Consider the following 111,270-nt stretch of genomic DNA (forward strand, 5'->3'; position numbering starts at 1 on the left):
TCACCCGATAGGCCAGATCCCACGTACCGCTCTGAAAACGGCCCGGTGCGACGAACAAGGTAGCGCGCTGGGTCAGTTCGGCATCCTGGGTAACGGTTTGCTGATCGACCACGAGGTTGTTGAGCAACAGCTCAACCTTGTCGGCCAGACTTTTGTTTGACCAGACCGGGATCTGCACTTTCATGCCCAGAGTAGGGAAGTTGAGCAGTGCGGCGGCGCGGTTGATGGCCCATTCTCCGTTCGGCAGCTGCTTGGCGCCGGGAAGGTCAGGGTCGAGCAGTGCGAGCGTGCCGATGGCTTTTTTTGGTTGGACGAGCATGGCGAGAACTCCTGCCGAAGGGTGTGGGCGATGGAGTGATTGAGCGACCAGACGGATGCTTTGGCTACTGTCAGATCTGACAGGGGGGAGAGGATTTTCGACGGACGGGCTCGCCTGGGAACTCGCTTTCAGTCATGCCGCCATAAAGCTGCAAGTGAAATGATAAAAACCCGCCGTCCCGATCAAACGGGACGGCAGGTTTTCTTTGATCAGGTTACAGAGGCGCCTCAGCCTTCAACTCCAGACTATCCAACACCCGATTCACCGCCAGTTCCCCCAGCATGATCAGTTGCGCGATCCCCAGCAGCACATGCCGATGCGAGCCATCCACCAGCCCGGCGAAGTCGGTAGCCATGATTTTGGCCGAGGTCAGGGTTTCACAGGCGTCGGCCAGCAATTCTTCGCTGTCGATGCCGGGGGCGATGAGGTAGCGGGTATTGGGTTTGAGCAGCGGTTTTCTGGGGAGCAGCGGATTGAGGTAGTGGTCGAGGGCGAGGTCGGGTCGGTTTCAGGCGGGTTTGGCGTTGGTTTGATCATGGTAAAACTCCCTGATTGATGGAGCTGCCACGGTTCGCTGCGAAACGAAGGGAGGTGACAGCTGTACGCGGGTTCGCAGACCGGGAATCAAGGAACCCGGCATACCCGAAGGTATCCCGCGCACAACCGTCATGACGCGATCAGCCAAAAAGCTGAACGGAAACGACGCTCTGGGCGCCTTGATTGATCCGGGCTGCGAAACCCGATCGCTGATTCGTCAGCGACCGACCCACGATAGAACCCGACACCAAGGCCCACAAGCCGGCGGATTCTGGCGGATGCGTAGGCAATGGCGCAAGTTCGCGTGGCTTGTCGGACGCATCCTTAAACACCTTTAAACCCAAGCCCCGCCCCGCTCACGGCAGCAACAGATACCCCGCACTCACCGCCAACAGCAACGCCATCACCCGGTTGAACAAGCGCATCCCCGCCGGGTTGCCGAGATAACCGCGCAAGAACGTCCCGGCATACACCCAGCACCCCACCGACAGGTAACAGATCACCAGATACACCGCAGCAAACTGCCACACCAGCCGCGCTTCGCCGTCAGCGACAAACGCGCCCATCCCCGCCACACAGGCCAGCCAGGCCTTGGGGTTGAGCCACTGCATCACCGCGCCGTAGAGCATCGAAGGTGCCCTTCCCGCTTCTCCCGCACTCAACTGCCCGTCATCCATTGCCAGCTTCCAGGCCATGAACAGCAGAAACGCCACCCCGGCCAGTTGCACCACACGGGTCAGTGACGGCCACAGTTCCAGCACTTCATGCAGCCCCAGCCCCATCAACACCAGCAGCAACACAAACCCCAGCGTCGCCCCGGCCACATGCCGCTGGCTCGCGCGAAAACCGAACTGCGCCCCCGAACTCAACGCCACGATATTCACCGGCCCCGGGGTAATGGACGCGGCCAGGGCAAACGCCGCCATCGACACAATCAGACTCATCGCACACCTGCTTCAGATCGAGGAACAAGGCGCTCACGGTAGCCGGCGCACGACAGGCGGTATTGAAGGAAATTACCCCCGCTCGCGCAGACCCACTACGCTCTGGCTATGCGATCACTTTTGACCAGGAAGTCTGCCCTTGATGATTCTGATTCTGCTGCCCAGCGCCGATTACGACCCGACCGAAAGCAGCGTGCCCTGGCAGGCGATGCGTAACGCGGGCATCGAAGTTCGTTTTGCCACCCCGCAAGGTTTGCCCGCCCACGCCGATCCACGGTTGGTGAACATCGGTTTCGGCCTGTTGAATTCGATGCTGATGACACGCAAGGCCGATCTGGACAGTTACACGCAGATGATCAAGTCCGAAGCGTTCAGGCAGCCGCTGGCGTATGCCGATGTCGACACGAATCGATTCGATGGTCTGCTGATCCCCGGCGGGCATGCCAAAGGAATGCGCACGCTGTTGGAATCCACGCAGGCCCAGCAGATTGCCCTGCAATTTTTCAAAGCCGAAAAACCCGTGGCGGCGGTCTGTCATGGCGTGCTGTTGCTGGCGAGGACGCTCGACCCCGACACCGGGCGTTCGGTGTTGTTCGGGCGCAAGGTCACGGCGTTGCTCGCGGCCACCATGGAGTTGCCGGCGTGGCTGATGACAGCTGCGTGGCTGGGGCGCTACTACCGCACCTACAAGCAGACCGTCGAAGCGGAAGTTAAAACCGCGCTGGCCAGCAAATCCGACTTCATACGCGGGCCGCTGATCGCCAAACGCGATTGTGCGCAGAAACTGCAATCAGGATTTGTGGTGCGCGACGGCCAACTGCTGACGGCGCGCTGGCCCGGCGACTGCCATCGATTCGCCGCCGAGTGGGTGGCCATGTTGCAGGCCCCCCAACGCTGATCGGTTTTTTCAGTCCAGACGCGGCACGGTGAAGCGGAACTCGCTGCCCTGCCCCGGCTCACTCTCGGCAACGATCTGCCCGCCATGGGCCTCGACGATGCCCTGCGTGATGTACAGACCCAGCCCGGTGCCGGTCGGATTGCCTTCCTTCACCGTCCAGTAACGGTCGAATACGTGCGGCAAGTGATCCTTGGGAATGCCTTCGCCGCTGTCGCGCACCGTGAAAACGATGTCGTCACCGACCGATTTGGCATACACGTCGACCGTGCCCAGGCGCGGAGTGAACTTGATTGCGTTGCCGACCAGATTCGACAGCACCTGAAACAACCGCTCGGGGTCGGCATGAATGCTCAGGTCGGGATCAGCCTCGAACGAGATGCTGATGTCCTTGTCCAGCGCCAGCGGTGCGAGCAGCGATTGCGCCTCTTCGAACATCTGCGCGACATCGAGTTTCTGCGGCGCGATGGTGTAGCGCCCGGCATCGATTTTCGAGGTGTCGAGCAAGTCTTCCAGCAGCGTGTTCATGCGCCCGGCGGCTTGTTGCATGGTGTCGATCGCAGTCGAGATGCGCCGCGAAGTGTGCGGCCCGTCCGAGCTGAACGCCTTCTGCATCATGCCGCACAGCATCGAGATCACGGTCATCGGGTTGCGCAGATCGTGGGAAACCACCGCCACCAGTTCATCACGGGCGCGCACCGCTTCTTGCTCGCGGCGTACTTGGCGGGCCAGATCGTTTTCCAGGGCCGAGCGACGCAAGTCGTTGGCGGCGAACAGATCGCCGTGGCTCCACTTGGTGGAAATCCCGGCCATTTCGACCTTCCAGATTTCGAACGAGGTGCGCGGCCGCAGGCGCAAGCCGGCGTCGGAGTTTTCCAGGTCCAGCGGCTTGCGCGGGTCGCCGCTCCAGTTGATGTTCTCTTTGACTTCGGGGCGGAACCACAGCACGCCGTTGTCCACCGGTTTGGGCAGGCTCATGGCGAGCACGCCGCTGGCGACCTGCTGATAGTGCGCGGCCGGCGGGTAGACGCTGGCCAGGTGATGACTGGCAAACACCGGCTCACCACGCTCCTGCAACCATTTGTGCAGGGCCCGAATTTCTTCAGGCTCCGGGCAGTTGCCGTAACGGTGCAATTGCTTGTCTTCGATGATCGCGATGCCGCCGGCATTGGCCAGCGCCATCAGGACTTGTGGCTGGTTGGCCAGGCCATCGAAGACGTTCTGTGGCGAGTCGATCATCGCCTGATTGAGCAGCGCCAGCGCCTCGACCTTTTCTTCCCGTTGACGGCTGACATCCAGCGCTTCCATCGCGCTGATCTGCAACGACAGCACCTGGCCGATGGTTTGGCACGCGGTGCGCAATTCATGCGGTACATGCAGCGGCTGGCGATTGCCGCAACTGATCAGGCCCCAGAGCTTGTCGCCCTTGAGCAGGGAAATGCTCATCGAGGACAGCACGCCCATGTTTTTCATGTACTGGCAGTGGATCGGCGACACGCTGCGCAACGTGGCGAAGCTCAGGTCCAGCGGGGTCTGGGTGTCCGGGCGCAACTTGGGCACCAGCGGCACCGGTTGGTAGTCCGCGTTCGGAATGATCCGCAGCCAGTTGGTGCGGTACAGCTCGCGGGCTTGCTCGGGGATGTCGGAGGCCGGGAAAAACAGACCGTTGAAGACTTCCATCGACGGATCGGACGCTTCGGCGATGACCTGACCGTGGCCCTCCTCTTCGAAGCGATAAATCAGCACCCGGTCGTAACCGGTCATGGCCTGGATTTCCTTGACGCTGATGTCGTACAGCGCCTGCAGGCTCTGGGCCTTTTGCAGCCGCGCGAGCATCCGTCCCAGGTGGGTTTCGGTACCGGCGACGTTACGCGGCTGGAAGTTTTCGACGTGGATTTCCAGCTCCAGAATCAGCACATCCTGATGCCGGTGCACCAAGCCTTCGAACGCGGTGCCGTTGAGGCGAAAGTGCAGCGGCGGCGCATCGGACAAGGCCGATTGCTGCAAGGCTTCGCGAACCTGCGCGGCATGGGCATCGCCGATCAGGCTTTGCAGAGGCTGGCCGATCAGCTCTTGCGCCGGGCGCGCGAGCAAGGTCTCGACGTTGGCGCTGATCTGAATGATCGAAAGGTCCGGCTCGCTCAGGGTCAGCAGCAAACCGTGCGGCTGGATCGCACCGGGAAAGCGGATCGGCTCGTCGGCACAGTTGGCCAGCAACTCTTCAAAGGCTTCTTTGTCTTGCGGGTTCATACCAGAACCTCCTGACTTTCGAGCCACTGCTCGAAACAACTGAATGTAGTGTGGGCCGCCGCCACGACCGCTTTACGCTCGTCGGCGTCCATCGGGCGACTGCCCAGGTATTCGATGAAATCGCGCCAGCGCCGGCCGGTGGCAGCGCCGTAGATGTCCAGAAACGCTGCACCGTTGTCCGCGCCAAGGCTCAGGCGTGTGGCGATTTCCCGGCGCAGGATCTGTCCGCCGAGGGTTGCGCCTTCCAGCACGTACAACACGCCCAGGCAGGCGGCGGCGGAATCGATGGCGGGCAACCGGCGGCAGATCGGAAAATCGCCACCATTTGCGCCCAGTGCTTGCAGATCGCGTTGCAGGGTCGGCGCCTTGAGGCGTGAAACCAGATCGAAATCGGCGGGGATCTCGCCGCTGTCCTGCAATGCGCCTTCCAGTGGCTGATAGAAGCCGTAATAGGCGCGCATCAATCGCTCGAAAGCGTGCAGATCAAGGGTATCGGAGAAGAAAGGAAGGCGTTTTTCCAGTGCAATGTGCAGTTCGGCCGTGCCGGCGCGCAGATCTTGCAACACCGGTGGTACATGAACCTCGCGGGCCTTTGCTTGCATGTAGTCGCTCGTACAGTGGGCCGCCTGGGGCCATGGGGGAATGGAGAAGCATGGCGCGAAAGCTTACACGGCAATGGTAGTTTCTGACCCGGCAGATGGGATTCTCTGATGAATTCATCAACCTGTGAAGGGTTAAGAGCTGACCGGACGGCAGAAAGTTCGAAGGAATTCACTGCCGATAGTCGCTGTACCGCGACTCTGGCGCCTGACTGTACGGTTCAGGCCCGCACACCCGCGTGATAAAAATAACGCTCCCGTCACCGGAGCCCGAGCCATGGATATCGCCACCCTCTCCCTGTTTCTGCCCGCCTGTTTCGCCCTGAACATGGCACCGGGGCCGAACAATCTGCTGTCGGTCAGCAACGCCACCCGTTACGGCTATCGGCGCGCCTGCGTGGCCGGGATCGGGCGATTGCTGGCGTTTGCCGGGATGATCGCCCTCGCGGCGGCGGGGCTGGCGGTGGTGCTGCAAACGTCCGAGCTGTTGTTCTATGGGATCAAGATTGTTGGCGCGGGGTATCTGTTGTATCTGGCGTGGCAGCTGTGGCGAGCCAATCCTGCCGCCGAAGACGCCATTGCGGCGCCGGCGAACGGGCTTCTGGCCCTGGCGCGTCAGGAGTTTTTAGTGGCTGCGGGGAATCCCAAGGCAATCCTGATCTTCACCGCCTTCCTGCCGCAGTTCGTCGACCCGACCCACGCCATCACCCCACAATTCATGTTGCTGGGCGCGCTGTTCCTGTTGCTGGAATGGATCGCCATCAGCGCCTACGCCTACATGGGGCTGCACATGCGCCGCTGGTTCGCCGAGCCGCGCGGCAAACGGATTTTCAACCGTTGCTGCGCGGGGCTGCTGTCGGCAGCGGCTTCGGTGTTGCTGATGGCCAAGCGGGCCTAAACTTCGGACGGGCCTTTGAGTTCGACCTGATTGCCGTCCGGATCGAAGCAGTACAACGACAGGCCGTTGCCCTCGGCGCCGAAGCGGGTGACGGCTTTTTCAACGGTCAATCCGCAGGCATGCAGGTGGCTCATCAACGCCTCTTCATCGAACGGCTCGATGCGCAGACAGAAGTGATCGACATTGCGCCGTTCGCTGCCGGCAGCGGCGCCACCCTTGCGGCCGATTTCGCCGTCAAGGTCGACCAGATCGATCATCGACGTACCGGCGCGCAGGTGCACCAGACCGAACTTTTCGTTGCGCTTGACCACTTCGGCGCCGAAGACCCGGTCATAGAAATCAACGCTGCGTTGCAGATCGGCGACGCGCAGCACGATGTGATCGATGTGGTGAATCGTGAACGGTGGCATACCTTCATTTCCCGAGTTGTAGCGACCCGATCACTGTAGTGCAGCGGCCCGAAAATTCACTGTCGATTTTTCGGTGGAGCCATCGAATAACTGGTTTTATCCTCGGCCCATGAACATACAGACCGCTGCCCTGCCCCCTCACGCCGAAATGGTTCGCGCCATGCTCGCAAGCGACACTGCCTATGAAGGCGTGTTTTTCACGGCCGTGAAAACCACCGGGATCTTTTGCCGCCCGACCTGCACGGCGCGCAAGCCGAAACCGGAAAACGTCGAGTTCTTCGCCCATGCTGACGATTGCCTGTCCGCGGGTTACCGCGCCTGCTTGCGCTGTAAACCGCTGGACGCTGCGGCCATCGCCCCGGATTGGGTGCAGCAGCTGCTAAAAGCGGTAGACGCCGACCCGGAGCTGCGCTGGAGCGATGCGCAATTGCTCGCCGAAGGCATTGAACCGCTGAAGCTACGGCGCTGGTTCAAGCAGCATTTCGGCATGACCTTCCATGCGTGGCTGCGCACCCGCCGACTCGGCGTGGCGCTGGGCGGGATCAAGCAAGGCACGTCCATCGACCATGCCGCGTTCGACTCCGGTTATGAATCCCTCAGTGGTTTTCGCGATGCGTTTCAGAAGTCGTTCCACATCACGCCGGGGCGCGCAGCGGCCAGTGAACCGCTGCTGTTCACCCGCCTGACCACACCACTGGGTCCTATGATTGCCATGGCCGAGCGGCGCGGGCTGGTCTTGCTGGAGTTTCTCGATCGCCCGGCGCTGACCCGCGAAGTCGAGGAACTGCAGAACCGCTACGGCTACGTGGTCGCACCGGGGCAGAACGCGCATTTGCAGCAGATCGACAACGAGCTGGCGCTGTACTTCGCCGGCAAGCTGAGCGAATTCAGTGTGCCACTGCACCTGCCCGGCAGCGAATTTGCCCGACAGGTCTGGGCCGAACTTCGGCAAATCCCTTACGGCCAAACCAGCACCTACGGCACCATCGCCGCACGCCTGGGCAAACCCGGCGCCAGCCGAGCAGTGGGGCTGGCCAACGGGCACAATCGGCTGTCGATCGTGGTGCCATGCCATCGGGTGATCGGTGCGGACGGCTCGCTGACCGGCTACGGTGGTGGGCAACCGCGCAAGGCGTTTCTGCTCCGGCTGGAGAACGCCGCCGTGCAGCTCACGCAACAACTGGCTTTCTGACAAATCGACACCCACGCCCCTCCCGGCTTTCAAATCAACGGATCACCGAAGTTGCAGATACCCGATCCCTACCAACCGGCCAGTGATTTTCTGGCCAGCCTCGACGCCGACTGGCAGCGCCACATCGCTGCGGTCGGCCCCTGCCTGCATCAGCCGCATCCGGCGCGCGATCCGTATGAATCGCTGGTGCGGGCGATTGCCTATCAGCAACTGCACGCCAGGGCTGGCGATGCGATTGTCGGGCGGCTGGTGGGGTTGTTTCCCGGGCAGTCGTTTCCGCGTCCGGAGCAGGTTCTGGCGACGGACTTCGACCGATTGCGCAGTTGCGGGTTTTCGGCGGGCAAGATTGCGACGATTCAGGGGATTGCCCAGGCGACCCTGGACGGTGTGGTGCCGGATTACCCGACCGCGCTGGCGATGGAGGATGAGGCGCTGATCGAGCGGTTGGTCAGCCTGCGCGGGGTTGGGCGCTGGACGGTGGAGATGTTGCTGATCTAGAGCCTGGAGCGGCCGGATATTCTGCCGGCCGACGATTTTGGAGTGCGCGAAGGGTATCGGCGGTTGAAGGGGCTGGAGGTGCAGCCGACGCGCAAGCAGATGATCGAGATCGGGTTGGCGTGGAGTCCGTTTCGCACCGTGGCGGCGTGGTATTTGTGGCGGGTAGCCAAGCCGTAGAACGCGTTATCGCTCATCGCGAGCAGCACACTCACCCCATCTCTTCTAGGCTGAACCGCACCGACAAAAACACCGGAGACCCCCTCATGCACCTCGAAGGCTCCTGCCACTGCGGCGCGGTTTCATTCACCCTCGACAGCGCCCACCCCTACCCTTATCAGCGCTGCTACTGCTCGATCTGCCGCAAGACCCAAGGCGGTGGCGGCTATGCGATCAACCTCGGCGGCGACGCGGCCAGCCTCAAGGTGCGCGGGCGCAAACACATCACGATCTACCACGCGAAAATGAAAGACGAAGGCGATGCCCGCGCCCACCGCAGCAGCGCCGAACGGCACTTCTGCTCGTTGTGCGGCAGCGGACTGTGGCTGTTCAGCCCGGAATGGCCGGAGCTGATCCACCCGTTCGCCTCGGCCATCGACACGCCATTGCCGGTGCCGCCGGAACACACTCATTTGATGCTCGGTTCGAAGGCACCGTGGGTCGAAGTGCAGGCGAGCAAGAAGGATCAACAATTCGAGGTCTACCCCGAAGAATCCATCGCCCAATGGCATGAACGGCTGGGATTGACCCGATAGCCGTCTTCACAGTCTTTGACAGTTTCCCGGCAAGCGGTTTGCACCTTTTAATCGCGCTCAGAACAGCTCGCTGAACGGAATGAAACGCAGCGGATCCCCCATCTGCAAGGTGCTGTTCTCGGGAATTTGCACCAACCCGTCGGCCCAGGTCGCGCCGAGCAAAACCCCGGAACTCTGGTTCGGATACAGCGCCGCCTGCCCGCCCTCCAGGCGTACCCGCAGGTATTCGCGACGGCTGCCGGGTTTCGGCCAATCGAAGCCGGCGTTGACCGTGAAGCTCAGCGGCATCACCTCTTCCACGCCTTGAATGCGCAGCAGATACGGGCGCGCCAGCAGGCCGAAGGTCACCAGCGCCGAGGTCGGATTGCCCGGCAGGCCGATCACCGGCACCGAGCCGAAATGCCCGACCGTCAGCGGTTTACCGGGCTTGATCGCGAGTTTCCACAGCAGCGGTTTGCCGTTGTCGCGCAGCACCTGGCCGAGGCAGTCGGCATCGCCGGCAGACACGCCGCCGGTGGTCAGAATCAGATCGGCCGCCACTTGCAGTTGCTCGAGTTTGAGCCGGGTCTGCGCCGGGCGATCGGGCAGAATCCCGGCGTCGATCACTTCGCAACCCAGTTCGCGCAACCAGTGGTCGAGCAAGGTGCGGTTGCTGTTGTAGATGCTGCCGGGACGCAGCGGCTGGCCAGGTTCCACCAGCTCATCACCGGTCGACAGCAACGCCACCCGCGGACGACGCACCACCGGCAAATGGGTCATGCCCTGCCCGGCGGCGACGGCCAGTTCGAACGGGCCGAGGCGTTTGCCGGCGCGCAGCAAGGTGTCGCCAGCGCGGTTCTCCTGGCCCTGGGCGCGGATGTTCTGGCCGGCCTTAAGCGGTTGCAGGAAACGTATGCGGCCGTCTTCGAGCACCTCGACGTTTTCCTGCATCTCCACGCAATTGGCGCCGGGCGGCAACGGCGCACCCGTGAAAATCCGTGCGCAGGTGCCGGGCAGCAAGGCGTCCGGCGCCAGCCCGGCGTAGACCCGCTGCGACACCCTCAAGGGTTGGCGATGCAGGTCGGGGAGGTTCAAGGCATAACCGTCCATGGCGCTGTTCGGCCACGGCGGCAGATCGAGTGTGGCGACCAGATCGCTGGCCAGCACGCGCCCGCGCGCTTCATTGAGCGGCACCGATTCGCTGTCCGGTAGACGTTGTTCATCGGCCATCGCCAACAGTTGGTCGAGGGCGTCCTCGACCGGCATCAACCCCGGCTTGCTCATCCGCGCGGCCCGCAGGCTTGCACCGATTTGAGGTGCGGGACGAAGTTGCACGGGCGATGACGGTTATCCAGTTGTTCGGCGAGGATGCCTTCCCATGCGGTGCGGCAAGCGCCGGTGGAGCCCGGCAGGCAGCACACCAGCGTGCCGTTGGACAAGCCCGCCAGCGCACGGCTTTGTACGGTCGAGGTGCCGATGTCGAGAATCGAGATGGCGCGGAACAGTTCGCCAAAACCGTCGATCTGCTTGTCCAGCAGGCAGGCCACGGCTTCCGGGGTGCTGTCGCGGCCGGTGAAACCGGTGCCGCCGGTGATCAGCACCACTTGAATGTTGTCGTCGGCGATCCACTGCGCGACCTGGGCGCGGATCTTGTACAGGTCGTCCTTGAGCAGGTTGCGCTCGCTCAGGGTGTGGCCGGCCTCCAGCAGACGGCTGACCAGCAACTGGCCGGAGGTGTCACTGGCGTAATCGCGGGTATCGCTGACCGTCAGCACGGCAATATTCAGGGGAACGAACAAGGCATCCGATTTCACACTCATGGCACTCTCCGGCCGTCGTCAATTCAATGGATGACGAGCCTAAGTGCCGCTTGTGACGACTGTCTAATCACTCTGGCCAACCACACTATCGACCTGCTCTATCGGTGATTTTTTTCAACCCCTCGACCGCTGTCCGGGCCAATAAAACCGGGGGTCATCGAAACCCTCGATAGGCTCGTAAACACTGCCGATTGGACGAAAAAAGCCCTCAGTGGGATCGTCGCTCCCTGCGCTTTCCGTGCGCCGTACGCATCTGCGTCAATACTCAATCAAAATTCTCAATCGAGCAGGTGCCGTCGTGGACATCAAACAACTCAAGTTTCTGATCGCGCTGGACGAAACCCGCCACTTCGGCCAGGCCGCCGCGCGCTGTCACATCACCCAGCCGACCCTGTCGATGCGCCTGCGCAATCTGGAAGACGAGCTGGATCTGGTGCTGGTCAATCGCGGCCAGCGCTTCGAAGGGTTCACCCAGGCCGGCGAGCGCGTCCTGGCCTGGGCCCGCACGTTGCTGGCTGCCCATGACGGGTTGTTTGCCGAAGCGGCGGCATGCCGCGGACAACTGGTGGGTAGCCTGCGCCTGGGGCTGGTGCCGCTGAGCAACTTCAATCCGGTGAATTACATTCAGGGTTTGTCAGGGATATTTCCCGAGCTGAAATACAGCCTGTCGTCGCTGAGTTCGGACGAGATCATCGAAGGTCTGGGTAACAATCAGCTGGACTTGGGCGTGTGTTATCTGGACCACGTCAACCCGAACTATTTCGAGTTCTTCGAGATTGGCGAAACCCGCGTCGGCCTGCTCTACGACACCCGCCACTTCCACTTCGAAGGCCCGGAAATGAGCTGGGAAGACGCCGCCGAACTGCCGCTGGGGATGATCACCACCGGCATGCACTACCGAAAATCCATCGACCTGAGTTTCCGCAGTCGCGGGTTGAATCCGCAGCCGATCCTGGAAAGCGACTCGACCTACCAACTGCTGCAGGCGATTCACCAGGGCTTCTGTTGCTCGATCATGCCGCTGGACAGCGGTCTGGAAGAGCCGATCGAGCACCTGGCTTTCATTAATCTGCCGGATGCCAGCGTACTCGCGCCGCTGGGGCTGGTGATGCGCAAGACCGAACCGCGCTCGGCGATTGCCGAGAAGTGTTTTGCCGAGGCGCGCAAGATGTTCGGGATCGAGGCGCCTGCCGAATAAATGTGTTGAATGTCAGGCCGCCATCGCTGGCAAGCCAGCTCCCACAGTGATTGAGTTAGCCACAAATTCTGTGTTTGACACGAAACCTTGTGGGAGCTGGCTTGCCAGCGATGAGGCCTTATCAGTCAACACCTATTCTCGGCCTGAAAGCGGTGATCGACCAATCCAATCACTGCATCGGAACAAGCGATTGGACGCACTTTTCCCTGCCCCGTAGCCTGAACCCACTTCAGCGCTTCGTGGGACTTTCAAGATGCTGTGCCAAGTTGAACAACTCATCGAACCGGGCGACGCCAATGCCCCCGCGCCACAACCGGCGCAAGTGGCGTACCGCGAATACCTCGACGACACGCCGGTGTCCCACGCGGCGCTGGCGGCCGAAATCGCTTTGGCGATCAGCTACAACGGACTGAATCAGGCGGTGATGATGGTCTCGCCGGGCAACATCGAGGACTTCATTCGCGGCTTCAGCCTCAGCAACGCCATCGTCGACCGCCTCGACGATATTCACGACATCCGCCTGACCCATTTCGACCAGGCCTGCCAGGCCGACGTGCAGATTTCCAGTCGTGCATTCTGGGCTCTGAAAGATCATCGGCGGCAGATGGCGGGCACCAGCGGTTGCGGCCTCTGCGGTGTGGAAGCCCTTGAGCAGGCGCTGCCGCAACTGGAGATCCTCACCCCGACACCGTTGCCACCGGCCGCGCATTTCAACGGCATCCGCCAGCGCATCGAACAGGCCCAGCAACTGGCCCGCAGCAGCGGTGCCCTGCACGCGGCGTTGTACTTCGACGCCGACGGCGAAGCGCTGTTGTGCCGCGAAGACATCGGCCGCCACAACGCCCTCGACAAGCTGATCGGCGCCTTGCAGTTCGAAGGTCTCGATGCGCGTCAGGGCTTCGTCGTGGTCACCAGTCGTTGCAGCCTCGAACTGATTCACAAAGCCGTGCGCGCCCGCCTCGGCACCCTTGTCAGCCTGTCTGCCCCCACCGCGCTGACCGTGCGTTGGGCGCTCAAGCACCGCCTGAACCTGATCCACGTCCCGCACCGCAACGCCCCGCGAATCTACAGCCCGATCCAGGAGCCCACCGCATGAGCAACACCCTCACCCACCTCGACGATCAGGGCCGCGCCAACATGGTCGACGTCAGCGACAAAGCCGCGACCCGCCGCGAAGCCACCGCCCAGGCCTGGGTGCAGATGCGTCCGGAAACCCTGCAAATGATCCAGTCCAACGGCCACCCCAAGGGCGATGTATTCGCCGTGGCGCGGATCGCCGGGATTCAGGCGGCCAAGCGCACCCACGAGCTGATTCCGCTGTGTCACGCGCTGCTGCTCAGTTCGATCCACGTCGAGCTCAAGGCCTGCGAGCCGGACCGCGTGCAGATCACCAGCACCTGCCGCCTCACCGGCCAGACCGGCGTCGAACTCGAAGCCCTGACCGCCGCCAGCGTCGCCGCGCTGACCATCTACGACATGTGCAAGGCGGTGGACCGGGCGATGGTCATCGGCGACATCCGCCTGCTGAGCAAACAGGGCGGCCGCTCGGGCCACTTTCAATGGGAGAACGCGCAATGATTTTGATCAACTATTTCGCCAGCTACCGTGACCGGCTCAATCTGGGCGGTGAAAAGATTCCGGCCAGCGACACCCTCACTTGTGTCGAAGATGTGCGGCAAATGCTGATGCAGCGCGGCGATGTCTGGCGTGAAGTGCTCGGCGCCGGCAACCTGATGTGCGCGGTGAATCAGGAGTTGTGTCAGCCGGATCGGGCCATCGAGGACTTCGACGAGATTGCGTTTTTCCCGCCGGTCACGGGGGGGTGAGACATGGGTGTTCGAGTCCAGCGTAAAGGCTTCGATGCCGGTCAGTTGATTGCCGACCTGCATGCGCGCAATCCACGGGTGGGCGCGGTGGTGAATTTCATTGGTTATGTGCGGGATCTGAACGTCGGGCAGTCGGTGACCGAGCTGTTTCTGGAGCACTATCCGGGCATGACCGAGAAGGCTCTGGAGCAGATAGCCGAACAGGCTCGCGAGCGCTGGCCGCTATTGGCGGTGGAGATTGTGCACCGAGTTGGCGCGCTGTCGGTGACCGAACCGATCGTGTTCGTTGGCGTCAGCAGCAAGCATCGGCATGCGGCGTTCGAGGCCTGCGCGTTCATCATGGACGTGCTGAAGACCCGGGCGCCGTTCTGGAAACGTGAGACCACGCCGGAGGGTTCGAATTGGGTCGAGGCGCGGGAGAGTGATCAGAATGCGGCGTTTCGCTGGAGTCTGGCGCATGCCTGACGATCGAAAGGCCCTCACCCTAGCCCTCTCCCAGAGGGAGAGGGAACCGATTGGGGGATGCTTGAGAAATACGCCGACCTGAACGTATAGCGTTGAATCCAACTAACAGCAGTGTGCTAAATCCATAATCGACTCGATTCTTCAGGTCGATGTATCACGCAAGACAATGCGGTCGGCCCCCTCTCCCTCCGGGAGAGGGCTGGGGTGAGGGCAAGGCGGACGCCACAAATTCACAAAAGCCTGATTAGATAGCATCTCCGACAAAACCAACCCTGGAGCCTCGTTTGAGCACAACGCCCCCTGAGGATTTGCCCCGGCCCGAGCCTGTCAGCCTGCGCCAGGCCTGGCCTTTCTGGCTCAAACTCGGCTGCATCGGCTTCGGCGGCCCCGCCGGGCAGATCGCGATCATGCATCAGGAACTGGTGGAGCGTCGGCGCTGGATTTCCGAGCGGCGCTTCCTGCATGCGCTCAACTACTGCATGTTGCTGCCCGGCCCCGAGGCCCAGCAACTGGCGACTTACATCGGCTGGCTGCTGCACCGAACCCCTGGCGGCATATTGGCCGGAGTGCTGTTTGTATTGCCTTCGCTGCTGATTCTGATCGCTCTGTCGTGGGTCTACATCGCGTTCGGCGATGTGCCGGCGGTGGCCGGGGTGTTTTACGGAATCAAACCGGCGGTGACCGCGATTGTGTTGCACGCGGCCCATCGCATCGGTTCGCGAGCGTTGAAGAACAGTTGGTTATGGGCGATCGCCGGGGCAGCGTTCGTGGCGATTTTTGCCTTCAACCTGCCGTTCCCGCTGATCGTGCTCGGCGCAGCACTGATCGGCTATTTCGGCGGACGCTGGGCGCCGCAGCGGTTCAGCAACGGCGGCCATCGCGGCGGCGAAAAGTCCTTCGGCCCGGCGCTGATCGATGACGACACACCGCCGCCCGAACATGCGCGGTTCCGATTGCCGAGACTGCTGCGTCTGCTGCTGATCGGTGCGCTGCTGTGGTGCCTGCCGATGGCGTTGCTGACGGCGCTGTTCGGTTGGGGCGGCACCTTCACGCAGATGGGCTGGTTCTTCACCAAAGCGGCGCTGCTGACGTTCGGCGGCGCCTACGCCGTGCTGCCTTACGTGTATCAGGGCGCGGTCGGGCATTACGGCTGGCTGACGCCGACGCAGATGATCGACGGTCTGGCCCTGGGCGAAACCACGCCGGGGCCGCTGATCATGGTGGTGGCGTTTGTCGGGTTCGTCGGCGCTTACGTGCAACCGACGTTCGGCGCGGAACACGCGTTCGCCGCCGGCGCGCTGGCGGCGACACTGGTGACCTGGTTCACTTTCCTGCCCTCGTTCCTGTTCATCCTCGCCGGTGGGCCATTGGTGGAGTCGACCCACAACGAACTGAAGTTCACCGCACCGCTGACCGCGATCACCGCAGCGGTGGTCGGTGTGATCCTCAATCTGGCGTGTTTCTTTGCTTACCACGTGTTCTGGCCCGCCGGTTTTGCCGGTCAGCCCGACGTTTTCTCGATCGTGCTGGCCCTCATGGCCGCCGTCGCCCTGTTCTTTTTCAAGCGCGGGGTAATCGAGGTGTTGATCGTTTGCGCCCTCGTCGGGCTGGGGTTTTACCTGCTGCGCTGAACCGGGATGCACGCCAACGCCTGCGGAAACAGGCGTTTACTTATCCGGGGATTCCCCCTTACTATCCAGCCACACCGGCATGGCGGGACGCTCCCGCCGCCGACGTTTTCCGCCAACGGAAACACGCGTCATGAGCACGTCACTCCAACAATCAGAATCGTTGAACGTCTCTGCACTGTGCGCCCTCCTTCACAGGAGCCGCGCATGAATCGCATCGTCAATCTCCCCATGGCCCTGAGCCGCTCCAAGCTGCGTCACTCCGCACGCCCGCCGGATATCTGCCTGCCCGTCTGATCGCGCCGATAAAAACCGCGACAGCTCCCCCTCTTTTTTCGATATCCCTGCCAGGACGCCCGCGCCTTTTGCCGCACTGCGTCCGGCCCGAATCTGCGCGCCTGTGCGGCGCCATCGTGAGTGATTGATTATGAAATTCGCAGCCATTGAAGACGCCCGTCACTTTCTCGAGCAAAACCCCGACATCGACATGATCGAGCTGTTCATCCTCGACGCCAACGGCGTGCCCCGCGGCAAGCTGTTGCACCGCGAAGAGCTGCTCGCCGTGTACGAAAGCGGTCGACCGCTGCCAAGCACCATTCTCGGCCTGACCGTGCATGGCGAAGACGTGGAAAACTCCGGTCTGGTGTGGGACGTCGGCGATATCGACTGCCGCGCCTACCCACTGGAAGGCAGTCTGGTGCGCCTGCCGTGGCGGCAGATTCCGACCGCTGCGGTGCAGGTCAGCATGCACCCGGAACAAGGCATGCCGGCGAGCATTGCCGACCCGCGTCATCTGTTGATCAAGGTCATCGACCGCTTGAAAGCCGAGGGTTACCACCCGGTCATGGCCTGCGAGCTGGAGTTCTATCTGCTCGACGCCAAACGCGATCACAACGGCCGCCCGCAACCGGCGCTGGATGCCGACGGTGGTCGACCGCGACACACCCAGGTCTACGGTTTGCGTGAGCTGGAACAGATCGAACCGTTCCTCGCCGACCTCTACAGCGCCTGCAAACTGCACGGCATTCCGGCGCGCACGGCGATCTCGGAATATGCGCCCGGTCAGGTGGAAATCACCCTCGAACACGGCGATGCACTGGAGGCGATGGACCAGGCCGTGCGCTACAAACGACTGGTCAAAGCCGTGGCGCACAAGCACGGGATGCAGGCGACGTTCATGGCCAAGCCGTTCGATCACCTGGCCGGCACCGGCATGCACATGCACGTCAGCCTCGCCGATGCCGAGGGACGCAATCTGTTTGCCTCCGAGGACCCGGCCGGCACCCCGCTGCTGCGCACGGCGATTGGCGGGATGCTCACCTCGTTGCTCGATTCGTTGCTGCTGTTCTGCCCGAACGCCAACTCCTACCGCCGTTTCCAGGCCAACAGCTACGCGCCACTGGCGCCGACCTGGGGCGTCGACAACCGCACCGTCAGCCTGCGCGTGCCCGGCGGCCCGGCCATCACCCGGCACATCGAACACCGCATCTGCGGCGCCGATGCCAACCCGTATCTGGCAGCGGCGGCGATCCTGGCGGGCATTCATCGCGGGATAAAAGACGACATCGATCCGGGCGAGCCGGTGGAAGGCAACGGCTACGCGCAGGCGAACGAGCTGCTGCCGACCGATTGGCTGACCTCGCTCACGGCGCTGGAAAAATCGGTGTGGGCGCGGGATGCGCTGGGGCAGGAATTCCTCGGGGTGTATCTGGCGGTGAAACGCGCGGAATACCGGCAGTTCATGGCCGAAGTGGGTGAGCAGGACTGGCGCTGGTACCTCACAGAGGCCTGAACATTCCCCGCAGTCCACTGTGGGAGCTGGCTTGCCAGCGATGAGGTCGGCACATTCAGCATCTCTGGTGACTGACACTCCGCCATCGCTGGCAAGCCAGCTCCCACAAGGACTGCACTTTGCTTCCCGAATTTTGTGTGGAACTAAAAATGACTGAACGCAGCAATTCCTACTACACCGCGACACTCAACCGCGACACTGACTACCCGACCCTGCAAGGCCGGCACAAGGTCGATGTGGTGATCATCGGCGGCGGTTTCACCGGCGTCGCCACCGCCGTCGAGCTGGCCGAGAAAGGCCTGAAAGTCGCCATCGTCGAAAGCCACAAGATCGGCTGGGGCGCCACCGGGCGCAATGGCGGGCAGGTCACCGGCAGCCTGTCCGGCGACGGCGCGATGCGCAAACAGATGCGCAACACCTTGGGCGACGAGGTCGATGACTTCATCTGGCACCTGCGCTGGCGTGGGCACGAAATCATCAAACAGCGCGTCGAGAAATACGGCATCGAGTGCGACCTCAAGCACGGCCACCTGCACGCTGCCTACAAGCCAAGCCACATGGCCGGTTTGCGCAGCGACTACGACGAAGCCGTGCGGCGCGGCATGGGCGATGAAGTCAGCCTGCTCGACCGCAGCCAGGTGCGCGATCTGCTGCAAAGCGAGCTCTATCACGGCGCAATCAAGAACACCCGCAACATGCACCTGCACCCGCTCAACCTGTGCATCGGTGAAGCGCGGGCGGCAGAAAGCCTCGGCGCGCTGATCTACGAAAACAGCGAAGTGCTGGAAATCATTCATGGCGACAGTCCCGGCGTGCGCACCGCCCACGGCCGGATCGACGCCAATCAGGTGCTGCTGGCCGGCGACGTTTACCACAAACTCGAACCGGGCCAGCTCAAGGGCAAGATCTTCCCGGCCATGGGCGGCATCGTCACCACCGAACCATTGGGTGATCTGGCAAAACAGATCAACCCTGAAGACCTCGCCGTCTACGACTGCCGCTTCGTGCTCGACTACTACCGTCTCACCGCCGACGGCCGCCTGCTGTTCGGCGGCGGCGCCAACTACAGCGGCAAGGACTCACGGGACATCGCCGGCGAACTGCGGCCGTGCATCGAACAGACTTTCCCGGCGCTCAAAGGGGTTAAGATCGATTACCAGTGGAGCTGCGCGATGGGCATCGTCATCAACCGCATTCCGCAACTGGGCAAGCTCTCGGACAACGTCTGGTATTGCCAGGGCTACTCCGGCCACGGCATCGCCACGACCCACATCATGGGCGAAATCATGAGCCGGGCGATCACCGGGCAGATGCAGCAGTTCGACACGTTTGCCGCGTGCTCGCACATTCGCGTGCCGATGGGGGATTTGCTGGGGAATCCGATGCTGGCGGCGGGCATGTGGTACTACCAGATGCTGGAAAAACTGCGCTGATTGATTCCTCGACCGCGTGCCAGTTTATGCATTGGATCGACTGGCCTCTTCGCGGGCAAGTCGAATCGTCGCACCGCAGCTCCCACAAAGTTTGGGGCATACCTGAGTTTTGAGTACGCCTCGGACACTGTGGGAGCGAGCTTGCTCGCGATGGGGCCTTTAAATTCACCACAAAACTCAATCCTGCAGTTGCTCCACCTCAATCCCCAACCGCCGATAATCCTCGACACTCCCCGACGCCACATGCCGTTCGGTGATCAGCGTGTGCAAGCGTTCGCACGGCGCCACCACAAACGGTTCCACCGCGCCGAGCTTGTCCGCCGTGGTCACGGCAATCACCCGCGCCGCACAGTCGAGCAGCGCCTGCTTGACCGGCACTTCATCGAAGTGCAGCGAGGTGATGCCCACCTCCGGATGAATCGCGCAGACCCCGGTGATCGCCAGATCCGCCTTGATCCCCGACAGCAGCCGCAGCGCCTCGTGACCGCCGGCGGCCATGGTTTTCGGATTGAGCTGCCCGCCCGCCAGAATCACTTTGATGCCCGGGTATTCCGACAACGCAATTGCCGTCATCGGTGACGCCGTGACCGCCGTGAGGCTGATGTCCCTGGGCAACGAGCGCGCCACCTGCAACGAGGTGGAACCGGAGTCGAACATCACCGTTTGCCCATTGCGCACCTGCTGCGCCGCCAATTGCGCCAGACGAATCTTCACCTCGTCGATCTCGTCCAGCCGGGTGAAGTAATCCTTGCCGGTGTCCTTGGGCCTCGGCAGCGCCCCGCCATGCACTCGCTGCACCAGTCCGGCGTTATCCAGCTCGGCCAGATCGCGGCGGATGGTGTCTTCGGACACCGCAAAATGCTGGCTCAACTCGGACGCCATGACCTTGCCGTCACGTTCGAGGATCAAAAGGATTTTCTGCCGGCGCAGGGAAGGAAGCTCGGATGCGGAATGATCGTGCATGGTTTTGCCTGTTTGTGCTTGTCGTTGCAGGTTTGGCGAGATTAGCCAAGCCGGTCGGTAAACACAACGCAGGTATCAATGGCTTCGATCATTGGAATCACGAAGCCGAATTTTTTCTTTTTACCCCACCCCGGCAGAATGGCCCCACTTTCAAAAGGACCAGGATGAATACCCCATGAACCTCAATTTCGCATTTGCCTGCATGGTCGTCGTATCGTTTGCCATCGCGCTCGGGCATGCCTGATCGAAATCAATGCTCGATCGGCGATCACTCCGCCAACACCCGCGCCTTGCGCACGAACAGCGCATGCACCTTGTCCCAGAAATTGCCGCCCAGCACGAAAAAGCTGCCGACGAACATCAAGTCGCCCAGCGCCTGCATCTGCCAGAGGTTGGGCCGTACGCCCGGGAAGAAGTTGTCGAAATACGGTTCCAGGAAGGACGACAGCAGCGGCAGGCAGAACATCACCACGCCGATCTTGTGGCGCAGCGGGCTGACTTCAGCCACCGGAGTCGGAATCACGCCGGAGATATAGCGGCCAATCGTGCGCTTGAGCTCGGCGAACCCGGCCTTGCCCATCACCGCAATCACCAGCAGCAACAGCACTTTATTGCTGATGAACAGCACCCCGGTCAGCGCCGCGACTTTCGAGCCCGGCACGTCGAGGGCGGCGGCAATCGGCACCATCAGCCACGAACCGAGCATCAGGCAGATGATTGCCACGCCGACCTTGAAACGCCAGCTGGCGCTGGTGGGGGCAAGCGGTTCTTGAGCAGTGTCCATGGCTTCCTACCTTTTTATCCGGGGCGGGGTTCGGTGGTGTTCGCCTGAAAAAGCGTAGCAGTTGATTGCTTCGATCAACCGGCAATCTGCGGTCTATGCTCCAGTGACATTTCCCGCTGGGGCCTCCCGGTATGCCTGCAACGCCAGCCCTGCTGATCCGTCCCGGCCACCTGCTGCTGCTCGGTGCGCTGAGCCTTGGCGGCTGCCTGCGGCTGGGCCCGGATTTCCAGCCACCGGCCGAGGCCTGGAGCAAGCAGTGGCAAAGTCCGGCACTGGAGCAGGCCAGCGAACGCGGCACGCTGCCGGATCTGCGCCAGTGGTGGCAGGTGTTTGCCGATCCGATCCTCGACCGTTTGATCAGCGACGCCGAAGCCCGCAACAGCAGCCTGAAAATCGCCGGGCTGCGGGTCCTCGAAGCCCGCGCGCAACTGGGCATCGCCGACAGCGGTCGCTACCCGCAGCTGCAACAGGCCAGCGCCGACAGCCTGTACATCGACCGCCATCAGTCCGGCGGCAACAACCCGCAGGACTTGCACTTCTGGCAGCACAGCGCCGCGTTCGATGTCGGCTGGGAGCTGGATTTCTGGGGCCGCTTCAGCCGCGCCATCGAGTCCGCCGACGCCAGCTACTTCGCCGCCCAGGCCAATTACGAAGACGCCCTCGTTCTATTACGCGCTCAAGTGGCCGACACCTACTTTGCCCTGCGCACCACAGAAGCCCGGCTGCGGGTCGCCCGGGAGAACGCCGCTCAGCAAAAACGCAATTTCGAGATCACCGAAAAACTCTTTCGCAGCGGCCAGACCGCCGAACTCGACCTGCAACAGGCCAGAACCCAATACCTCGGCACCCTCAGCAGCATTCCGGCGTTCGAAGACCAGTTGCTGCGCACCCGCAATGCGCTGGCGGTGCTGGTCGGCCAGCCGCCCGGTGGCGCGGCGTTTCTGGCGGAGCAACCGGGGCTGATTCCGCTGGTGGATCGCGCGGTGTTGCAGGACGTCCCGGCCAACCTGCTGCTGCGCCGTCCCGATGTGCGCGCGGCGGAACTGAACGTTGCCGCGCAATCGGCGCTGGTCGGCGTGGCGGAAACCGATCTGTATCCCTCGCTGACCTTGCTCGGCAGCATCGTCTGGTCCAGCGACACCCTCGGCGCCACCCCGCGCAACCTCGACCTGATCGGCGGCCCGAGCCTGCGCTGGAACCTGTTCGACTACGGCCGCATCCACAACAACATCCGCGTGCAGGACGCGCGGTTGCAGCAACTGATCGAAGCCTATCGCGACAAAGTCCGCCAGGCTGCCCGCGAGGCCGACGACGCCGCCAGCGGCCTGACCAAAGCGCTGGAACGCGAACGCATTCTGAGCGAGGCCGAAGGCGCGGCGCGACGTTCGCTGGTGCTGGCCAACACTCAATATCGCGAAGGCTATTCAGACTTTCAGCGGGTGCTCGATGCCCAGCGCGCATTGCTGGAGCTACAGGACAACTATCTGGTCAGCCGCAGCAACGCCGTGAGCAATCTGATCGCTTTGTACCGCGCCGTCGGTGGTGGCTGGCAAAGCGCCGTACCGCAGATTGATTCAGCGACCCGACAGCACATGCAGCAACGCACCGATTGGGGCGATCTGCTGAGCGCCCCGCCGCCCCAACCGTCCTATCCGATTCCCTCGCAGGTAGACCGCCATGAGTGATGAAGCGCCGCCGGATCCGGCGAAAAAAGGCATCCGCTGGGTGCTGCTGGTGATTGTGCTGAGCCTGGTCTGGTATCTATTGGCCGACCGTTTTACGCCCTACACCCAGCAGGCGCGGGTCGGCGCGTTCGTGATCCCGGTGGCGGCGGAAGTCGCGGGCCGGGTGATCAAGGTCAACGTGCGCAACAATCAGGACGTGCAGGCCGGCGACATCCTCTTCGAGCTCGATCCGCAGCCACTGCAGATCGCCGTCGACCGGGCTCGCGCCGATCTGGAAAACACCCGGCGCACGGTCGGCGCCAGCACCGCGGGCATCGCTTCGGCTCAGGCGTCGTTGCGGGCAGCCCAGGCCAATGAACTCAAGGCGCGCCAGGACAATCGGCGGCTTGAAGGCTTGTATAAAGAAGATCCGGGCACCGTTTCGGTACGGCTTCTGGAAGTGTCCCGGGCCAACCACGAAGCGGCGGTCAGCCAGGTCGCCGCCGCCCGGGCCGAAGTGCTGCGCGCCCAGGAGCAGGAAGGCGGCAACACCGACACCAACGCCAAACTGCTCAGCGCCGCCGCCACACTGGCGAAGGCTGAACTGGATCTGGCCAACACCCGCATCGGCGCGCGTTCGGCGGGACTGATTACCGACCTGCGTACCGACGTCGGCCAGTTCGCCGCTGCCGGCAGTCCGGTAATGACCCTGATCACGATCCAGGACGTGTGGATCAGCGCCGACCTCACCGAGAACAACCTCGGCCGGATCAAGCCCGGCACGCCGGTGTCGATCATCCTCGACGCCCTGCCCGGCGAAGTGCTCGACGGCCGAGTGCGCAGCGTTGGCTATGGCGCCAGCGTCGGCCAGACTCCACCGCCCGGCACCCTGCCAACGATCCAGAACAGCCGCGACTGGCTGCGTCCGGCCCAGCGTTTTCCGGTGATCATCGAGTTCAGCGAAGAGGCGAAAAAACGCCTGTTCGAGAGTCGTTCGATTCGCGCCGGCGGGCAGGCGGAAGTCATGGCGTTTCCCAGCGAAGGCAATCTGCTCAATCCGCTCGGGCGGGTGTTTGTCTGGTTGATGAGCTGGCTGAGCTATGCCTACTGAGCGGCCTATTGAACGCAGCGTTCCGGCGCAACGGGCCTTGCGCCTGGCTTGCGGCACGGCGTTGTGCACCGCCGCCAGTTACGGCCTCGCTCTTCCGCTGTCGTTTCTATCGCCGGTGTTAGCAGTGTTGCTGCTGGCCAGCATGCCTCGACCGTTGCCGGTGAAAATGGCGCTGGTGCTGACGCTGGTCGCCGCGCTCACCGCCAGTCTCGGCCTGTTGCTGGTGCCGTTGCTGCGCTATTACCCGGTGTGTGGCGTCCTGCTGATCGGTGTCGGCCTGTTTCTGGTGTTCACTTACGGCTTGCGCGGCGGCAACGTGCTGATCATGACGTTTCTGGTGATCGGCATGACCATGATCTCCGCCGCCGGTTTCGCCTCATTCGAGCTGGCGATGGCGGTGATCGGCGCGCTGGTCAAAGGCCTGTTGCTGGCCGTCGTCATCGTCGGCCTGAGCCACGTCCTGTTCCCGGAGCCGGCCAACAGCCCCGCGCCACCACCCGCTCCCGCCCTGCCCGCCGAAGACGTGCCCCGCGTAGCAATGCGCGCAACATTGATCGTGCTGCCGACCTTCCTGCTGGTGCTGATCGACCCGGCCAGCTACCTGCCGATCATCCTCAAAGCCGTCAGCCTCGGCCAGCAAAGCACCACCACCCGCACCCATCACGCCGGGCGCGAATTGCTCGGCTCGACCTTGCTTGGCGGGCTGCTGGCGGTGCTGTTCTGGTGTGCGTTAAGCCTGTTCGTACACCTGTGGATGTTCTTTCTGTGGATGCTGCTGTTCGGGCTGTTGCTGGCGCGCAAACTCTATCGGTTGCACCTGACGCAACTGACGCCGGGGTTCTGGCTCAACACCCTGATCACCATGATCATCCTGCTCGGCCAGTCGGTGGAGGACAGTGCAGCGGGCAAGGACGTCTACACCGCGTTCGCGGTGCGCATGGGGTTGTTCATTCTGGTGACGCTCTACAGCGGCGTGATGATGCACCTGCTCGTCGCGCACCGGGAAAGCCGTCAGGGCGTGACCTGATAACCCCGCCCTTGCAGGCAACCGGTGTAGGCGCTTGAACTGGCTGAAGCATCGGTTCGCCGCTGCTCGCGCCGATCCTGCCGCTGCCGCGCACCACCAACCACCGCACCCGCCGCTGCCGTCTCTTTGGCTCGGTTCTGGCGGTAATCCTGCTTGCGGTCATCATCCACGGCTTCGTAAAACTCGTCGTGTTGACGGCCGCGCACTTCGGCGGCGGTGGCGCCGGCAGCGGCTCCCACTGCGGCGCCCTTCAACCGACCGCCGGCCTGGGGTGTCGACGTGGTTGAGGTGGACGCGATGGAATGGCAGTCGTTTATGTCGATCTGGGTTTGCTGGGAAGTCTGGCCCTTGAGCGGGACGACGGATTCAGCGCTGGCCTGTGTGGCGCATATGGCAGCAAGTAAAAGCGGGAAGGACTTCTTGCGGATCATGATTACCTCCGACGGCGCTCGGGTTAGCTGTAATGCGGGGTAATCAAGGAGTGTAGTTCAGTGCCCAGTCAAAATTCCCAGCCTGACGCTCACCCGTAAGGAGAGGGTCAGGCTGGGGGATATTCAACTACAGACCAAAGCCGGTTCAAAAACTTCAGTGTCAATACTTTCGCATTAACTTTCAGAGACTTACTTCTCCAGTTTAACTTCAAAATTTATTTCACTCGCGTAGGCAGGATCCATATCACTTCCATCAGGCCGACCGCCTTCGGCCTTTACATTTAAAAGCCTCCCTGTGATCTTGCCTTCGTGAGGTTCCATTTCAGCGATTCGCATGACGCCTTCGCGAACCCTGCCGCCGCTGATCATGAAGTCCCCACCCTCCACCAGCAACGCACCAAAACCGCCTGAGCCGACTTTGTAATCAATATCCGGCTTAAAATCAAAGTGACTAAAATCCAGGCGAAACACCCAGCCCTTCTCATCCTGAGTTGGCCCAAACCCCCAAAAATATCTTTGACCTTCAGTCGTAAGAAGGCCATCGAATGCAATTTTTTTTATTGGTTCAAAATCGCTATTCGCGAGTGCAATTTTGAATTCCGCGACCAACTTCCCTACCTCTACACGGTCAACAGGGATAATTTCATCAACGCTGATTTTATGCATGATTAGCCACCTTCAGATTTTTTATAAAGACCCTTTCGGCTACACAATCTATACAATTAAACCAATAAGCTCCCCTGTCAATTTTGACAGTATTGAAGAAAAATTCGATATATAGATCAGCGTTTTAAGACACAAAAAACAATCGAGGTCCTAATCGGCTGTATTCCGCTCCCGCCGAACCTGCACCAACAACGCCGGTGCAAAGTGCAACACCACCATCCGCGCCAGATGGTGAGTGAGGATAAACACCACATTCAGCCCGCCCGCGAACGCCACAATCGCGATGGTTTCGATTGCCCCCGGCATGTAGGCCAGCCACAGCGACAACGCATCGCTGCCCAGCAACCGTGCCGCCGCCAATGCAAAAACCGCCGCGACCAAAATCATCAAACCCACCGACACCAATGCCGTGCGACCATGACGTCCCAGTTCCGCGAGGCCAAGTCCCTGGAATCGCGAACCGATCCGCACACCCAGAATCAGCGCCGCCAGATTCAGGCTCCAATCCGGCATGTGAAAGCCCTGCAGCCATCCTGATTTCACGAACACGGCGGTGATGATGATTGCTGTCAGCATGAACGGCGCCGGCACGCCAACGGCCAGCAGCAAACGCCCGACCACCACGCTCAAACCGATCACCGACAGCACGGTCAGCGCCATGCCCGTCGACAGCGGATCGACCTCGGCCACCGCAACCGGCGCCGTTCCGGGAATCAGCAAACTCACCAGCACCGTGATCAGCAGCAGCCGCATCAAGTGCACGATGATCACCTTGCTCGACGCCTGATGCGATTCCAGCAAATCGAACACCGCCGCCAGCGCCCCCGGATACACCGCCAGCAAGGCATCCGTGCGATTCCACCCCGCACCGCGCGCTAGCCACCATGCGGCCAGCGCCACTTGCACTGCCAGGCACAGCAGCAACACGCCGAGGCTCGGCAACATCGTGGAGACGGTCGCGCTGTCCCACGCTTCGAACATCAACCCGGTGGCGATGCCCAGCGTGACCTGGATGTAGCCCAGGCCATAGGGTGTCGCTGGCGCGAATTTGAATTTGGTGACGACCAGTGCCGTCACAAGAATGGAGCCCAACAACAAACCGTGAGGCACACCTTCGAACTGCAACAGCGCGCCGAACCCGGCAGCAATCAACAAACACAGAATGGATTTCAAGGTCGCCTTCCTGGCTATTCAAAGTGCTTTTCAGTTAAGTCAGGCGCGCAATCGTCCAATCGCCCGCCGATATTTTTCGATCCGCTCCAGATCCTCCCAACTCGGCGAGGCAATCCGCGACAGGTCGCTGTTTTCTTCCAGATCCGCCAGTTTCACCACCCGTCCGATCGGGTTATGCGCCGCGCGCTCGACGAAGTCCTCGTAGGATTCGCCGGGCACCTTGGTCACCGACTCGATGGCTGACAGCACTTCTTCGCTGAAGCCTTCCTTGCGCAAATCTTCGAGGCTGATGCCGCAATCCTCGACCACATCGTGCAGCACCGCGACGATGCGCTCTTCCAGGCTGCTCATGCGCAACATGACCTTCAGCGGATGCAAAATGTACGGCGCACCGCCCTTGTCCACCTGCCCCGCGTGGGCTGTGGCGGCAATCGCGATGGCGCGTTCCAGTGTCTGAGTCATGGGGGTTTCCTCGGGTCAGACGCCGTACCGGCCGCCAATATAGAAGTGGCGCTTGAACCAGCGCCCGATCGCCTGCAAACGCCCAGTTGGCTGCGCCGGCTCGGCATAGCGCTGGAGGATCAGAGAGACCAGATCAGCCTGACTCTCCCTCGGATGAGCATCCAGCAACTCGACCACCCAGGCACATCCGGCCTTCTTCAAATGTTCACGCCATTCACCGGGCCAGCCATCCAGCTCGTCCAGCGCCAACCACCGCGCACCGCCCTGCTCGACATGCCCGCCGCCGATCGATTGCTCGAAGCAGAACGGCGTCGCCGGGCGGGACAGGTCGATGCAGAAGAGGTAGATGTCCTGGGTTTTGTGCTGCGACGTGGGGGCGTTGTTGCGGCTGCCGATCTGAATCATGCGCGGTTCCGTCCGTGGGAGAGGCGTTACAACTTGTTTCGCAGTCTACGACGTGGTGCTGATGGGGGGAACCTTTGGCGATGAGCCGGGGCGTGGCAAGTGAAAAGTTTGACTGGGCAGTCTGGGAATTGCGCTTCAGTCGCCCACAAAAAAGGGACACCGTTGGGTGTCCCTTTTACGTTTGGAATTTGGTCAATCGATCAACGCTTCATGGCTTCACACTGACTGCGCAGATCATGATCGCCGATTGAAGAACAACTAGTGCCCTTCTTCGCTTCACAAAACGCCCGCTGGTCATGATCACCGATGCTTGAACATGAACTGCCTTTCTCCGCTTCACAGGCCGCGCGCAGGTCGTGATCGCCGATGGAGGAACAACTGCTGCCCTTTTTTGCTTCGCAATAAGCGCGCTGGTCATGATCGCCAATGCTTGAGCACGAACTGCCTTTCTCCGCTTCGCAGGCCGAACGCAAATCGTGGTCGCCGATGGAAGAACAACTGCTGCCTTCCTCCCTGGCCTGGCAGTAACTGCGTTTGTCGTGATCACTGATGCTGGAGCAACTGGCGGAAACATAACCGCTGAACAGCAACAACATCGCAAGAATCAGTTTCATCTCACACTTCCTTGGCTTGCCAGGAAACAGCCTGGTACTGGGTGATTCGTTCAAATGAGCGTCGCGACACGCCATCAAATTGACATCGTTTTTGAGGAAAGTTCCGGGGCAGGAATATGTGATGAATTTCGGGATCTGAAAACCGCGTAGGAAATGACTGCTCGTGGTGAGCGAGCTTGTTCAAAAATTTGATGTTCCATAGCGATCAACAAATGCACGAAATTCGCTATGCACTCATAGCGTGGAAAGCGCCAAAATACAGGATCAATAACTAATCAGTATAAAAAACTGTAACTTCTAACAGGTTCCTCAACAAAGCCATCCGCCTACTCTCCAGGAACTGGGGATGATTGCATCTCCTAACCGGCTGACAGAGGGTAAGGAAAATGGCAAACGACATTAGAGGTAACTACGACGGCGGGGACGGAAACATCTATCGCCTGGTGATCGAAAGTCAGGATGAGTCAATGGGCACATTCAGCGGCTACTTCCACAACAGTCAGATCAACAAATGGGAAAAAGTCAGTGGTAGCTATCACTTTTTTTCCGGTGGTCGGGACGAGACCGTGCTCAACGTAACGACCTCGGTCGGAAATTGGCAATGGGAATCGGATCACGTCAACGGTAGGCCATCCTTCCAAACATGGACCGCTATACTAAACGGCCGCCAAACGGGCGGATTTTATCGAGAGCCAAACACACAACCTAAAGCACCCACCATGGCGGAGTTGCAATACGGCCAGTAGCATGACCAAACATACGCCAGCGCTGATCTGACGCCTTTGATACCCAGACAACCATGCTTTGTTATACAAGGCATGGTTGCTTCATTTAATTAGAAACCAATAAAGACTACGTCGCATCGCAGCGTCAGAAGTTAGCCGGCGTATTCGCACTAATAATCTCCGCCTCATCCGCCCCGATATTCCGGAACTTGTGCGGCAGCGTCGTCGGAAAATAATACCCATCCCCCGCACTCAACACGCTCACCTGCCCATCCACCGTCAACTCCACGGTGCCGCGCGTCACCAACCCACACTCCTCACCTTCAGCGTGAACAATCGGCTCTTCCCCCGAACTCGCGCCCGGGGCGTATTGCTCGCGCAGCAAGCGCATCTGGCGGCTCGGGACCGAGGCGCCAATCAGCAGCAGGCGCAGGCCGTGGCGGCCGAGGTCGGGTTGTTCGTTGGCGCGGAAGACGTATTGGTGTTCGCGGGGCGGCTGGTCGAAGGTGAAGAAGTCGGCCAGGGACATCGGGATGCCTTCGAGCAGCTTTTTCAATGAGCTGACGGAAGGACTGACGCGATTCTGTTCGATCAGGGAGATGGTGGCATTGGTCACGCCGCTACGCCGGGCCAGCTCGCGCTGGGAGAGTTTGTAGCTTTCGCGTACTAGTTTGAGTCGAGAACCCGTATCCATGACAGCCTTATGTGAGAACGACTTAAGGGCGATGGGGGTGGGTGGCGGGTGCCGCGCAAGGCGCGCGGATCACGTTGCTCCCGTGTCCCGGAACCGTGAAAGGCGGCTATTAAATCACGTTTGCTGGTGTTGCTCAGCAGGTTCGATGGACGGTGGGTGAAAAGAGCCTGCTGAGGGTAATTGCGAAGTAAAAGCAAAACCTGTGGGAGCTGGCTTGCCAGCGATTGGGCGGCACTTTCAACATCCTTTTTGCTGATAGACCGCTTTCGCGAGCAAGCTCGCTCCCACAGGGTTTGTGGTGCGGCTTGTCAGGTAAAAAAACCGGCGGCGCCTGTGCGGGGCCACCGCCGGGGAGGTTAATCAGATGCCGAAACGGTCACGCAGCGAGTAATACACGGCGCCGAGGGCGGTCAGCGGCGCGGAGAAGGTGCGCCCGCCGATCATCGGCATGTGTGGCAGGGAGGCGAAGGCGTCAAAACGCTCGGCGTCGCCGCGGATCATTTCCGAGATCAGTTTGCCGGCCAGGTGCGAGCAGGTGACGCCGTGGCCGCTGTAGCCCTGCATGTAGTAGGCGTTTTTCTCGATGCGGCCGAATTGCGGCATGCGTGACATGGTCAGCAGGAAGTTGCCGGTCCAGCGGTAGTCGATTTTCACGTCCTTGAGCTGCGGGAAGGTCTTGAGGATCTTCGGGCGGATCAGGGTTTCGATGTCGTCCGGTTCACGGGCGCCGTAGACCACGCCGCCGCCGTAGAGCAGTCGGTTGTCGGCGGTCAGACGGTAGTAGTCGAGCAGGTAGTTGCAGTCTTCGACGCAGTAGTTGTTGGTGATCAGGCTGCGGGCCTGTTTTTCGGTCAACGGTTCGGTGACGCAGATCTGCGAGCCGCACGGCATGCTCTTGGCCGTCACGCGGTTATCGAGGCCTTGCGGCAGGTAGGCGTTGCCGGCGATCAGCAGGTACTTGGCGCGGACCTGGCCTTTGGCGGTGCGCACGACGTTGGGTTCGCCGTACTTGATTTCCACCGCAGCGGACTGCTCGTAGATCTTGCCGCCCAGACGCACGATGGCGGCGGCTTCACCGAGGGCCAGGTTCAGCGGGTGGATGTGACCGCCCTGCATGTCCAGCAGACCGCCGACGTAGGCGTCGGAACCGACTTCGCGGCGGATGTCCGCAGCGTCGAGCATCTTCAGGTTTTTATTGCCGTAACGTTCCCAGCTACGTTTTTGCTCGGCCAAGCCCTTGAGCTGCTTGCTGTTCATCGCCGCGAAAATACCGCCCGGGCGGTAGTCGCACTTGATGTCGTATTCCTTGATGCGCGAACGAATGATGTCGGCGCCTTCGAAGATCATGCTGCCGAGGATTTCGGCGGTCTTGTCGCCGTAGCGCTCTTCGATCACGTCGACGTCGCGGCTGTAGGAGTTGACCAGTTGGCCTCCGTTTCGACCGCTGGCGCCGTAGCCGACTTTCGCCGCTTCCAGCACCGTCACCTTGTAGCCGGCTTCGCTCAGGAACAGTGCCGAGGACAGGCCGGTGTAGCCGGCGCCGATGATGCAGACATCGCACTCCACCGACTCTTCGAGGATCGGGAAATCGATCACTTCGTTGCGGGTGGCGGCGTAGTAGCTGTTCACGTGTTGTTGTTTCATTTTTTATTCTCCGAGGGTCGCCGGTTGCAGGCGACCACCGCTGTAAAAGAGTCAGAGCTTGATCCAGGTCGCTTTCAGCTCGGTGTACTTGTCGAACGCGTGCAGCGATTTGTCGCGACCGTTGCCCGACTGCTTGAAGCCACCGAACGGCGCGGTCATGTCGCCGCCGTCGTACTGGTTGACCCACACGCTGCCGGCGCGCAGGCCACGGGCGAAGGTGTGGGCCTTGCTCAGGTTGCTGGTCCAGACCCCGGCGGCGAGGCCGAAGATGCTGTCGTTGGCGATGTGCAGCGCTTCCTCAACGGTGTCGAAGGTGATCAACGACAGCACCGGGCCGAAGATTTCTTCCTTGGCGATGGTCATGGCGTTGGTCACACCGTCAAAAATCGTCGGCTCGATGTAGGTGCCGCCGGTTTCTTCGAGGGTGCGATGGCCGCCGGCGATCAGCTCGGCGCCCTGCTCGCGGCCGATGCTGATGTAGCGCAGCACATTGTCCAGTTGACGCTGATCGACCACGGCGCCGACGGTGGTGGCAGGATCCAGGGCGTGACCCGGTTTCCACGCTTGCAGCGCTTCCACCAGCAGTGGGATGAATTGCTCGCGGATCGAACGCTCCACCAGCAGGCGCGAGCCGGCGGTGCAGACTTCGCCCTGGTTGAACGCAATGGCGCCGGCCGCCGCTTGTGCTGCCGCGCGCAAGTCCGGTGCGTCGGCAAACACCACGTTCGGGCTCTTGCCCCCTGCTTCGAGCCAGACGCGTTTCATGTTGCTTTGGCCGGCATAAATCATCAGTTGTTTGGCAATCGCCGTGGAGCCGGTGAAGGCCAGCACGTCGACGTCCATGTGCAGCGCCAGCGCCTTGCCGACGGTGTGGCCGAAGCCTGGCAGGACGTTGAACACGCCTTTCGGAATGCCGGCATCCAGCGCAAGCTGCGCGATGCGGATCGCGGTCAGCGGGGATTTTTCCGAAGGCTTGAGAATGAACGAGTTACCTGCCGCCAGGGCCGGAGCGAATTTCCAGCTGGCCATGATCAGCGGGAAGTTCCACGGCACGATGGCAGCAACCACGCCTGATGGCTCGCGAGTGACCAGACCGAGTTGATCGTGCGGGGTGGCTGCGACTTCGTCGTAGATCTTGTCGATCGCTTCGGCGCTCCAGCGGATCGCGTTGGCGGTCGCCGGGATGTCGATGCTCATCGAGTCGCTGATCGGTTTGCCCATGTCGAGGGTTTCCAGCAGCGCCAGTTCTTCCTGGTGTTGCAGGATCAGATCGGCGAAGCGAATCAGGATGCGCTTGCGCTCGGCCGGGGCCTTGTTCGCCCACACGCCGGAGTTGAAGGATTGGCGCGCAGCTTCAACGGCGAGGTTGGCGTCGGCTTCATCGGTGCTGGCGACGGAGGCCAGGAAACGGCCGTCTACGGGGCTCAGGCATTCGAAGGTGTCGCCGCTGATGGCCGGACGGTATTCGCCATTGATGAAGGCGCGGGATTCGAGGGTCAGGGACTGGAAGCGTTGTTCCCAGTCGTTGCGGGTCGTTGTCATGGTGGTGGCTCGACGCGGGGGAATTTTGGGGTGTCTGGGTGTGTGTTCGGTTTGAGATGGCTGCCCTCACCCTAGCCCTCTCCCAGAGGTAGAGGGGACCGACCGAAGTGTCTCGGGAGATGCACCGACGTGAACGACCGAGTCGAATATGGATTCGGTAAAAATCGTTCAGGTCGGCGGATTTCCCGAGTATCCCCGGGTCAGTCCCCTCTCCCTCCGGGAGAGGGTTAGGGTGAGGGGCTTTTGGGCTTTTGAGGGCCCACGCCAATCAAACCGTATGCAGATACCAGTTGTACTCAAGGTCAGAGATCGAGTTTTCGAACTCGGCCAGCTCGCTTTCCTTGCACGCGACGAACACGTCGATGTACATCGGGTCGATGTAGCGGGCCATGACTTCGCTGTCGTCCAGCTCACGCAGGGCGTCGCGCAGGTTGTTCGGCAGGCTCTGTTCGTTCTGCTCGTAGCTGTTGCCTTCAACCGGCGCGCCCGGCTCGATTTCGTTGGTCAGGCCGTGGTGGATACCGGCCAGCACCGAAGCCATGAGCAGGTACGGGTTGGCGTCGGCACCGGCGACACGGTGCTCGATGCGCACGGCATCCGGCGAACCGGTCGGCACACGGACAGCCACGGTACGGTTGTCGATGCCCCAGCTCGGCGAGTTCGGCACGTAGAACTGTGCGCCGAAGCGGCGGTACGAGTTGACGTTCGGGCACAGGAAAGCCATTTGCGCAGGCAGGGTCTCCAGCACACCGCCGATCGCGTGGCGTAGCGCGGCGTTCTGCTCGGGATCCTCGCTGGCGAAGATGTTGTTGCCTTCTTTATCCAGAATCGAAATGTGTACGTGCAGACCGTTGCCCGCCTGGCCCGGATACGGCTTGGCCATGAAGGTGGTGTCCATCTCGTGGTCGTAGGCGATGTTCTTCACCAGACGCTTGAGCAGGACGGCGTAGTCGCAGGCCTTGATCGGGTCGGACACGTGGTGCAGGTTGACTTCGAACTGCGCCGGGGCGCTTTCCTTGACGATGGCGTCGGCAGGAATGCCCTGCTCTTTCGCGCCTTCCAGAATGTCCTGAAGGCAGTCGACGTATTCGTCGAGGTCGTCGATCAGGTAGACCTGGGTCGACACCGGACGCTTGCCCGACACCGGCGAACGCGGCGATTGCGGACGGCCGTTCACGTTGTCCTGGTCGATCAGGTAGAACTCGAGTTCGAACGCGGCGCAGATGGTCAGGCCCAATGCGTCGAACTTGCGCACCACGTTGGCCAGCACTTCACGCGGGTCGGCAAAGAACGGCTCGCCTTCCAGTTCGTGCATGGTCATCAGCAGTTGCGCGGTCGGGCGCTTCTGCCAGGGCTCGATGCTCAGGGTGCCCGGAATCGGGTAGCAGATGCGGTCGGCGTCGCCGATGTCCAGGCCCAGGCCGGTGCTTTCCACCGTGGAGCCGTTGATGTCGAGGGCAAAGAGCGAGGCCGGCAGGTTGATGCCTTTCTCGTAAACCTTGTGAAGACTGGTGCGCTCGATGCGCTTGCCGCGCACCACACCGTTCATGTCTGCAATCAGAAGGTCGACGTACAAAACCTCAGGATGTTTCTTAAGGAATGCGTTTGCTTCGTTGAGTTGAACGGCACGCAGAGGGACCGACATGATGCACCTATTTAGCTGTTAATTATTATGTTCACTGCTGTTTCGCCGAGCCAGTCAACCCGAACGGCAAAGTGAAGTCAATAGCGAACACAGGGCCGCTCAGCGTTTATTTTTAGGGCTTTTTTTAACACTCTCGTGCCAACGCAGGCGCCAGAGGCCCGCGATTCAAGAAGATTTGATGAGCGGCGTTTAGAATTTTTTACATGGGAGTTGTTAATTAAAATCAACGAGGCTAAGCTCCGGAAAAGCTCGTTCAAGTGTCAAACTTCGAGGTGAATAAAAATGGCATTCAAGCCATTGATCGGCGTTACTGCGTGCGTCAAACAGATTGGCCTGCACCCCTATCACATCAGCGGCGACAAGTACGTTCGCGCTGTCAGCGTTGCGGCGCTGGGGTTGCCCGTCGTCATTCCTTCCCTTGGCCAACTGACTGAAATCGAAGACCTGCTGGGTCAGCTCGACGGTCTGTTGCTGACCGGCTCGCCGTCCAACGTGGAACCCTTCCACTATCAGGGCCCGGACAGCGCTCCCGGCACGGATCACGATCCGGCGCGGGATGCCACTACCCTTCCTCTATTGCGTGCAGCCATCGCGGCGGGCGTTCCGGTACTCGGCATCTGCCGGGGTTTCCAGGAAATGAACGTGGCGTTCGGCGGCAGCCTGCACCAGAAGGTGCATGAGCTGCCGGGCATGCTCGATCACCGCGAAGCCGACAGCCCGGATGTCGCCGTGCAATACGCCCCGGCCCATGCCGTGACGGTGCTGCCCGGTGGCGTGTTCGAAGCGCTGGAGCTGCCGGGTGAATTCCAGGTCAACTCGATTCACAGTCAGGGCATCGACCGCCTCGCTCCCGGCCTGCGCGCCGAAGCCGTGGCTCCGGACGGCCTGATCGAGGCGGTCTCGGTGGAGCACAGCCCGACCTTCGCCCTCGGCGTGCAATGGCACCCGGAATGGCAAGTGCTGGACAACCCGAACTACCTGCGGATTTTCCAGGCATTCGGCGAGGCTTGCCGCCAGCGTGCGGCGCGGCGCAACCAGCGCTGAGACAACCCAGAATTTCATCACTGTTTACTGCCCCCACGGGGTCGGCGGCTGCGCGTGTGCGCACCCGTCATCCGTGAAAACAACAACCCGTAATAACAACAAGTACTACCCAGGCAGCCAGGACGGCGGCGCCGACCAAGCCGGATCGGCAAGCGCAATACCAATCGGATCAATGCAAAACCCTGTGGGAGCTGGCTTGCCAGCTATGGCGGCGGGTCAGTCACCTCAATCTCGGAAGTGACGGCCTCATCGCGGGCAAGCCCGCTCCCACAGGGGGATGCGATCCGACAGGAAATGCTCTTGCAAGTCTGCAATCCACTCTTAAGCCAGGCCGCGTTGGCCCGGCGACTGAAACCTGTTGGGAGTTTCACATGGCAAACGCCTCCAGCACTTACAGGAAGGCTCTTGAAGGTCATCAGCAACCGAAAAAGGTTCTGGTGAAGGTCGATCGAGTCACCAAGAAGTTCGACGAAACCACGGCGGTGGACGATGTGTCCCTGGAGATCCATCAGGGCGAAATCTTCGCCCTGCTCGGCGGCTCCGGCTCGGGCAAATCGACCCTGCTGCGCATGCTCGCCGGTTTCGAACAGCCGACTGAAGGACGCATTCTGCTCGACGGTGTCGACATCACCGACATGCCGCCGTACGAGCGGCCGATCAACATGATGTTCCAGTCCTACGCCCTGTTCCCGCACATGACCGTGGCGCAGAACATCGCCTTCGGCCTCAAGCAGGACCGCTTGCCGGCCAGCGAAATCGACGCCCGCGTCGAAGAAATGCTGCGCCTCGTCCACATGACCCAATACGCCAAGCGTCGCCCGCATCAACTGTCCGGCGGTCAGCGTCAGCGCGTGGCCCTCGCCCGCTCCCTGGCCAAGCGGCCGAAACTGTTGCTGCTCGACGAACCGATGGGCGCGCTGGATAAAAAGCTGCGTTCGCAAATGCAGCTGGAACTGGTGGAAATCATCGAGCGCGTCGGCGTGACCTGCGTGATGGTGACCCACGACCAGGAAGAGGCCATGACCATGGCCGAACGCATCGCGATCATGCACCTGGGCTGGATCGCCCAGATCGGCAGCCCGGTCGACATTTATGAAGCACCGGTCAGCCGCATGGTCTGCGAATTCATCGGCAACGTGAACGCCTTCGACGGCACCGTGGTCGAGGATCTTGAAGGTCACGCGATCATTCACAGCCCGGACTTGCAGCAAAAGATCTACGTCGGTCATGGCGTCAGCACGTCGGTGCAGGACAAGTCGATCACCTACGCGATCCGCCCGGAAAAAATGCTCGTCAGCACGATCAAGCCCGAGACCCGCTACAACTGGTCCGAAGGCAAGGTGCATGACATCGCCTACCTCGGCGGCCACTCAGTGTTCTACGTCGAATTGCCGAGCGGCAAGATCGTCCAGTCGTTCATGGCCAACGCCGAACGCCGTGGCGCGCGACCGACCTGGGACGACAAGGTCTACGTCTGGTGGGAAGACGACAGCGGCGTGGTACTGCGCTCATGAGAACCTTCAATCAGCAATTCCTGCGCCTGGTGCCCAGCGGGCGAAAGTTCGTCATCGGCATCCCGTTCATCTGGCTGTTCCTGTTCTTCATGCTGCCGTTCTTTCTGGTGATGAAGATCAGCTTCTCGGAAGCCGCGCTGTCGATCCCGCCGTACTCGGAGATCTACACCTACGCCGAACAGAAATTCCAGCTGCTGCTGAACATCGGCAACTACACCATGCTTGGCGAGGACGAGCTGTACCTGTCGGCCTACCTCGGTTCGCTGAAGGTCGCGGCGCTGAGCACGATGATGTGCCTGGTGATCGGTTTCCCGATGGCCTACGCGATCACCAAGACCGGCAAGGAAACGCAAAACGTCCTGCTGCTGTTGATCATGATGCCGACCTGGACCGCGATCCTGATCCGCGTTTACGCGTGGATGGGCATCCTCAGCAACAACGGTCTGCTTAACGCATTTTTGATGTGGACCGGGCTCACCGATCACCCGTTCGAGATCCTCAACACCAACACGGCGGTCTACATTGGGGTCGTGTATGCGTATCTGCCATTCATGGTGCTGCCGCTGTACGCCAACCTGGTGAAGCACGACGGCAGCCTGCTGGAAGCCGCGCAGGATCTGGGTTCGAGCAACTTCAACAACTTCTGGAAAATCACCGTGCCGCTGGCCAAGAACGGCATCATCGCCGGCTGCATGCTGGTGTTCATTCCAGTGGTGGGCGAGTTCGTGATTCCGGAACTGCTGGGCGGCCCGGAGACCCTGATGATCGGTCGCGTGCTGTGGCAAGAGTTCTTCAATAACCGCGACTGGCCGGTGGCGTCTGCTCTGGCGGTGGTGATGCTGTTGATCCTGATTGTGCCGATTCTGCTGTTCAACCGCAGCCAGGCCAAAGAGATGGAGGCACGGGGATGAAACGCTTCGGATTTTCAAAGTTCATGCTGATCTTCGGCCTGATGTTCATCTATCTGCCGATGCTGATTCTGGTGATCTACTCGTTCAACGCCTCGAAACTGGTAACGGTCTGGGGCGGCTGGTCGGTGAAGTGGTACGTCGGCCTGCTCGACAACACTCAACTGATGGGCTCGGTGGTGCGCTCGCTGGAAATCGCCTGCTACACCGCGATTGCCGCCGTAGCGTTGGGCACCCTCGCCGCGTTCGTGCTGACCCGCATCACCCGCTTCAAGGGTCGTACGCTGTTCGGTGGTCTGGTGACCGCGCCGCTGGTGATGCCTGAGGTGATTACCGGGCTGTCGCTGTTGCTGCTGTTCGTGGCGATGGCGCAACTGATCGGCTGGCCGCAGGAGCGTGGCATCGTCACCATCTGGATCGCCCACACCACGTTTTGTGCGGCGTATGTGGCGGTGGTGGTGTCGGCGCGTCTGCGCGAGCTGGACCTGTCGATCGAAGAAGCGGCGATGGATCTGGGCGCGAAACCGTTCAAGGTGTTTTTCCTGATCACCATCCCGATGATCGCGCCGTCGCTGGCAGCGGGCGGCATGATGTCGTTCGCCCTGTCGCTGGACGATCTGGTGCTGGCGAGCTTCGTGTCGGGGCCGGGTTCCACCACCCTGCCGATGGAAGTCTTCTCGGCCGTGCGTCTGGGCGTGAAGCCCGAGATCAACGCCGTGGCCAGCCTGATTCTGCTGGCGGTGTCGCTGGTGACCTTCCTGGTCTGGTACTTCGGCCGCAAGGCAGAAGCCAACCGCAAGCGGGCGATTCAGGAAGCGATGGATCAGACCGCCAACGAATCGTGGCAGCAACCGCAACCTCAACGAGTGGCAGCGACGGCCTAGGGCCGTCGCGTTTTACGGCTTTGCGCTTTGGCTTAAAAGCTTTTGAATAAAAAGAATGGAGTTTCACCGATGAAAATGTTTGGCAGGACTCTGCTGACACTGTCCTTATTGGGCGCAATCGCCACAGGCGCCCAGGCCAACGACAAGGTGCTGCGCGTTTACAACTGGTCGGATTACATCGCCCCGGACACCGTCAAGAAGTTCGAGGACGAGACCGGCATCCGCGTGACCTACGACGTGTTCGACAGCAATGAAACCCTCGAGGCGCGTCTGCTCGCGGGTAAATCCGGCTACGACATCGTGGTGCCGTCCAACAGTTTCCTGGCCAAGCAGATCAAGGCCGGGGTCTATCAGACCCTGGACAAATCGAAGCTGCCAAACTGGAAAAACCTCAACCCGGTGCTGCTGAAAAACGCCTCCGCCAGTGATCCGGACAACGCCCATGCGTTCCCGTACATGTGGGGCTCGATCGGCATCGGCTTCAACCCGGACAAGGTCAAGGAAGTGCTCGGCAAGAATGCGCCGACCAATTCCTGGGACCTGCTGTTCAAACCAGAGAACGCCGAGAAGCTGAAAGCCTGTGGTATCAGCTTCCTCGACTCGCCGACCGAAATGCTCCCGGCCGCCCTGCACTACCTGGGCTATCCGGTGAACGACAAAGACGTGAAGCACATCGCCGAAGCCGAAGCGCTGTTCATGAAGATCCGGCCGTCGGTGGCGTATTTCCATTCGTCCAAGTACATCTCCGATCTGGCCAACGGCAACATTTGCGTGGCCGTCGGTTACTCGGGTGACGTGTTGCAGGCCAAGGCCCGTGCGGTGGAATCGGGCAACAAGGTCGAGATCGACTACAGCATTCCCAAGGAAGGCGCCGGCAGTTTCTATGACATGGTCGCCATCCCGCGCGATGCCGCCAACGTCGAGAACGCTTACCTGTTCATGAACTTCCTGATGCGCCCGGACATCATCGCCGAAGTCACCAACAGCATCGGCTACAGCAACGCCAACGAAGCCGCGACGCCGCTGGTGGACGAAGCGATCCGCAACGACCCGGGCTCGTACCCGCCGCAAGCGGTGATGGCCACGTTGTATGCGGTGCCGGATCAGCCGATTGCCACGCAGCGGATCATGACCCGGGGCTGGACACGCGTGAAACTCGGCAAGTAATGGCACCACGATCGTTCCCACGCTCCGCGTGGGAATGCCTCAAGGGACGCTCCGCGTTCCAGCTCCGGAAGGGACGCGGAGCGTCCCGGGCTGCATTCCCACGCAGAGCGTGGGAACGATCAGGCAGTCAGCGATCAGAGTTACAAGTTTCCGTTCATGCAGCGCCTTACCACCGCTGCCCCCTGCTCTGAACGGCCTCACCTGGCTCTCCTCGGTTCAGGTGAATTCAGGCGCCCTCGGGCGCCTTTTTTTGTGGGTTCAGATCAGTGGCCAGTCGGCCAGCGAGCGGTAGCGCCCCTTGTGGGATTCGAACAGCGCAAAGCGCTCGGCCCGCAGGAAGAACTCCGGCGGCGTGGCGGATTCCGGTTCCGGCGCTCGATAGTCCCGGGCCAGCGTCAGGTGCGGACGGTACTCCCGCGTTGCCTCTTCAAACCCGAACGGCAACATCGCCTGCTCCAGCGCATACACCAGCCGCAGCAATCCCTGCGGTGCCTGCTCCGGCGCCAGCGACAACACCCCGGCACATCGCCAGACCTGCAACCGATCCAGCGAAATCCTCAGCGCCTCGCCCGGTATGCGCACCTTCGCCGCCGCCTCACAGACTTCGCCAATCTGCGCCAACGGCACCGCGCCGAGAAACAGCAACGTCAGGTGAAAGTTGTCGGCCGGCACCGGTTTGCCGGTACGCAAACCCAGCTCGCTGCGCCACTGGGCAATCGCCTTGCGCTGCGCCGGCGGGCAGTCCAGGGCGAAAAACAGCCGCTTGAACGGTTGATCTCCGCGCGTTTCGTCCGTCATGACCCCGCTCCTTCGTTCGTCGAGATCCCTGGATTCTACACGCCCGTTTCTGGCGACTCTCGGCATGGGGTTTATAGTTCAACGATTGCCATCAACCGGAGGACGTCATGCGCGAGATCCTCAGCAAAGAACCCTGGTGGGCCCGACCGCCGAATCCCGGGCAGGATGAAAGCGAACTGGAATGGGGCTGGCTGGTGCATTACAGCGAAGGTGAGCCGCGTTTCGAATTCGTGCGCGAGCGGCCGACGGACGAGCAGATTCGCAACCGCAAAGGCTGCCGGATCACTCCATCAGGAGAGTGAACAAATAGCTGTGAGAGCCAGCCTGCTGGCTCCCACCGGGGATTTGCGTTGGACTCAGGACTCAAGAATGTCCTTAAAGCCACCGAAGATCATCCGCTGCCCATCAAACGGCATCGGATTGACGTCCGGCTGCATGCGCGGGTCCTCCATCATTTTCGCCATGCCGGTGTCGCGGGTGGCCTTGTCCGGCCAGACCAGCCAACCGGCCGATACGGTTTCGCCTTCCTTGAGTTTTACGGCCATCGGGAATGAGGTGACCTTGCCGTCCGGCACGTCATCGCCCCAGCCCTGAATCACCTCCAGCGCGCCGTATTCCTTGAACAGCTTCGCGGCGATTTCGCAGTGTTTTTTGTACTGTTCGCGGTTGGCGTTCGGCACGGGCGCCACGAACACATCGATGTAAGCCATGATCATTCTCCTTGCAGGGTGGGTTCGATCTGCTGAGTAGTCGACTCGGGCGGCCGCCATTCGACACGGTTGACGCCCAGCCCGACCGACGGTTCATCTCGCCCGCCCAGATTGCCCTCGACCTGCGCCGCCATGTGCAGCGTGCCGGCCATCACGCCGGTGGTCGGGTTTTGCAGCAGTTTCAGCCAGGCCTTGTCGAAGGTGTTGCCCAGGCTGCTGCGGATCAGCGCTTCGCTGTCCGGGCGGTCGTTGGCCTGAATGATTGCGCGGACGCCCGCCACCCCGACCGAAATCAGCGCCCCGGCCAGTTTGCCTGCCGCTGCCGCCACTGCGCTGGCAGCGCCGCGCGGGGCCATTTCCGCCTCCATGCGCTGGCTGGCGCGTTTGGCCACCGGCGCCATGGCCGATTCGGTCGAAGCCACGCCTTTCGAGCCGCCATCGGTGTGGATCTTGTCGATCAGCGCAGCGTAGGCCGGCAGTGTGTTTAACGGCTGCGTGCTGACAACCTTGTACAGCGAGGCATCGCGGGCCGGCGGCGGGCCAAGGGCGATGGCGGGGATTTTCTGCAATCGCCCGTTGAGCTGGGCGATGGGCACGCCGTGGCGCTGGGCGATGACCGGCATCTGCTGCGCCATCAGTTGCGCGTAAAACGCGGTGGACTGGCCGAGGATCGCGTCCGGGTCGATCTCCACCGCCACCGGCGCCAGCACCCGTTCCTGATATTGCTCCAGCAGGTAATCCGCCAGGCGCTTGGCCGAAGCGTCCTGCTCGCCGCTGGCACTGATCGTGTACCAGCTGACCTTCATCGACAGCCATTCCTGGGTCCAGTAGCTGCTGAACCACGGGATGAAATTTTCTTCAGTTTGCTCATAGACCCGAATGCGCCAATGTTCCATCGAACCACGGGCGAACAGCTTGACCTGCTCGGTGGCCTGCTTCGAGGCGCTGACGATTTCCCGGTCGATCTGCTGCCAGGTCGCCGGCGAGACCACCACCGCCGGCGCGCTCACCGGGGCCCGCGCCGTGGTTGCGCAGCCGGCCAGCAACACCAGTGCGGCGACGAGCAGCGCACGCAGGTTCACGGTGGCGGTCCTTATCTGTTCTTCGGGCAGGAGACCTGAAGAATGCGGGGAAGATGAAATGAGTATAGGTGCGTGGGGTGCGCCGTTTATCCGCTGGTCAGGGCCGCGCCGGTGCAACCATCAATGCCGTCGATATTCACCATCGCGACGATTGCCTTCCGCATGTTGCTCGCCAAAGGCACGATTAGCCCATCCGAAACACACAGCACGAGGAGTTCACATCATGATCAATACCGTCACCCTCGCCGTGAGTTTCCCGGTCTTCGGCAGCAACTACTACGATCAGCACGCCGTGTCGCGCAAGACACAGGCGCTGGTGTTCGACGAAGCCTTCGAAGACCTGTTGATGCCCGCCGCGAGCAATCATTTCAGCAATGAAGTGGTGGGCCTCAACGATCAGTTCCGTTTTCTGAGCGACATTCTCGCCACCCATTTGCTGGACATCGAGGCCTCAGTGCCTGCGCGATCCAGCGTCCGGGCGAGCGCTCACTTTTAATGCCAAAGGGCGTTCCCGCAAGGGAACGCCCTCTTCGTTTCAATCAGTCATCATCCCGGTCGCGGTGATAACGACGCCCGTCGCGGCGGTCGTCATCGCGGTCGTCCCAGCGCCGGTCATGATCGTAGTAACGGCCATGATCGCGGTCGTAATGCCGGCCATGGCGATGGTCATCATCGAAATCCGCCACACAGCCGCCCAGCAATACAGCGGCGGAAACGGTCAGCAGCAGGCTTGTTGCACGCATCATTCAGAATTTCCCTAAAACCAAGGTCTTGACGACGGAAACGGTCAGCGCTGCCCGTACCAAAGAGGCGCGGTGCGCGCTGCCGCAGATACGACCGGGGAAAAGGACGATGATTCACAGACCGCCGATGACCGTTGATCGCCTCGCCCGCCTCGCCCGAGCGGCGGCCAAATGCCACCTATACTGCTTGCAGCGCGCAAAGGATCTGCACCCTCAAGAACAACAAGCAGAGGTGCGACATGGTCTGGCAACAAGTCTATGACCCGTTCGGCAATCCGGTGATCTCCACGATCATGGCCGCCGTTCCCGTGGTGGTGATGCTGGCGGCGCTGGCCTTCTTTCACGTGAAGGCGCATCTGGCCGCACTGCTGGCGCTGGCCTCGGCGCTGCTGATCTCGATCTTCGCCTTCGGCATGCCCGCCAACATGGCCGGTTCCGCGGCGCTGTTCGGGGCGGTCAATGGGCTGCTGCCGATTGGCTGGATCGTTCTCAACATCATTTTTCTGCATCGCCTGACCACAGAGAACGGCTCGTTCAAGGTGTTGCAGGACTCGCTCGCCCGCATCACCGACGACCGGCGCCTGCAATTGCTGCTGATCGCCTTTTGTTTCGGTGCTTTCTTCGAAGGGGCCGCCGGGTTCGGTACCCCGGTGGCGGTGACCGGGGCCATTCTGATCGGTCTTGGTTTTTCTCCACTGGCAGCGTCCGGTCTGGCGCTGATCGCCAACACTGCGCCCGTGGCCTTCGGCGCCCTGGGCACGCCGATCATTACGCTGGCCAAGGTCACCGGGCTGGATGAGATGGAATTGTCGATGATGGTGGGACGGCAGTTGCCGTTCTTCTCGGTGCTGGTACCGTTCTGGCTGATCTGGGCATTCGCCGGGTGGCGCAAGATGCTGGAAGTATGGCCGGCGATTCTGGTGGCTGGCGTCAGTTTCGCCATCCCGCAGTTTCTGGTTTCGAACTACCACGGGCCGATGCTGGTGGATGTGATCGCCGCGCTGATTTCCATGGCCTGCCTGACGTTGTTCCTCAAGGTCTGGAAACCGGCAACCGTCCACACCTCGGCCGCGCTGTCGGGGCGGCATGACGACTCGAAGGTCGACGAAGAAAAGGTCACGGCCAGCGCCGCATTCAGCGATCAGGCGCGCCCGGCAGTGATGCGCGCCTGGATGCCGTGGATCATCCTCACTGTGTTCGTGTTTGCCTGGGGCACCCAGGGTTTCAAGAACCTGTTCGACACCCGTCCGTCGATGGACCCCGTTACCCAATCAGCCAAGCTTGATCCGCAGGGCAAACCGCTGCGCGAAGCCAATCCGGTGTTCGCCCCGGCCGTGACTTTCAGCTCCCTGCATCTGCAAATCGAAAAAGTCCCGCCGGTGGTCGCCGCGCCGAAAGCCGAAGAAGCGGTGTACAAGTTCACCTGGTTCACTGCCACCGGCAGCGGCATCCTGCTCGCGGCGATTGTCGGTGGATTGCTGATGGGCTACTCGATCCCGCAACTGATCAAACAGTACCTTCGCACACTGTGGGTCGTGCGCTTCTCGCTGATCACAATTGCCGCGATGCTGGCGCTGGGATTCCTGACCCGCTACTCGGGGCTGGACGCGACCATGGGCCTGGCATTCGCTGCCACGGGGATTTTCTACCCGATGTTCGGCACCTTGCTCGGCTGGCTTGGCGTAGCACTGACCGGGTCGGATACCGCGTCCAACGTGCTGTTCGGCGGCTTGCAACGGGTGACCTCGGAGCAGCTGGGCATCAGCCCGGTCCTGATGGCGGCGGCCAACAGCTCCGGCGGAGTGATGGGCAAAATGGTCGACGCGCAGTCGATCGTGGTCGCCTCGACCGCGACACGCTGGTACGGCCATGAAGGGGAAATCCTGCGTTACGTGTTCTTCCATTCCATCGTGCTGGCAATCCTGGTCGGCGGCCTGGTGACGTTGCAGGCGTATGTGGCGCCGTTTACGTCCATGGTGGTCGGCGCGCATTGAGATCGCGGGTGCCTCGGTTGTGAGAGCGATCTGACTCACAGCCAAGGCACCCGCGTTCATTCTGTCGATTCATGAAGCGTGCGCATGAGGCCATGCGCAAATCAAAGAAAACCTTTTCCTCTCCAGCGTGGTCACTCCTAGAACAGAGCGAGACTGGCAACCACGCCAGCGTACCCGTGCGGGTCTTTCACACCCTGCCGACCTGATAGAGGAAGCCAAGCCAATGAACGACCATCCGCCAATGGCGATCTCCCGACGCCGTTTCCTGATTCTTGGTGCCGTGACCGCAACCGCGTTCGCGATGCCCCCTTTCATCAGCCTCAAGGCCTACGCGGCCAGCCTGGAGCAACCGGCCATGGCCAAAGTAACCATCGAAGTCAACGGCAAGCCACAGGCGCTGGAGGTTGACACCCGCACCACCCTGCTCGACGCCCTGCGCGAACACCTGCAGCTGACTGGCAGCAAAAAGGGCTGCGACCACGGCCAGTGCGGCGCCTGCACGGTGATCGTCGATGGCCGGCGAATCAATTCCTGCCTGACCCTGGCGGTGATGCAGGACGGCGCCAAAGTCACCACCATCGAAGGCCTCGGCATGCCGGACCACCTGCATCCGATGCAGGCGGCGTTCATCAAGCATGACGGTTACCAGTGCGGCTACTGCACGCCGGGACAGATCTGTTCGGCGGTCGCCGTGCTCCAGGAAATCCGGGACGGCATCCCCAGCCACGCCAGCGCCAGCCTCACCGAAGCACCGCAACTGGTCGCCAGCGAATTGCAGGAACGCATGAGCGGCAACATCTGCCGCTGCGGCGCCTACTCGAACATCATCGAAGCCATCAGCGAAGTCGCGGAGGTGCCAGCATGAGAGCATTCAATTACAGCCGCGCCGACTCCCCTGCCGCAGCTGCTGCCCAAGCCGCGCAAATCGAAGGCGCACGTTTCATTGCCGGCGGCACCAATCTGCTGGACTTGATGAAACTCGACATCGAAACGCCCCAGCAGCTGATAGACGTCAATCACCTGGGCCTCGACCAGATCGAAGCTACCGACGACGGCGGCTTGCGCATCGGCGCGCTGGTGCGCAACACCGATCTGGCCGCCGACAACCGCGTCCGGAAAGATTACGCGCTGTTGTCCCGCGCCTTGCTCGCCGGTGCGTCGGGCCAGTTGCGCAACATGGCGACCACCGCCGGCAATCTGCTCCAGCGCACGCGCTGCCCGTATTTCTACGACACCAATCAGGCCTGCAATAAACGTAATCCCGGCAGTGGTTGCGCGGCGATTGGCGGGGTCAGTCGACAACTCGGCATCATCGGTGTCAGCGACGCCTGCATCGCGACCCATCCGAGTGACATGGCGATTGCGATGCGTGCGCTGGATGCTCAGGTCGAAACGATCAAGGCTGATGGCAGCACTCGACGCATCGCCATCGCGGACTTCCATCAATTGCCCGGCACCACGCCGAATGTCGAAACCAGTCTGACGCCCGGTGAACTGATCACCGCCGTCACCCTGCCCGCCCCGGTGGGCGGCACCCATGTCTATCACAAGGTGCGCGACCGCTCGTCATACGCCTTCGCCCTGGTGTCCGTCGGCCTGATCCTGCAGAAGGATGGAAGCGGCCGCATCGCCGTCGGCGGCATCGCGCCGAAACCCTGGCGAGTCGAAGCGGCGGAAGCGCTGCTGCCGCAAGGCGCGAAAGCAGTCAGTGCGCGCCTGCTCGACGGCGCCACGCCGACCCCGGACAACCAGTTCAAAGTGACTCTGGTCGAGCGCACGATTGCCTCGGTGCTGGCCCAAGCGAGGGACGAAGCATGAAATTCGACACACCCGCCACGACCAACCCGATTGATCAGTTGAACGTCATCGGTAAACCCACCGACCGCATCGAAGGCCCGTTGAAGACCAGCGGCCAGGCGCCTTACGCCTACGAGCAACATGAAGCCGTGAAGAATCAGGCCTATGGCGTGATGGTCGGTTCGGCCATCGCCAAGGGTCGCATCACCCGCATCGATCTGGAGGCTGCCCGCGCCGCGCCGGGAGTGCTGACCATCGTCACCGCCGCCAACGCCGGCAAGCTCGGCAAAGGCCAGTACAACGCCGCGCACCTGCTGGCCGGGCCGCAAGTGCAGCACTATCACCAGGCCGTGGCGCTGGTGGTCGCCGAAACCTTCGAACAGGCGCGGGCCGCCGCGCAGTTGGTCAACGTCGAATACGCGCAAGACAAAGGCCAGTTTGATCTGGCCAGCGTGCGCGATCAGGGCGTGGAGCCGAAAGACGATCTGCCGGACGTCAAGCACGGCGATTTCGCCAGCGCCTTCGCCGCCGCGCCGGTGCAGTTCGACCAGACCTACACCACGCCGGATCAGTCCCACGCGATGATGGAGCCCCACGCGACACTCGCCGCCTGGAAAGGCGATCACGTGACGCTCTGGACTTCCAACCAGATGATCGCCTGGAGCGTCGGCGACATCGCCACCACCCTCGGCCTGCCCAAGGAAAACGTGCGGTTGATCTCGCCGTACATTGGTGGCGGTTTCGGCGGCAAGCTGTTCATTCGTGCCGATGCGATCCTCGCCGCCCTCGGCGCACGACTGGCGAACCGGCCAGTGAAGGTCGCCCTCGCCCGTCCGCAGATCGCCAACAACACCACCCACCGACCCGCCACCATTCAACGGATTCGGATGGGAGCGACAGCGGACGGCAAACTCACCGCCATCGCCCATGAAGGCTGGTCGGGCAACCTCGCCGACGGCAAGGTCGAAGTCGCGGCGCAGCCGAGCCAGTTGCTCTATGCCGCCGAAAATCGTTTGGTGACCATGCGTCTTGCGCCGCTGGACCTGCCGGAAGGCAACGCCATGCGCGCACCGGGCGAAACGCCGGGGCTGATGGCGCTGGAGATCGCCATGGACGAGATGGCCGAACAGCTCAAACTCGATCCGATCCAGTTCCGCATCCTCAACGACACCCAGGTCGATCCGGTGAAAACCGAGCGGCCGTTCTCCCAGCGGCGTCTGATCGAATGCCTGCAAACCGGTGCCGAACGCTTCGGCTGGGATAAACGCAATGCAACGCCCGGCACCCGTCGCGAAGGTCGCTGGCTGATCGGCATGGGCGTTGCGGCGGCGATTCGCAACAACCTGCTGGTGAAGTCCGGCGCACGGGTACGACTGGAGCGCGACGGCAAGATCACGGTTGAAACCGACATGACGGACATCGGCACTGGCAGCTATACGATCATTGGTCAGACTGCAGCGGAAATGATGGGGGTCAGCCTGGACGATGTGGTGGTGCGACTCGGCGATTCGAATTTCCCGGTGTCGGCAGGCTCCGGCGGCCAGTTCGGCGCCAACTGCTCGACCGCCGGGGTCTACGCAGCGTGCATGAAGCTGCGCGAAGCGGTCACCGCCAAACTGGGCATGAACGGAAGTGAAGCGCAGTTTGCCGATGGCCACGTGCGATTGGGCAGCAAGAACGTGCCGTTACGTGAGGCCGCGCAACAGGCCGCGATCGAAGTCGAGGACAGCATCGAATTCGCCGACCTCGCCAAGCAGTACCAGCAATCGACCTTCGGCGCGCACTTCGTCGAAGTCGCGGTGGATGCCGCCACCGGCGAAGTCCGCGTGCGTCGGATGCTCGCGGTCTGCGCCGCCGGGCGGATTCTCAATCCGAAATCGGCCCGCAGCCAGGTGATCGGCGCCATGACCATGGGTGTTGGCGCGGCATTGATGGAAGAGCTAGCGGTAGACAAACGCCACGGCTTTTTCGTCAACCATGACCTGGCGGGCTACGAAGTGCCGGTGCATGCCGACATCCCGCATCAGGAGGTGATTTTCCTCGATGAAACCGATCCGATTTCATCGCCGATGAAAGCCAAGGGGGTGGGTGAACTGGGGATTTGCGGGGTCAGCGCGGCGGTGGCGAATGCGATCTATAACGCCACCGGTGCACGGGTGCGGGAGTATCCGATTACTCTGGACAAGGTTCTGGATGCGTTGCCTGAGATGATCTGAAACCGAATAAAAAACGCCCGGCGTGAGCCGGGCGTTTTTGTGCCTGAGACGGCATGGCACCTGCGGTTGCTGTATCCGATTCGTCTACCTGGCGGCCACGCGCTCAAGGCCTGGGCGCAGAGATTCGCTGGCGTGGAGAGTGTTCTCGGCTTCCGGCACCTGCGCACTCCGTTCCTCGGCCTCGCCATTGAGCGCCCTGTGCATTTTTTCGCTATCGAGCGCCCCGACCCATTTGGCGATGGCCATGGTGCCCACGCCATTACCGATGGTGTTGGTGATTGCCCGAGCCTCCGACATGAAGCGATCGACCCCGAGCAACAGCACCATGCCTGCCACCGGTATCGTGCCGAGCGAGGCCAATGTCGCGGCCAGTATGATGAACCCTGAACCGGTTACCCCCGCCGAGCCCTTGGAGGTGAACATCAACACCGCCAGCACAATCAATTGGTCGGTCAGCGTCAGCGGTGTATTCGTCGCCTGAGCGATGAAGATCGCCGCGATGGTGTAGTAGATGGCCTGGCCGTCCGGGTTGAAGGTCAGCCCCGAGGGGATGATCATCCCGGCCACCGGTTTCGATACGCCGGCCTTTTCCATCTTCGAGATCATCTGCGGCAGCACCGACTCCGAGGAGCTGGTGCCGAGTACCGTAAACAGCTCTTCCTTGATGAACCTGAGGAATTTCCACAAGCTGAAACCGCTGTAACGGCAGATCGGGCCGAGCACAAAAATCACGAACACCGCACAGGTCAGGTAAACGCAGGCCATCAGTTTTCCCAGCGAAAACAGCGAACCGAAACCGTACTTGCCAATGGTGAAGGCAATGGCGCCGAACGCACCAATCGGCGCCAGACGCATGACCATATTGACGATTCGAAACATGCCCTGCATCAGACTCTCAAGCGCATCGACAAACACCTTGCCACGCGGCCCGACATGGGCCAGGGCGATGCCCAGCAGGATCGAAAACAACAGGATTTGCAGAACATTGCCCTTGGCAAATGCATCGACGATCGTGTCGGGGATGATGCCCATCACAAAATCCATGAACGACGCATGTTTGGCCGCAGTGGTATAGGTCGCCAGGCTGCTGGTGTCGAGACTGGCGACATCGACATTCATGCCCGCGCCAGGCTGGAACACGTCCACCACGATCAGGCCGATGACCAGCGCCAGCGTCGACACCACCTCGAAATAGATCAATGCACGAAAGCCGACCCGGCCCAGTTCCTTCATGTTTTCCATGCGGGCGATACCGGTCACCACCGTGAGAAAAATCACCGGTGCCAGCAGCATTTTGATCAGTTTGATGAAGGCGTCGCCCAAGGGTTTGAGCGCGGTGCCGGTCTCGGGCACCAGCACGCCGATGAGTGCGCCGAGGATCACGGCGACAAGGACTTGTACGTAAAGTTTGCCGAATATTCTTTTCATGACAGGGCCCTGATTTTTTATTGTTGTCAGGAAATGCCGAGGGGCGCGATACGCCCCTCGGCGGTGTGCCGCAGTACTGATTTGAATTGCAGAGGGATCAGCGGTTGATCAGCGCGATCACCGCGTCGGTGACTTGGCGCGTCGTGGCGGTGCCACCCAGATCCGGGGTGTGCAGACCGCTTTCCGTGACTGCCTCGATTGCCGACATCAGGTGTTTGGCGGCTGTTTTTTCGCCCAGATGCTCAAGCATCATCGCGGCAGTCCAGAACGTCGCGATCGGATTGGCCACGCCTTTGCCGGTGATATCAAACGCCGAGCCGTGGATCGGCTCGAACATCGAAGGGAAATCACGCCCTGGATTGAGGTTGGCCGTGGGCGCAATGCCGAGGCTGCCGGACAACGCAGCGGCCAGATCAGACAGGATGTCGGCGTGCAGGTTGGTCGCGACAATCACGTCCAACGTCGCCGGCTTGAGCACCATGCGAGTGGTCACGGCATCGACCAATTCCTTGTCGATCTTCACGTCCGGGAAGTCCTTGGCGACTTCGTAGAAGATTTCGTCCCACAGCACCATGCCGTGCCGCTGGGCATTGGATTTGGTGACCATGGTCAAATGTTTGCGCGGGCGGCTTTGCGCCAGTTCGAAGGCGAAACGATGAATGCGCTCGACCCCGGCACGGGTGAACACCGACACTTCGGTCGCCACTTCTTCCGGCAAGCCTCGATGAACGCGGCCGCCGTTGCCGGAATACTCGCCCTCGGAGTTTTCCCGGACCACGACCCAATCGATCTGCTCACCGTTGTGCAGCGGACTTTTCACCCCCGGCAGCACGCGGGCCGGACGCACGTTGGCGTATTGATCGAAACCCTGGCAGATCGGCAGACGCAGGCCCCACAGGGAAATGTGATCCGGCACATTGAGTGCGCCGACCGCACCGAAGAAAATTGCGTCGAAGGTTTTCAGTTCCTGCAAGCCGCCTTCAGGAATGTAGTGACCGTTTTTCAGGTAGTTGTCGGAGTTCCAGTCGAAGTGTTTGAAATCCAGTTCAAAACCGGATTTCTTCGCCAGGGCTTGTAGTACTTCGACGCCGGCGGCAATCACTTCCACACCAATGCCATCACCCGGAACCGCTGCAATCTTGTATGCACTCATGGTCAACTCCACTCTCTTCACGTTTTTGTTTTGCCTGCCGGACAGGGCTGTCAGGCGGGGTGTGATCGGAGTATATGTAGTGACCATAAAGCGGTGAGTTACAGAAAATCACTACATCCATAACTTTGAGTTACCAATGAGCCAGACCCTCGATCTGTCGTTTTTTCATTTGCTGGCCAACAAAGGCAGCCTGGCCGCCACGGCTCGGGAATTGGGTGTGACGCCTCCAGCCGTAAGCAAACGCCTGAGTGCGCTGGAGGCTCGTCTGGGTGTGCGGCTGGTCAATCGCACCACGCGCTCAATGAGTCTCACGGCAGAAGGCGAACTGTATTTTTCCCATGCGGCGCGGATCCTGACGCAGATCGACGAGGTCGAGCAGTTGATCGGCGCCAGCCGGGCAACCCCTAAAGGACTGATCCGGGTCAATGCCTCGCTGGGCTTTGGTCGTCGCTACATCGGTCCGGCCCTGGCGGCGTTTTTTGCCCGATACCCGGAGGTGGAAATCCAGCTGGAAATCAGCGACCACCCACTGGATCTGACGACCCACGGCTTTGATCTGGGGATCCGTTTCGGCACCCTGCCCGACGCGGCATTTCATGCCCGCAAGATCGCCTCCAACCGCCGCTTGCTCTGTGCCTCGCCGCTGTATCTGGAGAAACACGGGGTGCCACAGAAACTGTCGGACCTGCCGCAACACAACTGTATATTCCTGCGGCAGAACGAAACGCCCTACGGCGTCTGGAGTTTCACTGACGGCGGACGGACGCAAAACATCAAAGTGCGCGGTGCACTGGGTTGCAACGATGGTGAGGTGGCTTTGAATTGGGCCCTGGAAGGCTATGGCATTCTGCTGCGTGCTGAATGGGACATCGCCCGCTACGTGCGCAGCGGCCGTTTGCGCCTGGTGCTGGAAGACCAGACCCCGACCCGCGCCGATGTGTACGCGGTGTATCCGCAACAGCTGCACCTGTCGGCACGGGTTCGCAGCCTGATCGATTTTCTTGTGGAGCGCTTCAAGCACATCGACAATCTGGATGACCCAGGCGACTAACTGACCAAGGCAATCAACTGCTGACGCTGCGCATCGGTCAGCATCAACCCGAACCCGGCGCCGGCATTGTCGGCCATGTACAACGGATTGCTGGTGCCGGGAATCACACAAGTCACCGCTGGATGCGCCAGCAGGAATTTCAGCGCCAGTTGCGGCCAGCTCCTGGCTCCGACTTGCGCCGCCCAGCCCGGCAGCGGTTTGCCCTTGAGCCGTGCGAGCAGATCGCCACCGCCGAACGGCCGGTTGCAGATCACCGCCACCCCACGTTCGCGGCACAGCGGCAGGATGCGCTTCTCGACTGCGCGATCATCCAGAGCGTAATTGATTTGCAGGAAATCCAACGGTTCGGCCTTGAGCACCGCTTCGACCTCGTCATAGGCCGATGGCGTGTAGTGGGTGATGCCGATGTAGCGGATGCGGCCCTGCTCTTTCCAGTCGCGCAGGGTCGGCAGATGGGTTTGCCAGTCCAGAAGGTTGTGAATCTGCATCAGGTCGATGCGCTCGGTGCGCAGCAGGCTGAACGACTGTTCCATCTGCGCGATGCCCTCCTCGCGACCACGGGTCCAGACCTTGGTCGCCAGAAACGCCGGTGAGCGCGGTTCGTGGATCGACAGCAGTTCGCCAGTGGTTTCCTCGGCGCGGCCGTACATGGGCGAGCTGTCGATCACCGTGCCGCCCTTTTTGAACAGCTCGCCGAGCACCGCCGGCAATTGTTTGTAGATCGGATCGCCGGGCGCGACATCGAAACCGCGATAAGTGCCCAACCCCACCAGCGGCAGTGGCTCGGAGCTCGAAGGGATGGCGCGGGTCTGCATGGTCTGGGCTCCTGTGGCGTTCGGCGACGTAATGGCGGCCAGCGCCCGGTCAAAGGTGAAAACCGCTGACACCCCGGCGGCCAGCGTCAGCAACCGGCGGCGGGAATATCCCTCAGTGTGGTTCATGCTGGCGCCCTTGCCCTGTGGATCTGTTGCACCTTGTGTTTTGACGCGGCCCGCAAAACCGTTGGACTACACTGCGACAGCCAACCTGCGCGCCCGGTTAAAGTTAGTCGAATGTCCAGAACCCTGTTGTCACTCGTCGCATCGATCGTCGCCGTGTACCTGATCCTGTGCGCGGCGCTGTTCGTGTTTCAGCGGGCGCTGATCTATTTTCCCCAGCCCGCCAGCCTCGATTCGCCGGAGTCACGGTTGACGCTGGCCATGCCCGACGCCGAGATCCGCGTGACAGTGCGCGAGCGCTCCGGACCCAAAGCACTGATCTATTTCGGCGGCAATGCCGAAGATGTTTCGCGCAATCTGCCGGAGTTTTCCGCGGCGTTTCCCGACTATTCGTTGTATTTGCTGCATTACCGGGGTTTTGGCGGCAGCGGTGGTTCGCCCTCCGAAGCGGCAATTGCCGAGGATGCGCTGGCGCTGTTCGATCAGGTGTATGCCAGTCACCCGCAGGTCGCGCTCCTGGGGCGCAGCCTCGGTTCCGGGGTCGCGGTGCGGCTGGCCAGCCAGCGGCCGGTGGAGAGACTGATTCTGGTCACGCCCTACAACAGCCTCGAAGAAATCGCCGCCCGCCAATATCCGTGGGTGCCGGTGCAGTGGTTGCTCAAGGATCGTTTCCAGTCAGGCCAGTACGCGGCGCACATCCGCGTGCCGACGCTGCTGCTGGCGGCGAGCGATGACGAGGTGATTCCACGTGCCAGCACCGAGCGCTTGCTGCACAGTTTTCCCGACGGTGTGGCCACGCTCAAAGTGGTGAAGGACTCGGCACACAATTCGATTTCCGAACGGCCGCAATACCTGCGATGGATCGAGGATGCGTTGAATCGCTGAGCACTTCGTCGGCGGCCGTAGAAACCCGGCTCCGCCTCGTGAACCAAGTGCAAAAAGGTCAGTCCTACCCGCGCCGCGTTCTGCGGTTCACTTTCCTTCAGCCTTGTCTTTGTTCAGAGCTTTGCGTCCCATGCGCCACGCCGTTCGTTCGTCTCGCTTCGTTTCGCTGTGCCTGTTGTTCCTTTCTCCCCTGCTTTCTCCCTCTGCCCACGCCGGCGCCGAGCGGCAACTGGTGGCCGCCATCAACGACTACCGCGCCCATCCGCAACGTTGTGACCGGCGCCCGGCCCAACGGCTGGCGCCGCTGACGCTGAAGTCGAATCTGGCGTTGCCGGTCGGCTATGGCTACGGCGGTGGATTGCGCGAACGATTGAAAGACTCCGGCTATGCCGCCGTGGCGGTGCGCAGCATCCGGATCGTCGGCGCGCAGGACGCCGAAGAGGCGTTCGAAATGCTGCAAGACGATTACTGCGGCGCGTTGCTCGACGGTCAATATGCCGACATCGGCATCAGCCGCGCCCGCAGCGAATGGCAAGTGGTGCTGGCCCGGCCGGTGCTCGACAGTCGCGTCGGCGACAACCGCAGCGTCGGCAAGGCCCTGCTGGCCGAGGTCAACGCCGCCCGCGCCCGACCACGCATGTGCGGCCGCCAGCGCTTCGCCGCCGCCCGCCCGTTGAGCTGGAACCCGGCCCTCGGCGCCGCCGCCCAAGGGCACAGCAAGGCCATGGCCTACGGCAACTACTTCGCCCACCGCGACCCGGACGGCGACGGCCCGGCAGATCGCGCCCGCGCGGCGGGCTACCGTGGCCGACAGATCGGCGAAAACATCGCCGCCGGACAAAGCTCACCGGGCAAGGCCATGGCCGGCTGGCTGGCCAGCCCCGGACACTGCGCCAACCTGATGAACCCGATGTTCACCCAGGTCGGCGCCGGGTTTGCCAGTGAGGCGCGCAGTGATGAAGGGGTTTACTGGACGATGCTGTTCGGGGCGCCTTGATCCGGTTCCATCCGAAACCGTCGAAGAGCGCTGCAAGTCGCAACTCGACGGCTGATCGTCAGACCGGAGAAATCGTGGCAAGAACGCCGATCATGATGGTCAACACAAGAAAGCCGCCGAGGAAAATCGCCATCTTAGCCATGAAGGCCTCCTGAATACTGAATGTCCGGCGCACCGGGCGCTCCGGAATGAAGCGCGTCGCGTATGGCCGAACGGCAGGGCCATTTTGGGCCCGTGGCTGAGATGGTTACAGATGCAGATTCGACAGGAAAAAGCGGATCAGATGGAGCGGGCTGGCGCATGGGTCGATATTCAGATCGATACAGAGGGTTTCCATTGCGCCGCTTTGATCTAGAGTCATGGGCGCCGCGCCAAGAACAACAAAAATACAGGAGTGAAACCATGTCCGATTTGAACCTGCACCCCAACGCCGCCGAATCCCTGAACCGCTGGCACGAGATGATCCGCACCGGCAACCTCAAGGCCCTGCCAGAGCTTCTCGATCCCAACGCGGTGTTTCGCTCACCGATGGCGCATACCCCCTACCCCGGTGCGCCGGTGGTCTCGATGATCCTCAATACCGTGTTCAATGTGTTCGAAGACTTCAAATACCACCGTGAACTGGCGACAGCCGATGGCCTTAATGTGGTGCTGGAGTTCAGCGCCAAAGTCGGCGCAAAAGAGCTCAAGGGCATCGACATGATCCGTTTCGATGAACAGGGCAAGATCGTCGAGTTCGAGGTGATGGTGCGGCCGCTCAGCGGGTTGCAGGCGTTGGGTGAAGAGATGGGACGGCGGCTTGGTGCCTATCTGGCGGCCGCCAAGGCCTGAATTCCGGACACAAAAAAGCCCACTGACCGTCACCGGTTCAGTGGGCTTTGTGTGTCAGGCGTCTGGTTACAGAGCCATGTCACGTGCAGCGCTTTCTTTCGGAGCCGGGGCTTTTTCAGCCGAGGCGTCCGCCGCCGGGGCTGCAACCTGACCAATCACCGGAGGGGTTGGCAGTTGCAGGATCTTGGCGGTGTAGGCCCACTCTTCAGCCACTTTGGCTGGATCGTTGTTCAGCTGGGTGCCGTAGCTTGGAACGATCTGGTGCAGCTTGGCTTGCCACTCAGGGCTGGCGACTTTGTCTTTGAAGACTTTCTGCAGCACGCTCAGCATGATCGGTGCAGCGGTCGATGCGCCTGGGGATGCTCCCAGCAGACCGGCGATGGAGCCGTCCTTGGATGCAACGATTTCGGTGCCCAGTTTCAGCACGCCGCCAGCGGCTTCATCACGCTTGATGATTTGCACGCGCTGGCCGGCTTGCCACAGGCGCCAGTCTTCGGCTTTGGCGTTCGGGAAGTATTCCTTCAGCGCGTTCAGACGGTCTTCATCCGACAGCATCAGTTGACCGGCCAGGTACTCGACCAGCGGGTATTCCTTGATGCCGACCCGGGTCATAGGCCAGATGTTGTGGGTGGTGGTGCTGGTCAGCAGGTCCAGGTACGAACCTTCTTTCAGGAACTTGGTGCTGAAAGTCGCGAACGGGCCAAACAGGATGACGCGCTTGCCGTCCAGGACACGGGTGTCCAGGTGCGGAACGGACATCGGAGGCGCGCCAACCGAAGCTTTACCGTAAGCCTTGGCCAGGTGCTGTTCGGCGATGGCCGGGTTATCGGTCACCAGGAACGAGCCGCCTACCGGGAAGCCAGCGTATTCCTTGGCTTCTTCGATACCCGACTTCTGCAGCAGGTGCAGGGCACCGCCGCCGGCGCCGATGAACACGAACTTGGCATCGGTTTCAGTCTTGGTGCCGTCTTTCAGGTTCTTGTAGCTGACGCGCCAGGTGCCATCGGCATTCTTGGTGATGTCTTGCACTTCGCTCGACAGCTTCAAGTTGAAGTTAGGCTTGGTCTGCAGGTAACCGGCGAACTGGCGGGTGATTTCGCCGAAGTTCATGTCGGTACCCAGCGGGCTCCAGGTGGCCGCGATTTTCTGGTTCGGGTCACGCCCTTCCATCATCAGCGGAACCCACTTCTTGATCACAGCCGGGTCTTCGGAGTACTGCATGCCGGCGAACAGCGGGCTCGCTTGCAGGGCTTCGTAGCGCTTTTTCAGGAACTTGATGTTGTCATCGCCCCACACGAAGCTCATGTGCGGAGTGGTGTTGATGAACGAACGAGGGTCCTTCAGGACGCCTTGACGAACCTGCCAGGCCCAGAACTGACGGGAGACCTGGAACGCTTCGTTGATCTCGACGGCTTTCGGGATGGTGACATTGCCCTTGTCGTCTTCCGGCGTGTAGTTCAACTCGGCGAGCGCCGAGTGCCCGGTACCGGCGTTGTTCCAGCCGTTGGAGCTTTCCAAGGCGACGCCGTCGAGGCGCTCGACCATTTCCATCGACCAGGTCGGTTCCAGCTCATTGATCCACACACCCAGGGTGGTGCTCATGATGCCGCCGCCGATCAGCAGAACGTCGACTTTCTTTGCTTCTTCGGCATTGGCGGAAGACATCCCCATCGCCAAAGCCAGCCCCAGCAAGGCTGTGTTCACTTTCTTAAACATCTGTTGCACCTATGATAAAACGCCTTCCGCCCGCCGCTGTTGTACGTATGAGGTCCCCTCTTTCGCGACACTCAGGCCAGCGTCGCGGGTTCCGGCACACTTCAATTTTGACGGGTGGGCACACAAGGCCGACAGGCTGCGTCGACCTCAGTTATATGTCCCTTCTGAACTGACTTCTTATCATTATTGGCTTCAGCTACTTGAGCGACAGGGGTTCTGTCTGGCCCGCCGAGAAGCGCGCCAGACTGAATGGGGTCAAAACAAGTGGCGCGAAGAATATCACGTCATGGCAAACCCGCGCGTCTGTTCGCGACCGGATAGTTTTCCATTGGATCCTCAAGCGCTTTCAAACCCCGTCCTGTTCCTGATAAGTTGTACGACGACTGACAAATAATCCAGTCGTTCCGAAACCTACAACAACAAGGAATCCTCATGAACAAAAGCAAAGTGCTACTCGGTCTTTTCTGTGTTTTCAGCGGCTACGTCGCCGCCGCCCCGGCGGAACAGGACGTCGCCCAGGCCGTCGACCATCTGACCCAGGCGATGCTGCACAAGGACATCGCCGAGCTGAACGCCCTGACTGCCGACAACCTCACCTACGGCCACTCCAGCGGCAAGATCCAGGACAAGAAAGCCTTCATTGCCGATATCGAAACCGGCAAGAGCGCGTTCAAGACCCTGGAGATGCAAAACCAGACCATCACCCTGTCCGGGGACACCGCGCTGGTGCGCCATCACTTTTCGGCGCAAGCACTGAAAGGCACCGAGGTCGTGCCGACGGAAATCGAGAATTTCCAGATCTGGCAGAAGCAGTCCGGCAAATGGCTGCTGGTGGGGCGTCAGGCGTACAAGTTCTGAAGCATGAGCTCTGCCGCTGACAAGGCGGCAGAGCCTGCTCTCACAACCTGAACCGATCCACCGACTGCGCCAGCCGCCCCGCCAGACTCGACAGTTCATCCGTGGTACTGGCCGTCTGGCCGATGACCTTGCTGTTGCCCTCCGACATGCCCGCGATCATCTCTACCTGATGGGCGATCTCGTTGCTCGCCTGGCTCTGTTCGCCGATGGTGCGGGTGATGTCGTTGACCAGTTGCGTGGTACTGAGGGTGGCGTCGAGGATTTCGCGGATCGCGCGTTCGACGTCGGCGGTGACCGCCATGCCCTTGTCGACCTGGGCCACACCGGCCTCCATGCTGCTGACCGCCTCGCGGGTGCTGTTCTGGATGCGCGCGACCATCGCGGCGATTTCCTGGGTCGAAGCGCTGGTGCGCGCAGCCAGGTTGCGCACCTCATCGGCCACCACCGCAAAGCCTCTGCCCTGCTCGCCCGCCCGGGCGGCCTCGATGGCTGCGTTGAGTGCCAGCAGATTGGTCTGGTCGGCGATGCTTTTGATCACCTGAATGATATTGAAGATGCCTTCGGATTCCTGATCCAGGGTGCGGATCACCTGTGCCGATTGCTGGGCGGAACGGGCGATGTCGTCCATATCGCTGACCACTTGATGGATCACCTGCCCGCCGTTTTTCGCCAGTGATTCGGCCTGGCTGGCCATGTTCAAAGCACGCTCGGCGTGACGGGTGATTTCCTCGATGCTGGCGGTCATCTGGCTCGCGGCAGCTGCCATGGTGCCGGCGGCGGTGCTTTGCTGCTGGCTGCTGTCGGCCACCTGATGGCAGCCGTGGCTCAGTTGTTCGCTCATGCCGCTGACGCCGTGGGCGTTGCTTCGCACCACACCGATCATGTCTCGCAGGTCGCGCTGCATGGTTGCCAGCGTGCGGATCAGCGCACTGGCTTCGTCCTTGCCGGACGGTTCGGCGATCGGTTCGCTGAGGTTCCCGTGGGCGATGCTTTCGGCGATGCGACTGGCGGACTTCAGCGGCCCCATGATGCTCAGGATCACCCAGCGGCCCTGGGCCAACAGCAGCAACAGACTGGCGATCAAAACGATGCCGAGTGCGACATTGGCATTGTGGATCGCCGCTTCGGTGCCTTCGCTGGTCTGCCGGGTATTGGTTTCGATCAGCTCGCTGAGAGCGGCCATCTGTTCTTCGAGCTGGCTGAACGCGGTATTGAAGGTCCCCAGTTGCTGCTGGGCGCTGTCCGGGTTTTCCAGTGCAAGGCCGACGATCTGCTCGCCGGCGCTGATGTAGGTGTCGAGGCTTGGCTTGATCTGCTCGAGCGCGGACTTGATCGTGGGATTGACCGGCAGCTTGAGGTTTTCACCCAGCACCTCGCGAAAATGCGCCGCATGCTCTTCGACCGAGCTGCGCACCTCGTCCGCCGAACTGGTGCTTTTGCCCAGCCCCACCAGCATTGCCGAATACACATCGGCACGCAGGGCGTCATGCATCATGTCGGCTTCCATGTGATTGCGCAGCGCGCTCATGCTGACCGCGTTGTCACTGACCGCCGAAGCCATCCGCTGATTGCCGACGTAACTGACCAGACTCACGATCAACGCCGTCAGCAGGCTGGTCGCAATCAGCAACACCAAACGCAGTTTGATCGACACCGTGATTTCCTCCCAGGCTGCGCCACGCGGCGCCTTTCAACGCTTCAGTTAAGCCTATTTACGTGAATCCGCGGCTTTAGAGCGTCGCAGGGTATGTCGTTACATTCGGTAAAAACGCGGACTGTGCGATGGTTCTCGTTCTACGGCCACTACCGCCCGGCATGGCGCATGGAACTCCCGGGCTGTCCGGCACCTCTCACATTATGTGGTAATTCCTTTTCGCTTTACGCTGCTGGAGGAACACCGTCATGCGCCGTTTATTACTCGTTTCGTCTCTTATGCTGTGCCTGCCTTTCGGTTCGGCATTCGCCCGCGTGGATGCGGGAGATGTGGCTACTTCAGCGGGGGTTTCCGCGTCGCTGTACTCGACCTTCAAGGATCACAAAATGGTGATTCCGGCCCGTGACGACTTGTCCGCATTCGTCGCCAGCGGCGGAACGATCCGTGGCGTGTACCTGGAATCGGTACTGCAGCAGGTGCGTCAGGACAATCCCGGCCTGAACGCCAGCGATGAAGAGCTGGCCAACGCCATTCTGGTTCACTACGAAGGTCTGTCGCAGTAACCACGGCACGTTCGATGATGGTGGCTGACGGACTTGCCACCGTTACGCCCTGCCGATGGACGGCTGGTGAACGACCATGGGCAAAACCGTCGAACGGCCTCTATGATGGAGGCCATGACGATTTCCGCCTCCCTTCGCTCCCCTTGCCCGCCGGGTCTGTGCATCTGCGGGCGTGATCCGCTGCTGGATACGCCCGGCGCGGATGTGCGCATCCTGCTGCTGACCCGCGAGGAAGAAAAGCGTCTGCTCGAGCGTCTGGAAAACCTCAAGGACCTCGCCGACCTAGAGCGGCTGCAAGGCAAGATGTTCGATCAGCTAGGCATTCGTGTGGTGATCGCGCCGAAGTTCGGTGAAGTGCGGACTGTGCGAGGCGGCATCGAAATCGAGGTCGAGGAGCTTCCGGGGCTTTGTCGCAAAACCCGAAAAACCATCCCCGCCGCCATCCGCCGTGGCCTGGAAAACAATCCTCAAGTCGCCTTCGATCTGCTCAACGCCCACGACTTGTTGCGCGGCACCTGATCATTTCTTCATGCCCACCCGCTTGCGCATCTCGGCCGTGATGCTCTGTCGGGTTTTCTTGATGTCCGCCCAGGGTTCATCGCCTACTTCCGCGAGCCGTTCGTGAACGTTGCGCACGTTCCATTGATCGGCGCCCTTGATCTCGCCGACTTCTTCCCGAAACAGCGGCACCGACACCGGCAGCCCTTCACGGGTGCGCGCTGCGTAGGCGCAAATGGTAGTGGCGCCCAGCCCGTTGCGCAGGTAATCGATGAAGATCCGCCCCACACGGTTTTTGGGCCCGGACACCGCAGAAAAACGCTCCGGCAACAATTTCGCCATGTGCGTGACGATGGCGTGGCTGAAATCCTTGACCTCGTCCCAGCCATGCTTGCGGGTCAACGGCACCACCAGATGAATGCCCTTGCCACCGCTGGTCTTGAGAAACGCCTTGAGGCCCAACTCGTCCAGCACGGTCAGGGTCAGCGCCGTGGCTTCGACCATGCTTTTCCACGGCAGCGCCGGGTCCGGGTCGAGGTCGAGGACAAAGCGGTCGGGCTTGTCCAGATCGGTGGTGGTAGCGTTCCAGGTGTGCAGTTCGACCATGCTCATCTGCACCGCGCCGATCAAGGCTTCGGCGTTGTTGATCAGCATCACCGGCTGGCCGGTCAGTTCCTTGTCCAGCGTGCGGATGCCGGGGATCGCCAGGTTCTCAGCGTTCTTCTGGAAGAACAGCTCACCGGCGATGCCATCCGGCGCACGTACCAGCGCCACCGGGCGGTCCTTGAGCTGCGGCAGAATCCATTCGGCGACGCTGGCGTAATACTCGGCCAGCTGCATCTTGGTGGTGCCACTGCTGGCATCGATCACCCGGTCGGGATGAGTGATCCGCACCTTGCCGTCGGCCAAGCCGGATTGCGACGGCGCGGTAGATTCAGTCTTTGAAATCTTCATGGGTCTGGCGCGCTCCTCGGTGATGTCCTTGGCCGGTTTGTCCTCGCGCAAGCCATGGAACACGGCGTGACGCACCGAGCCGTCCTGGGTCATTTCGGCGAACGCCACTTCCGCCAGCAGACTCGGTTTGAGCCAGTGCACACCCTTGGCCTCGAAACCGCTGGGCGGATTGATCACCGCCGGTTTCTTCACCTTCAATGGCTTGAGCTGCGCGAGGATGCTCTTGAGGGTGGTTTCATTGAATCCGGTGCCGACCTTGCCGGCGTACCGCAACTCGCCACTGTCACGATCATGCAAGCCCAGCAACAGTGCGCCGAACGAACTGCGCGCGCCTTTCGGATCGGTATAGCCGACGATCACGAATTCCTGGCGATGCTTGCACTTGAGCTTGATCCAGTCGCTGCTGCGGCGCGACACGTAAGGCGAGCCGAGGCGTTTACCGATCAGGCCTTCCATGCGCATCTGACAGGCGCTGTTGAGCAAGGCCTGCGGGGTTTCGTCGAACGCTTCGGAGAAACGCAGCAGCGGGTCTTGATGAGTTTTCAGAACGGTGACCAGTGCTGCGCGCCGCTCCTCCACGGGCACCTCGCGCAGGTCGACACCGTTCAGATACGGCAGATCAAACAGGTAATAGACGATGTTTTCGCTGCGTCCGGAATCGAACGCGTTTTGCAGGGCCTGAAAATCAGGCACGCCGTCGGCGTCGGCGACCACCATCTCACCATCCAGCCACGCCGACTCCAGGCCCAGCGCCGCGAGGGCTTGCGCCTGTTTCGGCAATTTGTGCGTCCAGTCATGTCCATTGCGGGTGAACAACTGCACCTCGTCCTGATCAATGCGCGCCATGATCCGATAACCGTCGAACTTGATTTCGTATTGCCAATCGCCCTCCGGCGCACTCTCTACCAGCGTGGCGAGCTGAGGCTTTAGCTGCGCGGGAATTTTGGCCTTGTGCGCCCCGGTGAGCTTGCCCGAGGCCGACTTGCGCGGTGCTTTCGCCGGGCCTTGAAGGGGTTTGACCTGCTTGGCACTGAGCTGGGGCTTGTCGACGATCGTGCGCTCGCTGAGCACACTGTCGGGCTCGGCGACCAGCACGTCGTAATCGCCTTGCGGGCGTGCGGCGCTGTCCTGATGCTTGATCAGAAACCACTGCTCTTTCTTGCCCGGCATGTGGGTGCGCACCAGGTTCCACACCCCGGCAAGCTTCTCGCCGCGCAGTTCGAATTTGAGCTTGCCCTTGGCGTAGGCTTTCTCCGGGTCTTCCAGCGGAATCCACACGCCGCGATCCCAGACGATCACATCGCCGGCACCGTAATGCCCTTCGGGAATGCTGCCCTCGAACGTCGCATAGTCCAGCGGATGGTCTTCGACATGCACCGCCAGCCGCTTGACCTTGGGATCCAGCGACGGGCCCTTGGGCACCGCCCAGCTCTTGAGCGCGCCGTCGAGTTCCAGGCGAAAGTCGTAATGCAGGTGCGAGGCATCGTGCTTTTGAATGCAGAACTGCAGGGCGTGGTCGCCGGCGGATTTCTTGCCCCGACGTCGTTCAGCCGCCGGTTCAGAGGTCGCCGAAAAGTCGCGCATCCGGTTGTAGTCGTCGAGATTCCTGCTCATCCTGCACCTGCCTTGTTTCAACCTGTTCGAGTCACCGTCAGCGCGACCACGGCAATCCGGTCGACGCGCTGATAGCCGGGATTCAGCAACTCTTCGCCGAACACATCGGGATCGAGTTCGCGGTAGGTCCAGCCGAAGCGTTTTTCATCCAGCCGTGGCAATACCGTGTCGAGGAAAGGATCGCGGCCATCGACCATCGCCACACCGGTGTAGAGCAGCAGCGAGCCGCCGGGGGTCAGGTGATTGAGCGCCTGTTCGACGATGCGCAGCGACAGGCCCGCCCCCAGCGTCCCACCGCCATGGCGGTAAGCTCGTCCGGCCGGATCGGCCATGTACGGCGGGTTGGCGACGATCAGGTCGAATTCACCGTCCACGCCTTGCAGTACATCACTGGCGCGCACCTCGACGTTGGCCACTTCGGCCAGCGCCGCGTTGATCGTGGTCAGGCGCAGCGCGGCGGGGTTGATATCCACCGCCAGCACTTGCGCTTCGCGCCGGGCACGGCCAATCAGGATCGCGCCGACTCCGGCGCCGCAACCGATGTCCACCGCACGGTGGATCGGCGCAAAGTTCTGCTGCAAATGGCTGTGAATCAGTTGGGCAAAGCGATAGGTGTCCGGGCCGAAGAACACTGAGTCGGCGGCATCGGTGGGGAATCCGGAATGCACGAACAGCAAGTCATCCAGGCTCGACCAGCGCACCCGGCTCTTCAAGCGCCCGTCGAACGCATCAATCACCTGGGCGTCCTGCAATTGTCGCTGTTCATCGGCAGACAGCAGGCCGGGTTCGAACGGACGCGACCATCCGAACACATCCCGCAGGCCATCGGCGGCCTGTCCTTCGTCGCGCTGGTTGACCCGTTGATGAGTCAGCGGAGTCGGGGTGATGAAACGATAGCCGTCGGCCTGCAAGCGCCGCCCCAGTTGCAGCAGCACCAAATCGTTGGCAGACAGTTGTTCTTCCTGATTCATTGATGATTTCCTTAACGCAGGCCGGATTTGAGTTGGATGAAACGGCGAGTGGCGAGCAGCCCGGCCGGATGCGCATGGCGTGCCGGGGCGAGCCAGGGGATCAACGTTGTGATTTTGCTGTGAGCATTCTGCCCTTGCAGTGCCGCATTCAGGCGCTGCACATCGGGGTCCTGTTCGGGCACCTCGATCGGCGCGGGGACCGAGGGGCGGCGGCGGAACGCGACGGGTTTGTCCGAAGAAATCCAGTCACCGGCAATCCAGTCATGCACCAGTTGTTTTTCATAGGCGCTGAACACGCCAAACATCGCCGCACCATCGCCATCGATCAATTGCCAGAAGCGGCTGTTCTGTGGATCTTCGTGGCGCTTGATCCAGCCCTTGTCCTGCATGGCCTGCAGGAACCCGGAGAGCTGCTGCGGATCGGCCAGCCACTGATTGACAGTCTTGCCTTCGAATCGGCAATAGTCGGAGTGCATGTGTTGCGCGAACGGACACTTGCGTTCAAGCATCGCCAACAACTCGCGCTCCAGGTCGAAGCCCTCGATGATTGCGCGGCTGCCCTGCCCCAGATCATTGAGTCGATAGCCCAGCGATACCCGGCGCAGGAAATCGCTGCGATCGGCTTCCAGAGGCAACAGATCCAGGACGGCCTGAACGGCTTTTTGCGCATGGCCGGTGCTGGCGTTGTCGATGGTCACGTGCAGGGTGAAATAGTACGGATCAATCCCCAGTTCGCTGAGCTCGTAACTGCTGATCAGCAGGTGCAAGGGCAACTGTTCGTAGCCAAGGTTGTAACCGATCACCTCCGGGAGAAAATCCATGCCGCAGGCACCCAGGGCCAATTGCAGCGCGCCTTGCAGGTAGCGTTCGTCGGGCAGTGGACTGCTGGGCTCGAGGCCCTGTTCGGCTAGCAGCTGGCGGTAGATCACGACGTGGTTCTGCGCCGGATTGCCCTCGCCCAGTTCTTCCAGATAAGTGCTGATCAGGCTGCTGAAGCGCGGATCGCGCCACTGTCCGAGCAAGCCGTAGAGCCAGGCGCCATCAACCAGCTTGGTCGGCGCCACCGCTTGCAGGAAATACTGCGCATGAGCCTTGCAACTGAAGAACTGCCGTGCGCCTCCAGCCTTGCGTTGTTGCAGGTAGTCGGCGTATTGCCGGGCGACATCGGCGCAGTGCTCGGCCACCCAGGCATGCCACTGCGTGGGGTCCGATGGCAGTTCTTCCTTCAACTGCGCGGCTTGCAGCAGTTGATCTTCCAGAAAGGCGCGCGCCAGTGGCTGCGGATGTTCGTCGGCTAAAAGCGCTTCATGGATACGCCGCAACTCACCCGAAGAGTCGAGCGGTCGCGATGTGGCGGGGGCAGCTTGCAGGTGAGTCAGGACAGTCATGGCAATATTCTCGATCGATTGGCAGGACGCTCAGTCACTCGCCTCTAATGCAGCAGAGAGGCTTGGCGCGTCAAAAATTCAATCGGCTTGAAAATTGCCCTGACGGACGGAGCCTTCGGCTCGCTCCTTGCTTGAACAGAGCGGTCGAAGGCTGTGGGATGAGAGGGTCAGGCCGTGCCTTTGGCCTGCTGTTCCAAGTGAACCTGCAACTCGGGGTCAATCTGCAACGCCGCCGCCAGTTCATCCAGATAATTGCGCTCGGCGTCCTGCTGATCGTCCACCAGCATCACGCTGGCCAGGTACATCTCGGCGGCCATGGCTGGATCGTTCTGCGCCGCCTGCGCCACTTCGGTGGGATCCAGCGGTTTGGCGACCTCGTCGTCGAGCCATTGCTGCAGGTTCGGGTCATCGGTGTGCTTGCCGATTTCGCTGCTGATGAGGTGTTTTTCCGAGTCGTCGATCCGCCCGTCAGCCTTGGCTGCCGCGATCAGCGCCCGCAGAACGGCGTGGCTGTGTTCTTCGACTTGCGGGCCGGACAGCAGGTCTGCGGTTTGCGGCGTTTGCTGCGGCGCGGCGGACGTCTGGCTGCGTTGCCAGGCCTGATACGCCTGGAACGCCATCATGCCCAGCGAGGCCAGCGCCGCGTAATTAGTGCCGCCGGAACGACGCTGCGTGCCGCCACCCAGCGCGCCGCCACCGCCGAGCAATCCGCCAAGCAGCCCGCCCAGGCCACCCAGTCCGCCAGCCGGAGATCCACCCCCGGAAACACCGCCACCGCCCAGCAAACCACCGAGCAGCCCGCCCAGTCCCCCACCGGCCGACGCGCCACCTGGTTGTCCCGCCGAGGCCTGGCCTCGCAGCAGTTGTTCGAGCAGATCGCTGGTGTTCATGACGTCGTCCTCAGGCAAAGGGGTATGACTGCGTCAGGCAACGATAGCCCTCCTGATGCGTTGCGCCAGCACCGTTGGGCTGACGTGGCCATGGGCGAGTGATTCTCCAGAGAAATTTTTCCCCGGCCAGCTAATCTTCACGAATGGGTGAACCTTGACCCGGCCCGACCGGTCGATAGCTGCAACCCCGACCCGGTTGGTCGCCGCCCTTGCTGCCCAAGGGTTTACGCGGCTTGCTGCACTTTCTGGAGAACGCCTTCGTGATATCGACCGTCCACATCGCCAGGCTCAAGGCCTGGGGCGCCCATGGTTTCACCGCGACCGGCGTGGTCACCGCCTTCCTGGCCACCCTTGCCCTGCTGGAAAACCAGCCGATCCACTGCCTGATGTGGCTGGGCGTGGCGCTGATCGTCGACGGCCTCGACGGGGCGCTGGCGCGCAAGGTCAACGTGCAGTCGGTGCTGCCGAGTTTCGACGGATCGATCCTCGATCTGGTGATCGATTACCTGACCTACGTGTTCATTCCGGCACTGTTCATCTATCGCTACATTCCCCTGCCCGACTACACCCTGCTGCTGACCGTGTCGCTGATTCTGGTGTCGTCGCTGTTCTGCTTCTGCAACGTCAATATGAAGAGCAAGGACAACTACTTCGTCGGTTTCCCCGCTGCGTGGAACGTGGTTGCCTTGTGCCTGTACATCATCGATCCGGGGCCATGGATCACCTTCCTGACGGTGATTGGCCTGGCGCTGCTGACCGTGACCCGGATGAAGTTTTTGCACCCGTTCCGGGTACGCCGGTTCATGCCGATCAACATTGCCGTGACGGCGATCTGGTTGCTGTGCAGTCTGTCGCTGGTGCTGAACCACCCGGCAATCAACCCGCTGGTGATGGGCCTGTGGCTGCTGGCGTCGGCATACTTTCTCGGCATCTGCATCTGGCGCACGGCGCTGGAGTGGTTTGACGGTGCGCATCTGAAATAGAAGCCCTGTCGCAATCCCTGTGGGAGCGAGCAAGCTCGCTCCCACGATGGTTTCAGCGCTTGGTGATGACGACCTCCAGATATTCACTCGGCACCACCATCGATTCCGCTCCCGCCCGGTTCAACCCGTCGATCAGTAGCGTCAGATCCGCCTCCAGCGCCTGCCCGCTCTCAGGCGGCAACGCCGCGAACGCCTTGTGCACCGGGCCGTACCAATGGCGAAACACATCAATAAAGTGCGCCGCCGAGCGATAGCGGAAGTTGAAGTGGCGGCGGGTCACCTGGACCTGGAACTGGCGATCATCGAAGTTCGAATGCAGCCAGGCTTCCGCGCCCCAGTTCGAGGGCGGCTGCGCACCGGGTGGCGGTGGCAGATAGCGCCCGAGGGTCTTGAACATCTGGCCGACGAAGCCTTCCGGCGTCCAGTTGGCCAGGCCGATCCGTCCGCCCCGGCGACAGACCCGCGCCAGCTCCTTGGCCGCTTTCGCCTGATCCGGGGCGAACATCACGCCGAAGGTCGACAGCACTGCGTCGAAACTGGAATCGGCAAACGGCAGCGCTTCGGCATCGGCAACCTGAAAGGTCACGTCCAGATGCTCGGCGCGCGCCCGGTCCTGCCCGCGTTCCAGCAGCGCCGCGACATAGTCGGTGGACGTCACCAGACAACCCCGGCGCGCCGCCGCCAGCGTGGCATTGCCGTTACCGGCAGCAACGTCCAGCACTTCTTCATCGCAGCGCAGGTCGCAGGCTTCGGCGAGGGTTTCGCCGACGATCTGCAGCGTGGTGCCGATCAAGGCATAGTCGCCACTGGCCCAGGCGACTTTCTGACGTTCCTTCAGGGCAGTGAGATCAATGGGGGTACTCATGAATGGGTGCTCCACGGCAGAAGGGTCAAGCGTCACTCGGCGGTCGTCGGGTCGATGATGCTCGTCACCCGGGACACGCTGTTGGCCGGAAATCCCCCACGCCTGGCGTGTTCGCGCACCAGTTCCTCGTTGGGTGCGATGTACACGCAATAAATCTTGTCGGCAGTCACATAACTCTGCAGCCACTGCACCTCTGGGCCGAGTTCACGCAGTACGTTGCAGGACGTTTGCGATACGGCCTTGAGTTCTTGCTCCGATAGCTTTCCGGCTCCTGGAATCTCGCGTTCAATCACGAACTTCGGCATGGCAACCTCGCTTTCTTTTTATCAGTGACAAGGCCGGCATCGACCCTGCTCCGCCACTATCGCGCGGGCGCTGGCCGGCGTCCCTGTCAATCGTCCGGAGAGCCCATAAAACCGGGCGTTGGCCGATGAATGGCGGGATTTTGTAAAGGCCTCGAAACAGATACGGGAAAAGCGAAACGGCCCGGGAAGATTTACCCCGGACCATTCGCTTTCATTGATCAGGCCGCAGGCGCCTTGGCCTCTTTGAGCAGTTGCTGAATCATCTGCTCCTGCGCCTGATAACTGCCTTCACCAAAGTGGGTGTAACGCACCTGCCCCTTGGCGTCGACCAGGTAATGCGCCGGCCAGTACTGGTTATCGAAGTTGCGCCAGATCGCGTAGTTGTTGTCGATGGCCACCGGGTAGGTGATGCCGAGCTTGTGCACCTGATCCTTGACGTTGTCGATGATCCGCTCGTAACCGTATTCCGGGGTGTGCACACCGATCACCACCAGACCGTCCTTGCCGTACTTCTTCTCCCACTCCTTCACGTACGGCAGGGTGTGCTGGCAGTTGATGCAGTCGTAGGTCCAGAAGTCCACCAGCACCACTTTGCCGCGCAGGGAATCGGCCGTCAGTTCCGGCGAATTCAACCATTGCACTGCGCCGGACAGCGACGGCATCGCGCCTTTGCTCGCCTCGTCTTCGGTCGAGTCTGCACGGACTTTGCTGACGAAGTAGTCCACCACTTTCGGCACGTTCTCCAGCACGCTTTTCTCGACCGATGCCACGCCTTGTGACGAGGTGTTGGCCAGCAGCACGTTGTCGGCACCGGTGGCGATCACCGCCGCCGTCGCCAGCACCGCAACACCCGCACCACGGCGGAACCAGCCGGTGAACGGAATCGACGGCTTCAGCCGATTGACCAGGCCGCGACCGGCGAAGATCAGCGTCCCCAGCGACAACGCACTGCCCACCCCGTAGGCCAGCAGCAACAGGCTGGTCTGAGCGTTGGCGCCTTGCAGCATGGCGCCGGTGAGGATCACACCGAGGATCGGACCGGCGCACGGCGCCCACAGCAGACCGGTGGCGACACCGATCATGATCGACGCCATGGGCCCGGTCTTTTTCCGGGCGTCGGGGTCGAGGCGATTGCCCAGCAGCACTAAGGGCCGCGTCAGCCAGTCACCGATACGGGCGGAAATCAGCGACAGCGCAAACAGCACCATCACCGCCAGCGCAATGTGGCGACCGGTGTTGCTGGCCTGAATCACCCACTCGCTGCTGACCACCGCCAGGCTGGAGATCAGGGCAAAGGTCAGGGCCATGCCGCCGAGGGTCAGCAGGATCGAAGAACGGGTGCGGTCGGCACCGGCGAACAGAAACGGCACCACCGGCAGGATGCACGGACTGAGGACAGTCAACAGACCGCCCAGGAAAGCGATGAGAAACATGAGGTTCACCTTTTGAATGAGGGGTGGTCTGTTGAGTGGTTCGGGGGGCGCCCGTTACGGGCAGCCCCCTTCAATCCTCAAGCCGTCTGGCTGTCCAGCCATTGGCTTTGCGGCGTGCGGCTGGCACCGTTCTCGGCCAGCGTCTGGCCTTGCGGCGTACGGCTGGAACCGTCGGCGGCCAGTGTCTGGCCCTGTGGCGTGCGGCTGGAGCCGTCGGCAGCCAGTGTTTGGCCTTGTGGTGTGCGGCTGGCGCCGTCGGCGGCGATCAGGCCGTCGCTGCCCGGCTTGGCCACCGGAGCCAGTTGGAAGCAGGTGCTGCTGCCACAGGTGTTCTGTTCGACGGCAGCGTTGGCATGGGCCGCGACGCCGGCGAGGGAGAAGGCAACAGCGGTCAGATAGCGCGATACGTTGTTCATGGCGTTGTTCCTTTTATAGAGGTGGGTAATCAGTTGTCTTCGTTGCAGCCGTCGGCGAATTTGCGGTAGTCGAGCACCTGGGTCTTGCCGGCCGAGTCGAGGTAGGTCAGGCGGGCGTCGACGATGCCGCAGGTCATCGAGTTGTCCTGTTTCAGCGACACGACTTTCTGGATGTCCAGGTGGCTGCCGTAGGAGTAGGTTTGCGGGGTGACATCGGCTTCGGCGCGGGCCGACAGGGTGCAGACGTTCAAAGCGGCAAACAGGCAAGCGGCAGCGATCGATTTGGTCTTGGTGTTCATGGCGTTTTCCTCGGGGCTTCAATGGTTGAATCGTTGACTGGGCCGAGGCGTTCTGTGTGTGCCTCGATGGAGCTCATTTAAAGCTCGCGAGGTATCGCGCATGTGTCGGCAAATGCCGTGTATAAATCGCTACGTATCCGCGCGCGCCCGGGATACACAGCGATACAAAACCCTGTAAAAATCCGCTTTTTGCGTCGGCATGTATCCGTCACAGCGCTGGATACACTGCAATACAAAGGCAGGCAGGCGGCCTCGCGCAGGCTCGATAGACTGCCCGGCAATCCCCTTTGATTGAGGTTTGGCCCCATGGAACATGTCGATCACATCCTGATCGTCGACGACGACCGCGAGATTCGCGAACTGGTCGGCAATTACCTGAAGAAGAACGGCCTGCGCACCACGGTGGTTGCCGATGGCCGGCAGATGCGCAGTTTTCTGGAAGCCAATACCGTCGACCTGATCGTGCTCGACATCATGATGCCCGGCGACGATGGCCTGCTGCTGTGCCGCGAATTGCGCTCGGGCAAACACAAGGCCACACCGATCCTGATGCTGACCGCGCGCAATGATGAAACCGACCGCATCCTCGGCCTGGAAATGGGCGCCGACGACTACCTGACCAAACCCTTCGCCGCCCGCGAACTGTTGGCGCGGATCAATGCCGTGCTGCGCCGCACCCGGATGCTGCCGCCGAACCTGGTGGTGACCGAAAGCGGTCGGCTGCTGGCGTTCGGTCGCTGGCAGCTCGACACCTCCGCCCGGCATCTGCTGGACAAGGACGGCACCATGGTCGCGCTGAGTGGCGCGGAATACCGTCTGTTGCGGGTGTTCCTCGACCATCCGCAACGGGTGTTGAGCCGCGATCAATTGCTGAATCTGACCCAGGGCCGTGACGCCGATCTGTTCGACCGCTCCATCGATCTGCTGGTCAGCCGTCTGCGCCAACGCCTGCTGGATGACGCCCGTGAACCGGCCTACATCAAGACCGTGCGCAGCGAAGGCTATGTGTTCTCGCTGCCGGTCGAAGTCCTCGGAGCACCCGCATGAATGTCGCCCTGCGCTGGCCGCGCACCCTCGCCTCCCGCTTGTCGCTGATTTTCCTGATCGGGCTGATCCTCGCTCAGGCGCTGTCGTTCGGCGCGCAATATTACGAGCGCTACGAAAGCGCGAAAAACACCATGCTCGGCAACCTCGAAACCGACGTCTCGACCTCGATTGCCATTCTTGATCGTCTGCCCGCCGAAGAACGCCCGATGTGGCTCAAACGCCTGGCGCGCAAGAACTACGGTTATCTGCTGAGCGAAGGCGAACCGGGCACGCCGCTGGACCCGCAGGACGTGCCGATTGCCGTCACCTCGATTACCGACGCAATTGGCGAGGCCTATCCGCTGACGTTCACCGATATTCCCGGCCCGATAAAACACTTTCAAGGCCACCTGCGCCTGAGCGACGGCAGCCCGGTGACCATCGATGTGCGCCCGTCGATGGTGCCGCTGTCGCCGTGGCTGCCGGTGGTGTTACTCGGGCAACTGGCGCTGATGCTCGCCTGCACCTGGCTGGCGGTGCGTATCGCCATCCGCCCCCTCACCCGTCTCGCCAACGCGGTGGAAACCCTCGATCCCAACGCCCACCCGATCAACCTCGACGAAAAAGGCCCGAACGAAGTGGCTTACGCCGCCCGCGCTTTCAACTCGATGCAGGCGCGCATCGCCGCGTACCTGAAAGAACGCATGCAACTGCTGGCGGCGATTTCCCACGACCTGCAAACCCCGATCACTCGCATGAAGCTGCGGGCGGAGTTCATGGACGATTCGGCCGAGAAAGACAAACTGTGGAACGACCTCGGTGAGATGGAGCATCTGGTGCGCGAAGGTGTGGCCTACGCCCGCAGCATCCACGGCTCGACTGAAGAAAGCCGACGCACCAATCTGGATTCGTTCCTCGACAGCCTGGTGTTCGACTATCAGGACATGGGCAAGGAAGTGCAGTTGAGCGGCAAGAGTGAGGCGGTCATCGATACCCGTCCCCACGCGTTGCGCCGGGTGCTGGTCAACCTGACCGACAACGCGCTGAAGTTCGCCGGCGCTGCCGAGCTGCTGATTCAACGCGACAGGAACGAACTGTCGATCAAGGTCATGGATCGCGGCCCGGGCATCGCCGAAGAAGAGCTGGCCCAGGTGATGGAGCCTTTCTACCGCGTGGAAAACTCGCGCAACCGCAGCACCGGCGGCACCGGGCTGGGGCTGGCGATCGCCCAGCAACTGGCGCTGGCGCTGGGCGGTTCGCTGACGCTGAGCAATCGCGACGGTGGCGGGTTGTGTGCGGAGCTGAAACTGCCATTGAGCTGAGCACCAGCGGTCGCTACTGTCAGATCTGACAGTAGCCGGCCAGGCAGAATTATTGTGGGATGACACCTCGCTCAGCCGTCGCGTGGTGAACCATGTCTCTGCTCGATTCTGTCACTCAAGCCTGTCGGCGGCTCGCGCCGGGCGGCTGGCACTCGCTGATGCTGGCTCATGGTCTGGATATTCTCGCCGTACCGCTCAAGGACGAACTGCTCAAACCGCTGCGTGTCGAACGGTCCGTTCCCGGTTTTGAAGACTTTTGCCCGGCCGGCAATCGGGCGATCGAACCTGCCCGGCCTGCTCAAAGCCTGCTCTTCCATGCGCTGGCGTCGCCGAGGGTCACGCGCGATGCAAGTGGTCAGCCCCTGCAAACCTATCCAACCCCTGTCGAGATCCGGGCTGTTCTGAACTACGTCTTCGGCGTCCGTCCACCCTCGCTCAAGGATTTGCAGCGAAAGGCCCAGGGCGAACCGCTGGCCGTGGCAGTGTTTGCCAGCGAGTACCGTTGCGCCCCCGACACGGTGCATGGTGAGCACGCCGATCTGTGTTACTCGCGCAGCGGTATTGCGCGTGTGGGCAATGCCAGCGCCCTGTACGCCCCCGAGCTGCGCTGCTTCTTGCCGTTCGTTCAGGACGACCCCTATGGCATTCGCATAATGCCGGTGCATTACAGCGCCTATATCGCCGTGCAACGCCAAGGAAATCACGAACAGTTCGGCCCGATGGATGCTCAGCCAGACGTCGATCCCGCACTGAAATTCTGGGTGCCGATGCACAAGCTGTTCGATGGCAAGGAATGCCTTGCGGGACTGGATCTGGAGGTGAAATTCAAAGCTTTTCATATCAATGAAAAGATTCGCCACATCCATCTGCGTCACAGCGACACCGGCTGGCAAGAACCGGATATTTCCCAATACCCCTTTGTCATCACCGATGGTCTGGCAACGCTGGAGGTGGAGCGAGGATCGGGGTCGAGTCTACTGCTGGCCCGGCCCAGACCCCGGCTCGCCGAGCAGGCCTGTTACCGGGGCCAGTTGTTGTCATTCACGATGCCCAGGGACTCGGGGGGCATGATCCATGGTCGGTCAATGCTGCACGACAATGGCACCATCGAAGATCTGAACCACCGCGAGGGTGTCGCCGAGCTGGTGAGGCAAGGCGGCTATCGCGCCCTGCACTATCGGGACGGCACGGCCGACGGTTATATCCGTGCGCGCTGCCCGTCGCTTGGGCATCTGCAGTCGATTCCTGCCTATTCGATCATTGCCACCCCGGATTTCTTTCCGTTTTGCCACCCACGGCGCCTGATGCACTGGGCCAGCCAGGTGCCAGCCTTCACCGGCTCGAGCATCTGGCATGCCCGACTGCAGGCGTTATCGAATGTGCGTTATTGCGCCAACCTGACACTCGCGGGTCAGCCGTTCTCCCCGGAGGATCGGGGAGTCACCGCGATTGTCGGCTTGCCGCGCAAGTCGGTCTCATGGCCGCTGACCGGCGCGCACCCTGTCGGCATCGACCGTCCTTCCACATTGCCGGACGGCGAAGCCGGACTTTTCGCCCCGGGTTGGGGGGTAGGCCGAGTGCGTGAGCAAAGCCCGGACGGTAGCTGGATCGACCATCTCGCCGGTTACCAGATGGCCAGTCCTTTTCCCGAGGACGCCAGAATCTGCGCAGCACTGGGCTCTTTCTGGCCAGGCCTGGCACCCGACTCCGCGAGCACTTTCGAGCCCCGCTCCAGCCTGCACACCATTATCCCGTTGACCGATGCGGAAACCGGAAGAAGCGCCGTCGCCTGGGACAACCAACCACCCGCGCAGCTGATCCAGCATCAGGGCCGGACGTTCGTCCGCTATCGCGCCTACGAATACAGCGATTACACACAAGTCGCCCTTGAAAACAGATTCTCCCTGCAGCAGACCGGCGCAATCACCCAGCAGGAATATCAAGACCGGGTGCTCTCGATGTACCGCGTGTACAACGTACTCGGTGCGGGAACCGACAAGGCCTTGCGTAATACGTGGCCGTTGCTGTCCTTCATCCAGGTGCAGCGACCCGATCCGGAATTGGAATCGGCGCAACAGCAGGTCGGCATCGTGTTGCGCGGTTGGGTCTTTCGCTTCCTGATGTACGAACGCGGCGTCATGAGCATCCCTGCCGAAGACTTCAAATGGAGGGATGTGCAGGTCAAACAACAAGTGCGACTGTTCGTCTGCGCCGAAACGATACTGGTCAAATACGAAAATGCTGCGTGGCAACTCGCCCCTGAAGCCCTTTGATGTCGTGGTGATCGGTGGCGGTCCGGCGGGATCGGCGGCAGCGATCGGTTGCGCACAACGCGGTCTGCACGTGGCAATGATCGAGCGTCAGGAATTCCCGCGATTTCGCCCCGGTGAGAGCCTGCATCCAGGCATCGAACCCGTGTTGGCGCAACTGGGCGTCGCCGGACAACTGTGTGTGCAGGATGCGCTGCGTTTCAACGGGCACTGGGTGCAATGGAACGGGCCGCTGCGCTTCAACGGCTTCGGCAGTGACGACAAGGGTTCATGGCGAGGCTTTCAGATTCCCCGGGCAAAGCTGGACACAGCGTTATTGCAGCACGCCGCAGCGCTGGGGGTGATGGTGCACCAGCCGTGTCGCGCTCTCGCCGTCCTTGGCGAGAAGAGTCGCGTGAGCGGTGTCATAACCGATTCAGGCCCGTTGCACGCCGACTATGTGATCGATGCCAGCGGCGCGTCAGCCTGGCTGCATCGACAGCTGGGATTGACCATCCGCCGCTGTTCGCCACGCCTGATTGCCCGCTACGGTTACGTCCGGGGTTGTCCACTCGCTTATCGGCACGCACCGCACTTGTCAGCAGTTCCCGGTGGATGGACGTGGATCGCAAACGTGCAGGCGCAATTGACGCACTGGACGCATCTGGCCTTCGACGCGCCGAACCTGCGCCGCCCGGCGATTCCAGAGCAGCTGCAACACTTGCCCACGCAAGGCGCCACCCACGGCGCCGATGTAACGTGGCGGATCAGCACGGCAGTCGCCGGTAACGGCTACTTCATGGTCGGTGACGCGGCCAGTCAGCTTGACCCGGCGTCTTCCCATGGCGTGCTCAAGGCCTTGATGACCGGCATGCAGGCCGCGCAGGTGGTGTCCGACTGCATCGGGCAACCCTCTGTGCAATCGTCGGCTCAGAGGCAATACAGCCAATGGCTGGGCGACTGGTTCGAGAAAGACATGGAACAACTGCGTCGCTTCTATCGCCTTCATCCTGATCCGCCACGCTGGCTGCAACCTCATGTCTGACTCAGACAACGCCGATCACACCGTCCTCATGCAGTTGCTGCAGCAACGCCAGTCCGCTGTCCTTGAACGACATCGTTGCGGGTAACCCCGCCTCCAACGCCAGCCCTTGCAGTTGCTCGCGACCGCTCAGCAACGGGAACGCCTCGATCCGCTGCAACAACCGCCAGGCCAATGGGCTCAGCTCGGAAAACTTCACACTCCAGTCCGTCGTACGCCGCACCAGCAAAAGCGTCGGCTGGACAGGTGGCGTGGCCGGTTGATGATCCGGCCCGAGCATCTGCACCGGCCAGGTGTACGCCAAGGGCCAGGCCAGTGCCGAAACCTGCAACGGCCGATCCAGCAACTGCGCCGGATCGCTCGCCGGCAAGGGTTCGGCGTCGGACTGCTGCAACACCATTTCCACCCATTCGTAATGCGCCAGCTCCACCAGAAACGCCGGCCATTTTCCGTCGCTCAATACGGCAGGCTCCGAGGCGAGGTAACCGACAAACTCCTCGGCGATCTCGCCGAATTTCGGTGTCTGTGCGCGGTAGTCCCGCAGGAAGACACGAATCAACGTGCGCCAGCGTTCCTGGCCGATGATCCGGATCAGCACCGGAAACGTACCGCCCAGCAGTTGCGAGACGTTGTTGAACACCAGATCGCGATAGACATTGACCCGCGCCGCGTTCATGTCGGCGGGCGGCGCTTCATGGTCCGGATCGCGCAAATAGCGGGTCAGGGCCTGTTGTTGCAGCAGAAGATTATCCACGCGGGCCTCCTTCGGTTTGCAGGCGGCGAATGGTTTGCAACTCGGCCACCAGCTCAGAAAACGCCGGGAAATTGAAATCCCGCTCCAGCAACGTCGGCTGCGCACCGAATCGGGCATAGGCGTCGGCCAGCAACGACCAGACCACCGGTTTGACCGAGGCGCCGTGGGTATCGATCTTCAGCGTGTCGGACTCGTCGAAGTGCCCCGCCACGTGCATCCCGACCACCCGGCCCGGTTCGATGGCGGCCAGGAACGTCTGCGGGTCGAAACCGTGGTTGATCGAGTTGACGTAGACGTTGTTGACGTCCAGCAGCAGATCGCAATCGGCCTCGCGCAACACGGCGTTAGTGAAGGTCACTTCGTCCATGTCCTGCCGAGGCGCGGCGTAGTAGGAAACGTTTTCCACCGCCAGCCGCCGGCCGAGAATGTCCTGGGCCTGGCGGATCCGTGCGGCGACGTGGCGCACCGCTTCTTCGGTGAACGGCAACGGCAGCAGGTCGTAGAGGTGACCGTCGTCGCTGCAATAGCTCAGGTGTTCGCTGTACAACGGCACCTTGTGATGATCGAGAAAGGTCCGCACTTCCCGGAGGAAATCGACGTCCAGCGGCGCCGAGCCGCCGAGCGACAACGACAACCCGTGACAGGACAACGGATATCGCTCGGCCAGCTCGCGCAACGCGGCGCCATGGGCACCGCCGACGCCGATCCAGTTTTCCGGGGCGACTTCCAGAAAATCGAAATCGCCGGTGCGCGCGGCTTGCAGGTCTTTCATCAAGCCGCGACGCAGGCCGAGCCCGACGCTGGCCTGCAAGGTGGGGTGGGGAGTCTGCATGGGCTAGATCTCTGCTTGGGAGCCGCCAGATCAGCGACTGACCATTGCAGTTAATGCGTCCACTGTGTCGCCGCTGTGTTCGACCGTCGGGACAATTGGCACCTTGTGTATCCAGCAGCCGCAGAGATACACAGCGATACATAACCACCACGGATTCCAACAGCGGCTAGACTCAATCAGTACCCAGTCGAGGGGGACGCAGGACAGCAGTGTCGCCCTGCCCGTTTCCACGACCACCGCCCGGTGGTGAATGCCTCGACCCACAACGCCACCGGACTGTGATCCTGTCAATGGAGCACATGAAATGGACGAGGCCAGACTCAACGAATTCATGGGCAAACTGGTCAACGACATGGGCGGCGCGGCGATGCTGGCCAATGTCATTGTCGGCGAAGAACTCGGCCTTTACCGGGCGATGGCCGACAGTCAGCCGATCAGCCCCGAAACCCTTGCCGAAAAAACCACCTGCAACCCGCGACTGGTGCGCGAATGGCTGAGCGCCCACGCGGCGTCCGGCTATATGGAACACCACGACGGCAAGTTTCGTTTGCCGGAAGAACAGGCGCTGGCCCTGGCCAAGGAAGACTCGCCGGTGTACGTGGCCGGCGGGCTTGGCGTGGTGGCGTCGTTTTTCCATGACAAAGACAAACTGGTCAAAGCCATGCGCGGCAACGGAGCCCTGTCGTGGGGCGATCACCATCCGTGCATGTTCACCGGCACCGAGCGCTTCTTCCGCCCCGGCTACAAGGGGCATTTGATCGCCGAATGGCTGCCGGCGCTGGACGGTGTGGTGGCCAAACTCGAAGCAGGCGCCAAGGTCGCCGATATCGGCTGCGGTCACGGTGCGTCCACGGTGATCATGGCCCAGGCCTATCCCAACTCGCGGTTCGTCGGCTTCGACTATCACGCGCCTTCGATCACCGTCGCCACCCAACGGGCGGAAGAAGGCGGCGTCAGCAGTCGCGCGCGGTTCTTCCAGGGCACGGCGAAAAGCTACCCCGGCGACGACTATGACCTGATCTGTTATTTCGACTGCCTGCACGACATGGGCGATCCGGTCGGTGCGGCGAAGCATGCGTTTGAATCGTTGAAGGACGACGGCACAGTGCTGCTGGTCGAGCCGTTCGCCAACGACACCCTGGACGAAAACATCACGCCGGTCGGGCGCTTGTTCTATGCGGCATCGACGTTCATTTGCACGCCGAACTCGCTGTCCCAGGAGGTGGGCCTCGGCCTTGGTGCGCAGGCGGGCGAGTCACGCTTGCGCAAGGTGTTTACCGAAGCCGGCTTCAAACACTTCCGGCGGGCGACGCAGACGCCGTTCAACCTGATTCTGGAGGCGCGCAAGTAACCATCAGACCGGCCACGTGAACACCTGCATTGTTCACGTGGCGACTGGGAGCTTACCTTTGCCCCACCTTTAGAATCAGTGGTCCCCGGGAATGTAGCCGTTCACGAACCAGTGCCATTCACCGTTAAATGGCGTCACTTCCAGAACCACTTCTCCAGACTCGCTTTCGACTGCGTGCACGACTGACTCCGGAAATGCCAGAGGCTTGGACGATGCGATGGAAAAAAGGATCGACGCAGTTCCGTCCCGGTTCTCGACCTTCGCGCCGGTCTGGCCTTCGCTTCTTACCTGTCGCCATTCGGATTGACCCTGATGCCGGATGAACAAATAGTTGTCGTGCATCCGGAAGCTGCTGAGAGTCCCAACGCCGAATTGATACTTTTTCAGTTCATGTTCCATATGTGCAAAAAGGCGCGCCGCTTCTTTCTTCCCGATCAATGAGTCGACGGTCAGAGCTCCCGTACGCTGAAATCCTTTCGAATAAGGCGACACGGCGCCAAGCATGCGGTCGAGCAGTCCCCTTGAATCATGCAGGCCATCATTAACCAGACGAATCGGGGCATTTTTCCGACAGTCGTTCAGGCAGGCCTTTCGTAATCCCATATTCTCAATGACATTGGTCGCAACTGCCGTAACAGCAGGCCCCGACCCCGTCCGATAGGAGTCGCCCAAATCGGAATGGGCACCCGGCAGATATACGGTGTACAAACGCTTGAAGTAATACGGTGAACGGTTTCGGGCGTAAGACTGATAGCTCTGGTCATTGTCGATGATCGGGGGAAACAGCGTTCGGGTCTCATTCTTCGCAACCAGATGCAGCCCGAACTCAAGATTGGGTGGCATCCCCAGCATCAGTTTTTCGGTCTGCCCAGTCGCGACAGTCTCAATCAGGATTGCCGACGACCAGACCGGCGCTTTCGTTCCCAGTTTTCCGGCAGTCGACGCATTGTAGACCTGATTCAAAAAGTGCCTGGCAGTGGCCGCCCCCCGACTGAAACCGATAACCACAACCCTGACTTCGGTAGCCGAGGGGTGCGCAGCAATGAATGTTTGCAGTTGGTGCAACGCTTCATTGGCAGTATCGGGAGAACTGCGCCCAGTGGCCTGGTCCAGAAGGCACCACCAGCTGTCTGCGCAACCCGGTCCTCGCAGGTAACTCTTGAGCACTGGAGAATCCGGATACTCGACAGGCTTGCCCAGTTCATTGCCCTCGACCCCGTCGAACAATTGGGCAACCACCGTTTTTGTTTCATCTTCAGGTACTTGGTCACGATCATTGTTGGTGCCATCAAATCCCATGACGAACACGATCCTGCCAGGCTCCTGGTCATTGACTCGAGGAATCGCAAAGGCGAATTCACTGTTCATGAACTGCGTCAGTTCGGTCATCGAATTCTGACTGATAGGGACCTCTCGATATCCCGAAAAAAAACCACTGCAACCGCTGAGCAGTAAAAGTGAGAGCAAGGTACCGAAGAAACACGTGATAGTTGAAAAGCGTGTAAAAGACACTAGACCGTCCTTGGTAAGAAAAAGAATTTTGTGAGCACTTCATGCGAATGACAATTCTCACATGCGCCGATGCTTTTCGGCCCCGGACATGGAAACTTGACCTTGCGATAAGCTACTGGCCGAACGTTCGACGAATACGGACCCAATCATGTCTCTCCAACAGGATCTGAAGGATCTCGTAAATCTCATCGAAGACGGTGGCTTCGTTGTCCTGACGGGCGCCGGGATCAGCACGCCGTCAGGCATCCCGGACTACCGCGATACCGACGGTGTGCGCCGTGGCCGGCAGCCGATGATGTACCAGGAATTCCTCGCCGCCCCGGAATCGCGCCGCCGCTATTGGGCCCGGGCCATGCTCGGCTGGCCGCGCGTGCGCCAGGCACGGCCGAACGTTGCCCATGAGGCTTTGGCCAGTCTGCAAAGCCACGGGCGGATCGGCGGTTTGATTACTCAGAATGTCGATACCTTGCACGATCAGGCCGGCAGTCACGACGTCATCGAACTGCACGGCAGCCTGCACCGGGTGTTGTGCCTGGATTGCGGTCAGCGCAGCGAGCGGGACTCGATTCAGCAACTGATGGAAACGCAGAACCCGTATCTGGCGGGCGTCGATGCCGTGCAGGCACCGGACGGCGACACCCTGCTCGACCCGGCTTTCGAGGCGCGCTTTCAGGTGCCGCATTGCCCGTACTGCGCAGGGGAACGAATGAAACCGGACGTGGTGTTTTTTGGTGAGAACGTGGCGCAGCCAACGGCGGCGCGGGCCATGGCGCTGGCGGAAAATGCCGCCGGGATGCTGGTGGTGGGTTCGTCGTTGATGGCGTATTCGGCGTTTCGCCTGTGCCGGGTGATTGCGGACCGGGGCAAGCCGCTGATCGCGATCAATCTGGGGAAAACGCGGGCGGATGAGTTGCTGGATTTGAAGATTGAGGGGGCGTGCGAACTGATTTTGCCATACTTATCGAGGCATTCCTGATGACAAAAAAGGCAAAATGCATTACAACCTCATCAAAAAAACTTAACATTTTTTCCATTTTTATTGACGAATGAACGAAAAACCTTAACATTCACATCCAAAGCTTTGCGTGCAACGTGATGCAATTGATATAGAGGATGATATGCAAGTCGAACAAACAGACATAATTGCTTTGATTGAAGCATCACTGGAAGCAAACTACTCTGATGTTCGCGCAATAAGCAACCGTATTGCAAAATCTATAAGCGTGCAGGATGTCGAGCTAGCGAAAAAATTAAAATCCATTTTGCGAAAAAAAGGTGTTCCACTTAGAAGTTCTGGATATATGGAAAGTATTCCAGTCGATTCTAAATCCAGGATGGCACTCATTGAGGAACACCAATGGCCTGTAACCCCTCTCTTCCTAAACAAAATTGCAAAACAGGTTTTCGACACATACATATCCGACATTGTAAACATTGACAAACTAATAAGCCATGGACTGGGAGGACGCTTAAATCTACTTCTTTCCGGACCGCCTGGAACGGGAAAAACTTTAATCGCAGGACACATTGCCGCACAATTAAACAGATCACTCTATGTCGTCCGGCTAGACTCCGTAATCTCCTCGATGCTAGGTGACACCGCCAAAAACTTACGGCAAATCTTTGAGTACGTTCCTACGAAAAATGGAATACTTTTTCTTGATGAAGTAGACGCGGTAGCGAAGTTAAGAGATGACAACCACGAAGTCGGCGAACTAAAAAGAGTTGTCAATACACTAATTCAAGGACTCGACTCCTTAGATGATCACACAATAGTTATCGCTGCCACAAACCATGCCGACCTATTAGACCCTGCAATCTGGCGACGCTTCCCTTACAAAATAAAATTTGACTCACCTGACTCCGAAGTTCGCGCCGACCTTTGGAATCACTTTCTTTTCCTAGATAGTAAAAATGAATCTTTATCGAAAATACTTTCGCTGATATCCGAGGGGCTGAGTGGTGCCGACATCGAAACCATCTCCATTGGCTCCCGCCGAAAAAGCATCTTACTTGATAGCGACATCAATATTGGGTCAACAGTTAAGGCGATACTCTCGAGCCTACCAGGACAGGCAGAACTGCCATCAGGGATAGAACTAGAAAGCTCAGAAAAAAAGAACATAACCAACCTACTCCATAACACCTACGGCGTTAGCAAAGTAGACCTAGCAAAACTACTCAATATAAGCCGCCAAACAATAGCAAGCTATTTGAAGGATTAAATCATGGCTACGAGAAATGGAAACTCACTACTAAACCCCGTTTTATCCTTTATGAGAACTCCTTCACCTTCTGCTGTAACTGGTGGAGGAAAAAGCGCGAAAGGTATCGTAAATTCAAGGCTAGCCCAACAAAGAGAAATATTATCATCTAGCCTAGAAAATATAATCAAGAGTAAAGACTTAATTAAATCGCATGCCAACAAAACACATCTAATCGCTCGAATGTTTGATGACTCACATGCACCCTCCTGGACTCCTAAAGACATATTTAGCAGCGAATCCGGATGCCGCATAGTAGCGCCTGCCTTTGACGGATATTTAATTGAGACTAGCATTGATAGTTTCGAAAATATTTCGAAACGACTGAAAACCGGAAACACCATCGTAGACAAAGTAGACATATCAAGAATACAGTCAATAAAACTTTTTGATGCAGCCGAGTCTCTTAGAAGCAAAACCATAGAGAGCCTTTGGAAAGCTCAATCCGAAACACCAAATGAATTCATTTTTTGGTTACTACCATTCTCGGACTCTGCAGCGCGACAGTCTGTAGCTCATACTATATTAAACTTCTACATCGAGAAAAAGCTGACCCTTGGCGACGAGAGCTTCTCCAATCCATTTAATAGAGAACGCCCAAGCAGAACAACATCTTCAGGCCACATCATCAATGCAACCTTATTAAAAGCGCTCGAAAAATATGTAAAAACTGGCACAGCGTCCTTTTCAGCAGAGGTAGACAACCTAGATGACTTGAAAATTATTGCTGCGTCTGGATCTACATATCGTATCGAGCCAGTATCTAAAATCGTCTCTAACTCCCCCCCGCCGGGAGATGGTAAAGAGCCCGCCATCCCGATGACAGGTATCGCAGATTTGCCTATTGTAGTAATTGTTGACGGCGGAAATTCGGCAAAAAGCTACAAACCTCTTGAGGTCTGGTCGGCGCCTCCTTTAGTTGATGATTTCTCAGCCAACAAAATACATGGAAATCAAATAACATCATTAGTATGTCAAGGGCATGCCTGGAACAATAACCTAGTCCTTCCAGAGCTCGCCTGCCGCTTTGTTACAGCACAAGCAATCACAAAGTCAGGAACAAAAAAGCAGCCGACGCAAGACCAATTCATCGACTACCTCAGAGAAGTCGCGACAGAGACCGAAAAAATCTCAAAAGTATGGAATTTATCTTTTAACGAAATAGCACCTTCATCCAACCCCGATGAAATAAGTTTTTTAGGGCATGAGATAAACAAAATATCACGAGACTTTGGAATACTTCCAATAATTTCCATCGGTAACAGATCCTCAACTGCGACCTCCCTTCTTTGCCCGCCTGCGGACTGTGAAGCAGCAATAACTGTAAGTGGCCGAGTGGCAAGTCCTACAGGCGAGCCAAGCAGCAGTTGCCCGATTAGTCTGCGAGGGCCAGCCCCAGGCGGAATGAAAAAACCGGACCTTTCATGGTTCTCTCATCTTCGGATGATCGGAGGCGTCACCAATACGGGCACAAGTTACAGCGCCGCACTGATGTCTTCGCTTGCGTCTCATACCTTCCTAAATTTAAAGAACCCTACTCCAGATCTGGTACGCGCCCTATTAATTAACGGTGCAGAAAAAACCTCCCACTGCAATGACCTTGGATGGGGAACTCCATGGTCACCGGAAACTTTACCTTGGTTATGTAAAAACGGAACTGTAACCCTCGCTTGGGTTTCAAAACTCAAGCCAGGCGTAGCATATTACTGGAATGAGATTCCGGTACCTAACGAAATGATTGTTGACGGAAAATTGAAAGGCAAAGCATCTTTGACTGCAATAATAAAACCCATAGTCTCTGAGCTAGGTGGAACCAACTACTTTTCCACTAGACTTCAAGTTGCTCTTCAGGCCACATCTTTGTCAGGTTCCACCATCAATCTTTTAGGCTCAATGAAAGAGTCTAAGGACAAAGAAACTGATGCCAGAGCAGAGCTAGCCAAGTGGAGTCCAATACGCCGACACTCCTCCCCCTTCACTGGCAAGTCCATGGACATGAACTCGATGCGCCTTCATGCCCGCATCTACACAAGAGACTTGTACCAATTTCACCTAAATAGCCATCATGAGCTTCCAGAACAAGAGGTTGCATTTGTACTTAGCTTTGAAGGTGCAGAAGAAAACTCGGGGATTTACAACACTATGACCAGTAAGCTTGGAGCGTCTGTAGAGAGCGCCGTCATAGAGCAAAACATTGAAATTTCTACAAACACAACCTCATAAAAGTCTTAAGTGGCAAGGACGCTACTTACTCTAAGCAATTACATTTACTGTAAATATTTGTTCTTTAAGAATCTCGAACAATGCCTGCGCCGCCGCCGACAGTTCATTCCCCGGATCCGTCAGCACGCCAATCGCCCGCTCCACCACCGGCTCGTGCAAGGTCAGGCAATGCGCGCCCAACTCGCGCATCTGCCCGGCACACAACGCCGGCACCGCACTGACGCCCAGCCCGCTCGCCACCATCCGCCCCACCGTCGCCAGTTGATGGCTTTCAAACTCCACCGGCAGTTTCATCCCTCGGGCCTGCAGGTGTTCTTCCAGCATCACCCGAACCGTGGACGGTCGTTGCAGGGTAATGAACGGTTCCTGCAGCAAGGTCTGCCAATCGATGTCGCTCCGGGCGGCCAGCGGCGAATCCTGCGGCACGACGGCGACGAAGCGATCGCGGTAAAGCGGCGTGAAGGTCAGCGAGGTGTTCTGCATCGGCTCGAAGGCCACGCCGAGTTCGACCTGACGATCGCGAACCATTTCCAGCACTTGCTCGTTGATCACGTCGTTGACCGTCACGTTGACGTTCGGATAACGCGCGCGAAAGGTCTTGAGGATCGGCGGCAGCAGGTTACCGGCAAATGACGGCATCGCCGCCAGCGTCACCCGCCCACGCTGCAGGCTGAAGCGCTGGCGCATTTCGTCTTCGGCGTTGTCCCAGTCGGCGATCAGGCGCCGGGCCAGCGGCAGCAGCGATTCGCCCTCCGGGGTCAGCGCCACGTTGCGCGTGTTGCGGCTGAACAGGCGCCCGCCGAGGCCCTCTTCCAGCGCCTTGATGGTCAGGCTCAGCGCCGATTGCGACAAGTGCAGACGCTCGCAGGCCACGGCAAAGCTCAGGCTTTGGGCGACGGCGAGAAAGGCGCGGATCTGCTTGATGGTCATGAACGCTATGCTTCCCTATCAGAGTCTTGATCGTTCCCACGTCGAGGCGTCGAACCGTCTGCGGGGGAACGCAGCCCGTGACGCTCCGCGTCACTGGACGCGGAGCGTCCCTAGAGGCATTCCCACGCAGAGCGTGGGAACGATCAAATGAGGCCGATTATTGAGATTTATCAATCAATCAACCTTAAAAATCAACTTAACAAATATATCCTTCAGCGCGACACTCCAGTCATTCGGCTAGCCAGCCGCCCGACAAACAATAAAAGAGGTGCATATGGCAGGTTTCGACAAGCGCGTGTATTCCTACGAGGAAGCCATGGCAGGTCTTGAAGACGGCATGACCGTGATCGCCGGCGGCTTCGGCCTGTGCGGCATTCCGGAAAACCTGATCGCCGAGATCAAGCGCAAGGGCACCCGCGACCTCACCGTCGTCTCCAACAACTGCGGCGTTGATGGCTTCGGCCTCGGCGTGCTGCTGACCGACCGCCAGATCAGCAAGGTGGTCGCCTCTTACGTCGGCGAAAACAAGCTGTTCGAAGAGCAATTGCTCAAAGGCGACATCGAAGTCGTACTGACCCCGCAAGGCACCCTCGCCGAGAAAATGCGCGCAGGCGGCGCCGGCATCCCGGCGTTCTTCACGGCTACTGGCGTCGGCACCCCGGTCGCCGAAGGCAAGGAAGTACGTGAATTCCACGGTCGCAAGTACCTGATGGAAGAGTCCATCACCGGCGACTTCGCCATCGTCAAAGGCTGGAAAGCCGACCATTTCGGCAACGTCATCTACCGCCACACCGCCCAGAACTTCAACCCGCTGGCCGCTACCGCCGGCAAGATCACCGTGGTCGAAGTCGAAGAAATCGTCGAACCCGGCGAACTGGATCCGTCGCAGATCCACACCCCCGGCATCTACGTCGACCGGGTCATTTGCGGCACGTTCGAAAAACGCATCGAACAACGCACCATCCGCAAATAATCCAGGCTGACGGAGAACAAGAACATGGCACTTACCCGCGAACAAATGGCTCAACGCGTCGCCCGCGAAATGCAGGACGGCTACTACGTGAACCTCGGTATCGGCATTCCGACCCTGGTCGCCAACTACATCCCCGAAGGCATGGAAGTCATGCTGCAATCGGAAAACGGCCTGCTCGGCATGGGGCCTTTCCCGACTGAAGACACCATCGACGCCGACATGATCAACGCCGGCAAACAGACCGTAACCGCGCGCATCGGCGCATCGATTTTCAACTCCGCCGAGTCCTTTGCCATGATCCGCGGCGGTCACGTCGACCTGACCGTGCTGGGCGCGTTCGAAGTGGACGTGCAAGGCAACATCGCCTCGTGGATGATCCCGGGCAAACTGGTCAAGGGCATGGGCGGCGCGATGGACCTGGTGGCCGGCGCCGACAACATCATCGTCATCATGACCCACGCGTCCAAGGACGGTGAGTCCAAGTTGCTGAGCCAATGCAGCCTGCCGCTGACCGGCGCCGGTTGCATCAAGCGCGTGCTGACTGACCTTGCGTACCTGGAAATCGAAAATGGCGCTTTTGTCCTCAAGGAACGCGCACCTGGCGTCAGCGTCGAGGAAATCGTCGCCAAAACCGCTGGTAAACTGATCGTCCCGGATCACGTACCGGAAATGCAGTTCGCTGCCGAGTGAGGAATTCGAAAATGCAAGACGTCGTCATTGTTGCCGCCACGCGCACCGCGATCGGCAGTTTCCAGGGATCGCTGGCCACCGTCTCCGCCGTGGATCTGGGCGCAGCGGTCATCCGCCAGTTGCTTGAGCAGACCGGTCTGGACGGTGCCCAGGTCGATGAAGTGATCATGGGCCAGGTGCTGACCGCCGGCGCCGGCCAGAACCCGGCGCGCCAGTCGGCGATCAAGGCCGGTCTGCCACACGCCGTACCGGCCATGACCCTGAACAAGGTCTGCGGCTCGGGTCTCAAGGCCCTGCACCTCGGTGCACAGGCGATCCGCTGCGGCGACGCGGACGTAATCATCGCCGGCGGCCAGGAAAACATGAGTCTGGCCAACTACGTCATGCCGGGCGCGCGCACCGGTCTGCGCATGGGGCACGCGCAAATCGTCGACACCATGATCAGCGATGGCCTGTGGGATGCGTTCAACGATTACCACATGGGTATCACCGCCGAGAATCTGGTCGAGAAATACGAGATCAGCCGCGAGCAGCAAGACGCCTTCGCTGCCGCGTCGCAACAGAAAGCCGCTGCGGCCATTGAGGCCGGGCGCTTTGTCGATGAAATCACTCCGATCCTGATCCCGCAGCGCAAAGGCGATCCGGTGGCGTTCAAGGTCGACGAGCAGCCACGCGGCGACACCACCGCCGAATCCCTGGCCAAACTGCGTCCGGCCTTCAAGAAGGACGGCAGCGTCACCGCCGGCAACGCTTCGTCGCTGAACGACGGCGCGGCTGCCGTGATCCTGATGAGCGCCGAAAAAGCCAAGGCCCTGGGCCTGCCGGTGCTGGCGAAAATCGCCGCCTACGCCAACGCGGGCGTCGATCCGGCGATCATGGGCATCGGCCCGGTGTCCGCCACTCGCCGCTGTCTGGACAAGGCTGGCTGGAACATCGGCCAGCTGGATCTGATCGAAGCCAACGAAGCCTTCGCCGCGCAATCGCTGGCGGTGGCCAAGGATCTGCAATGGGATCTGGACAAGGTCAACGTGAATGGCGGCGCCATCGCCCTCGGTCACCCGATCGGTGCATCGGGCTGCCGCGTGCTGGTGACCCTGCTGCACGAAATGATCAAGCGTGATGCGAAAAAGGGCCTGGCGACCCTGTGCATCGGCGGCGGTCAGGGCGTGGCCCTGGCGCTGGAACGCGCGTAAGCGCAAAGAGGTTCAACAGCGGGCAGTGGATCCACGACATCCGTGGCCCGTTGGCAACAAACCCGGTACGACTCACGTCGCACCGGGTATTTTTTTGCCCGGCCGTCAGGCGAACTTCACCAGATTCAGCACCGGCAATGGTCCGCCGGGGAACTGCACCAGTCGCGCACCCACGCTCAACTCGCCCAGATCGATACCGAAGAAGCCGAGCTGATCGATCAACGCACCCACTTCAGCCTTGGCCTGAGCGTCATCCCCGGACAGGAACAGCACGCGCTTGCCCCCCTCCGACGCCGGATCCGCTTCCAGCAAACGCGCCAGCAAGTGGTTGAACGCCTTGACCACCCGCGCCCCGGGCACCCACTCGGCGAACACTTCGCTGGACGGCCGCCCCTGCAAATCCACCGGTTTGAACGACGGCGCTTCAATCGAATTGTTGGCGTCGATAACAATCCGCCCGCCGAAGTCCGGCAGACCGGCCAGTGCGGTTGGCAGTTTCGACCAGTTCACCGCGACCAGCACGATGTCCTGGGCGGCGGCTTCTTCACGGGTAACGGCGCGAGCGGTCGGGCCGAGTTCTGCGACCAGTTCAGCCAGGGTTTCCGGCCCGCGACTGTTGGCGATGACCAACGGGATGCCCTGACGCGACAAGGCTTTGGCAAACGCTGAACCGATGGCGCCAGCGCCGATGATTCCGATAGTGCTCATGGTGTTTTCCTCAGAGTGGGGTAAGACTCGAAACGAATCTTGCGCTTGCCATTCCCACTTGATTAGCCGGTAATGCCTTGAATGATCTTCAAGTATTGCTATCAGGTCGAACCTATGGAAACCCTTGCCAATCTGGAATCTTTCGTCCGCAGCGCCGAGACCGGCAGCTTCTCCGCCGCCGCACGGTTGCTGGCGCTGACCCCGGCTGCGGTCAGTCGCAACGTGGCGATTCTTGAGCGTAATCTGGGCGTGCGGCTGTTTCAGCGCTCGACCCGCAAACTATCGCTGACCGAGGCCGGTGAGGGTTTTCTGGCGAGTATCGGCGGCAACCTCGACGCCTTGCAGGCAGCGATTGCGACGGTCGCGACCGAGCGCGGCGAGCCGGCGGGTGTGCTCAAGATCAGCCTGCCGCCGACGTTCGGCATCGATCACATGCTGCCGCTGCTGCCGGAGTTTCTGGCGCGCTATCCGCTGATTCGCCCGGAATGGCACTTTGAAAATCGTCAGGTTGATTTGATCGCCGAGGGGTATGACGTGGCGATCGGCGGCGGATTCGAGCTGACGCCCGGCGTGGTCGCCCGGCCATTGTCGTCCGCCGAAGTACTGGCGGTGGCGTCGCCGGCGTATCTGGCGGGTCGCACTCTGCCGCAACATCCGGCGGATCTGGCCGAGCATCAGGGCATCGTCATGCGCGGCCTGCGCACCGGGCGCCTGCGCCAATGGCAGATGCACAACGAAGCCGGTGAACAGGCCAGCGCCCTGCTCAACCCGAGCATCGTGCTGAATGACCCGATGGCCATGCGCAAGGCCGCGCTGCTGGGCTTGGGCGTGACGATGCTGGTGCTGCCCGATGTCAGCGCGCAGATCGAACGCGGTGAATTGGTGCGGCTGTTGCCCGACTGGCAATGCGATGCCGGCGCGATATCGTTGTACTACCCGAGCCGTACCTTGCTGCCGGCAAAGACCCGGGTGTTCATTGATTTTGTGGTCGAAGCGTTTGGCTCATTATCGTAATGATCGTTCCCACGCTCCGCGTGGGAATGCAGCCCGGGACGCTCTGCGTCCCATTGGAACGCGGAGCGTGGGGCCAATCATGCCGATTACGCCGCCAATTGCAGGATCAACCACGCATTCGCCCCGCTGATCAGCACAAACAATCCCCACGCGAGAACCTTGGTTGGCAACCGATTCACAAACGGCCCCATCAGTTGTTTGTCGTTGGTCATGCGAATCAGCGGATACAGCGCAAACGGCAATTGCAGGCTCAACACCACCTGGCTCAGCACCAGCAACTTGCCCACCGCGCCGTCGCCCATCAGCCACACGCCGATGAATGCCGGGATCAGCGCCAGCCCACGGGTAATCAGGCGCCGCTGCCAGCAAGGGATCCGCAGGTTCAGATAGCCTTCCATGATCACTTGCCCGGCGATGGTGCCGGTGAAGGTCGAACTCTGCCCCGACGCCAGCAGCGCCACGCCGAACAGCACGCTGGCCAGCGCGCCGCCCACCAGTGGGTCGAGCAAGTGATAGGCGTCCTGGATGTCGACCACGTCGGTGTGCCCGGACTGATGAAAAGCGGCCGCCGCGAGTATCAGGATCGCCGCGTTGACCAGCAACGCCAGCGCCAGCGAACCGATGGTGTCGATGCGCGCCAGCTTCACTGCGTCCTGCTTGCTGGCCAGATCCTTGCCGATCAGCCGCGTCTGCACGATCGAAGTGTGCAAGTACAGGTTGTGCGGCATCACCGTGGCACCGAGGATGCCGATAGCCAGGTACAACGGCGCAGCATCGCTGATCGCCGACAGCGACGGTTTGAAGCCTTGGGCGACGTCCGGCCAGTACGGTTTGATCAACAGCAATTCAACAAAGAAGCACGCGCCGATGGTCCCCACTAGCACCAGCATGATCGCTTCCAGCCGGCGGAAACCACGATTTTGCAGGGCCAGCACCAGCAGCGTATCGAATGCGGTCAGAGCGATACCGAACGTCAGCGAACAACCGAGCAGCAAGTGAAACGCCAGCGCGCAGCCGAGCACTTCTGCCAGGTCAGTGGCGATGATCGAGATTTCCGCCAACACCCATTGCAGCCGCGCCGTCGGAGTGCTGTAGCGTTCGCGGGAAAGCTGCGCCAGATCGCGCCCGGTGGCGATGCCCAGCCGCGAGCACAGGCATTGCACAACCATGCCCGCCAGGCTCGCCAGCAATACCACGAACAACAGGCTGTAACCGAAGTGCGAACCGGCCTCGATGGCAGTGGCCCAGTTGCCCGGATCCATGTAGCCGATCGACACCAGCAAACCGGGGCCGGCAAAGCGCAGCACGCGTTTGAAGAACGAGGCGTTGGGATCGACCGGGACACTGCCGGCCACTTCCGGCGGGCAGAACGGCGCCGTGGCGATCTTGGGCAAACTGAATTTCACGAACACATCCAGAAACAAGTCGAAAGGCGCAGCTTAGACGTTTCAGTCGGCGCGCCCAAGCGCCGATGTGATGGACTCAAGGTTTGGCGTCGCCCAGCAATTGCTGGCGCAGCTCGGGACTGCGCGTGCGCGGGTCAAGCCAGATGTCAAAAAATGCCCGGGCAAACTGCGGATCATTAATTTCATGCTGCAACTGCTGCCCGACAAAGAACCGCGCACCTTGGCCCGGCAAATACACTCCGGTGATCCGCGTACCGGCCTGCACGTCGACAAATGATTGCTGCATCTGGGTTTGCCACACGGCCAATTTCACCGGGCTGAGGGAGGAACCGGCCAGACGCTTGATCTCGTCGACGCTGGCCTTCACCAGATCGTCGCGGGAAATGGAGCGTCGGTAGATCAGCTCAAGGGCAAAGGGTTGGCCGTCGGCCAGCGGTCGCGCCGTGCTCCACAACCGGGCGTTGTAGACGTCGAAGCCGAACACGCTGAAATCGCCGGTGCCGATGATTTGCGCGCCGGGGACTGCGTCCTGCCAGCTGGCCCAGGTCGGTGTCAGCAGCAAGGCCCACAAGCCGATACCGCAGCATCCACGCAACAACTTCGGTGTATTGCTCATCGCGGTATCGACTCCGGTAAATCCTGACTCTCACAGCATAGTCCGCTATCACGCCTGTTATTTTGTATACATGTTTTGCATGCATATACAGCAATCCGCCAATGACAATGCTAACGTGGCTCCACTGCCCCCGACGGAGACACCTGCGTGCTGATCCTTAAACTGCTGCTGATTCCCGGTTTCCTGCTGCTGATTTCCCTCGCGGGCAAGCGTTGGGGCCCGAGTGTCGCCGGGTGGCTGTCGGGGTTGCCGGTGGTGGTCGGGCCGATTCTGTTTTTCCTCGCCATCGAGCAGGGCCCGGCGTTTGCCGCGCAATCGGCGGTGGCGGCGCTGTCGGCCATGTTTGCGATGATCGCGTTTTGCATCACTTATGCGCAGGTGGCGCAGCGGGCGAACTGGCCGTTGGCGCTGGTGGTTTCCTTATCGGTCTGGGCCGTGCTGGCGCTGATTCTGTCGCTGATTCCCGCGTCATTGCCTTTCTCGGTCGCTGCCGCCGCAACCGCCCTCCTCGCCGCGCCGCATCTGTTTCCCAAGGTGCAACCGGTGGTCAGCGGCTCAGTGCCGAAGTCGGACAAACTGGTCTGGCGGATGATCGCCGGAGCCGCATTGACGCTGGTGGTAACCATGCTGGCCAGCACCGTCGGCGAGCGCTGGAGCGGTCTGCTCGCGGTGTTCCCGGTACTGGGCAGCGTGATGGCGGTGTTTTCCCAGCAGACTCGCGGCCCGGCGTTTACCGCCGCGTTGTTGCGGGCGACAGCGACGGGGATGTATTCGTTTTCGGCGTTTTGTCTGGTGCTGGCGCTGACGGTTCCCAATCTGGGTTTCGGCGGTTTCGTGGTGGCCGTGGCCGTTTCGGTGGCGATGCTGGGCGTCACCCGACAACTGCTGGCCAAACCGGCGCCGGCGCCGAACTGACCCCGGCCGGACAAACCGCGCTGGAGTGCCGGGCACGCTCCATGGGATGATCGCCGCCCAAGCGCGACCATCCTCGGAGATTCAAATGTCATTGCTTAGCAAGAAAGCCGTCGTCCTGTTGTTGGCGGCGGTGGCCGGTTTCGGCGCCATGAATGCTCAGGCAGCCAAGGCCAAAGAGAAGGCTGTCACCGAGAAAGTCTCGATGCTGGAAGGCAAATTCAGTTTCGTCCTGCCCAAGGGCTTTGTCGGCGACCCGCTGCCGGCCGGTCCGACCGGCGCCAAGGGCACCATGTACAGCAACGACGCCACCAAGACTGTGGTCATCGTCGCCGAAAACCAGATTCCCGAAGGCAAAAACGTCAAGGACAACGACAGTGCGTTTCTGGACGGCACCGTCTCCGATTTCATCGACGCCCAACGCAAGGCCCTGCCGGACTTCAACAAGCTCAGTGAAAAGAGCCTGACCCGCAAAGGCAATGGCCTGGGTCTGCGCCAGGTCGACAGCACCGCCACCCAGGGCGGCGGCCAGACCCTCAACACCACGTTGCTGGCCGGTTCCGGCACGCGCATGGCGCTGGTCCAGGTGATTTCCCGGGCCAGCGACAAGAGCGGTCACGAAGCTCTGGTGAAAACCATCCTCAAGGAAAAATGATCTTCACGGGTTGAGTTGCTGCAACCAGTCGCTCAAATCCCGAAGCTCGGCCGCGCTGATGCTGTGGCCGACGCCGGGATAGGCATGAAATTGCGGTTTGTACGACAGCTTCTGCAACAATGCATCGGCCTCGGTGCCACCGCTGTACGGCACCCGGTCATCCGCCGTGCCGTGGCCGATGAAGATGTCCAGCGGCGGATGCTGTTGCTCTGACTTCAGCTCGCTCTTGAGCACCGGCAACAGCCGCCCGCTCAACGCCGCAATGCCACCCACCGCCGCCGGCTGCCGCAACCCGACCTCGTAAGTCATCATCGCGCCTTGACTGAAACCGATCAGGTACACCTTCTCCGGTTGCGCGTGATATTTCTGCGCCGCTGCGGCGATAAAGGCCCGCAGTTTCTGGCTGCTGGCCTTCAGATCATCAGTCTCGCCGTTGTAGGCACCTTCACCTTTCTTGCGAAACCACTGATAACGTCCTTCGCCCAACGCCATCGGTGCCTGCACCGACAGGTAGTTGTACTGCTTGGGCAGCTGAAATTTCATACCGATCAAGTCTGCTTCGTTGCTGCCATAGCCATGCAGGAAAATCACCAGCGGACGCGATTCGGCGTCCGGGTGCACCTGGGCCAGATAGTTAAGTGGCAGATCGTTTTGCAGCGAGGTCTGAGCCTGAACGGCAGTGGACGCCAGCAGCGTCAACAGCGCAAACACCTTCAACATAAGCTTCCTTCACACAGTGCAGGGTTCGGGGGAGAGCCTAACATTGTGATCCGGAGGATAGAGTGTCAGTCGTTGATCAGCTTCCCGACTCGAATCGGCTCACGCCCCGCCACCTTCGCCTGCCAGATGCCCGGCTGGGTGTAGCGGCCGCGATCGATGGCGAACAGCACGCCACTGGTGCCGGCGCGCACGGTGGTCACGCGGTCATTCAACGGATCGACCACTTCGAACAGCGCTTCACCGCGCTCGACCCACTCGCCGGCATCGCGCAGGAAACTCACCACGCCATGGTGCGGGGCGAACAGGTATTCGGTGCCTTCGAACGGCATGCCTTCGCAGCATGCTTCCGGCGCTTTCGGCCATTCACCGCTGATGAAACCCTGTTCGGCGAGAAAACCCAGGATCGCCTCGCAGTTGGCCTGAGCCTGATCGACGCGGGTGTCGCCCATGCTGCCCAGCTCCAGGGTGGTGGCGAGGTTGGCCGGCGGAATCGCCGCGTTCGGGAAGGCCCGGGCCAGGCGCAACCACGGCGAGGAGCAGGATTCATCGAACGAACTGCCGCCGGAGTCTTCACACAACAGCGCCACGCCAGCCTTCAGGCGTGCAGCGAGGGACTGCCACTGTGGCCAGTGCTGCGGCAGTGCGTAAATATGAATTGCGGCGTCGAAGTCGCAATGCAGATCGAGGGTGATGTCGGCCTCACAGGCGTGGCGCAGCAACAGGCGGTGCAGCGCTTCCAGTTGCGAGGCCGGGGCTGGCAGTTCATCGAGTACCTGGCCCATGGCCTGGCGGATCAGCGCGATGTTGGCTTGGGCATCACCGCCCAACTGACTCCCGATGCGCTCGGCCACCGGCGCACTGAGTTCGACGAAGGAGCGGTTGAAGTTCTTGCCGCTGCCCAGTTCGAAACGGCCCATGTGACTGCCTTGCAGATGCTGATCGAGGCCGATCGGGTTGGCCACCGGCACCAGTTCGATCACGCCTTGCAACTGACCGTTGCTTTCCAGCTCGGCCAGGCGTTTTTTCAGTTCCCACGCGGTGCGCATGCCCGGCAGTTCATCGGCGTGCAGGCTGGCCTGGATGTAGACCTTGCGCGGGCCGGCGCCGTAACGGAACACGCTCAGGGAACGTTCGCTGCCCAGGTGGTTCCAGGGCAGAAGATGATCGATGCGTTGCATGGGGAACTCCGGGAATTCTGTGGTCGCTGCCGGGGCAATGACCGCATTGAAAATGTGCTGACAGGATAAATCACGGGCGAAAAAAAAGTGGCCACCGCATCAACGGGGCCACTTTTTTCTACGGCGTATTAATGGCCGTATACGTCAAAGTCGAAGTACTTGTCCTGCACTTGCTTGTACTTGCCGTTGGCGCGGATTTCGTTGATGGCGGTGTTGAATTTTTCCGCCAGCTCGGTATCGCCTTTACGCACGGCGATACCGGCGCCGCCGCCGAAGTACTTGGCGTCTTCGTAGGTCGGGCCGACGAATTCGAAGCCTTTGCCGGCGTCGGTTTTCAGGAAGCCGTCGCTCAGGTTGACCGAGTCGGCCAGCATTGCGTCGATACGACCGGACACCATGTCCAGGTTGGCCTCCTGCTGCGAGCCGTAACGCACCAGCTCGATGCCGGCCGGCACCAGTACTTCGGTGGCATAGCGGTCGTGGGTACTGGCGCGCAGCACGCCGACTTTCTTGCCTTTGAGCTCGACCAGCGGGTCTTTCACGCCGGAGCCTGCCTTCATCACGAAGCGCGCCGGGGTGTGGTAGTACTTGATGGTGAAATCGACGTTTTTCTTGCGGTCGTCAGTGATGGTCATCGAGGACAGGATCGCGTCGATCTTCTTCACTTTCAGCGCCGGGATCAGGCCGTCGAACTCTTGCTCGACCCAGGTGCATTTGACTTTCATCTGCTCACACAGCGCATCGCCGATGTCCACGTCGAAACCGGCCAGTTTGCCGTCAGGGGTTTTCATCGAGAATGGCGGGTAACCGGCTTCGATACCGATACGGATCGGCTTGGCGTCTTCGGCCACGGCGGTCAGGGACAACATCGACAGTGCCAGGGCACCGAACATAACCAGCTTTTTCATTTATTACTCCCGTGTGCGGAGGCTTTTATTGGCAGCTTTCGATTATCAGGTTCGGCCTAGGGCTGTACAGCGCAAAGAAACCGAAGTGGCCGGCAGTCTATGGCGGCGCGCACGGGGCAAATTGTTTTTAAGCGACAAATACTTACAGAAAATCGGCGAGTGCCATCACCTGGGAAAAGTGTGCGTCAGAGCGGTGGGCGGGTTGTAGGACAAAGCCGACAAAAGTGCCGCCGAAGCGGCAACTTTCCGGCTATCAACAATCGCAAGCGATCGGGGCAGTGGCGACGCGCGGTGCCGTTACGCTCAACTGAAAGCCTTCATCCAGCCAACCGGTCACCCCGCCGATCATCTCTTTGACCGGATAACCCAGCGCCGCCAGCTTCACCGCGGCCTTGTTGGCGCCATTGCAGTGGGGACCGGCGCAATAAACCACGAACAGTGTGTTTTTCGGGTAGTTCGCCAGCCCTTCCGCCGTCAGCAAACGCCCCGGAATATTGATCGCTCCCGGCACATGACCACGTTCGTAGGCCAACGGCCCGCGCACGTCCACCAGCACAAAGTCGACATCACCGGCTTCCTGGCTGCTGAAGACGTCGGAACAATCGGTTTCGAAGGTCAGACGGTTGCTGAAATGCATCAAGGCAATGGCCGAAGGGGCGGCAGGAATTTCACGAACCAGGCTGGGCATGTTGAATCACTCCTTTGTCGGTGGGGATGAACAGACTTTATCGGGCCGTCGCTTGCCGCTACAGTGGCGCACAAGACACTCACCGGGAATTTTCCGCCAAATGCCTGATTCACCTGGATTGGTCGCGATTCTGGCCTACGACGGCCTCTGCACATTCGAGTTCGGCATCGCCGTGGAGATCTTCGGCCTGGCCCGGCCGGAGTTCGACTTTCCGTGGTACGAGCACTGCATTGCGGCGGTCGATCAAGGCCCGATGCGCGCCATGGGCGGGATCCAGGTGCTGGCCGATGGCGGTCTTGAGCTGCTGGCGGATGCGCGCACCATCATCATTCCCGGTTGGCGCGACCGCAATGCACCGGTGCCGGAGGTCTTGCTTGAAGCATTGCGTGATGCCCATTCCCGCGGCGCCCGGTTGCTGTCGATCTGTTCGGGCGTGTTTGTTCTGGCGGCCAGCGGATTGCTCAACGGCCGTGGCGCTACTACTCACTGGCGCTACACCTCGGAATTGGCCGAGCGCTTCCCGGCCATTGATGTCGATCCGGACGTGCTGTACGTCGATTCCGGCCAACTGATTACTTCGGCCGGCAGCGCAGCCGGGATCGATGCCTGCCTGCATCTGGTAGCGCGGGACTTCGGCACGCAGATCGCCAACGCGGTGGCGCGACGGTTGGTAATGTCGCCGCAGCGCACCGGCGGTCAGGCGCAGTTCATTCCGACACCGGTCAGCCCGACGCCGCGCAGCGATCTGTCGCGTGTGATGCAGTGGGCCCGCGAGCGCCTGCACGAACCGCTGGAAGTGCGCGATCTGGCCAGCGAAGCGGCGATGAGCGAACGCACCTTTTTGCGCAAATTCAGCGAAGCCAGTGGCCAGTCACCCAAAGCGTGGCTGCAACACGAGCGTCTGGCCCGGGCCCGGGAATTGCTGGAAAGCACGCCGCAGAACACCGAGCAGATCGCCCTGCGCTGTGGCTATCGTTCAGTGGAAAGCTTTCGTGTGGCGTTTCGCAGCGTGGTCGGGGTGCCACCTTCGGTGTATCGCGAGCGCTTTGGTCGTGAGGTCAAGGCTTTCGCAACAGATAAGTGTCCATGATCCAGCCATGCTCGGCCCGCGCGGCTTTGCGTACCCGCTCGACCTCATCGGCAACGTCGCCGAGCTTGCCATGGATGAGGATTTCATCCGGCGTGCCGAGGTAGGCGCCCCAGTAAATCTCTGTCTCCTGATCTGCCACTTGGTGGTAGGAATCTTCCGCGTCGAGCATCACCACCAGGCTGTCCGTGTCACTTACCTGCCCCGCCGCCAGGCGTCGGCCGGTGGTGATTTCAATCGAGCGGCCGATGCTGTTCAGCGGCACCTTGTGCTGCGCCGCCAGCGCCTGAACGCTGGTGATGCCGGGAATGACTTCGAATTCAAACTCGCATCGCCCCGAGGCCAGAATCGCCTGCAGGATACGGATTGTGCTGTCGTACAACGCCGGATCGCCCCACACCAGAAAACCGCCGCACTGCCCGTCAGCCAATTCGTCGTTGATCAGGCGTTCGAAGGTTTGCTGCTTGGCGCGGTTCAGATCATCGATGCTGGCGCTGTAGTCCACCTCGCCGCGCTCGCGTTCCGGGCTGTGGGCCTCGGCGAAGCGGTAGGTACGATCGGTGATGTAGCGCTCGCAGATTTCCCGCCGCAGCTCGATCAGCTTGTCCTTGCTCTGGCCCTTGTCCATCAGGAAAAACACGTCCACCCGGTTCAGCGCCTTCACCGCCTGCATCGTGATGTAATCCGGGTTGCCGGCACCGATGCCGATCACCAGCAATCGCTTCATGGCTCTGCTCCTTCCACACTCATGCCGGACAAGCGTAGCCGCCAGCGTCCGGCAAACCGCAGATCGACCGCCGCCAGCGGCTCGATATCAATGCTGTGAAACGCCTCACCCTGCACGACCTGCATCAAGGCAGCACGAATCACGAACGGATGGGTGACCGCCACCACGTGTCCCGGTGTGGTTTGCAGTGAAACCAGCCACGCCGCCACCCGCTGACGCAGTTGCGCCACCGACTCACCTCCATGAGGGGCGGCATGTGGGTCTTCGAGCCAGGCTTGCAACGCCTCGGGTTCGTTCTGTTGCAGTGCCTTGATCGACTGACCTTGCCAGCCTCCCCAGTCGCAATCACGCAGAGCCTGATCGATGAGCGTTTCATGGCCAAACCACGCCGCCGTCTGGCGGGTACGCAATTCCGGGCCGCAAATCAGACGGAATGCCGTGTCGAAACGCGAAGCCAGCGAGCAGGACGCCAACGCCGTTTCTTCAACAGCTTCGTTCGTAGGAAAACACGCCAATTTTTGTGCGACGGTTCTGGCATGGCAGATCAATGTCAAACGGGTGGTCTGCACGGGAAGTCACTCGGCTGGAAGACAGGATGGTCATCGGCAAATTCGCGGATGTAACGGTGATTGTGCCGTAAACCGGGAGCCCCCGGGCAAGTCGATTGGATGTCTTGAGTGTGTGAAAGCGGCAATGTCTGACACCGCAACGAGCAATGGACTACAAGACTGATCGACATCCGTGTAACCCTTACGTTACGGGCATCCCGCCCCATTTTGGGGCTTGGTTTAAACGCGGAAAAATTCACTAGACATGTAGCGTCAGTTACATAAATACTGTTTTAACGGATTATGAAGCGAATTCAACACCCCATCCAGCAGGAGCCCGGATGCCCCCTCTCAGAGACCTGATCACCGACCCCGGCCTTGACCTGACGCCGTCGGAGCGCAAAGTCGTTCGCGCTTTGCTCGATCAGTATCCACGCAACGGGCTTGGCCCGATGGCGCGCCTGGCCGAACACGCCGGCGTCAGCGATCCGACCATCGTGCGGCTGGTGAAAAAACTCGGCTTCGGTGGTTACGCCGAATTCCAGGACGCCCTGCTCAGCGACATGGACCATCGCCTGCGCTCGCCGCGCACTCTGTTGCAACCGCGCTCACATCAGAACAAGGACGATGCCTGGAGCCATTATCTGGCTCATAGCCATAACCTGCTGGCCGAAACCCAGGCCCTGACCCAACCGGAAGATGTACGAATTCTGGCCGACTGGCTGCTCGACACCCGGCATCAGGTCTACTGCTTCGGCGGGCGCTTCAGCAGCCTGATGGCGACTTACCTGCTCAACCACTTGCGCCTGCTTCGCCCCGGTTGCTTTGCGCTGGAAGACAACGCGCAACTGCCCGATCGCCTGTTCGACCTGCAACGCCAGGACGTGGTGCTGGTGTTCGATTATCGCCGCTATCAGACCCAGGCCCTGCGCGTGGCCAGCGCGGCGAAGAACAGCAACGCGCGTGTCGTGCTGTTCACCGACATCTACGCCTCGCCGCTGCGCGAACTGGCCGACATGATCATCAGCGCACCGGTGGAGTCGGCTTCGCCGTTCGACACCATGGTCCCGGCGCTGGCTCAGGTTGAAGCGCTGATTGCCTGCCTGACCCTGCGCAGCCCGGACCTGGCCGATCGCCTGGAAGGCATCGATGCCCTGCGCAACGACTTCGACACCCATTTGCTGGAGGATAAATAAGGATGTTCAGCCTTCCCCATCGTTCGCCACGGGACCTGCCGTTTGTCACCGACCACACCGCCCTGTTGCTGGTGGACATGCAGCGCGCCTGGCTCGAGCCACAGTTCGACCCGCACCTCGAAGGCCCGGACGCCGCGTACTTCCTCAACCGCACGCGCTCGCAAGTGGTGCCCAATCAAGTCCGACTGCTCAACGCCTTTCGCGACGCACGGCAGAACGTGCTGCACACCCTGATCGAAAGCCTGACCGCCGACGGCCGCGATCGCTCGCTGGATCACAAACTGTCGGACATGCACCTGCCCAAGGGCAGCCCGCAGGCCCAGGTCATCGCCGAATTGACCCCGAAAGAAAACGAAATCGTGCTGCCCAAGACCTCGTCCGGGGTCTTCAACTCGACCAACATCGACTACGTGCTGCGCAATCTGCAAACCCGTCACCTGATCATCGCCGGGATCGTCACCGACCAGTGCGTGGACATGGCCGTGCGCGACGCCGCCGATCGTGGCTACCTCGTCACCCTGGTGACGGACGCCTGCGCGACGTACACCGAAGCACGCCACGACGCCTGTCTGAATGCGATCAAGGGCTACTGCTGGATCACCGACACCGACACCGTGCTCGGCCGGTTGCAGGAGATGCAGCCATGAGCGAACGCCTGTCGCCGTTGCCGATGACCACCATCGTCACCACCGACCTGATCGGCGTCACCCGTGGCCGTTCGTTTCCCACCGATGAGCTGGAGCACTATCAGGCCGCCGGCTGCGGCTGGGTGCCAGCCAACAGCGCGCTGACGCCGCAGGACATCATCGCCTCGACCAGTCCGTGGGGCGCTTATGGCGATCTGCGGCTGATTCCCGATCTGGCCAGCCGCGTCAGGGTCGGCAACGGCCCGGACGCCGCAGCGCCAGCACTGGATTTCATCCATGGCGACATCCGCGAAACCGATGGCCGACCATGGGCGGCCTGCCCGCGCACCCTGCTGCGCAATGAGGTCGAGCGCTATCGCGATGAGCTTGGCCTGCAGATCAACGCCGCGTTCGAACACGAATTCAACCTGCACGCCGGGTTTGCCGAACATCTGGCCTTCTCGCTCGAAGCCCAGCGCCAAGGTGCGGAATTCGGTGGCTGGCTGCTCAGTGCGCTGCGCGCCGGTGGGGTCGAGCCGGAAATGTTCCTGCCCGAATACGGCAAGCATCAATACGAAATCACCTGCCGTCCCGCCCTTGGCGTGGCGGCGGCGGATCGCGCGGTCAACGTGCGCGAGATCACCCGTGAAATCGCCCGGCAGATGGGCCTGGACTTGAGCTTCGCACCGAAGACCGCCGCCGACGCGGTGTGCAACGGCGTGCACTTGCACGTCAGCCTGCTGGACCTGGCCGGTCAGCCGATGCTTTACGACGCCGGCACCAGCAATGGTCTGTCGACCCTGGGTCAGCACTGGGCGGCGGGCGTGCTGCATTACTTGCCGGCGCTGTGCGCGTTCACTGCACCGACGCCGGTGTCGTATGAACGTCTGCAACCGCATCACTGGAGCGCGTCCTACGCCTGTCTGGGCCAGCAAAACCGCGAAGCGGCGCTGCGCATCTGCCCGACCGTGAGCGTGGGCAACAAGCCCGTGGCGAAGCAATACAACCTGGAATTCCGCGCCTTGGATGCCACCGCCTCGCCGCATCTGGCGATGGCCGTGCTGTTGATTGCCGGGCGTCTGGGCATTGAGCAGCGTCTGGCGCTAAACGCCATCACTGATGAAATACCCGATTCACTCAACGACGAACAACGCAAGGCCCGAGGCATCGTCGCCCTGCCCGCCTCCCTGGCCCAGGCACTGGATTGCCTGCGTCGCAGTGAAGCGCTGATCGAAGCGCTGCCAGGCGCGTTGCTCGAAACCTTTTTCGCCCTTAAAACCGAGGAACTGGCGCTGACGGAACAGCTCTCGCCCGCTGACCTGTGTGAGCACTATGCACGCCTGTACTGAATCCGCCGAGCTTGGGTTGTACACCCGACCGGTCTACAACCTGAGCCGTGAAGATTCGACGCACCCGCTGATTCTGGTGTGCGAACACGCCAGTCGCTACATCCCCGAAGCCCTGAACAATCTGGGCCTGGATGACACGGCGGCGCGCGAACACATTGCCTGGGACATCGGCGCCCTGGCGCTGGCCGAGCAATTGTCGGAACAACTGGGCGCCACGCTGTTGAGCGCCAACTATTCGCGCCTGCTGATCGATCTCAACCGCCCTCGGCATGCGCTCGACAGCATTCCGGCGCAGAGCGAAATCTATCAGGTGCCGGGCAACCGTGAGCTTGACGAGGCCACCCGCGAATACCGTCGCCAGAGCCTGTTCAAGCCGTTTCATACGCGGCTGCAGCAATTGATCGATGCACGTCTGGCCGAAGGTCGGCCGGTGCGGGTGGTGGGGATTCACAGCTTCACCCCGGTGTACTACGGCCAGCCGCGGGAGCTGGAAGTCGGCGTGTTGTTCGGTCAGGCCAGGGCCTATGCCCAGCGGATGCTCGACGGTCTGGAGCGACATCCGTTGAAAGTCGCCGGCAACCAGCCCTACAGGATCGACCCGCTGGGCGACATGACCGTGCCGGTGCACGGCGATGCCCGGGGCCTGGAGTCGGTGTTGATCGAGGTGCGCAATGACCTGCTGCGCAGCCCGGAAGCGGTTTCTCGCTGGGCGGATTATCTGGCTCCATTGTTGTAAGGATTGTTGTAACCACCGCTGACGCTGTAAACGACGGACCGATATAACAACTAAAACGACCGATTGGCTGACAAGGAGTTGCGCTTCATGGAAATAGAAGAGTTTGGCTACAAACAGGAGTTGAAACGTAGCCTGACACTGACCGATCTGGTGGTGTACGGGATGATCTTCATGATCCCCATCGCCCCGTTCGGCGTGTATGGCTACGTCAATGCCGAGGCACCGGGGATGGTGCCTTTGGCATACATCATCGGCATGGTGGCGATGGTCTTCACCGCGCTGAGCTACGGCAGCATGGCGCGAGCCTTTCCGATTGCCGGATCGGTCTATTCCTACGCACAGCGGGGCCTGAATCAACATGTCGGTTTCATCGCCGGCTGGCTGATGCTGCTCGATTACCTGCTGATTCCGCCGCTGCTGTACGTGTACGCGGCGATGGCGCTCAACCACTTGTATCCGGACATCCCGAAGGTCGGCTTCATTCTGGCATTCCTGGTCAGCGCGACTTTCGTCAACCTGCGCGGCATCACCTTTACCGCCCGCATGAACATCCTGTTCCTGCTGGCGCAGCTGGTGGTACTGGGGATTTTCCTGTTCTACGCCTGGAATGCCCTGCACAACGGTGGCGGCAACGGCCAGTTGACCCTGGCGCCGCTGTATCACCCGGAAACCTTCAACTTCGCTCTGCTGATGCAAGCGGTTTCGATTGCGGTGCTGTCGTTCCTCGGCTTCGATGCGATCTCCACCCTTGCCGAAGAGATCAAGGGCGATCCGGGCCGCAGTGTCGGCAAAGCGGCGTTGATCACTCTGGTGGTGATGGGTGTGATTTTCGTCGCACAAACCTGGATCGCCACCGATCTGGCAGCCGGCATGGGCTTCAAATCCGCCGATACCGCGTTCTATGAAATCGCCGAAATCGCTGCCGGCAGCTGGCTGGCGACCCTGACCGGTGTCGCGACCGCTTTGGCCTGGGGCGTGGCGGTAGCGATCACCTCGCAAGCGGCAGTCTCGCGTCTGCTGTTCGGCATGGCCCGCGACGGCAAGCTGCCGAAAGTGCTGGCCAAGGTGCATCCGAAACACAACACACCGTACCTGAGCATCTATCTGGTAGCCGTGCTGTCGCTGGTGATCTGCTACCTGTTCATCAATTCGGTGGACACCCTGACCTCGCTGGTCAACTTCGGCGCCCTGAGCGGCTTCATGCTGCTGCACCTGACCGTGATCAATTACTACTGGCGCCGGCAGAAATCCGGCCAGGTGATCCGTCACCTGATCTGCCCGGTGATCGGCTTCATCATCGTCGCGGCCATCATGTACAACATGGGCGTCGATGCACAGAAACTCGGCCTGATCTGGATCGCTCTGGGTCTGGTGTACCTGTTCTTCCTGAACAAGCTCGGCGCCAGTACCGCGCTGCCTGACCCGAGCAATGGCTGACAAGAAAAAGAGCGGCGTCTGACAACAAATCAGGCGACCGCCGCTTTAACGCGTGGAAACCGACAGTGATAGTCAGGTTCGGCGAATGGGCCGAACCTTTTGATACAGGAGTGCATCCATGCTGGTCTTACGTCCAGTCGAGCCAAACGACCTGCCTCAATTGCAACAATTGGCGCGCGACAGCCTGGTGGGCGTCACGTCCCTGCCGGACGACAGCGAACGCCTGGGCGAAAAAATCGCCGCGTCCTGCGCCTCGTTCGACAGCGATGCCGTGGCCCAGGGCCCGGAGAACTACTTCTTCGTGCTGGAAGACATCGACAGCCGCCGACTGGTCGGCTGTTCGGAAATTCTCGCCACCGCAGGTTTCAACGAGCCGTTCTACAGCCTGCGCAACCGCCACTTCACCAGCGCTTCGCGGGAGCTGAACATCGAGCACGGCGTGCCGGCGCTGTCGCTGTGCCACGACCTGAGCGGACACACACTGCTGCGCGGTTTCCACATCGACGCGGCACTGGTGCGCACGCCGTTTTCCGAATTGCTGTCGCGGGCACGGCTGCTGTTCATCGCCGCTCACGCGTCACGTTTTGCCGAAGCAGTGATCACTGAAATCGTCGGCTACAGCGACGAGCAAGGCCATTCACCGTTCTGGGATGCGCTGGGCAAACATTTCTTCGACCTGCCCTACGTCGAGGCCGAGCGACTGTGCGGCTTGCAGAGCCGTACGTTTCTCGCCGAACTGATGCCGCAATATCCGATCTACGTGCCGATGCTGCCGCAGGCGGCGCAGGACTGCATCGGCCGTATCCACCCGGACGGCCAGGAAGCTTTCGACATCCTCGAGCGCGAGGGTTTTGAAACCAACAGCTACATCGATCTGTTCGATGCCGGCCCGACCTTATATGCACGCACCGCCAATATTCGTTCGATCGCCCTTAGCCAGACAGCCAAGGTTCAGGAGGAACCCCTGATCGACGCTCGCGGTCGCTATCTGGTGAGCAACGATGCTCTGCATGGTTTTCGGGCCGTGGTCGCCGAGCTGGATTATCAGCCCGGTCAGCCCCTGGCGCTCAATCCGGCCCTGTGCGCGGCGCTCAACGTCCGCGCTGGCGGCACGATCCGGGTAATCGCCCTGTGAACCGCGCCCCTACCCAACGACAGTGCCCGAACTGGCGCGCAAAAGGAGTTGCAGCATGATTGTCCGTCCGGTCAAAGTCAGCGACCTGCCAGCGTTGATGACGCTGGTGCAACAGGCCGGGCCGGGGTTCACCACCCTGCCCGCCAATGAAGATCGCCTGGCCCACCGGGTACGCTGGGCGCAACGGGCGTTCGCTGAACAGGTCGAGCGGGCCGATGCCGATTATCTGTTCGTGCTTGAAGACGACGAGCAGCGAGTGGTCGGGGTCAGCGCCCTGGCCGGCGCCGTCGGCCTGCGCGAGCCCTGGTACAACTACCGGGTCGGGCTGACCGTCAGTTCGGCACCGGATCTTGGCATCCAGCGGCAGATCCCGACCCTGTTCCTCAACAATGAACTGACCGGCCAATCGGAACTGTGCTCGCTGTTCCTGCGCCACGATCAGCGCCACGGCAGCAATGGACGTCTGCTGTCGCTGGGGCGTTTGCTGTTTGTCGCTGAGTTCCCGCACCTGTTCGGCGAAAAGATGATTGCCGAACTGCGTGGCAGCGCCGACGAACAAGGCTGTTCGCCGTTCTGGGACAGTCTGGGTCGGCACTTCTTCCAGATGGATTTCAGTCACGCCGACCACTTGTCCGGGCTGGGCAACAAGGCGTTCATCGCCGAACTGATGCCGCGCCAGCCGCTGTACACCTGCCTGCTCACCGAACAGGCCCAGGCCGTGATCGGCCAGGCCCACCCTAACACCGAGCCGGCACTGAAGATTCTCCAGGCCGAGGGTTTCGCCCATAAAGGCTACATCGACATTTTTGACGGCGGCCCGGTCATCGAGGCGCCGATCCGCAGCATCCGCACGGTGCGCGACAGCCTGGAACTGACCCTGAGCATTGGCACGCCGGACGATCAGGCGCCGCTGTGGCTGATCCACAACCGACGCCTGGAAAACTGCCGCATAACCGTCGCGGCGGGACGCCGGGTAGGCAGCAGTCTGGTGATCGACCGTCTCACTGCCAAACGCCTGCAATTGCAACCGGGTAATTCGGTGCGGGCGGTGCCGTTACCCAATCAACAGCAGCAGGCGGTGGCGGCCTGAACGGCAACCGTTCCAACCAAGGGCTGCTCCACAATCGCACCAGCAGCCCCGCCCTCCCCCTTCCTCGTTAATCGCAGCGCAAAACCTTGAAGTACTCCCGAAACGGTCAAAGCCAATGGCTTGCACCGGGCGTAAAGCTGTGGGCGAACAGTCAAACAGCCCGAAAACAACCATCCCATTCGTTTCATCATCGACCATTTCAAATAAAAACATAAACAAACATATATAAACACAACTACTCACACCTCAAGGTTTGCGACTTTACATCCAACTGACTAAAGTCACCCCAACTCAACACCAAACTGAAACAGCATGATCACCAAACTATTAACCAACAGTCTCTCGCCATCAGAGCTACTGCAAAAAATCAGAACTTGCAACATGCGAGCGGAAGTCGAGAAACTTGTAAAAACAATCAATAACAAAAACAAAACACCAGAACACATTCTCTACAAGACACGCATTCTCAACATCACCAACTTACACAACAACAACCTGACACTTTATTGCAACGACATTGGCAATATCAGCATCAAAATCCCCGGCAATAACGCAGCTTCGCCTTATATGTACTCGATTCCGGGCAAGACTTTTTTGTTTTCCATTGACGGTCATTCGTTCGACGTTCAGCACTACCAGATCGACGACAACGGCCTCAAGCATATTGGCAGCGTTACCATAAACGAGGGTAGCCCGTTGTACATCGACGGCACCAAAGAACTGTATGAATGCGCCCCAGACATTGCCTTCGGTGCGATGACCCTGGTGGACAGACGTGCAGACATCAGCGTCTACGATCGACAGACGCTGCAAAAAGTTGCCTGGTTGCCGAACGATCAAAGCGCAGCGCGCTTCCTGGTCGCTCTGGAATTGTTGGAAGTTGCCCAAGACCCGCAACGTCGAAAGGTTGCCGAAGAACTCGTCTATCACAGCCATGCGGCTGTGGCCTGGAATGCTTTCAATGTGATCGCGGAGCAAGACAGACAAGCCGCATTGGCTTATGCGCCAGTGATGAGGCTGTTGCGGAATGACAAGTTGAACAGCTTCCTCGATTACCAACAGGAGTGCGCACAATGAATATCGAGACGTTCATTCAGCGCATGAACACGTACGACACAGAGTGTGACCACAACAAAATAATCGAGGACCTGAAAAGTCTAGCTACGCATAGAACCTTATTAAGCGAATATTTATACCAAGGCATCCAGCAGAATGGCTTCAGCGTTAAACACATGCTTTATAACGCTTATGCCTTCGTGCTGCACTCAAACGAAAAATACACTGTTCGCCTGGGATTCTGGTCACCCGTCAACTCGAAAGAAGAAGGCGAAACATTCATCTACGGCCTGAACCATACACACGACTTTGAGATGTATTGCGTCGGTTATGCCGGAGATGGCTACACGACAATCAAACGCGAAATTCTCGATCACACGCCTATCAGTTGCGGAGTACGACCACAACTTGGAGAGGAACACGAACTAAAACTGGCGCCCGGTGAAGTTCTTCATATGAAGCCACTTTATGAGATTCATCGCCAACTGCCGCCGCAACAGATGTCTGCCTCGCTGAGTCTGTTAATTCATGCTCCGCGGGCAGAAGAAAGCGAAGAAGCCTGGTGCTTCGACGAAAACTACGTGC

General features: G+C 60.7%; 109 protein-coding genes and 3 pseudogenes (1 of these 112 only partly in view). 60 read left to right on the top strand and 52 right to left on the bottom strand.

The window, feature by feature from the left end:
* The 3 genes and pseudogenes from ACTJK7_RS22955 to ACTJK7_RS22965 all read right to left on the bottom strand — a co-directional run.
* Positions 1–319: hypothetical protein (locus ACTJK7_RS22955; protein WP_440819233.1), on the bottom strand; the 319-nt coding region annotated here is incomplete at its 3' end.
* 214 nt (positions 320–533) lie between these two features.
* Positions 534–856, bottom strand: a pseudogene (locus ACTJK7_RS22960) (DUF6124 family protein).
* A gap of 356 nt (positions 857–1,212) precedes the next feature.
* The gene (locus tag ACTJK7_RS22965) at positions 1,213–1,800 is read right to left on the bottom strand and encodes a LysE family translocator (RefSeq protein ID WP_064382305.1); all 588 of its coding nucleotides are present in this window, start codon (positions 1,798–1,800) and stop codon (positions 1,213–1,215) included.
* A 142-nt stretch (positions 1,801–1,942) separates the two neighbouring features.
* Between ACTJK7_RS22965 and ACTJK7_RS22970 the strand changes: the two genes are divergently transcribed.
* Positions 1,943–2,698: a type 1 glutamine amidotransferase domain-containing protein gene (locus tag ACTJK7_RS22970; RefSeq protein WP_323151905.1), complete on the top strand. Its 756-nt coding sequence runs from the start codon at positions 1,943–1,945 to the stop codon at positions 2,696–2,698.
* A 9-nt stretch (positions 2,699–2,707) separates the two neighbouring features.
* Here the strand turns inward: ACTJK7_RS22970 and ACTJK7_RS22975 are convergent, their stop codons facing one another.
* Positions 2,708–4,945 (bottom strand): ATP-binding protein, encoded by a 2,238-nt coding sequence (locus ACTJK7_RS22975; RefSeq protein WP_064382307.1) that lies wholly within the window; start codon positions 4,943–4,945, stop codon positions 2,708–2,710.
* On the bottom strand, positions 4,942–5,547 hold the full coding sequence (locus ACTJK7_RS22980; protein ID WP_108561168.1) for a biliverdin-producing heme oxygenase: 606 nt from the start codon (positions 5,545–5,547) through the stop codon (positions 4,942–4,944). The genes ACTJK7_RS22975 and ACTJK7_RS22980 overlap by 4 nt, the downstream gene beginning before the upstream one ends.
* A 274-nt stretch (positions 5,548–5,821) precedes the next feature.
* Between ACTJK7_RS22980 and ACTJK7_RS22985 the strand changes: the two genes are divergently transcribed.
* Positions 5,822–6,442, top strand: a complete 621-nt coding sequence (locus ACTJK7_RS22985) for a LysE family translocator (RefSeq protein ID WP_236197488.1) — start codon at positions 5,822–5,824, stop codon at positions 6,440–6,442.
* Here the strand turns inward: ACTJK7_RS22985 and ACTJK7_RS22990 are convergent.
* A complete protein-coding gene (locus ACTJK7_RS22990) occupies positions 6,439–6,852 on the bottom strand; it encodes a VOC family protein (RefSeq protein WP_323151906.1) in 414 nt (137 codons plus the stop codon). The two genes, ACTJK7_RS22985 and ACTJK7_RS22990, sit on opposite strands and share 4 nt — an antisense overlap.
* A gap of 109 nt (positions 6,853–6,961) precedes the next feature.
* Between ACTJK7_RS22990 and ACTJK7_RS22995 the strand changes: the two genes are divergently transcribed.
* The 3 genes and pseudogenes from ACTJK7_RS22995 to ACTJK7_RS23005 all read left to right on the top strand — a co-directional run bounded on the left by ACTJK7_RS22995 (position 6,962) and on the right by ACTJK7_RS23005 (position 9,294).
* The gene (locus ACTJK7_RS22995; RefSeq protein ID WP_085655797.1) at positions 6,962–8,044 is read left to right on the top strand and encodes a bifunctional transcriptional activator/DNA repair enzyme AdaA; all 1,083 of its coding nucleotides are present in this window, start codon (positions 6,962–6,964) and stop codon (positions 8,042–8,044) included.
* A gap of 57 nt (positions 8,045–8,101) precedes the next feature.
* Positions 8,102–8,719 (top strand): annotated as a pseudogene (locus ACTJK7_RS23000) (DNA-3-methyladenine glycosylase family protein).
* A gap of 86 nt (positions 8,720–8,805) precedes the next feature.
* On the top strand, positions 8,806–9,294 hold the full coding sequence (locus ACTJK7_RS23005) for a GFA family protein (RefSeq protein WP_085748303.1): 489 nt from the start codon (positions 8,806–8,808) through the stop codon (positions 9,292–9,294).
* A gap of 57 nt (positions 9,295–9,351) precedes the next feature.
* On the opposite strand, the gene ACTJK7_RS23010 is transcribed toward ACTJK7_RS23005, so the two are convergent.
* Both ACTJK7_RS23010 and moaB read right to left on the bottom strand, forming a co-directional pair.
* Positions 9,352–10,557 (bottom strand): molybdopterin molybdotransferase MoeA, encoded by a 1,206-nt coding sequence (locus tag ACTJK7_RS23010; protein ID WP_440780661.1) that lies wholly within the window; start codon positions 10,555–10,557, stop codon positions 9,352–9,354.
* On the bottom strand, positions 10,554–11,093 hold the full coding sequence (gene moaB / locus ACTJK7_RS23015) for a molybdenum cofactor biosynthesis protein B (protein WP_064382314.1): 540 nt from the start codon (positions 11,091–11,093) through the stop codon (positions 10,554–10,556). The genes ACTJK7_RS23010 and moaB overlap by 4 nt, the downstream gene beginning before the upstream one ends.
* A 298-nt stretch (positions 11,094–11,391) precedes the next feature.
* Between moaB and ACTJK7_RS23020 the strand changes: the two genes are divergently transcribed.
* From ACTJK7_RS23020 to ACTJK7_RS23055, 8 genes are all read left to right on the top strand, one after another.
* The gene (locus ACTJK7_RS23020) at positions 11,392–12,291 is read left to right on the top strand and encodes a LysR family transcriptional regulator (protein ID WP_102687439.1); all 900 of its coding nucleotides are present in this window, start codon (positions 11,392–11,394) and stop codon (positions 12,289–12,291) included.
* 253 nt (positions 12,292–12,544) lie between these two features.
* Positions 12,545–13,387, top strand: a complete 843-nt coding sequence (fdhD, locus tag ACTJK7_RS23025) for a formate dehydrogenase accessory sulfurtransferase FdhD (RefSeq protein ID WP_108561150.1) — start codon at positions 12,545–12,547, stop codon at positions 13,385–13,387.
* Positions 13,384–13,869, top strand: coding sequence for a cyclic pyranopterin monophosphate synthase MoaC (moaC, locus tag ACTJK7_RS23030; protein WP_108561147.1), 486 nt, complete (start codon positions 13,384–13,386; stop codon positions 13,867–13,869). The genes fdhD and moaC overlap by 4 nt, the downstream gene beginning before the upstream one ends.
* Entirely contained in the window at positions 13,866–14,117 is a 252-nt protein-coding gene (locus ACTJK7_RS23035) for a MoaD/ThiS family protein (protein ID WP_108561144.1), read from the top strand. The genes moaC and ACTJK7_RS23035 overlap by 4 nt, the downstream gene beginning before the upstream one ends.
* 3 nt (positions 14,118–14,120) lie before the next feature.
* The gene (gene moaE, locus ACTJK7_RS23040) at positions 14,121–14,582 is read left to right on the top strand and encodes a molybdopterin synthase catalytic subunit MoaE (RefSeq protein WP_108561141.1); all 462 of its coding nucleotides are present in this window, start codon (positions 14,121–14,123) and stop codon (positions 14,580–14,582) included.
* 284 nt (positions 14,583–14,866) lie between these two features.
* Positions 14,867–16,213: a chromate efflux transporter gene (gene chrA, locus ACTJK7_RS23045; RefSeq protein ID WP_440780662.1), complete on the top strand. Its 1,347-nt coding sequence runs from the start codon at positions 14,867–14,869 to the stop codon at positions 16,211–16,213.
* Between the two features lie 424 nt (positions 16,214–16,637).
* Positions 16,638–18,002, top strand: a complete 1,365-nt coding sequence (locus tag ACTJK7_RS23050) for a glutamine synthetase family protein (RefSeq protein ID WP_108561135.1) — start codon at positions 16,638–16,640, stop codon at positions 18,000–18,002.
* A 149-nt stretch (positions 18,003–18,151) separates the two neighbouring features.
* Positions 18,152–19,435, top strand: a complete 1,284-nt coding sequence (locus tag ACTJK7_RS23055; RefSeq protein WP_108561132.1) for an NAD(P)/FAD-dependent oxidoreductase — start codon at positions 18,152–18,154, stop codon at positions 19,433–19,435.
* A gap of 177 nt (positions 19,436–19,612) precedes the next feature.
* Here the strand turns inward: ACTJK7_RS23055 and ACTJK7_RS23060 are convergent, their stop codons facing one another.
* Both ACTJK7_RS23060 and ACTJK7_RS23065 read right to left on the bottom strand, forming a co-directional pair.
* Positions 19,613–20,398 (bottom strand): DeoR/GlpR family DNA-binding transcription regulator, encoded by a 786-nt coding sequence (locus ACTJK7_RS23060; RefSeq protein WP_440780663.1) that lies wholly within the window; start codon positions 20,396–20,398, stop codon positions 19,613–19,615.
* A 268-nt stretch (positions 20,399–20,666) separates the two neighbouring features.
* On the bottom strand, positions 20,667–21,182 hold the full coding sequence (locus ACTJK7_RS23065) for a transporter suffix domain-containing protein (protein ID WP_064382322.1): 516 nt from the start codon (positions 21,180–21,182) through the stop codon (positions 20,667–20,669).
* A 131-nt stretch (positions 21,183–21,313) separates the two neighbouring features.
* Here ACTJK7_RS23065 and ACTJK7_RS23070 point away from each other — a divergent pair, with 131 nt between their 5' ends.
* Genes ACTJK7_RS23070 through ACTJK7_RS23080 form a run of 3 tightly spaced genes read left to right on the top strand, consistent with a single transcriptional unit; the run spans position 21,314 to position 24,984 of the window.
* Positions 21,314–22,867 (top strand): efflux transporter outer membrane subunit, encoded by a 1,554-nt coding sequence (locus ACTJK7_RS23070; protein ID WP_440780664.1) that lies wholly within the window; start codon positions 21,314–21,316, stop codon positions 22,865–22,867.
* Positions 22,860–23,957: an HlyD family secretion protein gene (locus ACTJK7_RS23075; protein ID WP_440780665.1), complete on the top strand. Its 1,098-nt coding sequence runs from the start codon at positions 22,860–22,862 to the stop codon at positions 23,955–23,957. Before ACTJK7_RS23070 ends, ACTJK7_RS23075 begins: the two co-directional genes overlap by 8 nt.
* Positions 23,947–24,984 carry a DUF2955 domain-containing protein gene (locus ACTJK7_RS23080; RefSeq protein WP_323151872.1) on the top strand — a complete coding sequence of 346 codons (1,038 nt, stop codon included), beginning with the start codon at positions 23,947–23,949 and terminating at the stop codon, positions 24,982–24,984. The genes ACTJK7_RS23075 and ACTJK7_RS23080 overlap by 11 nt, the downstream gene beginning before the upstream one ends.
* Here ACTJK7_RS23080 and ACTJK7_RS23085 read toward each other — a convergent pair.
* From ACTJK7_RS23085 to ACTJK7_RS23110, 6 genes are all read right to left on the bottom strand, one after another.
* Positions 24,969–25,415, bottom strand: a complete 447-nt coding sequence (locus tag ACTJK7_RS23085) for a YMGG-like glycine zipper-containing protein (protein WP_108561117.1) — start codon at positions 25,413–25,415, stop codon at positions 24,969–24,971. The genes ACTJK7_RS23080 and ACTJK7_RS23085 overlap by 16 nt on opposite strands.
* A gap of 189 nt (positions 25,416–25,604) precedes the next feature.
* Positions 25,605–26,081 (bottom strand): hypothetical protein, encoded by a 477-nt coding sequence (locus ACTJK7_RS23090; protein WP_108561113.1) that lies wholly within the window; start codon positions 26,079–26,081, stop codon positions 25,605–25,607.
* Between the two features lie 150 nt (positions 26,082–26,231).
* Positions 26,232–27,254, bottom strand: coding sequence for an AbrB family transcriptional regulator (locus ACTJK7_RS23095; RefSeq protein ID WP_108561110.1), 1,023 nt, complete (start codon positions 27,252–27,254; stop codon positions 26,232–26,234).
* A gap of 39 nt (positions 27,255–27,293) precedes the next feature.
* Entirely contained in the window at positions 27,294–27,716 is a 423-nt protein-coding gene (locus tag ACTJK7_RS23100) for an HD domain-containing protein (RefSeq protein WP_108561107.1), read from the bottom strand.
* 15 nt (positions 27,717–27,731) lie between these two features.
* Complete coding sequence (locus tag ACTJK7_RS23105; RefSeq protein ID WP_108561104.1) at positions 27,732–28,121, bottom strand: hypothetical protein; 390 nt, start codon at positions 28,119–28,121, stop codon at positions 27,732–27,734.
* Between the two features lie 200 nt (positions 28,122–28,321).
* On the bottom strand, positions 28,322–28,735 hold the full coding sequence (locus ACTJK7_RS23110; RefSeq protein ID WP_108561101.1) for a hypothetical protein: 414 nt from the start codon (positions 28,733–28,735) through the stop codon (positions 28,322–28,324).
* 386 nt (positions 28,736–29,121) lie between these two features.
* On the opposite strand from ACTJK7_RS23110, the gene ACTJK7_RS23115 reads away from it, so the two are divergent.
* Positions 29,122–29,481, top strand: coding sequence for a hypothetical protein (locus ACTJK7_RS23115; RefSeq protein ID WP_108561097.1), 360 nt, complete (start codon positions 29,122–29,124; stop codon positions 29,479–29,481).
* 124 nt (positions 29,482–29,605) lie between these two features.
* Here ACTJK7_RS23115 and ACTJK7_RS23120 read toward each other — a convergent pair whose 3' ends face one another.
* The 4 genes from ACTJK7_RS23120 to ACTJK7_RS23135 all read right to left on the bottom strand — a co-directional run bounded on the left by ACTJK7_RS23120 (position 29,606) and on the right by ACTJK7_RS23135 (position 34,985).
* On the bottom strand, positions 29,606–30,154 hold the full coding sequence (locus tag ACTJK7_RS23120) for a cupin domain-containing protein (protein WP_011333561.1): 549 nt from the start codon (positions 30,152–30,154) through the stop codon (positions 29,606–29,608).
* A gap of 360 nt (positions 30,155–30,514) precedes the next feature.
* Positions 30,515–31,798, bottom strand: coding sequence for an NAD(P)/FAD-dependent oxidoreductase (locus ACTJK7_RS23125; protein ID WP_440780666.1), 1,284 nt, complete (start codon positions 31,796–31,798; stop codon positions 30,515–30,517).
* A gap of 51 nt (positions 31,799–31,849) precedes the next feature.
* A complete protein-coding gene (locus tag ACTJK7_RS23130; RefSeq protein ID WP_108561091.1) occupies positions 31,850–33,340 on the bottom strand; it encodes an aldehyde dehydrogenase in 1,491 nt (496 codons plus the stop codon).
* A gap of 268 nt (positions 33,341–33,608) precedes the next feature.
* Positions 33,609–34,985, bottom strand: coding sequence for a glutamine synthetase family protein (locus ACTJK7_RS23135; protein ID WP_011333558.1), 1,377 nt, complete (start codon positions 34,983–34,985; stop codon positions 33,609–33,611).
* Positions 34,986–35,267: 282 nt separating this feature from the next.
* Here ACTJK7_RS23135 and ACTJK7_RS23140 point away from each other — a divergent pair, with 282 nt between their 5' ends.
* From ACTJK7_RS23140 to ACTJK7_RS23160, 5 genes are all read left to right on the top strand, one after another.
* On the top strand, positions 35,268–36,029 hold the full coding sequence (locus tag ACTJK7_RS23140) for a gamma-glutamyl-gamma-aminobutyrate hydrolase family protein (RefSeq protein WP_085655701.1): 762 nt from the start codon (positions 35,268–35,270) through the stop codon (positions 36,027–36,029).
* A 371-nt stretch (positions 36,030–36,400) separates the two neighbouring features.
* The gene (potA, locus tag ACTJK7_RS23145) at positions 36,401–37,543 is read left to right on the top strand and encodes a polyamine ABC transporter ATP-binding protein (RefSeq protein WP_108561088.1); all 1,143 of its coding nucleotides are present in this window, start codon (positions 36,401–36,403) and stop codon (positions 37,541–37,543) included.
* Positions 37,540–38,454: an ABC transporter permease subunit gene (locus tag ACTJK7_RS23150; protein ID WP_323151721.1), complete on the top strand. Its 915-nt coding sequence runs from the start codon at positions 37,540–37,542 to the stop codon at positions 38,452–38,454. Before potA ends, ACTJK7_RS23150 begins: the two co-directional genes overlap by 4 nt.
* A complete protein-coding gene (locus ACTJK7_RS23155) occupies positions 38,451–39,335 on the top strand; it encodes an ABC transporter permease subunit (protein ID WP_323151720.1) in 885 nt (294 codons plus the stop codon). The genes ACTJK7_RS23150 and ACTJK7_RS23155 overlap by 4 nt, the downstream gene beginning before the upstream one ends.
* A gap of 69 nt (positions 39,336–39,404) precedes the next feature.
* Positions 39,405–40,502, top strand: a complete 1,098-nt coding sequence (locus ACTJK7_RS23160; RefSeq protein ID WP_039770922.1) for a polyamine ABC transporter substrate-binding protein — start codon at positions 39,405–39,407, stop codon at positions 40,500–40,502.
* A gap of 258 nt (positions 40,503–40,760) precedes the next feature.
* Here the strand turns inward: ACTJK7_RS23160 and thpR are convergent, their stop codons facing one another.
* Positions 40,761–41,300: an RNA 2',3'-cyclic phosphodiesterase gene (thpR, locus tag ACTJK7_RS23165; protein ID WP_440780667.1), complete on the bottom strand. Its 540-nt coding sequence runs from the start codon at positions 41,298–41,300 to the stop codon at positions 40,761–40,763.
* Positions 41,301–41,407: 107 nt separating this feature from the next.
* Between thpR and ACTJK7_RS23170 the strand changes: the two genes are divergently transcribed.
* Entirely contained in the window at positions 41,408–41,602 is a 195-nt protein-coding gene (locus ACTJK7_RS23170) for a hypothetical protein (protein WP_440780668.1), read from the top strand.
* 54 nt (positions 41,603–41,656) lie between these two features.
* Here the strand turns inward: ACTJK7_RS23170 and ACTJK7_RS23175 are convergent, their stop codons facing one another.
* Positions 41,657–42,010, bottom strand: a complete 354-nt coding sequence (locus ACTJK7_RS23175) for a DUF1428 domain-containing protein (RefSeq protein WP_440780669.1) — start codon at positions 42,008–42,010, stop codon at positions 41,657–41,659.
* Between the two features lie 2 nt (positions 42,011–42,012).
* Positions 42,013–43,092 (bottom strand): hypothetical protein, encoded by a 1,080-nt coding sequence (locus ACTJK7_RS23180; protein ID WP_440780670.1) that lies wholly within the window; start codon positions 43,090–43,092, stop codon positions 42,013–42,015.
* A gap of 223 nt (positions 43,093–43,315) precedes the next feature.
* On the opposite strand from ACTJK7_RS23180, the gene ACTJK7_RS23185 reads away from it, so the two are divergent.
* Positions 43,316–43,588, top strand: a complete 273-nt coding sequence (locus tag ACTJK7_RS23185; RefSeq protein WP_039770930.1) for a hypothetical protein — start codon at positions 43,316–43,318, stop codon at positions 43,586–43,588.
* 43 nt (positions 43,589–43,631) lie between these two features.
* Here the strand turns inward: ACTJK7_RS23185 and ACTJK7_RS23190 are convergent, their stop codons facing one another.
* Positions 43,632–43,838: a hypothetical protein gene (locus ACTJK7_RS23190; RefSeq protein WP_064382340.1), complete on the bottom strand. Its 207-nt coding sequence runs from the start codon at positions 43,836–43,838 to the stop codon at positions 43,632–43,634.
* 236 nt (positions 43,839–44,074) lie between these two features.
* Here ACTJK7_RS23190 and ACTJK7_RS23195 point away from each other — a divergent pair, with 236 nt between their 5' ends.
* The 4 genes from ACTJK7_RS23195 to paoC all read left to right on the top strand — a co-directional run bounded on the left by ACTJK7_RS23195 (position 44,075) and on the right by paoC (position 49,842).
* Positions 44,075–45,829: an L-lactate permease gene (locus ACTJK7_RS23195; protein WP_440780671.1), complete on the top strand. Its 1,755-nt coding sequence runs from the start codon at positions 44,075–44,077 to the stop codon at positions 45,827–45,829.
* A 241-nt stretch (positions 45,830–46,070) separates the two neighbouring features.
* Positions 46,071–46,694 carry an aldehyde dehydrogenase iron-sulfur subunit PaoA gene (gene paoA, locus ACTJK7_RS23200; RefSeq protein ID WP_234420627.1) on the top strand — a complete coding sequence of 208 codons (624 nt, stop codon included), beginning with the start codon at positions 46,071–46,073 and terminating at the stop codon, positions 46,692–46,694.
* Positions 46,691–47,647: an FAD binding domain-containing protein gene (locus tag ACTJK7_RS23205; RefSeq protein ID WP_064382342.1), complete on the top strand. Its 957-nt coding sequence runs from the start codon at positions 46,691–46,693 to the stop codon at positions 47,645–47,647. The genes paoA and ACTJK7_RS23205 overlap by 4 nt, the downstream gene beginning before the upstream one ends.
* A complete protein-coding gene (paoC, locus tag ACTJK7_RS23210; RefSeq protein ID WP_108561070.1) occupies positions 47,644–49,842 on the top strand; it encodes an aldehyde oxidoreductase molybdenum-binding subunit PaoC in 2,199 nt (732 codons plus the stop codon). The genes ACTJK7_RS23205 and paoC overlap by 4 nt, the downstream gene beginning before the upstream one ends.
* A gap of 84 nt (positions 49,843–49,926) precedes the next feature.
* Here paoC and ACTJK7_RS23215 read toward each other — a convergent pair whose 3' ends face one another.
* Positions 49,927–51,270, bottom strand: a complete 1,344-nt coding sequence (locus ACTJK7_RS23215; protein WP_108561067.1) for a dicarboxylate/amino acid:cation symporter — start codon at positions 51,268–51,270, stop codon at positions 49,927–49,929.
* A 97-nt stretch (positions 51,271–51,367) separates the two neighbouring features.
* Positions 51,368–52,423 (bottom strand): tartrate dehydrogenase, encoded by a 1,056-nt coding sequence (locus ACTJK7_RS23220; protein ID WP_039770942.1) that lies wholly within the window; start codon positions 52,421–52,423, stop codon positions 51,368–51,370.
* Positions 52,424–52,559: 136 nt separating this feature from the next.
* Here ACTJK7_RS23220 and ACTJK7_RS23225 point away from each other — a divergent pair, with 136 nt between their 5' ends.
* Complete coding sequence (locus ACTJK7_RS23225) at positions 52,560–53,474, top strand: LysR family transcriptional regulator (protein ID WP_039770944.1); 915 nt, start codon at positions 52,560–52,562, stop codon at positions 53,472–53,474.
* Here ACTJK7_RS23225 and ACTJK7_RS23230 read toward each other — a convergent pair.
* On the bottom strand, positions 53,471–54,415 hold the full coding sequence (locus ACTJK7_RS23230) for an aldo/keto reductase (RefSeq protein ID WP_108561064.1): 945 nt from the start codon (positions 54,413–54,415) through the stop codon (positions 53,471–53,473). The genes ACTJK7_RS23225 and ACTJK7_RS23230 overlap by 4 nt on opposite strands.
* Positions 54,416–54,526: 111 nt before the next feature.
* On the opposite strand from ACTJK7_RS23230, the gene ACTJK7_RS23235 reads away from it, so the two are divergent.
* The 3 genes from ACTJK7_RS23235 (at position 54,527) to ACTJK7_RS23245 (ending at position 57,125) form a co-directional block, all read left to right on the top strand.
* Positions 54,527–55,297 (top strand): alpha/beta hydrolase, encoded by a 771-nt coding sequence (locus tag ACTJK7_RS23235; protein ID WP_108561062.1) that lies wholly within the window; start codon positions 54,527–54,529, stop codon positions 55,295–55,297.
* A gap of 130 nt (positions 55,298–55,427) precedes the next feature.
* Positions 55,428–56,294 carry a CAP domain-containing protein gene (locus tag ACTJK7_RS23240; protein ID WP_108561059.1) on the top strand — a complete coding sequence of 289 codons (867 nt, stop codon included), beginning with the start codon at positions 55,428–55,430 and terminating at the stop codon, positions 56,292–56,294.
* A gap of 402 nt (positions 56,295–56,696) precedes the next feature.
* Entirely contained in the window at positions 56,697–57,125 is a 429-nt protein-coding gene (locus ACTJK7_RS23245) for a nuclear transport factor 2 family protein (RefSeq protein WP_108561056.1), read from the top strand.
* Between the two features lie 66 nt (positions 57,126–57,191).
* Here ACTJK7_RS23245 and mqo read toward each other — a convergent pair whose 3' ends face one another.
* Positions 57,192–58,841: a malate dehydrogenase (quinone) gene (gene mqo / locus ACTJK7_RS23250; RefSeq protein WP_064595368.1), complete on the bottom strand. Its 1,650-nt coding sequence runs from the start codon at positions 58,839–58,841 to the stop codon at positions 57,192–57,194.
* 432 nt (positions 58,842–59,273) lie between these two features.
* Between mqo and ACTJK7_RS23255 the strand changes: the two genes are divergently transcribed.
* Positions 59,274–59,699, top strand: coding sequence for a nuclear transport factor 2 family protein (locus ACTJK7_RS23255; protein ID WP_064382349.1), 426 nt, complete (start codon positions 59,274–59,276; stop codon positions 59,697–59,699).
* 40 nt (positions 59,700–59,739) lie between these two features.
* Here the strand turns inward: ACTJK7_RS23255 and ACTJK7_RS23260 are convergent, their stop codons facing one another.
* Both ACTJK7_RS23260 and ACTJK7_RS23265 read right to left on the bottom strand, forming a co-directional pair.
* Positions 59,740–60,603: a methyl-accepting chemotaxis protein gene (locus ACTJK7_RS23260; RefSeq protein WP_440780685.1), complete on the bottom strand. Its 864-nt coding sequence runs from the start codon at positions 60,601–60,603 to the stop codon at positions 59,740–59,742.
* Positions 60,595–61,353: pseudogene (locus ACTJK7_RS23265) on the bottom strand (MCP four helix bundle domain-containing protein); the annotation flags it as partial. The gene ACTJK7_RS23260 and the pseudogene ACTJK7_RS23265, both read right to left, overlap by 9 nt.
* A gap of 248 nt (positions 61,354–61,601) precedes the next feature.
* Here ACTJK7_RS23265 and ACTJK7_RS23270 point away from each other — a divergent pair.
* Together ACTJK7_RS23270 and ACTJK7_RS23275 are read left to right on the top strand one after the other, a co-directional pair.
* Positions 61,602–61,916, top strand: a complete 315-nt coding sequence (locus ACTJK7_RS23270; RefSeq protein ID WP_039770957.1) for a DUF2388 domain-containing protein — start codon at positions 61,602–61,604, stop codon at positions 61,914–61,916.
* Between the two features lie 114 nt (positions 61,917–62,030).
* Positions 62,031–62,435, top strand: a complete 405-nt coding sequence (locus tag ACTJK7_RS23275) for a hypothetical protein (protein ID WP_199913011.1) — start codon at positions 62,031–62,033, stop codon at positions 62,433–62,435.
* Here the strand turns inward: ACTJK7_RS23275 and ligD are convergent, their stop codons facing one another.
* The 4 genes from ligD to ACTJK7_RS23295 all read right to left on the bottom strand — a co-directional run bounded on the left by ligD (position 62,436) and on the right by ACTJK7_RS23295 (position 68,231).
* Positions 62,436–64,982, bottom strand: coding sequence for a DNA ligase D (gene ligD / locus ACTJK7_RS23280; protein ID WP_440780672.1), 2,547 nt, complete (start codon positions 64,980–64,982; stop codon positions 62,436–62,438).
* Between the two features lie 17 nt (positions 64,983–64,999).
* Positions 65,000–65,953 (bottom strand): methyltransferase, encoded by a 954-nt coding sequence (locus ACTJK7_RS23285; protein WP_064382354.1) that lies wholly within the window; start codon positions 65,951–65,953, stop codon positions 65,000–65,002.
* 11 nt (positions 65,954–65,964) lie between these two features.
* On the bottom strand, positions 65,965–67,341 hold the full coding sequence (locus ACTJK7_RS23290; RefSeq protein ID WP_108561043.1) for an iron-containing redox enzyme family protein: 1,377 nt from the start codon (positions 67,339–67,341) through the stop codon (positions 65,965–65,967).
* A 167-nt stretch (positions 67,342–67,508) separates the two neighbouring features.
* Positions 67,509–68,231: a tellurite resistance TerB family protein gene (locus tag ACTJK7_RS23295; protein WP_108561040.1), complete on the bottom strand. Its 723-nt coding sequence runs from the start codon at positions 68,229–68,231 to the stop codon at positions 67,509–67,511.
* A gap of 260 nt (positions 68,232–68,491) precedes the next feature.
* Here ACTJK7_RS23295 and pcsA point away from each other — a divergent pair, with 260 nt between their 5' ends.
* Positions 68,492–69,214, top strand: a complete 723-nt coding sequence (gene pcsA / locus ACTJK7_RS23300) for a phosphatidylcholine synthase (RefSeq protein ID WP_108563663.1) — start codon at positions 68,492–68,494, stop codon at positions 69,212–69,214.
* Positions 69,215–69,266: 52 nt separating this feature from the next.
* Here the strand turns inward: pcsA and ACTJK7_RS23305 are convergent, their stop codons facing one another.
* From ACTJK7_RS23305 to ACTJK7_RS23325, 5 genes are all read right to left on the bottom strand, one after another.
* Positions 69,267–70,079: a class I SAM-dependent methyltransferase gene (locus tag ACTJK7_RS23305; protein ID WP_064382357.1), complete on the bottom strand. Its 813-nt coding sequence runs from the start codon at positions 70,077–70,079 to the stop codon at positions 69,267–69,269.
* Positions 70,080–70,111: 32 nt separating this feature from the next.
* Positions 70,112–70,384 carry a DUF4242 domain-containing protein gene (locus ACTJK7_RS23310; RefSeq protein WP_064382358.1) on the bottom strand — a complete coding sequence of 91 codons (273 nt, stop codon included), beginning with the start codon at positions 70,382–70,384 and terminating at the stop codon, positions 70,112–70,114.
* 218 nt (positions 70,385–70,602) lie between these two features.
* Positions 70,603–71,817 (bottom strand): cytochrome c biogenesis protein DipZ, encoded by a 1,215-nt coding sequence (locus tag ACTJK7_RS23315; protein WP_108561037.1) that lies wholly within the window; start codon positions 71,815–71,817, stop codon positions 70,603–70,605.
* 77 nt (positions 71,818–71,894) lie between these two features.
* Positions 71,895–72,233: a hypothetical protein gene (locus ACTJK7_RS23320; protein WP_108561034.1), complete on the bottom strand. Its 339-nt coding sequence runs from the start codon at positions 72,231–72,233 to the stop codon at positions 71,895–71,897.
* Between the two features lie 29 nt (positions 72,234–72,262).
* Positions 72,263–72,532: a DUF2790 domain-containing protein gene (locus tag ACTJK7_RS23325; RefSeq protein ID WP_323151412.1), complete on the bottom strand. Its 270-nt coding sequence runs from the start codon at positions 72,530–72,532 to the stop codon at positions 72,263–72,265.
* A 306-nt stretch (positions 72,533–72,838) separates the two neighbouring features.
* Here ACTJK7_RS23325 and ACTJK7_RS23330 point away from each other — a divergent pair, with 306 nt between their 5' ends.
* From ACTJK7_RS23330 to ACTJK7_RS23345, 4 genes are all read left to right on the top strand, one after another.
* Positions 72,839–73,579 (top strand): response regulator, encoded by a 741-nt coding sequence (locus tag ACTJK7_RS23330; RefSeq protein WP_011333526.1) that lies wholly within the window; start codon positions 72,839–72,841, stop codon positions 73,577–73,579.
* Positions 73,576–74,880 (top strand): ATP-binding protein, encoded by a 1,305-nt coding sequence (locus ACTJK7_RS23335; RefSeq protein ID WP_085655694.1) that lies wholly within the window; start codon positions 73,576–73,578, stop codon positions 74,878–74,880. The genes ACTJK7_RS23330 and ACTJK7_RS23335 overlap by 4 nt, the downstream gene beginning before the upstream one ends.
* 92 nt (positions 74,881–74,972) lie before the next feature.
* Positions 74,973–77,153, top strand: a complete 2,181-nt coding sequence (locus ACTJK7_RS23340; RefSeq protein ID WP_440780673.1) for a hypothetical protein — start codon at positions 74,973–74,975, stop codon at positions 77,151–77,153.
* Positions 77,119–78,174: an NAD(P)/FAD-dependent oxidoreductase gene (locus tag ACTJK7_RS23345; protein WP_440780674.1), complete on the top strand. Its 1,056-nt coding sequence runs from the start codon at positions 77,119–77,121 to the stop codon at positions 78,172–78,174. The genes ACTJK7_RS23340 and ACTJK7_RS23345 overlap by 35 nt, the downstream gene beginning before the upstream one ends.
* A gap of 1 nt (position 78,175) precedes the next feature.
* On the opposite strand, the gene ACTJK7_RS23350 is transcribed toward ACTJK7_RS23345, so the two are convergent.
* Together ACTJK7_RS23350 and ACTJK7_RS23355 are read right to left on the bottom strand one after the other, a co-directional pair.
* Positions 78,176–78,925, bottom strand: coding sequence for an HvfC family RiPP maturation protein (locus ACTJK7_RS23350; RefSeq protein ID WP_440780675.1), 750 nt, complete (start codon positions 78,923–78,925; stop codon positions 78,176–78,178).
* Entirely contained in the window at positions 78,918–79,757 is an 840-nt protein-coding gene (locus ACTJK7_RS23355; RefSeq protein WP_085655691.1) for an HvfB family MNIO-type RiPP peptide maturase, read from the bottom strand. The genes ACTJK7_RS23350 and ACTJK7_RS23355 overlap by 8 nt, the downstream gene beginning before the upstream one ends.
* Before the next feature lie 304 nt (positions 79,758–80,061).
* Between ACTJK7_RS23355 and ACTJK7_RS23360 the strand changes: the two genes are divergently transcribed.
* On the top strand, positions 80,062–81,108 hold the full coding sequence (locus ACTJK7_RS23360) for a class I SAM-dependent methyltransferase (protein ID WP_064382366.1): 1,047 nt from the start codon (positions 80,062–80,064) through the stop codon (positions 81,106–81,108).
* A gap of 75 nt (positions 81,109–81,183) precedes the next feature.
* Here ACTJK7_RS23360 and ACTJK7_RS23365 read toward each other — a convergent pair whose 3' ends face one another.
* Positions 81,184–82,497, bottom strand: a complete 1,314-nt coding sequence (locus ACTJK7_RS23365) for a phospholipase effector Tle1 domain-containing protein (protein WP_108561028.1) — start codon at positions 82,495–82,497, stop codon at positions 81,184–81,186.
* Between the two features lie 271 nt (positions 82,498–82,768).
* Between ACTJK7_RS23365 and ACTJK7_RS23370 the strand changes: the two genes are divergently transcribed.
* The 3 genes from ACTJK7_RS23370 (at position 82,769) to ACTJK7_RS23380 (ending at position 87,107) form a co-directional block, all read left to right on the top strand.
* Complete coding sequence (locus ACTJK7_RS23370) at positions 82,769–83,596, top strand: NAD-dependent protein deacetylase (RefSeq protein WP_108561025.1); 828 nt, start codon at positions 82,769–82,771, stop codon at positions 83,594–83,596.
* A gap of 142 nt (positions 83,597–83,738) precedes the next feature.
* The gene (locus ACTJK7_RS23375) at positions 83,739–84,845 is read left to right on the top strand and encodes an AAA family ATPase (protein WP_108561022.1); all 1,107 of its coding nucleotides are present in this window, start codon (positions 83,739–83,741) and stop codon (positions 84,843–84,845) included.
* 3 nt (positions 84,846–84,848) lie between these two features.
* Positions 84,849–87,107: a S8 family serine peptidase gene (locus tag ACTJK7_RS23380; protein WP_440780676.1), complete on the top strand. Its 2,259-nt coding sequence runs from the start codon at positions 84,849–84,851 to the stop codon at positions 87,105–87,107.
* 30 nt (positions 87,108–87,137) lie between these two features.
* Here ACTJK7_RS23380 and ACTJK7_RS23385 read toward each other — a convergent pair whose 3' ends face one another.
* The gene (locus tag ACTJK7_RS23385; RefSeq protein ID WP_108561016.1) at positions 87,138–88,037 is read right to left on the bottom strand and encodes a LysR family transcriptional regulator; all 900 of its coding nucleotides are present in this window, start codon (positions 88,035–88,037) and stop codon (positions 87,138–87,140) included.
* Between the two features lie 274 nt (positions 88,038–88,311).
* Between ACTJK7_RS23385 and ACTJK7_RS23390 the strand changes: the two genes are divergently transcribed.
* The 3 genes from ACTJK7_RS23390 to ACTJK7_RS23400 are packed head-to-tail and all read left to right on the top strand — an operon-like array spanning position 88,312 to position 90,893.
* On the top strand, positions 88,312–89,010 hold the full coding sequence (locus ACTJK7_RS23390) for a CoA transferase subunit A (protein WP_064382369.1): 699 nt from the start codon (positions 88,312–88,314) through the stop codon (positions 89,008–89,010).
* Between the two features lie 24 nt (positions 89,011–89,034).
* Positions 89,035–89,700: a CoA transferase subunit B gene (locus ACTJK7_RS23395; RefSeq protein WP_011333516.1), complete on the top strand. Its 666-nt coding sequence runs from the start codon at positions 89,035–89,037 to the stop codon at positions 89,698–89,700.
* A gap of 11 nt (positions 89,701–89,711) precedes the next feature.
* A complete protein-coding gene (locus tag ACTJK7_RS23400) occupies positions 89,712–90,893 on the top strand; it encodes an acetyl-CoA C-acetyltransferase (RefSeq protein ID WP_085733159.1) in 1,182 nt (393 codons plus the stop codon).
* 105 nt (positions 90,894–90,998) lie between these two features.
* Here the strand turns inward: ACTJK7_RS23400 and ACTJK7_RS23405 are convergent, their stop codons facing one another.
* On the bottom strand, positions 90,999–91,664 hold the full coding sequence (locus ACTJK7_RS23405) for an NADPH-dependent F420 reductase (RefSeq protein ID WP_108561013.1): 666 nt from the start codon (positions 91,662–91,664) through the stop codon (positions 90,999–91,001).
* A 51-nt stretch (positions 91,665–91,715) separates the two neighbouring features.
* Between ACTJK7_RS23405 and ACTJK7_RS23410 the strand changes: the two genes are divergently transcribed.
* Positions 91,716–92,615, top strand: a complete 900-nt coding sequence (locus ACTJK7_RS23410; RefSeq protein ID WP_108563661.1) for a LysR family transcriptional regulator — start codon at positions 91,716–91,718, stop codon at positions 92,613–92,615.
* Between the two features lie 86 nt (positions 92,616–92,701).
* On the opposite strand, the gene ACTJK7_RS23415 is transcribed toward ACTJK7_RS23410, so the two are convergent.
* Both ACTJK7_RS23415 and ACTJK7_RS23420 read right to left on the bottom strand, forming a co-directional pair.
* On the bottom strand, positions 92,702–94,021 hold the full coding sequence (locus ACTJK7_RS23415) for an Nramp family divalent metal transporter (protein WP_108563660.1): 1,320 nt from the start codon (positions 94,019–94,021) through the stop codon (positions 92,702–92,704).
* Positions 94,022–94,097: 76 nt separating this feature from the next.
* Entirely contained in the window at positions 94,098–94,637 is a 540-nt protein-coding gene (locus ACTJK7_RS23420) for a chalcone isomerase family protein (protein WP_108561010.1), read from the bottom strand.
* 147 nt (positions 94,638–94,784) lie between these two features.
* Between ACTJK7_RS23420 and ACTJK7_RS23425 the strand changes: the two genes are divergently transcribed.
* Together ACTJK7_RS23425 and ACTJK7_RS23430 are read left to right on the top strand one after the other, a co-directional pair.
* Entirely contained in the window at positions 94,785–95,552 is a 768-nt protein-coding gene (locus tag ACTJK7_RS23425; RefSeq protein WP_440780677.1) for a hypothetical protein, read from the top strand.
* An 85-nt stretch (positions 95,553–95,637) separates the two neighbouring features.
* A complete protein-coding gene (locus ACTJK7_RS23430) occupies positions 95,638–96,204 on the top strand; it encodes a hypothetical protein (RefSeq protein ID WP_064384130.1) in 567 nt (188 codons plus the stop codon).
* 3 nt (positions 96,205–96,207) lie between these two features.
* On the opposite strand, the gene ACTJK7_RS23435 is transcribed toward ACTJK7_RS23430, so the two are convergent.
* The 4 genes from ACTJK7_RS23435 to ACTJK7_RS23450 form a co-directional block, all read right to left on the bottom strand.
* Complete coding sequence (locus ACTJK7_RS23435; RefSeq protein ID WP_440780678.1) at positions 96,208–96,924, bottom strand: alpha/beta hydrolase; 717 nt, start codon at positions 96,922–96,924, stop codon at positions 96,208–96,210.
* Between the two features lie 65 nt (positions 96,925–96,989).
* Positions 96,990–98,102 (bottom strand): succinylglutamate desuccinylase/aspartoacylase family protein, encoded by a 1,113-nt coding sequence (locus ACTJK7_RS23440; RefSeq protein ID WP_440780679.1) that lies wholly within the window; start codon positions 98,100–98,102, stop codon positions 96,990–96,992.
* 128 nt (positions 98,103–98,230) lie between these two features.
* The gene (locus ACTJK7_RS23445; RefSeq protein ID WP_007956251.1) at positions 98,231–99,010 is read right to left on the bottom strand and encodes an ABC transporter substrate-binding protein; all 780 of its coding nucleotides are present in this window, start codon (positions 99,008–99,010) and stop codon (positions 98,231–98,233) included.
* A 253-nt stretch (positions 99,011–99,263) separates the two neighbouring features.
* Positions 99,264–99,698, bottom strand: coding sequence for a rhodanese-like domain-containing protein (locus tag ACTJK7_RS23450; RefSeq protein ID WP_085655681.1), 435 nt, complete (start codon positions 99,696–99,698; stop codon positions 99,264–99,266).
* A 100-nt stretch (positions 99,699–99,798) separates the two neighbouring features.
* On the opposite strand from ACTJK7_RS23450, the gene ftrA reads away from it, so the two are divergent.
* Positions 99,799–100,788: a transcriptional regulator FtrA gene (gene ftrA, locus ACTJK7_RS23455; protein ID WP_440780680.1), complete on the top strand. Its 990-nt coding sequence runs from the start codon at positions 99,799–99,801 to the stop codon at positions 100,786–100,788.
* Here ftrA and cobF read toward each other — a convergent pair.
* Positions 100,757–101,512 (bottom strand): precorrin-6A synthase (deacetylating), encoded by a 756-nt coding sequence (gene cobF, locus ACTJK7_RS23460; protein WP_440780681.1) that lies wholly within the window; start codon positions 101,510–101,512, stop codon positions 100,757–100,759. The two genes, ftrA and cobF, sit on opposite strands and share 32 nt — an antisense overlap.
* Positions 101,509–102,081: a histidine phosphatase family protein gene (locus ACTJK7_RS23465; protein ID WP_440780682.1), complete on the bottom strand. Its 573-nt coding sequence runs from the start codon at positions 102,079–102,081 to the stop codon at positions 101,509–101,511. Before ACTJK7_RS23465 ends, cobF begins: the two co-directional genes overlap by 4 nt.
* A 320-nt stretch (positions 102,082–102,401) precedes the next feature.
* Between ACTJK7_RS23465 and ACTJK7_RS23470 the strand changes: the two genes are divergently transcribed.
* From ACTJK7_RS23470 to ACTJK7_RS23510, 9 genes are all read left to right on the top strand, one after another.
* Positions 102,402–103,256, top strand: a complete 855-nt coding sequence (locus ACTJK7_RS23470; RefSeq protein ID WP_011333500.1) for a MurR/RpiR family transcriptional regulator — start codon at positions 102,402–102,404, stop codon at positions 103,254–103,256.
* 2 nt (positions 103,257–103,258) lie between these two features.
* On the top strand, positions 103,259–103,903 hold the full coding sequence (locus ACTJK7_RS23475) for an isochorismatase family cysteine hydrolase (RefSeq protein WP_108560989.1): 645 nt from the start codon (positions 103,259–103,261) through the stop codon (positions 103,901–103,903).
* Positions 103,900–105,231, top strand: coding sequence for a glutamine synthetase (locus ACTJK7_RS23480; RefSeq protein ID WP_108560986.1), 1,332 nt, complete (start codon positions 103,900–103,902; stop codon positions 105,229–105,231). Before ACTJK7_RS23475 ends, ACTJK7_RS23480 begins: the two co-directional genes overlap by 4 nt.
* A complete protein-coding gene (locus ACTJK7_RS23485) occupies positions 105,215–105,967 on the top strand; it encodes an N-formylglutamate amidohydrolase (protein WP_085655675.1) in 753 nt (250 codons plus the stop codon). The genes ACTJK7_RS23480 and ACTJK7_RS23485 overlap by 17 nt, the downstream gene beginning before the upstream one ends.
* An 87-nt stretch (positions 105,968–106,054) precedes the next feature.
* A complete protein-coding gene (locus tag ACTJK7_RS23490; RefSeq protein ID WP_085686274.1) occupies positions 106,055–107,404 on the top strand; it encodes an APC family permease in 1,350 nt (449 codons plus the stop codon).
* A gap of 118 nt (positions 107,405–107,522) precedes the next feature.
* Positions 107,523–108,539, top strand: a complete 1,017-nt coding sequence (locus tag ACTJK7_RS23495) for an arginine N-succinyltransferase (RefSeq protein WP_064382383.1) — start codon at positions 107,523–107,525, stop codon at positions 108,537–108,539.
* A gap of 55 nt (positions 108,540–108,594) precedes the next feature.
* Positions 108,595–109,629, top strand: a complete 1,035-nt coding sequence (gene astA, locus ACTJK7_RS23500; protein ID WP_108560983.1) for an arginine N-succinyltransferase — start codon at positions 108,595–108,597, stop codon at positions 109,627–109,629.
* A gap of 312 nt (positions 109,630–109,941) precedes the next feature.
* On the top strand, positions 109,942–110,706 hold the full coding sequence (locus ACTJK7_RS23505) for a hypothetical protein (RefSeq protein WP_159085210.1): 765 nt from the start codon (positions 109,942–109,944) through the stop codon (positions 110,704–110,706).
* Positions 110,703–111,270: the 5' portion of a transposase gene (locus ACTJK7_RS23510; protein ID WP_108560980.1), read on the top strand. The gene runs 74 nt beyond the window's last position; the window shows 568 of its 642 coding nt (coding positions 1–568); it begins with the start codon at positions 110,703–110,705; its stop codon lies beyond the right edge, outside the window. The genes ACTJK7_RS23505 and ACTJK7_RS23510 overlap by 4 nt, the downstream gene beginning before the upstream one ends.

Origin of the sequence: Pseudomonas sp. 22085 (assembly GCF_052045815.1) — a bacterium.
GTDB lineage: Bacteria > Pseudomonadota > Gammaproteobacteria > Pseudomonadales > Pseudomonadaceae > Aquipseudomonas > Aquipseudomonas glycinae.

What these genes read in the sequence shown, in the direction of transcription:
- ACTJK7_RS22965 (WP_064382305.1), bottom strand. Translation starts at nt 1,800, where the DNA reads ATGAGTCTGATTGTGTCGATGGCGGCGTTTGCCCTGGCCGCGTCCATT.
- ACTJK7_RS22970 (WP_323151905.1), top strand. Translation starts at nt 1,943, where the DNA reads ATGATTCTGATTCTGCTGCCCAGCGCCGATTACGACCCGACCGAAAGC.
- ACTJK7_RS22975 (WP_064382307.1), bottom strand. Translation starts at nt 4,945, where the DNA reads ATGAACCCGCAAGACAAAGAAGCCTTTGAAGAGTTGCTGGCCAACTGT.
- ACTJK7_RS22980 (WP_108561168.1), bottom strand. Translation starts at nt 5,547, where the DNA reads ATGCAAGCAAAGGCCCGCGAGGTTCATGTACCACCGGTGTTGCAAGAT.
- ACTJK7_RS22985 (WP_236197488.1), top strand. Translation starts at nt 5,822, where the DNA reads ATGGATATCGCCACCCTCTCCCTGTTTCTGCCCGCCTGTTTCGCCCTG.
- ACTJK7_RS22990 (WP_323151906.1), bottom strand. Translation starts at nt 6,852, where the DNA reads ATGCCACCGTTCACGATTCACCACATCGATCACATCGTGCTGCGCGTC.
- ACTJK7_RS22995 (WP_085655797.1), top strand. Translation starts at nt 6,962, where the DNA reads ATGAACATACAGACCGCTGCCCTGCCCCCTCACGCCGAAATGGTTCGC.
- ACTJK7_RS23005 (WP_085748303.1), top strand. Translation starts at nt 8,806, where the DNA reads ATGCACCTCGAAGGCTCCTGCCACTGCGGCGCGGTTTCATTCACCCTC.
- ACTJK7_RS23010 (WP_440780661.1), bottom strand. Translation starts at nt 10,557, where the DNA reads ATGAGCAAGCCGGGGTTGATGCCGGTCGAGGACGCCCTCGACCAACTG.
- moaB (WP_064382314.1), bottom strand. Translation starts at nt 11,093, where the DNA reads ATGAGTGTGAAATCGGATGCCTTGTTCGTTCCCCTGAATATTGCCGTG.
- fdhD (WP_108561150.1), top strand. Translation starts at nt 12,545, where the DNA reads ATGCTGTGCCAAGTTGAACAACTCATCGAACCGGGCGACGCCAATGCC.
- moaC (WP_108561147.1), top strand. Translation starts at nt 13,384, where the DNA reads ATGAGCAACACCCTCACCCACCTCGACGATCAGGGCCGCGCCAACATG.
- ACTJK7_RS23035 (WP_108561144.1), top strand. Translation starts at nt 13,866, where the DNA reads ATGATTTTGATCAACTATTTCGCCAGCTACCGTGACCGGCTCAATCTG.
- moaE (WP_108561141.1), top strand. Translation starts at nt 14,121, where the DNA reads ATGGGTGTTCGAGTCCAGCGTAAAGGCTTCGATGCCGGTCAGTTGATT.
- ACTJK7_RS23050 (WP_108561135.1), top strand. Translation starts at nt 16,638, where the DNA reads ATGAAATTCGCAGCCATTGAAGACGCCCGTCACTTTCTCGAGCAAAAC.
- ACTJK7_RS23055 (WP_108561132.1), top strand. Translation starts at nt 18,152, where the DNA reads ATGACTGAACGCAGCAATTCCTACTACACCGCGACACTCAACCGCGAC.
- ACTJK7_RS23060 (WP_440780663.1), bottom strand. Translation starts at nt 20,398, where the DNA reads ATGCACGATCATTCCGCATCCGAGCTTCCTTCCCTGCGCCGGCAGAAA.
- ACTJK7_RS23065 (WP_064382322.1), bottom strand. Translation starts at nt 21,182, where the DNA reads ATGGACACTGCTCAAGAACCGCTTGCCCCCACCAGCGCCAGCTGGCGT.
- ACTJK7_RS23070 (WP_440780664.1), top strand. Translation starts at nt 21,314, where the DNA reads ATGCCTGCAACGCCAGCCCTGCTGATCCGTCCCGGCCACCTGCTGCTG.
- ACTJK7_RS23075 (WP_440780665.1), top strand. Translation starts at nt 22,860, where the DNA reads ATGAGTGATGAAGCGCCGCCGGATCCGGCGAAAAAAGGCATCCGCTGG.
- ACTJK7_RS23080 (WP_323151872.1), top strand. Translation starts at nt 23,947, where the DNA reads ATGCCTACTGAGCGGCCTATTGAACGCAGCGTTCCGGCGCAACGGGCC.
- ACTJK7_RS23085 (WP_108561117.1), bottom strand. Translation starts at nt 25,415, where the DNA reads ATGATCCGCAAGAAGTCCTTCCCGCTTTTACTTGCTGCCATATGCGCC.
- ACTJK7_RS23090 (WP_108561113.1), bottom strand. Translation starts at nt 26,081, where the DNA reads ATGCATAAAATCAGCGTTGATGAAATTATCCCTGTTGACCGTGTAGAG.
- ACTJK7_RS23100 (WP_108561107.1), bottom strand. Translation starts at nt 27,716, where the DNA reads ATGACTCAGACACTGGAACGCGCCATCGCGATTGCCGCCACAGCCCAC.
- ACTJK7_RS23105 (WP_108561104.1), bottom strand. Translation starts at nt 28,121, where the DNA reads ATGATTCAGATCGGCAGCCGCAACAACGCCCCCACGTCGCAGCACAAA.
- ACTJK7_RS23110 (WP_108561101.1), bottom strand. Translation starts at nt 28,735, where the DNA reads ATGAAACTGATTCTTGCGATGTTGTTGCTGTTCAGCGGTTATGTTTCC.
- ACTJK7_RS23115 (WP_108561097.1), top strand. Translation starts at nt 29,122, where the DNA reads ATGGCAAACGACATTAGAGGTAACTACGACGGCGGGGACGGAAACATC.
- ACTJK7_RS23120 (WP_011333561.1), bottom strand. Translation starts at nt 30,154, where the DNA reads ATGGATACGGGTTCTCGACTCAAACTAGTACGCGAAAGCTACAAACTC.
- ACTJK7_RS23125 (WP_440780666.1), bottom strand. Translation starts at nt 31,798, where the DNA reads ATGAAACAACAACACGTGAACAGCTACTACGCCGCCACCCGCAACGAA.
- ACTJK7_RS23130 (WP_108561091.1), bottom strand. Translation starts at nt 33,340, where the DNA reads ATGACAACGACCCGCAACGACTGGGAACAACGCTTCCAGTCCCTGACC.
- ACTJK7_RS23135 (WP_011333558.1), bottom strand. Translation starts at nt 34,985, where the DNA reads ATGTCGGTCCCTCTGCGTGCCGTTCAACTCAACGAAGCAAACGCATTC.
- ACTJK7_RS23140 (WP_085655701.1), top strand. Translation starts at nt 35,268, where the DNA reads ATGGCATTCAAGCCATTGATCGGCGTTACTGCGTGCGTCAAACAGATT.
- potA (WP_108561088.1), top strand. Translation starts at nt 36,401, where the DNA reads ATGGCAAACGCCTCCAGCACTTACAGGAAGGCTCTTGAAGGTCATCAG.
- ACTJK7_RS23150 (WP_323151721.1), top strand. Translation starts at nt 37,540, where the DNA reads ATGAGAACCTTCAATCAGCAATTCCTGCGCCTGGTGCCCAGCGGGCGA.
- ACTJK7_RS23155 (WP_323151720.1), top strand. Translation starts at nt 38,451, where the DNA reads ATGAAACGCTTCGGATTTTCAAAGTTCATGCTGATCTTCGGCCTGATG.
- ACTJK7_RS23160 (WP_039770922.1), top strand. Translation starts at nt 39,405, where the DNA reads ATGAAAATGTTTGGCAGGACTCTGCTGACACTGTCCTTATTGGGCGCA.
- thpR (WP_440780667.1), bottom strand. Translation starts at nt 41,300, where the DNA reads ATGACGGACGAAACGCGCGGAGATCAACCGTTCAAGCGGCTGTTTTTC.
- ACTJK7_RS23170 (WP_440780668.1), top strand. Translation starts at nt 41,408, where the DNA reads ATGCGCGAGATCCTCAGCAAAGAACCCTGGTGGGCCCGACCGCCGAAT.
- ACTJK7_RS23175 (WP_440780669.1), bottom strand. Translation starts at nt 42,010, where the DNA reads ATGGCTTACATCGATGTGTTCGTGGCGCCCGTGCCGAACGCCAACCGC.
- ACTJK7_RS23185 (WP_039770930.1), top strand. Translation starts at nt 43,316, where the DNA reads ATGATCAATACCGTCACCCTCGCCGTGAGTTTCCCGGTCTTCGGCAGC.
- ACTJK7_RS23190 (WP_064382340.1), bottom strand. Translation starts at nt 43,838, where the DNA reads ATGATGCGTGCAACAAGCCTGCTGCTGACCGTTTCCGCCGCTGTATTG.
- ACTJK7_RS23195 (WP_440780671.1), top strand. Translation starts at nt 44,075, where the DNA reads ATGGTCTGGCAACAAGTCTATGACCCGTTCGGCAATCCGGTGATCTCC.
- paoA (WP_234420627.1), top strand. Translation starts at nt 46,071, where the DNA reads ATGGCGATCTCCCGACGCCGTTTCCTGATTCTTGGTGCCGTGACCGCA.
- ACTJK7_RS23205 (WP_064382342.1), top strand. Translation starts at nt 46,691, where the DNA reads ATGAGAGCATTCAATTACAGCCGCGCCGACTCCCCTGCCGCAGCTGCT.
- paoC (WP_108561070.1), top strand. Translation starts at nt 47,644, where the DNA reads ATGAAATTCGACACACCCGCCACGACCAACCCGATTGATCAGTTGAAC.
- ACTJK7_RS23215 (WP_108561067.1), bottom strand. Translation starts at nt 51,270, where the DNA reads ATGAAAAGAATATTCGGCAAACTTTACGTACAAGTCCTTGTCGCCGTG.
- ACTJK7_RS23220 (WP_039770942.1), bottom strand. Translation starts at nt 52,423, where the DNA reads ATGAGTGCATACAAGATTGCAGCGGTTCCGGGTGATGGCATTGGTGTG.
- ACTJK7_RS23225 (WP_039770944.1), top strand. Translation starts at nt 52,560, where the DNA reads ATGAGCCAGACCCTCGATCTGTCGTTTTTTCATTTGCTGGCCAACAAA.
- ACTJK7_RS23230 (WP_108561064.1), bottom strand. Translation starts at nt 54,415, where the DNA reads ATGAACCACACTGAGGGATATTCCCGCCGCCGGTTGCTGACGCTGGCC.
- ACTJK7_RS23235 (WP_108561062.1), top strand. Translation starts at nt 54,527, where the DNA reads ATGTCCAGAACCCTGTTGTCACTCGTCGCATCGATCGTCGCCGTGTAC.
- ACTJK7_RS23240 (WP_108561059.1), top strand. Translation starts at nt 55,428, where the DNA reads ATGCGCCACGCCGTTCGTTCGTCTCGCTTCGTTTCGCTGTGCCTGTTG.
- ACTJK7_RS23245 (WP_108561056.1), top strand. Translation starts at nt 56,697, where the DNA reads ATGTCCGATTTGAACCTGCACCCCAACGCCGCCGAATCCCTGAACCGC.
- mqo (WP_064595368.1), bottom strand. Translation starts at nt 58,841, where the DNA reads ATGTTTAAGAAAGTGAACACAGCCTTGCTGGGGCTGGCTTTGGCGATG.
- ACTJK7_RS23255 (WP_064382349.1), top strand. Translation starts at nt 59,274, where the DNA reads ATGAACAAAAGCAAAGTGCTACTCGGTCTTTTCTGTGTTTTCAGCGGC.
- ACTJK7_RS23260 (WP_440780685.1), bottom strand. Translation starts at nt 60,603, where the DNA reads ATGCAGCGCGACCTGCGAGACATGATCGGTGTGGTGCGAAGCAACGCC.
- ACTJK7_RS23270 (WP_039770957.1), top strand. Translation starts at nt 61,602, where the DNA reads ATGCGCCGTTTATTACTCGTTTCGTCTCTTATGCTGTGCCTGCCTTTC.
- ACTJK7_RS23275 (WP_199913011.1), top strand. Translation starts at nt 62,031, where the DNA reads ATGACGATTTCCGCCTCCCTTCGCTCCCCTTGCCCGCCGGGTCTGTGC.
- ligD (WP_440780672.1), bottom strand. Translation starts at nt 64,982, where the DNA reads ATGAGCAGGAATCTCGACGACTACAACCGGATGCGCGACTTTTCGGCG.
- ACTJK7_RS23285 (WP_064382354.1), bottom strand. Translation starts at nt 65,953, where the DNA reads ATGAATCAGGAAGAACAACTGTCTGCCAACGATTTGGTGCTGCTGCAA.
- ACTJK7_RS23290 (WP_108561043.1), bottom strand. Translation starts at nt 67,341, where the DNA reads ATGACTGTCCTGACTCACCTGCAAGCTGCCCCCGCCACATCGCGACCG.
- ACTJK7_RS23295 (WP_108561040.1), bottom strand. Translation starts at nt 68,231, where the DNA reads ATGAACACCAGCGATCTGCTCGAACAACTGCTGCGAGGCCAGGCCTCG.
- ACTJK7_RS23305 (WP_064382357.1), bottom strand. Translation starts at nt 70,079, where the DNA reads ATGAGTACCCCCATTGATCTCACTGCCCTGAAGGAACGTCAGAAAGTC.
- ACTJK7_RS23310 (WP_064382358.1), bottom strand. Translation starts at nt 70,384, where the DNA reads ATGCCGAAGTTCGTGATTGAACGCGAGATTCCAGGAGCCGGAAAGCTA.
- ACTJK7_RS23315 (WP_108561037.1), bottom strand. Translation starts at nt 71,817, where the DNA reads ATGTTTCTCATCGCTTTCCTGGGCGGTCTGTTGACTGTCCTCAGTCCG.
- ACTJK7_RS23320 (WP_108561034.1), bottom strand. Translation starts at nt 72,233, where the DNA reads ATGAACAACGTATCGCGCTATCTGACCGCTGTTGCCTTCTCCCTCGCC.
- ACTJK7_RS23325 (WP_323151412.1), bottom strand. Translation starts at nt 72,532, where the DNA reads ATGAACACCAAGACCAAATCGATCGCTGCCGCTTGCCTGTTTGCCGCT.
- ACTJK7_RS23330 (WP_011333526.1), top strand. Translation starts at nt 72,839, where the DNA reads ATGGAACATGTCGATCACATCCTGATCGTCGACGACGACCGCGAGATT.
- ACTJK7_RS23335 (WP_085655694.1), top strand. Translation starts at nt 73,576, where the DNA reads ATGAATGTCGCCCTGCGCTGGCCGCGCACCCTCGCCTCCCGCTTGTCG.
- ACTJK7_RS23340 (WP_440780673.1), top strand. Translation starts at nt 74,973, where the DNA reads ATGTCTCTGCTCGATTCTGTCACTCAAGCCTGTCGGCGGCTCGCGCCG.
- ACTJK7_RS23345 (WP_440780674.1), top strand. Translation starts at nt 77,119, where the DNA reads ATGCTGCGTGGCAACTCGCCCCTGAAGCCCTTTGATGTCGTGGTGATC.
- ACTJK7_RS23355 (WP_085655691.1), bottom strand. Translation starts at nt 79,757, where the DNA reads ATGCAGACTCCCCACCCCACCTTGCAGGCCAGCGTCGGGCTCGGCCTG.
- ACTJK7_RS23360 (WP_064382366.1), top strand. Translation starts at nt 80,062, where the DNA reads ATGGACGAGGCCAGACTCAACGAATTCATGGGCAAACTGGTCAACGAC.
- ACTJK7_RS23365 (WP_108561028.1), bottom strand. Translation starts at nt 82,497, where the DNA reads ATGACCGAACTGACGCAGTTCATGAACAGTGAATTCGCCTTTGCGATT.
- ACTJK7_RS23370 (WP_108561025.1), top strand. Translation starts at nt 82,769, where the DNA reads ATGTCTCTCCAACAGGATCTGAAGGATCTCGTAAATCTCATCGAAGAC.
- ACTJK7_RS23375 (WP_108561022.1), top strand. Translation starts at nt 83,739, where the DNA reads ATGCAAGTCGAACAAACAGACATAATTGCTTTGATTGAAGCATCACTG.
- ACTJK7_RS23380 (WP_440780676.1), top strand. Translation starts at nt 84,849, where the DNA reads ATGGCTACGAGAAATGGAAACTCACTACTAAACCCCGTTTTATCCTTT.
- ACTJK7_RS23385 (WP_108561016.1), bottom strand. Translation starts at nt 88,037, where the DNA reads ATGACCATCAAGCAGATCCGCGCCTTTCTCGCCGTCGCCCAAAGCCTG.
- ACTJK7_RS23390 (WP_064382369.1), top strand. Translation starts at nt 88,312, where the DNA reads ATGGCAGGTTTCGACAAGCGCGTGTATTCCTACGAGGAAGCCATGGCA.
- ACTJK7_RS23395 (WP_011333516.1), top strand. Translation starts at nt 89,035, where the DNA reads ATGGCACTTACCCGCGAACAAATGGCTCAACGCGTCGCCCGCGAAATG.
- ACTJK7_RS23400 (WP_085733159.1), top strand. Translation starts at nt 89,712, where the DNA reads ATGCAAGACGTCGTCATTGTTGCCGCCACGCGCACCGCGATCGGCAGT.
- ACTJK7_RS23410 (WP_108563661.1), top strand. Translation starts at nt 91,716, where the DNA reads ATGGAAACCCTTGCCAATCTGGAATCTTTCGTCCGCAGCGCCGAGACC.
- ACTJK7_RS23420 (WP_108561010.1), bottom strand. Translation starts at nt 94,637, where the DNA reads ATGAGCAATACACCGAAGTTGTTGCGTGGATGCTGCGGTATCGGCTTG.
- ACTJK7_RS23430 (WP_064384130.1), top strand. Translation starts at nt 95,638, where the DNA reads ATGTCATTGCTTAGCAAGAAAGCCGTCGTCCTGTTGTTGGCGGCGGTG.
- ACTJK7_RS23435 (WP_440780678.1), bottom strand. Translation starts at nt 96,924, where the DNA reads ATGTTGAAGGTGTTTGCGCTGTTGACGCTGCTGGCGTCCACTGCCGTT.
- ACTJK7_RS23440 (WP_440780679.1), bottom strand. Translation starts at nt 98,102, where the DNA reads ATGCAACGCATCGATCATCTTCTGCCCTGGAACCACCTGGGCAGCGAA.
- ACTJK7_RS23445 (WP_007956251.1), bottom strand. Translation starts at nt 99,010, where the DNA reads ATGAAAAAGCTGGTTATGTTCGGTGCCCTGGCACTGTCGATGTTGTCC.
- ACTJK7_RS23450 (WP_085655681.1), bottom strand. Translation starts at nt 99,698, where the DNA reads ATGCCCAGCCTGGTTCGTGAAATTCCTGCCGCCCCTTCGGCCATTGCC.
- ftrA (WP_440780680.1), top strand. Translation starts at nt 99,799, where the DNA reads ATGCCTGATTCACCTGGATTGGTCGCGATTCTGGCCTACGACGGCCTC.
- cobF (WP_440780681.1), bottom strand. Translation starts at nt 101,512, where the DNA reads ATGAAGCGATTGCTGGTGATCGGCATCGGTGCCGGCAACCCGGATTAC.
- ACTJK7_RS23470 (WP_011333500.1), top strand. Translation starts at nt 102,402, where the DNA reads ATGCCCCCTCTCAGAGACCTGATCACCGACCCCGGCCTTGACCTGACG.
- ACTJK7_RS23475 (WP_108560989.1), top strand. Translation starts at nt 103,259, where the DNA reads ATGTTCAGCCTTCCCCATCGTTCGCCACGGGACCTGCCGTTTGTCACC.
- ACTJK7_RS23480 (WP_108560986.1), top strand. Translation starts at nt 103,900, where the DNA reads ATGAGCGAACGCCTGTCGCCGTTGCCGATGACCACCATCGTCACCACC.
- ACTJK7_RS23485 (WP_085655675.1), top strand. Translation starts at nt 105,215, where the DNA reads ATGCACGCCTGTACTGAATCCGCCGAGCTTGGGTTGTACACCCGACCG.
- ACTJK7_RS23490 (WP_085686274.1), top strand. Translation starts at nt 106,055, where the DNA reads ATGGAAATAGAAGAGTTTGGCTACAAACAGGAGTTGAAACGTAGCCTG.
- ACTJK7_RS23495 (WP_064382383.1), top strand. Translation starts at nt 107,523, where the DNA reads ATGCTGGTCTTACGTCCAGTCGAGCCAAACGACCTGCCTCAATTGCAA.
- astA (WP_108560983.1), top strand. Translation starts at nt 108,595, where the DNA reads ATGATTGTCCGTCCGGTCAAAGTCAGCGACCTGCCAGCGTTGATGACG.
- ACTJK7_RS23505 (WP_159085210.1), top strand. Translation starts at nt 109,942, where the DNA reads ATGATCACCAAACTATTAACCAACAGTCTCTCGCCATCAGAGCTACTG.